Origin of the sequence: Streptomyces viridosporus T7A (genome assembly GCF_008704515.1) — a bacterium.
GTDB classification, from domain to species: domain Bacteria; phylum Actinomycetota; class Actinomycetes; order Streptomycetales; family Streptomycetaceae; genus Streptomyces; species Streptomyces viridosporus.
In genome coordinates, this window is record NZ_CP023700.1 from 3021211 (window position 1) to 3136553 (window position 115343).

The following is a 115343-nucleotide window of genomic DNA, read 5'->3' on the forward strand; positions in this document are numbered from 1 at the left end:
CCCCGCTCCCGGGCCTCGGCCAGGGTGGGCGCCTGCTCGTCCTTGGCGGAGAGCAGCGGCGTGAGGTCCCCGGGCCAGTCGATGCCGAGCGCCGGGTCGAGCGGGTGTATGCCGTGCTCGCGCTCGGGGGCGTACCCCTCGGAGCAGAGGTAGACCACGGTGGCGTCCTCGGTGAGCGCCATGAAGCCGTGGCCGAGGCCCTCGGAGAGGTAGACCGCGTGGTGGTCCCGGTCGTCCAGGCGGACCGCCTCCCACCGGCCGAAGGTGGGCGAGCCGGTCCGGATGTCCACGATCACGTCGAGGACCGCGCCGCGCACGCACTTGACGTACTTGGCCTGGCCGGGCGGCACGTCGGCGAAGTGGATGCCGCGCAGGGTGCCCCGGCTGGAGACGGACATGTTGGCCTGGGCCAGCGTGAGCGGGTGGCCGACCGCCTCGTTGAAGACCGGGGCCTTGAACCACTCGTGGAAGCTGCCCCGGCCGTCGGGGAAGAGCTTCGGCTCGTGCACCCAGGCACCGGAGAGGGAAAGGGGTCGCATCGAAGGGGTCCTCAGTTCTTCTTCTGCTGGTTCGTCAGTGAGCGCTTGACCCGCCCGGCGGCCCGGCGCCACAGGGGGCGGGGCGGGGCGGGCTTCTTGGGGGCCGGCTCCTGCGCGGCGGGCGGGGTGTGCCGGTCGATCACCCGGGCGGCGCCGTCCGCGGCGACCACCACGTCGACCGGGAGCCGGGTCCACTTCGCCGCGCCGCGGCCGGCGGACGGCACGCCGATCCGGACGGCCCAGCGCTTGCCGGTGAGCTCCTCCAGCGGCAGCGTGGCGCTCACCGTGCGGCCGTCCACCACGGCGTCGGCCGGGAACTTGCCCACGTTCTTGCGCTCGAAGCGGAGCCGCACCGGGTCCCCGGTGGCCGCCGCGACGTGCAGCGGCAGCGGCAGCCGTACGGCGGATCCGTCGACCACGGCCTCGGCCGGGTCCATCAGGGCCACCGCCTCGCGCTCCAGCTTGTTGGTGTGCTGGTCGACGTCGAGGGAGAGGTTGCCCGGCCCGTCGGTCCAGTACGGCAGGACCAGCCGCCTCGGCTCACCGGTGAGCGCGGCCAGCCGCCCGGCCTCCACGTCCTCGCCGCGCACCGCGCCGAGCCGGGTCTCCTTGCTCCAGCCGCAGGACTTGATGCGCAGGTGCAGGTCCCAGATGCCCTTGTCCAGGGGCGCGCCCGCGGCCGCGGTCTCCGGGTCGAGGACGGCGCGCGCGGTGATCCGCTGGCGGAAGGAGCCGTCCCCCGCGTCCAGGCGGTGCCGTTCGCACGCGACCGGGAGGTAGTACTGCCTGGCGTCCTCGCGGTGGCGGACCACCAGGTCCACGTCGCTCTTGTCGACCGGGGCGTCCAGGGTGATGTCCTGTCCCGCCAGCGTCTCGAGCGCGCGGTCGGACAGCGGCAGGCCGAGCAGGTCGCGCCCGCCCTCCCGGCGGAAGGTCATCGGCTCGCCGTCGACCTGGTACTCGGCGGTGAAGCCGATGTTCAGGGCGCCGTCCTCCCAGGCCAGGGAGTCCAGGGTGCCGGTGGGCCTGATCCCGGCCTCCCACTGGGCGAGGGCGCGGACGTCCTGGTAGTGGTCGGCGGCGATCAGCCCGGCCACCACCCGCTGGGTGGGGGCGACCCGGGCGAACACGCCCGGACCGAAACGCTCGGTGATCACACCGCGGATCTCGCGGTACAGCTCCTCGGCGTAGTCCTCGGGGAGCTTGAGCAGCCGGTTGCCGCGCAGCCGCTCGACCATCTCGTTGCGCAGCCAGCGGCTGAACAGCTTGTCGCGCAGCGGGCCGGGCTCGGTGAGCTCCTCGACCACGTCGAGGGCCTCGCGGAGGTTCTTGAAGTAGCCGACCGGGTCGAAGCGCTGGAAGCCGGCGTTGGAGCCGTCGTCGCGGGTGATGTGGTAGTAGCACAGGTAGTCGCCGAGGACGGCGACGCTCCTGGCCCGCAGGTAGGCCTCGACGACGAAGACGTGGTCCTCCAGCCGGCGGCGGCCCTCCTTGAAGCGCATGCCGTGCTGCTCGAGGAACTCCCGCCGGAACATCTTGTGCGGGGTGAGGCTGTCGATCAGCGGCGCGTTCTCCACCGTCGCGCGCGGCCGGTTGACCCGGAACAGCTCCTGCGGGACCGGGCGGCCGATGCCCGCCATCTTTCCCACGACCACGTCGGCGTCGTTCGCCTTGCCGTAGTCGTACATCCGCTCCAGTGCCTCGTCGCCGAGCCAGTCGTCGTGGTCGACGAACATGACGTACTCGCCCCGGGCGGCGTCGATGCCGGTGTTGCGGGGCTTGCCGGACCAGCCGGAGGCCTCCTGGTGGATGACGTGGATGTGGGGGTGCTCGGCCGCCAGCCGGTCCAGCCGGGCGGGGGTCTCGTCGGTGGAGCCGTCGTCGACGAAGAAGACCTCGAACTCGTCGGGGGGAAGGCTCTGCCGCAGCAGTCCCCTGACGCAGTCCTCGACGTACTTGCCCGGGTTGTAGACCGCGATGACGACGCTGACCTTGACTGTCACGCCGGGTTCTCCTTCTCGTGGCTCCGGTGGATCTCCGGGAACGCCTCGGTGAGCGCCTCGCGCCAGTCGCGCAGCGGCTCGATGCCGGCCGCGGCGAAGCGCTGGTGGCCGAGCACGCTGTAGGCCGGGCGCGGGGCGGGGCGGACGAACGCTTCGCTGGTGGTGGGACGGACCCGGTCCGGGTCGGCGCCGAGCAGGCGGAAGATCTCCCGGGTGAAGCCGTACCAGGTGGTCTCGCCGGAGCTGGTGCCGTGGTAGACGCCCGCGGGGGCGGTACCGGCCAGGGCCGCGCGCCCCAGCGCGAGCAGCAGACCGGCCAGGTCGGCGCTCCAGGTGGGCTGGCCGCGCTGGTCGTCCACGACGTCCAGGGTCTCGCGCTGCCCCTCCAGGCGGATCATGGTGCGGACGAAGTTGGGGCCGCCCGCGCCGTACAGCCAGGCGGTGCGGACGACGTAGCCGCGGTCCGGGAGGGTGCTCAGGACGGCCTGCTCGCCGGCGAGCTTGGTGCGGCCGTAGGCGCTGCGCGGGGCGGTGGGGGCGTCCTCGGCGTACGGCGCGGTGGCGTCGCCGGCGAAGACGTAGTCGGTGGAGACGTGGAGCAGGACGGCGCCGGTGCGGGCGCAGGCGTCGGCCAGATGGGCCGGGCCGTCGCCGTTGATCGCGAGCGCCTCGGCCTCGCGGGTCTCGGCGTCGTCCACGGCGGTCCAGGCCGCGCAGTTGACGACCACGGCGGGCCGGTGGTTCTGGAGCGCCCGCCGTACGGCGTCCGCGTCCGTGAGGTCCAGCGCCGCCCGGTCCAGGGCGGTGGTCCGCTCGCCCGCCGCGGCCAGCCGGGCCAGCACGTCCTGGCCGAGCATGCCGCCCGCCCCGGTGACCAGCCAGCCGGCCGGGGCGTCTGCCTGTTCCTTGATCGGGTTCATTCCTCTTCTTGTCCTCTGTGCCGGATGGCGCGGGCCACCGCCGGGAGCCGGGCGCGCGGGAATGCCGGAACGGGCCCGGGACGGTCCCGGGCCCGCAGGGGCGGGGCGCGTCAGCGCAGCGCCGCGCGCTCCTTCAGCGGCTCCCACCAGTCGCGGTTGTCCCGGTACCACTGGACGGTCTCGGCGAGTCCCTCGCGGAAGTCCTTGCGCGGTGCGTAGCCCAGTTCCTCGCTGATCTTCGTGCAGTCGACGGAGTAGCGGCGGTCGTGGCCCTTGCGGTCCTCGACGTACTCGACGCTGGTCTCCCAGTCGGCGCCGCACGCCTCCAGCAGCAGCTCGGTGAGTTCCCGGTTGGAGAGTTCGGTGCCGCCGCCGATGTTGTAGACCTCGCCCGCGCGGCCCTTGGTGCGGACCAGCTCGATGCCCTGGACGTGGTCGTCGATGTGCAGCCAGTCGCGGACGTTGCCGCCGTCGCCGTACAGCGGGACCTTCTTGCCGTCGAGGAGGTTGGTGACGAAGAGCGGGATGACCTTCTCGGGGAAGTGGTGGTGCCCGTAGTTGTTGGAGCAGCGGGTGACGCGGACGTCCAGGCCGTGGGTGCGGTGGTAGGACAGCGCGATCAGGTCGCTGGATGCCTTCGCCGAGGAGTAGGGCGAGTTGGGCTGCAGCGGGTGGGTCTCGGGCCAGGAGCCCTCGTCGATCGAGCCGTAGACCTCGTCGGTGGAGATGTGCACGAAGGTCTCGATGCCGGCCCGGTGCGCCGCGTCGATGAGCGTGTGGGTGCCGACCACGTTCGTGCGGACGAACTCCGCGCCGCCGTCGATCGAGCGGTCGACGTGCGACTCGGCCGCGAAGTGCACGACCTGGTCGTGCTCGGCCATCAGCTTGCCGACCAGCTCCGGGTCGCAGATGTCGCCCTGCACGAAGGCGAACCCGGGGTGCGCGCGCACCTCGTCGAGGTTGGCCGGGTTGCCCGCGTACGTCAGCTTGTCCAGGACGGTGATCGCGACATCGCCGGGGCCCTGGGGGCCGAGCAGCGTACGGACGTAGTGCGAGCCGATGAAGCCGGCGCCGCCGGTCACCAGGATCCGGGTCGGGCGGGCGGGAGGTGCCTGGGTCGGGCGGGCGGGAGAGGCCTGGGTCGGGCGGGCGGGAGAGGAGGGGGCCGTCATGAGGAGATCTGCACCTTGCTGTGATCACCGAGCACGAGCCGGTGGGCCTTGGGGTTACGGGGAGCGGGCGTGACCTCGACGTTGCGCCCGATGAGCGAGGCCTCCACCCGGCGCACGCCGGTCACGGACGAGCCCCGCAGGACGATGGAGTACTCGATTTCGCTGTCCTCGATCCGGCAGCCCTCGGACACCGAGGTGAAGGGGCCGATGTACGCGTCGTTGACCACCGTACCCGCGCCGATGACCGCGGGTCCGACGATCCGGCTGCCGCTGATGCGAGCGCCTTCCTCGATGCGCACCCGGCCGATGATCTCGCTGGTCCCGTCCACCGCGCCCGCGTTGTGGGACTCCAGGGTCTCCAGGACGGACCGGTTGACCTCCAGCATGTCGGTGACGTTGCCGGTGTCCTTCCAGTACCCGGAGATCGTGGTGGAGCGGACGTCCCGCTTCTCGTCGATCAGCCACTGGATGGCGTGCGTGATCTCCAACTCGCCGCGCCAGGAGGGCTCGATGGAGCGGACCGCCTCGTGTATGGCCGGGGTGAACAGGTAGACGCCGACCAGCGCCAGGTCGCTCTTCGGCTGCTTCGGCTTCTCCTCCAGGCCCACCACCCGGCCGTCGCCGCCGAGTTCGGCGACGCCGAAGGAGGTGGGGTTGGGGACCTTGGTCAACAGGATCTGCGCGTCGGGCCGTTCGGTGCGGAACTCCTCCACCAGCCCGGTGATGCCACCGACGATGAAGTTGTCGCCGAGGTACATGACGAAGTCGTCGTCACCGAGGAAGTCCTGGGCGATGAGGACGGCGTGCGCGAGTCCCAGGGGCGCTTCCTGCGGGATGTAGGTGACCTCGATCCCGAAGCGGGAGCCGTCCCCCACCGCCTCCCGGATCTCGTCCGCGGTGTCGCCGACGATGATGCCGACCTCGTTGATCCCTGCTTCGGCGATCGCCTCCAGGCCGTAGAAGAGCACCGGCTTGTTGGCTACGGGCACCAGCTGTTTGGCCGAGGTGTGGGTGATGGGACGGAGGCGGGTCCCCGCTCCCCCCGAAAGCACGAGAGCTTTCACGTATTGCGCCCCAATACTCTGCTTGCGCAGGGAGGAAAGTCCCTGTTTGTCCGAAATTGGCGTTAATCTCAGACCACATCATAACCCTGACACAGGAACGTCGATTCACCCATCATTCACGTATTCGATTCTTGTGCGACAGTCGAATACCGACAAAACCGCGATCCGCCCCCGGCTCGGCCGGGGGCGGATCGCGGTTTCGTACGGTCCGACGTCAGTCCTCGTCGGCGGTGGTCGACACGGACGCAGGAGACTGCTGCTCGGCCGCCGCGGTCTTCTTCGCCGCCGCCTTCTTGGCCGTCGTCTTCTTCGCCGTGGTCTTCTTGGCCGTCGCCTTCTTCGCGGTCGCCTTCTTGGCGGTCGTCTTGGCGGCGGTCGCCTCGGTGGCGGTCGCCTCGGTGGCGGGCTCCTCGGCGGCGGTCGCCTCGGTGGCCTTCGCCGCCTTCTTGGCCGTCGTCTTCTTGGCGACGGTCTTCTTGGCCGCCGTCTTCTTCGTGGCGGCCTTCTTCGCCGTGGCCTTCTTGGCCGCCGTGCGGGCGGCCTTCTTGGCCGGAGCGGCCTCGGCGGCCGCTTCCTCGGCGACGGCCGGCGCGGGCTCCTCGGCAGGCGCCGCCCCGTCCACCGGGACCGTCTCCTCCGCCGGAGCCGACGGGACGACCACGACGGCCGCCTCCTCGGACGCGGTGGGCGTGGTGGGCTTGCGCACCGCGCGACGGCGCGGGCGGGCCGGGGCCGCGGCCTCGGCGGGAGCCTCGGCCGGGGCGGCCGGAGCCTCCTCCGCCTGCGGCTCGGGCGCCTCGGTGACCGTGGGCACGGGCTCGGTCACCGTCACCACCGCGGCCTCCGCTCCCTGCGGCGAACCGGTCGGCGCGGAGACCCTGCGGGTCGCGCGGCGGCGCGTGCGGCCCTGGGGGGCGGCCTCCTCGGCGGCCGGGGCCTCGGCTTCCCGGGCCTCGGTCACCGGCTCGGCGACCACCGCGTCCTCGACGGCGGCGGGCTCGGCCAGTGCCTCGGCGGCCGGCTCCGGAAGCACCGGACGCGCGGCCTCCTGCTCCGCCGTCACGTCCTGGGCGGTCGGCACCTCGGCCGCGGGCCGGTCGGCCCTGACCGTCTCGCGCTTCGGCGCACCGGCCGGGGCCGACACCCGCCGGCTCGCCCGGCGGCGCGTCCGTCCGCGTGCGGCCGCGGCCTCCGCCTCGGCGACGCTGCTGTACAGCTCCTCGTCCGGCGCGATGGGGGCGCCTCCCTGCTCGAGCGAAGCCGGGAGCTCGGAGGAGGACACCGGCAGGGCGACCGGTTCGGGGGCCTCGGTCTCCGCCTCCGCCTCCTGCTCGGCCGTCTCGGCGCTCGCGACGGCCTCGTGCTCGTGCGGCTGGTCCGCCGCACCGGCACGCGCCCGCTTGCGGCGCTTGCCGCCGCCACCGGCGGCCGCGGGCTGGTCCAGGTGGACGATGACACCGCGCCCGTTGCAGTGGACGCAGGTCTCCGAGAACGACTCCAGCAGGCCCTGGCCGACCCGCTTGCGGGTCATCTGGACCAGACCCAGCGACGTCACCTCGGCGACCTGGTGCTTCGTACGGTCGCGGCCCAGGCACTCCAGCAGGCGCCGCAGCACCAGGTCCCGGTTGGACTCCAGGACCATGTCGATGAAGTCGATGACGATGATGCCGCCGAGGTCGCGCAGCCGCAGCTGGCGCACGATCTCCTCGGCCGCCTCCAGGTTGTTCCTGGTGACCGTCTCCTCGAGGTTGCCGCCCTGACCGGTGAACTTGCCGGTGTTGACGTCGATGACGACCATCGCCTCGGTCCGGTCGATCACCAGCGAACCGCCGCTGGGCAGCCAGACCTTGCGGTCCAGCGCCTTGGCGAGCTGCTCGTCGATCCGGTACGTGGCGAAGACGTCGACCTCGCTGGTCCACTTCTGCAGCCGGTCGGCGAGGTCCGGCGCGACGTGGGAGACGTAGCCGTGGATGGTCTCCCAGGCGTCGGGACCGCTGACGACGACCTTGGAGAAGTCCTCGTTGAAGATGTCCCGCACGACCCGGACGGTCATGTCCGGCTCGCCGTACAGCAGCGTCGGCGCGTTGCCGTTCTTGGACTTCTTCTGGATGTCCTCCCACTGCCCCTGCAGCCGCTCGACGTCCCGGCGCAGCTCCTCCTCGCTCGCGCCCTCGGCGGCGGTGCGCACGATGACGCCCGCGTCCTCGGGGACGATCTTCTTGAGGATGGTCTTCAGCCGGGCCCGCTCGGTGTCGGGCAGCTTGCGGCTGATGCCGGTCATCGAGCCCTCGGGGACGTACACGAGGTAGCGGCCCGGGAGGGAGACCTGGCTGGTCAGGCGGGCGCCCTTGTGCCCGATCGGGTCCTTGGTGACCTGGACCAGGACCGACTGGCCCGACTTCAGCGCGGACTCGATGCGGCGCGGGCCGTTCGCCATGCCCAGCGCCTCGAAGTTGACCTCGCCCGCGTAGAGCACGGCGTTGCGGCCCTTGCCGATGTCGATGAAGGCGGCCTCCATCGACGGCAGCACGTTCTGCACCTTGCCGAGGTAGACGTTGCCGACGTACGAGGTCGCCTGCTCCTTGTTGACGTAGTGCTCGACGAGCACGCCGTCCTCCAGGACGCCGATCTGCGTGCGGTCGCCGTGCTGGCGGACCACCATCACGCGCTCGACGGCCTCGCGACGGGCCAGGAACTCGGCCTCGGTGATGATCGGCACCCGGCGGCGGCCCTGCTCGCGGCCCTCGCGGCGGCGCTGCTTCTTCGCCTCCAGGCGCGTGGAGCCCTTGATGGACTGCACCTCGTCGGACGGCTCGGCCGCCTTGCGCGGCTCGCGGACCTTGACGACGGTGCGCTCGGGGTCGTCGGAGGCGGGCTCGGCCTCGCCGGTGCTGTCACCGGCCCGGCGACGGCGGCGGCGACGACGCCGGCTGCTGCTGGAGCCCGTCCCGGCGTCCGGGCCCTCCTGGGACTGCTCGGCGGCTTCCTCCGCGTCCTCCGCGTCCTCCTCGGCCTGCTCCGCGGTGTCCTCGGCGTCCTGGGCGGCCTGCTCGGCGAAGACCCGGTCGCTCTCGGTGTCCGCGGACTCGCCGCCCTCGGCGTCGTTCTCGGCGGACTCGCCGCGCCTGCGGCGGCGGCCGCCCCGGCGACGGCGACGGCGCGAACCGGCGGTCTCGCCGTCCTCCTGGTCCTCGCCCTCGGCGTGGTCCTCGGCCGACTCGTCGGCCTCCTCGGCCTCGTCCTCGGTGCGGGTCGCGGGGACGGCCTCGGCGGCGGGCGCGGCCTCGGCCTCGTCGCCCGCACCCCGGCGCCGCCGGCGGCGCGAGGCGGCGGGCTGCTGCTCCTCGGCCCACTCCTCGGTCTCCTCGGGCTCCGCCGGTTCGGCCACCCCGGCGGCCGCCTCGGCGGCGGCCCGCTCCGGGGTCTGGAACCGGGGCTCGGTGAAGACGGGCGGCTGGAACACGGCGACGGCCGGACGTGCCGGACGCCGCGGAGCGGTCTCGGCCTCGGCCCGGGCGGGCTCGGCGGAGCGCGCCGGCTCGGCGAACCCGGCGGCGGCCTTGCGGGTCACCCGGCGGCGGCGCCGCGGAGCGGCGGCCTCGGCTTCCCCGGGCGCGGCCTGCACGGGCCCGGCCGGCTCGGCGGCGGGCGCTTCGGCGCTCTTCGCGGGGGTTTCGACGCTCTTCGCGGGCGTTTCGGCCACCGGGGCCTCCTCGGCGGCGCCGGGAGAGGCGGTGGTCCGCGCGGACTCGCCCGCGTCGCCCTCCGCCGCCCCGGCGGGCGCGGTGGCACGGCGCGAGACGCGACGCCGGGTACGGCGCGGCGCGGTGTCCTCGGTGGTCTCGGCGGGCTCGGTGGTCTCTGCGGCCACGGTGGCCTCGGCTGCCGCGGGCGCCTCGGAGACCTCGGCGGTGGCTTCCCCGGCTTCGGGGGCCTCCTCGGCCCCGGTGGCCCGCGCGGACGGCGCCGGCTCCGGTGCCTCGGCGCTCTCCGTCTTTCCGGCGGTGGCCGCCGTCGGTGAGGTCGCACTGCGCGTCGCGCGGCGGCGGGTGCGCCGGGGAGCGGCGTCCTCGGAGGAGGCGGCGGTCCGTGCGGGAGCCTCAGGGGTCCCGAGGGCCTCGGTGTCCTCGGGCGCGGCCGGAGCGCTCGCCGCTACGACGGTCTCGGCGGCCTCCGCCGCCACCGGCGCCCCGGCGGGCGCGGAGGCACGGCGAACGACGCGGCGACGACGCGGCGCGGCGGTCCCGGACGCCTCGGGAGCCGCTTCGCGGCTCTCCTTCCCGGCCTCGGCACTCTGCTGCGCCACGGGCTCGGCGGACTCGTCAGCCCCGGAAGGCACCGCAGTGCCGACGGGCTCCGCGGCCGGTATGGCCGGCGTGACGGTCTCGGCCGTGCCGGCCGTCACGGCGGGCGGGCCGGCCGGGCGGGACGCCGCACGGCGCCTCCGGCGCGGCGGCAGGGTGTCGCTGGGGGTGTTCGGTTCGGAGCCCTCGGTGGGCTCGATCGGTTCGAGCATGCGGGCGTTTCTCCCGTCAGGCTCCCGGGCGCCGCACCTGGTCCGGCGATGCCGGTGACGTCCGCGGCCCGCGCGATGCGCGGTGGCCGCCGTCCGGGGCGCGGGCGCCGCTCGGGAGCTCTCTGTGTCCTGTCTCACCGGTTCCGTACGCCGAATGCGCACGGCCTGGCGAAAGTCTTCTGGTCGGTGCGCTGCCCGACCCAGGTGGCTCCCGAGTTCGAGGGCGGCGCTACGACGTCCGTCCCTACGCGGAACCTTCCTTACACCGGCGCCGGCGCGGCGGCAGTGGCGGCGGCCGGATGCGGCTCGGTCGCTGCTGCCTCGCGGTCGGGCGCGAGCGGGTCGGTCACCGTGCCGGTCTCTTCATCGAACAGCCCCTGCGCCAGCCTGGTCACCGCTGCGGGGACCGGCGGCGCCAGGTCGGCCACGGCGGTGAGACCGGACAGGACGTCGTCGGGTCGTACGGCAGGCGTCACGTGCCGAACAACCAGCCGCAGTATCGCACAGGGCCGGTCGCTCGGCCTATCGGTCGACGAGGAGTGCGTTTCCACCGCGTCCAGGCCGGCGACCGCGGAGCGGGCGTCGAAGGTGCGGACGCCGTTCTTGGTCCGGCGCTGGACCTCGACGGCCTCGGCCGCGTTGAAGGTGTCCACCGCGCGGCGGGCGTCCTCGGGGGCGACACCGTCCAGCCGCAGCTCCCACACGGAGGCCGTGAGCCGGTCGGCGAGCCCCGACGTGCGGGCCTCGACCGCCTCGATGACGTCGAGCCCGGCGGGCAGCGACGTATCGAGGAGGGCCCGGAGCCGCTCGGGGTCGCGCGGCTCCGTGAGCGCGATCTCCAGGTACTCCGCCTCACTGCCCGTGCCGGTGGGTGCGGCATTGGCGTACGACACCTTCGGGTGCGGCGTGAACCCCGCCGAGTACGCCATCGGCACCTCGGCGCGGCGCAGCGCACGCTCGAAGGCGCGCTGGAAGTCACGGTGGCTGGTGAACCGGAGGCGGCCGCGCTTGGTGTAGCGCAGTCGGATGCGCTGCACCGCGGGTGCGGGCGGCGGGCCTTCGGGCTGTCGCTTGCCCAGTGGATCTTCTCCTCGTTGCAGGGGGGCGCGGGTGCGCCTCCCTTCCAGCGTACGGCCGTGCGGCGACGTCCCGGCGGTCCGGTCCCGGTGGGGCACCGCGCCGGAAGCGGTCGTCGTCCTACCCAGGGTACGTGCAAGGCGGGCCGCCGGTTCCCGGCGGCGGCCCGGGAAAGTGGCCGGACGGCGGTCGTCGCCCGGCCCGAGCGGCGTCGGTGGGCGTCGTGGCCGGTGGAGGTCCCCTCGACGCAGGAGCCCGTCACCGCGAGGGAGCCGAGGGAGCGCGGCGTCCGGCCGCCGGACACCGCTCCGGGTGCGAGCCGGCCCGGCTTCCGGGAGCGGCCGGCGCGCAGTGATCCGGTGGGGAACCGCAGACCCGGGGCACCGCCCGGACAGGCCGTGCGGCGGGCCGCGGCGGCGGAAAGCGGCGGTCAGCTCCTCGTGAGCGTGTCCGTCCCCTCGCCCGCGCGCCGCGTCCCGCGTGCTCGCACCGGCTTCCGCGTCCCTCCGGGCCGTGGCGGCTCCGCCTCGCCGAGGAACATCCGGCGGACGTCGGCGCGGACCTGCCGGGCCGTGGTGCGGGCGGCGGCGAGGGCCTCGCGTACGGCACGGCCCGCACGGCGGGCGGCCCCGGCGGCGGGCCGCAGCACGGTGTCGCGCACGACGTGCCCCACCGGTGTCAGCACGCTCCGGTACACCCACCGCACCGGCTCCACGAGGGTCCACCGCACGAGGGTCCCCAGGAACCGCCCGACGGCGAGCGAGACGCGTCCGGCGACGCGCCAGGCGTGCCCGAGAGCCTCCCCGACCTCCCGCGCCACGACGGCGAGGACACCGCCGACGGGCACGAGGACCCGGCGCCACACGAGGAGCGCGGGCAGCACGAGCAGGATCCGGACGATCCAGTACAGCACCGCGCCGACACCGGTGACGATCACCGTCACCAGCCGCACGAGCCCCCTCGCGCACCGCGCGACGGCGCGCCCGGCCGGCGCGAGGACCCAGGTGTACAGCCACACCGAGGGCACCACGACGAGGTACCGCGCCAGCAGGGCCAGGCCCGCGCACACCCCGGCCCCGATCGCGGCGAACACGGCGCCCACCGCCCCGAGCGCCCGCACCACCGCGTGCCCGACGGGCGTCAGGACCCGCGCGTACAACCACGTCAGGGCATGGCCGAGGGGAGTCAGCACCCAGCGGTACAGTCCCACGGCGGGGAGGACCACCAGCACCTTCCCGAGCCGGGCCGACACCCTGCCCAGCGGCACGAGGACATACCGCCACAGGCTCACGAACGGCCACACGAACACCGCCCGCCCGATCCACGACACCCCCCGTCCGAGCGGCCGGAACACGGTGTCGTTCAGGAACCGTCCGGCGACGACGAGCGCGTCCCACGCCATCCGCACCGGTACGACCAGGACGAGCGCCACGATCCGCACGGGCATGCGGACCGCCACGACCAGACACCCCTCGGCCCGGGGCGCGTCCCCCCGCGCCGCGGGAGCCGACTTCTCCAGATCCATACCGGCACAGACGCCGGGGCGGCCCGCACGGATCCCGCACCCCGGGAGTTATACGCCTCATATGCTGAACGCCGATCGGCGCCACGCATTTCGCGGACACCCGCCGAGAACCTTTGGCCGAGCCCCGCCCCCAAGGGAAAAATCCTTTTTTCAGAGGGCGAGGTCCACGGCCGACCAGGCTTATATAAAATAATTTTCCCCTACGACTGTTCACTCATTCGCCGCGCATCCAAGTGAAAAGGCCCACCGTTAGTCGCTGTATGACGAAGGCAAGCACGCCCGGGCCGCTCGTGCCCGACGGGGAGCCGAGCGGCCCGACCTCTGTCCGCGGGCCGTCCGTGGGCCCCTACCTCCGCACCCCGGCCTCGGCACACCCCCCACCCGAGGCCGGGGGCACGCCCGTGGAAAACGGCGCACCTTCCGTATTGCACGTCACCGAACCGATCCCGAACAGTTTTCCGCCACGCTTCAGCAGGTGGGGTCCGCCCCGGCCGGCCGCCGGGTCGAACCGGCCGACATCCTCTTTGCACACCGGCCCGATGAACCCCTCCTGACATGAACGACGAACGCTTCGACCACCTCTGGTACAACCCCGACTTCCCGATCCAGAACGAGGGACCGGGCACCGGCCGGCACCGGGCCTCGACCGTCTACGAAGAGCCCGTGGAACCACCGGTCCCACCCTGGGACCCGGCCGAAGAACTCGCCTACCTGCTCCAGGAAGCCCGCGGCAACGAATACGGCGGCACCATGCCGCCCCCTCACGACGAGGCGCCGGCCACCGCTCCCCCCACCGGCAGCCCCCTGGGCAACCTCCAGGAGATCACCGCCGAACTGCCGCCCCTGCGCACCGCCCCGCGCGGCCACCGCAGACTCACCCCGCGCAGACGCCCCGACGCCGTACGACTCGCCAGCTACGCCATCGCCGCCCTGGCCGCGATCACCGTGTCGATGGTGAGCGTCTTCAGCGGCGTGGTCGCCTACGAACCACTGCTCCTCGTCACCACGGCGCACAGCAGCGGCAGTTCATCGGCCTGGTGGCCCGTGCTCGTCTACGGCCCCTGGCTGGCGGGCTCCCTGTCCGTCCTCCGCGCGGCACTGCACCAACGACGCGCCCTGCACTCCTGGTTCGTCGTCCTGCTGTTCTCGTCCGTCGCGGTCCTGCTCTGCGTCGCCCAGGCGCCGCGCACCCTCACCGACACCGCCGCCGCCGCGCTGCCGGGAGTCGCCGCGCTGGCGTGCTTCCAGCAACTCGTCCGCCAGATCACCCTGACCCGACCGCCCCGCCGGGCCGCCCCGCGCCACCGGCAGCGGCCCTCCACCCCCCGCACCGCACCGCTCGCCGCCCCCGGCGGCCGGCAGCGGTTCGGGAACCCGGCCCCCTCCTACCGGCGCGACCTGCCCTCCGACCGACACTCCGGACAGCGCACCCCGTAGGCCCCGCGTCCGCCGCCGACGGCGGGGAACCTCCAGCGGCCCCCGTCGACGGCGGGGGCCGCTTCCTCATCCGCGCCCGCGGCGCCCCTCGCGCGTCACTCGGCCCGCGGCAAAGGCTCGGAGTCAGGCCGTCCGAGTTGCCGGGGAACGTTCCCCGGCGGATCGGCCCTCCCCAGGGAAGGCCCAGGAGTGGGACCCGGAAGGTCCGTGACGCCCTCGACAAGTGCGATAAGCGCCGACAAGGCGTTCACTATGTGCGCAGGGCGGTAGAGGACGGCGCTCTCGACGTTCATCAGCGCGGTCTCGAGGTCGGTGTCGCCCACCCTGTTCGCCGCCTCGATCAGGCGTTGCAGGTGCCGCTCGATCCGCTCGGTGTCCTGCGGCCGGTCAAGCGTGGCCTCCTCGGCTCGGAGCGCGGTCAAGATCCCCAGGAGTTGGTGAACGCCCTCGGTCCGCCCCTCCCGAATCTCGCCGTCCCGCCAAGTCACGTACTGCACGAGCCACAAGGACATCGTGGCAAGCCAGTCGCGGGCCTGACGGCGAGCGGCTTTCATGGGTTCCGTGAGGCCGCTGTACCCACCGCTCGTCGCCTCGACCACGGCCGTGGAGGCCAAGGTGAGCCCACCGATGCCGAGTGAGTTGACGAGGTCCTGGTTGAATCCGACATACGTCAGTACCGTCGAGGCCACACCGGCGGTCGCCGTGCGCGCCGTCGCAGCGATACGCCGATGCCTGGCCGAGGCGTCGGCCCACGTGGGACCGCGATGGACCTGGAAGGCCATCCTTTCACGAAACCGATTCAGCGAATCCGGCAGCGCATGGCTCAGCAGCAGGGCCGAAGTCTTCGCCACGAACCTCTTCGCGAAGAGGTGGGAACGGTCTTCCCTGACCGGAAAGTCGGCATAGTCGAGAGCCGCGCTTCCCTCCCGCGTCTCCGCCGCCTCCCTGGCCCACGCATAAAGACGATCCCAATAGGTGTAGCCCGCGGCGGCGTCGTGGAGCGGGTAACGAACGCCTTGCGTGACCTTCTCCCGTATCCAACGGCCGATCTTGTTGAACAGGCCGCCTCGAACTTCCATGGGAACGAAAAGGGCGTCGAGGATCTCACAGATCCGCAGAGCCGCTTCATTGATCTCCGGCGGCACCGGCTCATCGGTGTCGTCCCGTAACATCAGGGCACCGACGACCGCTTGGTAACGTAAATACCAGTACCAGCGGCGCTGGTTGAGGATTCGCCAGCCGAGCAGAGCGGCACGCACGGCACCGATTCCCCCTCGACCGACTCCGGTGATGTCAGTCACGTGGCGATGTTAGAGGCTCAACGAAGCCCGCGCAGGCTGCTTTCCCCTTCCGTGCGGGCGGCCCGGAACCGGCACAATCCCGGCGCGCCCGCCGGCCCCTCGCCGAGGTCGCAGCCTTCCACGCCTGGGGCCGGAGCCCGGCCGTGCAGGGGCGTCTCCACGCCGCGGACGCCGTGGAGCCCCCTCCGGTCCGGAGGGGGCTCCACGGTCGCCGGAGGGTCTCGGACCCGCTCCACCGCTGAGTGGATGTCCGAGGCTCCTCCGGATGCCGGCAGAGGGGTAGGGGTTCCGGGCCGACGGCCCGGAACCCCGACGGCAGCCGGCGCAGCGGCTATCTCGCCCTCACTCGCCCCGCCAGGGCACCCCTCACCCGACCGAGTGCCCCGCTCACGTCAGTGCGAGTGACCGCCCGGCGTCGGCGCCGCGTTCTTGACGGTCAGGAGGAGCAGCTTCTTGCCGGTCTGATCGATCCGGATGGAGGTGTCCATCTGCCGCCATATACCGACAAGCCCAAATCCGCGCTACCGTCCTCCACATGGGGAAACGAACCAGGAGCCGCCGGGCGACCGACCGGCGGCAGTACGAAGTCGAAGCCGAGTGGACCGAGGCCGACTTAGCTCTCCTGGAGGAGCTGAAGAAGGCGGAGACAGCCCTACCCGACGACGCACCACGGGCCCTGTTGTCCGTGCGGCTGTCCGTCCTCACCGACGACACGACGTCACCGGTCCGCCAGGAGCTCGACCTGCGCAGGCTGGCCCTGGACCGCGGCTGCCGAGTCGTCGGCGTGGCCAGCGACCTCAACGTGTCGGCCACGAAGGTCCCGCCGTGGAAGCGCAAGGAGCTCGGGGACTGGCTCAACAACCGGGCGCCGGAGTTCGACGAGATCCTCTTCTGGAAGCTGGACCGCTTCGTACGGCGGCTCACCGACCTCAGCACCATGATCGACTGGTGCCTGAAGTACGGGAAGAACCTCGTCTCCAAGAACGACTCGATCGACCTGACCACCACGGCCGGGAAGATCATGGTCACGATCATCGGTGGCATCGCCGAGATCGAGGCGGCCAACACGAGCACCCGCGTGGCGAGCCTCTGGAACTACACCAAGACACAGAGCGACTGGCTCGTGGGCAAGCCGACGTACGGGTACGAGACGGCAGAGGACGAGAACGGCAGGGTCGTACTCGTCATCAACGAGGACGCACACCGGGCACTGCACTGGTGCCGCACCGCGGCCATGAGGGACAAGCCCGCTTCCGCCCGGCGCATGGTCAAGGTCCTCGTGCGAGCCGGACTCTGCGGACCGGGCCTGACCGCATCGACGCTGCTCCGTCGGCTCAGGAACCCGGCGCTCATGGGGTACCGCGTGGAAGAGGACAAGAACGGGGGCGTGCGCCGCTCGAAGATCGTCCTCGGCAACGACGCGAAGCCCATACGCGTGGCGGACCCGATCTTCACCGAGGACGAGTTCCAGAGCCTCCAGGAGGCCCTGGACCGTCGTGGGAAGAAGCAGCCCACCCGGCGCCCCGACGGCGCGACGAAGTTCCTCGGCGTGCTGATCTGCCATGACTGCGGCTCGAACATGACCGTGCAGCAGAACCACGTCAACGGGCGGTTCTACAAGTACCTGCGGTGCGGCAAGTGCAAGGGCGGAGGCCACGGCGCGCCGAACCCCGATGAGATCTACAGCAAGCTCGTCGAGGACGTCCTGAGGGTTCTCGGGGACGAACCGGTCATGACGCGCGAGTACCGGCAGGGCGCCGAGGCCCGCAAGGAACTGCAGCGTCTCGAGCAGTCCATCAGCTACTACATGACCGGCCTCGAGCCCGGAGGCCGCTTCACGAAGACACGGTTCACCAAGGAGCAGGCCGAGAAGACGCTGGACGACCTCATCAAGCAGTTGGAGACCATCGATCCGGAGTCGACGAAGGATCGATGGGTGGCCGTGCACAACGGCAAGACCTTCCGCACCCACTGGGAAGAGGGCGGCATGGAGGCCATGGCCGCCGATCTGCTCCGGGTCGGCGTGCAGTGCGTGATCAAGCGGACCAAGGTGAAGGGCATCCGCGCCCCGCGTATCCACATGAAGCTGAGGATCCCCAAGGACGTACGGAACCGCCTGGTGCTCAAGCAGGACGACTTCGCGGAAGCGTTCTGACGCACCTCGGCCGACACACGAGGGCAGCCGCCTCCCGAGACGGACGGGCCTCACCGTGCTCGGCGGATCCGCCGCGGTGTGTGCGCTCACCTTCGCGGGTGCCCCCTGGTGGGTGGTCGCCATCGCCGTGGTGCGTGCGATTGTGACGCCCGGCATCATCCTCCTCGTCCACGCCGTCGTCCCCGACGACTCCGAACACAAGCGTGACCTCTGGCTGGCCTGGATCAGGTTCTGGAACCGCCGTGCCCAGCGGAAGCGCCGGCAAACCGACCGAAACCGGCAGTGACCGCAGGCGGTGCCATTAGCCGTACCGAAGGCCGCAGCACGCGGAAGGGCCCGACGGTCACGAAGACCAGCGGGCCCTTCCGGCTCGGTCAACGGCGATCCCGTTGGAGAGCCCTGATCCACTCGCCGGGCTCTGAGCCACAGGGGCACGAACTGCCGCCGGGGGCCATTGACCCCTCAGACCCACTCCACCTCTGAACGGACGTTCAAGGTTTCTCGTCGGCCCGGCAAAGGCGTGCGAGGACCGCTCTGCAGCGTGGGCTGCCTACGGCTCGAAGCTCCGGCAGCAGCCAACGCGGCCGCTGCCTCGTCCTCGCTCGCCCCTGCCAGTGCCTCAACCACCCGATCGAGTGCCCCGCCCACGTCAGTGCGCGTGCCCGCGCGGCGCCGGCCCACTGTTCTTGACCGTAAGAGGCAGCAGCTTCTTCCCGGTCGGTCCGATTTGTATGGCCGTGTCCATCTGCGGGCACACCCCGCAGTCGAAGCACGGCGTCCAGCGGCAGTCCTCGACCTCCGTCTCGTCGAGGGCGTCCTGCCAGTCCTCCCAGAGCCAGTCCTTGTCCAGGCCGGAGTCGAGGTGGTCCCAGGGCAGGACCTCCTCGTAGGTGCGCTCGCGGGTGGTGTACCAGTCGACGTCGACGCCGAAGGGGGCCAGCGCCTTGTCCGCGCAGTTCATCCAGCGGTCGTAGGAGAAGTGCTCGCGCCAGCCGTCGAAGCGGCCGCCGTCCTCGTAGACCGCGCGGATGACCGCGCCGACGCGGCGGTCGCCGCGGGAGAGCAGGCCCTCGACGATGCCGGGCTTGCCGTCGTGGTAGCGGAAGCCGATGGAGCGGCCGTACTTCTTGTCGCCGCGGATCTTGTCCCTCAGCTTGGCGAGGCGCTCGTCCGTGCCCTCGGCGGAGAGCTGCGGGGCCCACTGGAAGGGGGTGTGCGGCTTGGGGACGAAGCCGCCGATGGAGACCGTGCAGCGGATGTCGTTGGAGCCGGAGACCTCGCGGCCCTTGGCGATCACCCGGGTGGCCATGTCGGCGATCTGGAGGACGTCGTCGTCGGTCTCGGTGGGCAGGCCGCACATGAAGTACAGCTTCACCTGGCGCCAGCCGTTGCCGTAGGCCGTGGCGACGGTCCGGATGAGGTCGTCCTCGGAGACCATCTTGTTGATGACCTTGCGGATGCGCTCCGAGCCGCCCTCCGGCGCGAAGGTCAGGCCCGAGCGGCGGCCGTTGCGGGTCAGCTCGTTGGCCAGGTCGATGTTGAAGGCGTCGACGCGGGTGGAGGGGAGGGAGAGGCCGATCTTGTCGTCCTCGTAGCGGTCGGCGAGGCCCTTGGCGATGTCGCCGATCTCCGAGTGGTCGGCGCTCGACAGCGACAGCAGGCCGACTTCCTCGAAGCCCGTGGCCTTCAGGCCCTTGTCGACCATCTCGCCGATGCCGGTGATGGAGCGCTCGCGGACCGGGCGGGTGATCATGCCGGCCTGGCAGAAGCGGCAGCCGCGGGTGCAGCCGCGGAAGATCTCCACCGACATGCGCTCGTGGACCGTCTCGGCGAGCGGGACGAGGGGCTGCTTGGGGTAGGGCCACTCGTCGAGGTCCATGACCGTGTGCTTGGAGACGCGCCACGGGACACCGGACCTGTTCGGTACGACGCGGGCGATCCGGCCGTCGGGGAGGTACTCGACGTCGTAGAAGCCGGGGACGTACACCCCGCCCGTCCTCGCCAGGCGGAAGAGGAGTTCCTCGCGGCCGCCGGGGCGGCCCTCCTCCTTCCAGGCGCGGATGATCCGGGTGACCTCGAGGACCGCCTGCTCGCCGTCGCCGATGACCGCGCAGTCGATGAAGTCGGCGATCGGCTCGGGGTTGAACGCCGCGTGGCCGCCGGCCATGACGATCGGGTCGTCGAGGCCGCGGTCCTTGGACTCCAGCGGGATGCCGGCCAGGTCCAGGGCGGTGAGCATGTTGGTGTAGCCGAGCTCGGTGGAGAAGCTCAGGCCGAACACGTCGAAGGCCTTCACCGGACGGTGGCTGTCGACCGTGAACTGCGGGACGCGGTGTTCCCGCATCAGCGCCTCGAGGTCCGGCCAGACGCTGTAGGTGCGCTCGGCGAGGACTCCGTCCTGTTCGTTGAGGACCTCGTAGAGGATCATGACGCCCTGGTTGGGCAGTCCGACCTCGTACGCGTCGGGGTACATGAGCGCCCAGCGGACGTCGCAGCTCTCCCACGGCTTGACCGTGGAGTTGAGCTCTCCGCCGACGTACTGGATCGGCTTCTGCACATGCGGGAGCAGAGCTTCGAGCTGCGGGAACACAGACTCGGCGGCTTCGGCAGGCATCTCGCGAACCTTCGTGTGCTGTCTGGGGGTCCCCCCGGCCGAAGGAGGCTGCGGGGACGGGTGACCATTCAGCGTAACGCGGCCGGGAGGGTCCCTCCTACGACGTCCAGTGCCGGAGGTCCTTGCCGATCGAGGTCCAGGTGTCCGGAAGTGCCGCTTCGGCGGTCCGCGCGCGGTGCTCCTCGCGGCCGTACAGGACGCCGTAGGTGAAGGTGTTCTCCCCCGCCGCGTGGGCGACGGCGGCCAGCTCGCGCAGGGCCTTGCGGGCCATGACGCCGTCCTGGTGGTCGCCGAGCAGCTCCTGCAGCGTCTTCATGGACGTGACCAGGTCGTCCGCGGGGCCGCCGAGTGCCGGGGCGGCGGCCTCGGCCGCGTAGCGGGTGCGCTTGGTCTTCTTGCGGGCCTCGTGCAGGGCGCGGTCGCGGTCGTCGCCGGGCGGGAGGTCGAGGGCGCGGGTGACGAGGCCGGAGAGCTTGTCGAGGTTCTTGCGCACGGCCTTGGCGAGCACCTTGTCCGGCTTGGCGGCGGCCTTCTTGCGCAGCGGCGGGTCGGCCAGCAGGGCGTCCAGGGCGTCGAGGAGTCCGAGGTGGCGGCGGGAGTCGAGGACGGCGGTGAGGCGGCCGTGGGCTCCGCTGTGGCGGGCCTCGGACCAGGCGGTCAGCCGGTCGCCGATCGGGCCGTGGACGAGGGCGCCGGGCAGGTCGTCCAGGGCGGTTCGCAGGCGCGCGGCGAGGACCTCCTGGTCGCGGTCCAGGCCCAGCTCGCCGGCGAGCCACTTCAGGTCGGCGGCGATCGGGTCGGTGGCCTCGCGGTCGAGGACGGTGCGGTAGGAGCGGAAGGTGCTGCGCAGGCGGCGGGTGGCGACCCTCATGCGGTGGACGGAGTCGGGTACGTCCTGGCGCACGGCGGGGTCGAGCTCGACCAGGGCGTCGCGCTGGGCGCGGACGTGGGCGAGGACGTGGTCGCCCGCGGTGACGGGGCTGCCCACCGCCCGGGTCCTGCGCTTCTGGCGGGGTGCGGCGGCCGGCGCGGTGGCCGGGGCGGGTGCCTCCTCGGGCCGGGGGGCCGCCTGCGCGGGGGCCGTCTCCGCCAGGGCCCGGGCCAGCTTCGACGCGGACTTCGAGGGGCGCACGCCCGCTGCGCGGAGCTTCTTCTCCACCGTGTCGAGGAAGGCGGGGTCGCCGTCAGGGCCGAGTTCGACCTCGATCTCGGTCCACCGGGCCGTGCCGCCGTCGCCGGTGAGGCGTTCGGCGTGCACGGTGTCGACGCTGACCTCGGCGAGGAGCCGGCCGGCGGGGTCGAGGAGGTGGCGTACGTCGCGGTCGGAGCGCAGTCGGACGACGGGGTGCAGGGCGCGTTCGCGGACGCGGGAGCGGACGAGGCGGGCGAGGCTCTCCGGGAGGTCGTCGGAGAGCGGGGCGCGGATCTCGTCCCGCACGCCGGGGGCGACGGGGAACTTGAGGTGCCAGCCGGCGTCGGAGCCGCCGGTGCGGCGGCGCAGGGTGAGGGAGGCGGCGGCCAGGCGTGTGTCGGTGGTGTCGTAGTAGGTGGCGTCGAGGTGGGCGACGCCCTTGTCCCGGACGGACCCGACACCGGGGATGCCGGTCAGGTCGGGCAGTGCGGTGTGCTCGGACTCGTACTTCCGCTCGATCTCGCGCTGGGTGTCCGCCATGACCCGAATCTAGCCGGTTCGGGTGCGGAGCGGCAGAGGGCCGCTCCGCACCGGTGAGGCGGGTGGTTACGCGGACATCGGCCGTTGCACCTTGATCGACTGCAGGAGGCCGACCGCCAGCCACACGGCGAACATCGACGAACCTCCGTAGGAGACGAACGGCAGGGGGAGGCCGGTGACGGGCATGATGCCGAGGGTCATGCCGATGTTCTCGAAGGACTGGAAGGCGAACCAGGCGACGATGCCGGCGGCGACGATGGTGCCGTAGAGGTCGCTGGTGTCGCGGGCGATGCGGCAGGCGCGCCAGAGGATGACGCCGAGCAGGCCGATGATCAGTGCGCCGCCGACGAAGCCGAGTTCCTCACCGGCGACGGTGAAGACGAAGTCGGTCTGCTGCTCGGGGACGAACTGGCCGGTGGTCTGGGAGCCCTGGAAGAGGCCGGAGCCGGTGAGGCCGCCGGAGCCGATGGCGATGCGGGCCTGGTTGGTGTTGTAGCCGACGCCGGCGGGGTCGAGCTCGGGGTTGGCGAAGGCGGCGAAGCGGTTGATCTGGTACTCGTCGAGCACGCCGAGCTGCCAGACGGTGATCGCGCCGATCGCGCCGGCGCCGAGGAGGCCGAAGACCCACCGGTTGGAGGCGCCGGAGGCGAGGAGCACGCCGAGCACGATGATGACCATGACCATGACCGAGCCGAGGTCGGGCATGAGCATCACGATCAGCATGGGGACGATGGCCAGGCCGAGTGCCTGGAGGACCGTGCGGTGGTCGGGGTAGGGCTTGTCGCCCGCGTCGACCCGGGCGGCGAGCAGCATCGCCATGCCCAGGATGATCGTGACCTTCACGAACTCCGAGGGCTGGAGCGAGAAGCCGCCGCCGAGCTTGATCCAGGAGTGGGCGCCGTTGATGGTGGAGCCCAGGGGGGTGAGCACCAGCAGGACCAGGAAGACCGAGGCGCCGTACAGCAGGGGCACGGCCGTGCGCAGGGCGCGGTGGCCGAGCCAGACCGTGCCGATCATCAGGGCCAGTCCGATGCCGGTGTTCAGCCAGTGCCGGATCAGGAAGTAGTACGGGTCGCCCTGGTTGAGTTCGGTGCGGTTGCGGGTGGCCGAGTAGACCAGGAGCGAGCCGAGCAGGGACAGCACGGTCGCCGACAGCAGTATCGGCCAGTCGAGGCGCCGGGCGAGGGAGTCGCGGGCGAAGACCCGGGTCCAGCCGGCCCGCTCGGGTCCGTAGCCGGAGACGTGGAAGCTGTTCACGCCGCCGCTCATGACGCCGCCCTCCGGGTTCCGGTGGCCCGCCGGTGGTGTCGGTGGCGGCCCGGGCGGCCGTCGCCCCGGCGTGGTCCGTCGCCCGGCCGCCGGCCGCCGCCCCGGCGCCGGTCGCGGCGGCGGGTGTCGCGGTTGCCGGCCTCCGGTGAGGGGACCGTGCCGGCCTGCTGGTCGGCGGGGTCGTCCTGGCCGTCCTGGCCGTCCTGGGGGGTGGTGGCCTGGGCGTCCGGTGAGGCGGTCGGCCGGTCCTTGGCCGGGTCCTTGGAGATCTTCGGGGACTTGATGGTGCCGTCCGTCCCGACCTTCGGGAGGGTCTTCTGGGGCTCGGGCAGCAGCGCCTTCTTCTTGTCGATCGTGCCGTCCTCGGCGACGCCGTACAGCGCGTTGTAGATGTTGCGCACGGCGGGGCCGGAGGCGCCGGAGCCGGTACCACCCTGGGAGATCGTCATGACGATCGAGTAGTCCTCGGTGTAGGTGGCGAACCAGGAGGTGGTCTGCTTGCCGTGGACCTCGGCGGTACCGGTCTTGGCGTGCATGGGGATCTCGTCCTGCGGCCAGCCGCCGAACCGCCAGGCGGCCGTGCCCCGGGTGGCGACACCCTCGAGGGCTTCGTCTATCTCGGCGAGGGTCTTCTTCGTGATCGGCAGCTTGCCGTACGCCTCGGGCTCGATCTCGGTGACGGTCTTGCCGTCGGGGCTGATGACGGCCTTGCCGACGGTGGGGCTGTGGAGCGTTCCGCCGTTGGCGAGGGCCGCGTAGACGGTGGCCATCTGGATGGGGGTGACGAGGGTGTCGCCCTGGCCGATGGAGTAGTTGACGGAGTCACCGGCGCGCAGCCGGTTGCCTTCGAGGCAGTTCTCGTAGGCGATCTTCTCGGCGTAGCTGCCGTCCTTGTCGCCGTACTTGCACCAGGCGTCCTTGTTGGCCTTCCAGTAGTCCAGCTTCCACTGGCGGTCGGGGACGCGGCCGGTGACCTCGTTGGGCAGGTCGATCCCGGTCTCCTTGCCGAGGCCGAACTGGTGGGCCGTCTTGTAGAACCAGTCCTTGGCGTTCTTCTTCGGCTTGTTGCCGCCGTCGCGCTTCCACTCCTCGTGGGAGAGCCGGTAGAAGACGGTGTCGCAGGAGACCTCCAGGGCGCGGCCGAGGCTGATCGCGCCGTGGTCCTGGGACTCGAAGTTCTTGAAGACCTGGCCGCCGATGGAGTACGAGCTGGTGCAGGCGTAGGGGCCTTCGAAGGAGTAGCCGGCGTTGACCGCGGCGGCCGTCGGGATGACCTTGAAGATGGAGCCGGGGGCCGACTGGCCCTGGATGGCGCGGTTGAGCAGCGGGTAGTTGGACTTCTTGCCGGTGAGCCGGGCGTAGTCCTTGGAGGAGATGCCGCCGACCCAGGCGTTGGGGTCGTAGGTCGGGTTGGAGGCCATGGCGACGACGCGGCCGGTCCTGGCCTCCATGACGACGACGGCTCCGGAGTCGGCCTCGTAGGTGCGGTTGGTGTTGCGGTCGTGTTCCTTGCGGGCGGCCTTCATGGCCTCGTTCAGCTCGTACTCGGCGATCCGCTGGACGCGGGCGTCGATGCTGGTGACGAGGTTGGCGCCGGGCTGGGCGGGGTCGGCCTCGGCCTGGCCGATGACGCGGCCGAGCTTGTCGACCTCGTAGCGGGTGACGCCGGCCTTGCCCCGCAGCTGCTTGTCGTACTGGCGTTCCAGGCCGGAGCGGCCGACCTGGTCGGAGCGCAGGTAGGGCGAGCTGGTGTCCTGCGCCTTCTGGATCTCCTCGTCGGTGACGGGCGAGAGGTAGCCGAGGACCTGGGCGGTGTTGGCCTTGCCGGGGCTCGGGTAGCGGCGCACGGCCTGCGGCTCGGCGGTGATGCCGGGGAAGTCCTCGGCGCGTTCGCGGATCTGCAGGGCCTGCTTGGGGGTGGTCTCGTCGGTGATGGGGATGGGCTGGTACGGCGAGCCGTTCCAGCAGGGCTGGGGGGTCTCGGCGTCGCAGAGCCGGACCTTCTCCATGACCTCCTTGGGGGTCATGCCGAGGACGCCGGCGAGTTTGGTGAGGACCGCCTCGCCGTCGTCCTTCATCTTCATGAGGTCGGTGCGGGAGGCGGAGACGACCAGGCGGGTCTCGTTGTCGGCGAGGGGGACTCCGCGCGCGTCCAGGATGGAGCCGCGGACCGCGGGCTGGACGACCTGCTGGACGTGGTTGCCGGAGGCCTCCTTGGCGTACTGGTCGCCCTCGCGGATCTGGAGGTACCACAGGCGTCCGCCGAGGGTGCCGAGGAGGGAGAGGACGAGGACCTGGATGACGACGAGCCGGATCTGGACCCGTGGACTGCGGCCGGTCTCGGGGATGTTGGTCACGCGGCTCGCTCCCCCTCTCCGTGCGTGTACGTGTGTGCGGGTACGAGTGGTGAACGGCCGTCCCGTGCGGCGGGGTTCCGCCGTCGTTCATCCGTTCGGGTGAAGTCCGGCGAGGTCACAGGCGCTTGACCCCCTTGATGCGTCCGGCGCGGGCCATGCGCGCCCGGGCCGCCTTCATCCGCAGGCCGCTCCGCTGTCCGCCGATGCGCAGCCCGGTGCCGCCGGAGATCCAGCCGGAGGAGACGTCGCCGGCCTTGGCGGTGGAACTCGTCTCGGCCAGCGGGTCGTTCTCGGCGCGCCGGGCCAGGGCCATGACGCCGGGGACGACGAACGGGGCGAGCAGCAGGTCGTACAGCGCGGCGGTGAACAGCAGTCCGCCGAGGCCGACGTGGCGGGCGGCGGTGTCGCCGACGAGGGCGCCGACACCGGCGTAGAGCAGGGTGGAGCCGAGCGCGGCGGCGACGACCACGACCATGGGGCCGGTGGCCGATTTGACCTGGCCGCTCTCGGGCTTGACGAGCCCGGCGAGGTAGCCGATGACGCACAGCACGAGGGCGTAGCGGCCGGCGGCGTGGTCGGCGGGCGGGGCGAGGTCGACGAGGAGCCCGGCGGCGAAGCCGACGAGGGCGCCGCCGACGTGGCCGTAGACCAGGGCGAGGCCGAGGACGGTGAGCAGCAGCAGGTCGGGGACGGCGCCCGGGAGGTGGAGGCGGGCGAGGACGCTCACCTGGATCACCAGGGCGACGACGATCAGTGAGCTGGAGAGCAGGATCCGGTTGACGCGCATGGGTGACAGCTCCTACTGCTCTTGCTGGTGCTGACCGTCGGCCGGGGCGGAGGGCGTGACGGTCACCGTCACGGTCGGCGTGGGGGTCGGCTCGGACTTCTTGGGCAGCACCGTGTCGCGCGGGTCCTTCTTGGGGGCCTGGACGACGACACCGACGACGTCGAGCTTGCTGAAGCCGACGAACGGGGTGACGTAGAGGGTGCGGGTGAGGTCGCCGCCGGAGGGGTCGACGCGGGAGACGACACCGACGGGGACGCCGGGCACGAACGGCTTGTCGGCCTGCGAGCCGAAGGTGACCAGGCGGTCGCCCTTCTTGACCTCGGCCTTGCCGTTGAGGAGTTCGACGCGCAGCGGGCGGTCGCCCTGGCCGGAGGCGAAGCCGAGCTCGTCGGTGGCCTCCATACGGGTGCCGACGGTGAAGTCGGGGTCGCTGGCGAGCAGCACGGTGGCCGTGTTCGGGCCCACGGTGGTGACGCGGCCGACGAGTCCGTCGCCGTTGAGGACGGTCATGTCGCGCTCGATGCCGTCGTCGGCGCCGACGTCGATGGTGATGGTCCAGGAGAAGCCCTGGGCGGCTCCTATGGCGATGACCTGGGCGCCCTTGATGCCGTACTGGCCCTGTCCGGCGATCTTCAGCATCTTGTCGAGCTGCTTCAGCCGGCTGCGGTTGCGGTCGTCGCTGCCGAGTTCGGCCTTGAGCGCGGTGTTCTCCCGCTCGAGTTCGGCGAGCCGGTCGTGGCGGTCGCCGGAGTCGCGGACCGCGGAGACCGCGTTGCCGACCGGGCCGACCACGCCCGACACCCCGTTCTCGATGGGGCCGAAGACCGTCGCCGCGGCCTGCCGGGCACCGTCGACCGGTGAATCCTCCCCACCGCGGATGTCCACCGTGATCAGTGCGAACGCGATGGCGATCAGCAGCACCAGGAGCAGCCGGCTCTCTCGTGTGTCCCTCACGTGCGGCGGCCGTGCCTTCCTCGTCGAGAACGGGTATGGGGGTGTCTGTCTGTTCAGGTGTAGTGGTGCGGATGTGTGGAGGCGTCAGGAGAACGACGCCTCCATATCAATGATCCGCCGCACGGAAAAAGGTTGTCCCGTACGGCGGAATCAAGGAGCCGGTTCATCTGCGGGGCTGGGCGTCCAGCACCTGCTGGAGCGCCTCGAACTCCTCGACGCACTTGCCGGAGCCGAGCGCCACGCTGTCCAGCGGGTCCTCGGCGATGTGGATCGGCATGCCCGTCTCCTGGCGCAGCCGCTCGTCCAGGCCGCGCAGCAGCGCTCCGCCACCGGTCAGGACGATGCCCCGGTCCATGATGTCGCCGGACAGCTCCGGCGGGCACTTGTCGAGGGTCGTCTTGACGGCGTCGACGATGGCGTTGACGGGTTCCTCGATCGCCTTGCGCACTTCCGCGGCGGAGATGACCACCGTCTTGGGCAGCCCGGAGACGAGGTCCCGGCCGCGGATTTCGGTGTGCTCGTCGGTGTCCAGGTCGTACGCCGAACCGATCGTGAGCTTGATCTGTTCGGCCGTCCGCTCACCCAGCAGGAGGGAGTACTCCTTCTTGACGTGCTGGATGATCGCGTTGTCCAGTTCGTCACCCGCCACGCGGATGGACTGGGCGGTGACGATACCGCCGAGGGAGATGACCGCGACCTCCGTGGTGCCGCCGCCGATGTCCACCACCATGTTGCCCGTGGCCTCGTGGACCGGCAGGCCGGAGCCGATGGCCGCGGCCATCGGCTCCTCGATGATGTGCACCTGGCGGGCGCCGGCCTGGGACGACGCCTCGATGACGGCACGGCGCTCGACGCCGGTGATGCCCGACGGCACACAGACGACGACTCGCGGCCGAGCCAGATACCGCCGCTTGTGGATCTTCAGGATGAAGTAGCGGAGCATCCGCTCGGTGATTTCGAAGTCGGCGATGACGCCGTCCTTCAGCGGGCGCACGGCGACGATGTTGCCGGGGGTGCGCCCGATCATCTTCTTCGCTTCGGCGCCGACCGCGAGGATCCCACCGGTGTTGGTGTTGATCGCGACGACGGACGGCTCGTTGAGTACGATCCCACGACCCCTGACGTACACCAGCGTGTTGGCGGTCCCGAGGTCGACAGCCATGTCACGGCCGATGAACGACATTGAGTTCCCCATCAGGATTCGTCTGGCCTCCCCACGAGCTTTGAGGGCTTTTCAGGTCGGCGAGGTGGGTGCTGTGACGTGAAGGCTTCCATGGTAGACGCGCCTTCGCGAACACTGCGCGAGGGTCTTCGCCATTGTCATCCGGTGGCGCGCCCCCCTGCTTGTGGAGACGGTCCATCGGGGGCATCCGTTCCCCCGAACGCCGTGCATATGCCGGAAAAGGGCCCGGGGGCAAAGCCCCCAGACCCCCCGACAGGCGGCCAAACGCAGCCCGGCGTCACCGGGGACGGCCGCGACGCGATCGTTATGCGCCGCCGTTACGCCCGGCTCGGGAAGAAGATCTTCACCTCGCGCTCGGCGGACTCCTCGGAGTCGGAGGCGTGGATCAGGTTCTCCCGGACGATCACGCCGAAGTCCCCGCGGATCGAGCCCGGGGCCGCGGCGATCGGGTCGGTGGGACCGGCCAGTTGGCGCACTCCCTCGATGACCCGCTCACCCTCGACGATCATCGACACGACCGGCCCGGAGGCCATGAACTCCACCAGCGGCTCGTAGAACGGCTTGCCCTTGTGCTCGCCGTAGTGCTGCTCCAGCGTGTCCTGGTCCAGGGTGCGCAGCTCCAGCGCGGTGATCCGCCAGCCGGCCTTGCGCTCGATGCGGCTGATGATCTCGCCGGTCAGGCCGCGACGGACCGCGTCCGGCTTGAGGAGGACGAGGGTGCGCTGGGTCACGACGGAACTCCTTGTGCGTCCAAAGATGCGGGATGGGATGAGGTTACCGGGCGTGTCGGGCCGTTCGTCACGCAGCGTCAGGCCGGTCGGCCTGGGCGGCGAAACGGGCCTTCGCCTCGTCCACCTTCCGCCCGAAATGCACCGATGCCCACCACAGCACCGCGAACACCGCGCCCAGGAAGAACATCGCCGGGACGAAGAAGCCGGAGGCGACGAGGGCGATCTGCAGCACCCAGCCGAGGGTCACGCCGCCGGGCCGGGTGATCACCCCGCACAGGGCCACGCAGAGGAACATGGCGATGCCGCACACGGTCCACACGGTGCCCGTGGACAGGTCCGGGTCCTTCATCGCGACCAGTCCGGCGAAGCCGACGATGAAGAACTCGCCGATCAGGGTCGAAGCGCAGAGGGTACGCACGTTTCTCAGCCCCTCCCCAGGAGCAGTCGGGCCTCGCCGACGGTGATGACGGAACCGGTGACGAGCACACCGCCGCCGGCGAACTCGCCCTCCTCCTCGGCCAGCGTGATCGCGGCCTCCAGGGCGTCGGGCAGCCTGGGCTCGACCTGGACGCGGTCCTCGCCGAACACCTCGACGGCGATGCCCGCCAGTTCGTCGGCGTCCATCGCGCGGTGGCTGGAGTTCTGCGTGACGACGACCTCGGCGAAGACCGGCTCGAACGCCTCGAGCAGTCCGCGCACGTTCTTGTCGCCGCTCGCGCCGACGACGCCGACGAGCCGGCTGAACTGGAACGCCTCCCCGATCGCCTCGGCCGCCGCCCGTGCGCCCGCCGGGTTGTGGGCGGCGTCCAGGACGACGGTCGGCGACCGGCGGACGACCTCGAGCCGGCCCGGTGAGGCGACGGCGGCGAAGGCCCTGCGCACGGTGTCGTGGTCGAGCGGTTCGGCGCGCTGGGCGCCGACGCCGAAGAACGCCTCCACGGCGGCGAGCGCCACGGCCGCGTTGTGCGCCTGGTGCGCGCCGTGCAGCGGCAGGTACACCTCGGTGTACTCGCCGCCGAGTCCGCGCAGGGTGACCAGCTGCCCGCCGACGGCGACCTGCCGGGCGACGACGCCGAACTCCAGCCCCTCCCGGGCCACGGTCGCGTCCGCCTCGACGGCCTTCTTCAGCAGCACCTGCGCCGCGTCCACCGGCTGCTGGGCCATGATCACCGTGGCGTTCCGCTTGATGACGCCGGCCTTCTCCCCCGCGATCTCGGCGGGGGTGGTGCCGAGCCGGTCGGTGTGGTCGAGGGCGATGGGCGTCACCACGGCGACGCTCGCGTCGATCACGTTGGTGGCGTCCCAGCTGCCGCCCATGCCGACCTCGACGACCGCCACGTCCACGGGCGCGTCGGCGAAGGCGGCGTACGCCATGCCGGTGAGCACCTCGAAGAAGGACAGCCGGTACTCCTGCCGCGCGTCGACCATCTCGACGTACGGCTGGACGTCCCGGTAGGTCTCGACGAACCGCTCGGCGGAGATCGGCGCGCCGTCCAGGCTGATCCGCTCGGTGATCGACTGGACGTGCGGCGAGGTGTACCGCCCGGTGCGCAGCTCGAAGGCGCCGAGCAGAGCCTCGATCATGCGGGCGGTGGAGGTCTTGCCGTTGGTGCCGGTGATGTGGATCGAGGGGTACGAGCGCTGCGGCTCGCCCAGCACGTCCATCAGCGCGGAGATCCGGTCGACCGACGGCTCCAGCTTGGTCTCGCCCCAGCGGGTCGCCAGCTCCCCCTCGACCTCCCTGAGGGCCTTGTCGACCTCGGGGTCCTCCGGCCGCGCGGGCACCTCGGCCTGCGGCGGCCCGCCCTGGGTGCGCAGGGTGCGGCTGCCGGCCTCGATCACCGCGAGGTCGGGGTCGCGGTCCGTCTCGGCCGCGATGATCTCCTCGAAGGAGTCGACGGGGTCACCGGGGTCGGACTGGTCGTGGTTGCCGTTCGGGGGGAGCTCGCTCACGGGGCCAGTCTACGGAGGCCCGGCGAGCGTCACGGCCGCGCACCCCGCGGCCACGGCGCACGGCCCCGGAACCCGTCGGGTTCCGGGGCCGTGCGCCGGCCGGCGCCTACGCCTGCGGCAGCCGCTCCAGCTGCGCCTGGATGCGGGTGATGTCCTCGTCCGCCTTGGCGAGCCGGGTGCGGATCTTCTCCACCACGTGGTCCGGTGCCTTCGCCAGGAACGCCTCGTTGCCGAGCTTGGCCGTGGCCTGGGACTTCTCCTTCTCCGCGGCGGCGAGGTCCTTGGCCAGCCGCTTGCGCTCGGCGGCCACGTCGATCACGCCGGACAGGTCCAGCGCGACCTCGACCCCGGCGACCGGCAGGGTCGCCGTCGCGGTGAAGGCCTCGCCCTCCGGCTGCAGGCGCAGCAGCTGGCGGATGGCCGCCTCGTGCCGTGCCAGCGCCGTGCCGTCCAGGCTCAGCCGGGCCGGGACCCGCTGGCCGGGCTGGAGGCCCTGGTCGGCGCGGAACCGGCGGACCTCGGTGACGACCGACTGGAGCGTGGCGATCTCCCGCTCGGCGTCGGCGTCCCGGAAGCCGCCCGGTGCGTCGGCGCCGGGGACGGACACGGCCGTGGGCCAGTCGGCGATGACGACCGACTCGCCGCCGGTCAGCGTCGTCCACAGCGTCTCGGTGACGAACGGGACGACCGGGTGGAGGAGCCGGAGCGTGACGTCGAGGACCTCGCCCAGGACCCGCTGGGAGACCTCGGCCGGCTCGCCGCCCGCCTGGAACGTCGTCTTGGACAGCTCGACGTACCAGTCGAAGACCTCGTCCCAGGCGAAGTGGAACAGCGCGTCCGACAGCTTGGCGAACTGGAAGTCGTCGTAGTACGCGTCGACCTCGGCCACGACCGAGTTCAGCCGGGACAGGATCCAGCGGTCGGTCGGCGACATCCGCGAGGCGTCCGGCAGCGGGCCCTCGACCGTGGCGCCGTTCATCAGCGCGAAGCGCGTGGCGTTCCAGATCTTGTTGGCGAAGTTGCGCGAACCCTGGACCCAGTCCTCGCCGATCGGCACGTCGACACCGGGGTTGGCGCCGCGCGCGAGCGTGAAGCGCAGGGCGTCGCTGCCGTACTTGTCCATCCAGTCCAGCGGGTTGACCGCGTTGCCGAAGGACTTCGACATCTTCTTGCCGAACTGGTCGCGGACCATGCCGTGCAGGGCGATGGTGTGGAACGGCGGGGTGCCGTCCATCGCGTACAGGCCGAACATCATCATCCGGGCGACCCAGAAGAAGAGGATGTCGTAGCCGGTGACCAGGACGGAGTTCGGGTAGAACTTCGCGAGGCTCTCGGTCCGTTCGGGCCAGCCGAGGGTGGAGAAGGGCCACAGGCCGGAGGAGAACCAGGTGTCGAGGACGTCGGTGTCCTGGTGCCAGCCCTCGCCGCCCGGCGGCTCCTCGTCCGGGCCGACGCAGACGACCTCGCCGTCCGGCCCGTACCAGACCGGGATGCGGTGGCCCCACCACAGCTGCCGCGAGATGCACCAGTCGTGGAGGTTGTCGACCCAGTCGAAGTACCGCTTCTCCATCTCCTGCGGATGGATCGTGACCCTGCCGTCGCGGACCGCGTCGCCCGCCGCCTTCGCCAGCGGGCCGACCTTGACCCACCACTGCATGGACAGCCGCGGCTCGATGGTGGTCTTGCAGCGCGAGCAGTGGCCGACGGAGTGGGTGTAGGGCCGCTTCTCGGCGACGATCCGGCCCTCGGCGCGCAGCGCGGCGACGATGGCGGACCGGGCCTCGAGGCGGTCCAGGCCCTGGAAGGGGCCGTGCGCGGTGATGACGGCGTGCTCGTCCATCACGGTGAGGGACGGCAGGCCGTGGCGCTGACCGATCTCGAAGTCGTTCGGGTCGTGCGCCGGGGTCACCTTGACGGCGCCGGTGCCGAACTCCGGGTCGACGTGCTCGTCGGCGACGACCGGGATGGAGCGGTCGGTCAGCGGCAGCTTGACGAGCCTGCCGATCAGGTGCTGGTACCGCTCGTCCTCGGGGTGGACGGCGACGGCCGTGTCACCGAGCATCGTCTCGGCGCGGGTGGTGGCGACGACGATGGTGTCGTCCCCGTCGCCGTACTTCATGGAGACGAGCTCGCCGTCGTCGTCCTGGTACTCGACCTCGATGTCGGAGATGGCGGTCAGGCACCGGGGGCACCAGTTGATGATGCGCTCGGCGCGGTAGATCAGCTCGTCGTCGTAGAGCCGCTTGAAGATGGTCTGGACGGCCTTCGACAGGCCCTCGTCCATGGTGAAGCGCTCACGCGACCAGGCGACGCCGTCGCCGAGGCGGCGCATCTGGCCGGAGATCTGACCGCCGGACTCGCCCTTCCACTGCCAGACCCGCTCGACGAAGGCCTCACGGCCGAGGTCGTGCCGGGACTTGCCCTCCTTGGCGAGTTCCCGCTCGACGACGTTCTGCGTGGCGATGCCGGCGTGGTCCATGCCCGGCTGCCACAGCGTCTCGTGGCCCTGCATGCGCTTGCGGCGGGTCAGGGCGTCGATGAGGGTGTGCTCGAAGGCGTGCCCCAGGTGCAGGCTGCCCGTGACGTTCGGCGGCGGGATGACGATGGTGTACGGCGGCTTGTCGCTCTTGGCGTCCGCCTCGAAGTACCCGCGCTCCACCCAGCGCTCGTACAGCGGCCCCTCTACGTCGGCCGGCACGTACTGGGTCGGCAGTTCGGTCGTGGGGGCTGGTTGCGGCTGCTGAGTGTTCTCGGTCACGGGGGCCAGTTTAGAGGTGTCACGACCCAGTCCCGAAACGCGATTCCTTTGTAACGGTGCACCCCCCCGGTGGCCTGAACGAGCCGCTCCTGAGTCAGGATGTCAGCGACACACAGGTATCTGGAGGGGAACCCAGAGATGAGCTACAACCAGCCGGGCCCGTACGGCGGGCAGCCCCAGCAGCCCGGACCGTACGGCCAGCCGGGTCCTTACGGCCAGCAGCCGCAGGCTCCGCAGCCCGGCTACGGCTACCCCCAGCAGGCTCCCCCGCCCGGCCAGCCCGGCTACGGCTACCCCCAGCAGCCCGGCCCGGGCGTCCCGCCCCAGCAGCCCCCGTACGGCCAGCAGCCGCCCTACGGCCAGGCCCCGCACGGCATGCCGCCCCAGCCCCCGGCGGCGGGCGGCGGCAAGAAGGCCGGGATCATCGTCGGCGCGGTGGCGGTCGTGGCGGCGATCGCCGTGGGCGCGTACTTCGTGATCGGCGGGGGCGGCGGCGGTTCGGACATCGCCGACGACGGCCCGCACAAGCTGACGACCCCGGCGACCGTGCTCGGCGGCGAGTACAAGAAGGGCGACGCCGCGGGCGGCGGCGGCTTCGACGAGAACGACATGAAGGAAGCCGAGAAGCACGGCGTCAAGAACGCCGAGGACGTCAACGCGGTCTACCAGGCCGGGGACGAGAACAATCCGTTCGCCATGAAGATGCTCCAGTTCATGGGCGTCCACGGCGAGATCGACGACCCGGAGAAGGTCGTCGACGCCATGTTCGCGGAGCTGAAGAAGAACGCCTCCGAGGACAAGGAGACCGAGGGCGAGGTCGTCGGCAGCCCGAAGGTCTTCGAGCCGAGCGCTCTGGAGAACGCCGTCCTGAAGTGCCAGGAAATCAAGATCAAGAACAGTGACGCCGTGGCGGGCGACGCGGCCACCGGTCCTGCGGAGGTCAGCATGCCGGTGTGCATCTGGGGCGACCACAGCACGCTGGCCGTCGTCATCCACACCGATCTGGCCGACACCATGGCCGGCAAGCCCGCCGACCTGGGCAAGGCGTCCGAGCTCACCGCCGAGTTCCGCAAGGACGTCCGCGTCAAGGCCTGACGCCGGCAGACGCACGAAGGGGCCCCGGTCGACGACCGGGGCCCCTTCCACGTCCGCTGCGGCTACGCCGTCTTCTGCTCGCCCGGCCCACGGCCGCGCGCGTCGCGCGGGATGAGGGTGGGGTTGACGTTGGAGAGGACCACGTCCGCCGTGATGACCACGCGGGCGACGTCCTTGCGGGACGGGACCTCGTACATCACGCCCTGCAGGACCTCCTCCATGATGGCCCGCAGGCCCCGCGCGCCGGTCTGGCGGAGGATGGCCTGGTCGGCGATGGCCTCCAGCGCCTCGCGCTCGAAGTCCAGCTCCACGCCGTCGAGTTCGAAGAGGCGCTGGTACTGCTTGACCAGGGCGTTGCGCGGCTCGACGAGGATCTTGAGCAGGGCCTCGCGGTCGAGGTTGTGGACCGAGGTGATGACCGGGAGGCGGCCGATGAACTCGGGGATCATGCCGAACTTGACCAGGTCCTCCGGCATGACCTCCTCGAACTGGTCCTTGGACTCCAACTCCCGCTTGGAGCGGATCGTCGCGCCGAAGCCGATGCCCTTGGCGCCGGCCCGGCCCTCGATGATCTTCTCCAGGCCCGCGAAGGCACCGCCCACGATGAACAGCACGTTCGTCGTGTCGATCTGGATGAACTCCTGGTGCGGGTGCTTGCGGCCGCCCTGCGGCGGTACCGAGGCCGTGGTGCCCTCGAGGATCTTCAGCAGGGCCTGCTGGACGCCCTCGCCGCTGACGTCACGCGTGATCGACGGGTTTTCACTCTTGCGGGCGACCTTGTCGATCTCGTCGATGTAGATGATCCCGGTCTCGGCCTTCTTGACGTCGTAGTCGGCCGCCTGGATCAGCTTCAGCAGGATGTTCTCGACGTCCTCGCCGACGTACCCCGCCTCCGTGAGCGCCGTCGCGTCGGCGATCGCGAAGGGGACGTTCAGCATGCGGGCCAGGGTCTGGGCCAGCAGCGTCTTGCCGGAGCCCGTGGGGCCCAGCAGGAGGATGTTGGACTTCGCCAGCTCGATGGCGTCCTCGCGGCCCTGGGCGCCGCCGTTCTCGCCGGCCTGGACGCGCTTGTAGTGGTTGTACACCGCGACGGAGAGGGCCTTCTTGGCCGCCTCCTGGCCGACCACGTACCCCTCGAGGAACTCGTAGATCTCGCGGGGCTTGGGCAGCTCCTCCCAGCGGACCTCGCTGGTCTCGGCGAGCTCTTCCTCGATGATCTCGTTGCAGAGATCGATGCACTCGTCGCAGATGTACACACCGGGCCCTGCGATGAGCTTCTTGACCTGCTTCTGGCTCTTGCCGCAGAACGAGCACTTGAGCAGATCGCCGCCGTCACCGATGCGTGCCACGGTGTGCTTCCCCTTCGCCTGGGAGTCGCCCGGACGTCGATGTCCGGTGGCTCCTGGTGCTGCCTTATGTCCGACGGTACCTTGCCGAGCCCTCCGTTCGGGCCCCCCTTGGCACGGTTCGCTTTGACGTGAACCGCACCAAACCGTGCCAAGGGGCGGCAGACGATACAGCCTCCCGAAGCCTCCCGCGTCAGCGCAGGCTGGCGTTGTCCATCTTCCGGGTGGTGATGATCTGGTCGATCAGGCCGTACTGCAGCGCGTCCTCGGCCGTGAGGATCTTGTCGCGCTCGATGTCCTCGCGGATCTTGTCGATCGGCCGGGTGGAGTGCTTGGCCAGCATCTCCTCCAGCTGCGTCCGCATCCGCAGGATCTCGTTCGCGGCGATCTCCAGGTCGGAGACCTGGCCGCGGCCGGTCTCGCTGTACGGCTGGTGGATCAGCACACGGGCGTTCGGCAGCGCCATGCGCTTGCCGGGCGTGCCGGCGGCCAGCAGGACGGCGGCGGCGGAGGCCGCCTGGCCCATGCAGACCGTCTGGATGTCCGGCTTCACGTACTGCATCGTGTCGTAGATCGCCGTGAGCGCCGTGAAGGAGCCGCCGGGGCTGTTGATGTAGACCGAGATGTCCCGGTCGGGGTCCATCGACTCCAGGCACAGCAGCTGCGCCATGACGTCGTTGGCGGAGGCGTCGTCGATCTGGACGCCGAGGAAGATCACGCGCTCCTCGAAGAGCTTCGCGTACGGGTCGTACTCGCGGATGCCCTGGGAGGTGCGCTCGACGAAGCGGGGGATGACGTAACGGGACTCGGCCGCGGGGCCGGTGTACTCGGCGCGCGTGCGGTCGTACAGGCCGCTGCCGGGGAAGTCGTTCACGGTGTCTCCTGAAAAGGGGCTGAGGCGGTCGGCTGGGGCTGCTGGGGCTGTTCTGCGGGCCCGGACGGGCCCGACGGGCTGCGCGGGGCCGCCGGGGGCTCCGCGAGGCCTCTCAGGCCCCGGTGCCGCCGCCGCCCGGCATGCCGGCGGCCGTGGCGATCACGTCGTCGATGAGGCCGTACTCCTTCGCCTCGAAGGCGTCGAACCAGCGGTCGCGGTCGGAGTCGCGGGTGATCTGCTCGACCGTCTGACCGGTGTGCTGGGACGTGAGCTCGGCCATGCGCCTCTTGGTGTGCAGCAGCCGCTCGGCGTGGATCTTGATGTCCGAGGCCGAGCCGGCCAGGCCGGCGGACGGCTGGTGGATCAGGATCTCGGCGTTGGGCAGCGCGAAGCGCTTGCCGGGGGTGCCGGCACTCAGCAGGAACTGACCCATGGAGGCCGCCAGGCCCATGGCGATCGTCACCACGTCGTTCTTGATGTACTGCATGGTGTCGTAGATCGCCATGCCGGCCGTGATGGAACCGCCGGGGCTGTTGATGTACAGGTAGATGTCCTTGTCCGGGTCGGAGGCAAGGAGCAGCAGCTGTGCGGTGATCTTGTTCGCGATGTCGTCGTCGACCGGCTGGCCGAGGAAGATGATCCGCTCGTTGAGCAGCCGGTTGTAGACCTGGTCGCCGAGGCCACCACCGATGGAGGGCTCGCCGGCGGCGGAGGGCATCAGATTCGTCACGTATCCACCTGCTCGTCTTACGACGGCGCCGGGCCGTCTCACGTGTTCTGCCGGGGCTGGGGCCGTCCGGCGGTGCTCGGGGACTCCCCTGCCCTCGTATTCATGGACCCTAACGCGCGGGTCCCTTCGGGGAATCCCGCAGCGGGGAGTGTTCGCCGGGGGCGTAGCGCGGTGCGCTCCGCGGGTGGGTTCCGCCGCCCGTTCGCCGCGGTCGTGCCGGTGAGCGGGCGACGGCCGGGTACCCGGGGCCGCCCGCACTCACGCAGCCGCACGGCGGCGCGTCCGCGCGCAAGCGCGACGGGCCCCGGGCACAGCGCGCCCGGGGCCCGTCGTCCGCACGTCTGAGGTGCCGCGGGGATCAGCCCTCGGTCTTCTCCTCGGCGGAGGCCTCGGTGGCCTCGGCGGCGTCGGCGGCCTCGGCCTTGTCGTCCTCGTCGTCTTCCTCGAGGTCGATGATCTCGCCGTTGGTGTCCTTGACCGTGGCCTTCTCGACCACGGCGGCCAGGGCCTTGCCGCGGGCGACCTCGCCGACCAGGAGCGGAACCTGGCCGCCCTCGACGACCGCCTGGGCGAACTGGTCGGGGGACATGCCGGAGGAGGCCGCGCGCCGCATGAGGTGCTCGGTGAGCTCCTCCTGGTTGACGTTGTGCTTCTCCTGCTTGACGAGCTCGTCGAGCACGAACTGGGTCTTGATGCCCTTGATCGCGGCCTCGCGGGTCTCGGTCTCGAACTCCTCGACGGTCTTGCCCTGGATCTCCAGGTACTTGTCGAGGGTGAGGCCCATCTGGCCGAGCTGGTGGTGCTCGAGGTTGTGCTTGCGGGTGTTGACCTCGTCCTCGAGCAGCTTCTCGGGGACCGGGACCTCGACCAGCTCGAGCAGCTTCTCCAGGACGCGCTCCTGGGCCTGCGTGGCCTGGTCGTACTCCTTCATGTCCCGCAGGCGCTTGCGGCTGTCCGCCCGCAGCTCCTCGAGCGTGTCGAACTCGGAGGCGAGCTGCGCGAACTCGTCGTCCAGCTCGGGCAGTTCGCGCTTGGCGACCTGGGTGACCTTGACGGTGACCTCGGCCTCCTTGCCGGCCGCGGAGCCGCCCTTCAGCTCGGAGGTGAAGGTGGCCTCCTCACCGGCGGACAGGCCCTTCACGGCGTCGTCGATGCCGTCCAGCAGCTCGCCGGAGCCGATGGTGTAGGAGACGTCGCTCGCGACGCCGTCCTCGAGGACCTCGCCGTCGACCTTGGCCTGGAGGTCGATGGTGACGACGTCGCCGTCCTCGGCGGCGCGCTCGACCGGGGAGGTGGAGGCGAAGCGCTCGCGGAGCTGCTCGACGGACTTCTCGACGTCCTCGTCGGTGACCTCGATGGCGTCGACCTCGACCTCGATGCCGGAGTAGTCCGGGATCTCGATGGTCGGGCGGATGTCGACCTCGGCGGTGAAGTTCAGCGTCTCGCCGTCCTTCAGCTCCGTGATGTCGACCTCGGGCTGGCCCAGCGGGCTCAGCTCGGCCTCGTTGACGGCGTCGGTGTAGAACTTCGGGAGAGCGTCGTTGACAGCCTCCTCCAGCACCGCACCCCGACCGAACCGCTGGTCGATGACCCGGGCCGGGACCTTGCCCTTGCGGAAGCCCTTCACCGTGACCTGCTGGTTGATCTTCTTGTACGCCGCGTCGAGGCTGTCCTTGAGCTCCTCGAAGGGCACCTCGACAGTGAGCCGAACCCGGGTCGGGTTCAGGGTCTCCACGGCGCTCTTCACGGTTCGGTCTCCTTGTGGCTGACTTCTCGGTTTCCGCCGGAACCAGAACGGTCCGGCCGATGCGCCGCCCGGAGGACTGCATCAGACGCTCGGAGAGCTGAGAGACACGGGCGTGCAGCTTGAATAGTAACGGCAGCGACTACGGCGCCCAAAGGCGATCATCGGAGACGATCGGGTGGTTGGTCGGGGTGGCGGGATTTGAACCCACGGCCTTCCGCTCCCAAAGCGGACGCGCTACCAAGCTGCGCCACACCCCGTCTGGTGCGACACGTAGGGTACATGCCGCCGGGCAGTCCTTCCGCCGCATTTCCCGGGCGCGGTGCGGCGTCGGCGGTGCGACGGGGACGGGGTGTGCGACAAAGGGGCACGACCCGCTACGATGCCTGTCAGTGCCGTGGCCACCCACCCGCGGCACACGCTGTGCGGGCGTAGCTCAATGGTAGAGCCCCAGTCTTCCAAACTGGCTACGCGGGTTCGATTCCCGTCGCCCGCTCTGACACGGCTCAGGCCCGGGTGAGAGGTGCGCACCTCTCACCCGGGCCTGAGCCGTTCCACGGGCCGGACCGGCCGCCCGCGCCCCTCCGCGCGCCCGCTCCGGCCGGCGCCGGGACGGAGGGAACGCCGTTCGCGCGTGCCGGTACTCCGTACGGATGTCGCGCGGGCGCCTTGCGGGCGTCCTGCGGGCGGGGAGGGGAGCGGATGCGACCCGGCACTGCGCGGGTCCTCGTCGTGGGCGCCGCGGCATCGTGAGCGTCGCGCCCTCGGCGAGGAGAGGGCCGAACGGGTGCTCGCACAGGTGATCGGACGCGCCGTCGCCGACTCCCCCGCCCGACGCCCGGAAATCCGAGCGGCGGGCCGCCGGCCGCCGCGGGAGGAGGGCCCCCCGGCGCCCGCGGTCGCCCTCCGCGCCGTCGGCGTGTCGATCGGCCGGGCGCGGCAGGACTCCCGCGGACGCACCGAGGCCGCCGGCGGAGAGCCGCACGGCGGCCCGGCCGCCGGGGAGGGGGTCGGCCTCGGCCGGTCCCGGGGCCGGACGGGAGGGCCGGGCGCGCGTCAGAAGCTGATGGAGTTGATCGTCTCGGCTATCGAGTTCAGGAACCGCTGGATGTCGTCGGCCATGCCGGTCGAGGCGAGGAAGAAACCGAAGAGGATCGCGACGATCGCGGGCCCGGGCTTGATGGATCCCCCTCTCAGCAGCACTACCAGGATGATCGCCAACAGCAGCACCACGGACAGTGAAATGGCCACAACTGATCACACCCTCGGTCGGTTCAGCTCTCCCGGCCCGGGCGACGCATCCCCGCGCACCCCGCCAGAACCATCGTGCCACCAACACGGCCCCCCTATGCGGCCGGTGACGCATCGTCCGGCCCGCGGTGGTCGGGCCCCGTGCGCGCGCCCGCCGCCCCCGGCCGACGGCGCCGTGTCGCACGGCAATTCGAGGGAACACCCGCACCGGGAATACGACCGGATCGTTTCCGCATCCACACAAAGCGTTCGCAGCCAATTCGAATTGCCGTCGAGACCGTCTCGATATCCCCGCGGGGAAGGCACGAAGGGGAGCGAAGCGGGCATTCCGTCGGAGTCACCTGCCGGCCTCATGCGCCCTTTATTCAGGAATAATCACGACAAGGCGGGCGTACGCCCCCACAAAGCCCTTACCCATGAGGTGTGTTGACCATCACGCCCGCAGCGCTGCCGACTTTCCTGATTCCGGGGTACCCGGACCGAATAACCAGTAACGACATCGGTCGTTTTACGAATACCCACGGACAACGCTAGGGTGCCTCAGATGTTCCACGCTGCCTCGTCCCCCGCAAGCGCAGCGAGTTCACCGATCTTCTCCTCCGGTTCCCGGCGGGAGGGTCCGTGACGAACTCGCAGCGACCGTACGGCAACCGCAGAACTCCGCTCCCCACCGCGCAGTCGCCGGCGTCCGAAGTGCCGGGCCGGCCCGCGGAGAACCGGCAGGGCGACCGGCCGGCCCCCTCCGGCAAGCAGCGCGACGCGTTCTTCGACAACGCCAAGTACCTGGCGATCGTGCTGGTGGCCGTCGGTCACGCCTGGGAGCCGCTCAAGGGCGACAGCCGGACCCTCGAAGCCGCGTACATGGTCGTGTACGCGTTCCACATGCCGGCCTTCATCATCATCTCCGGCTTCTTCTCGCGCAGTTTCGACATGCGCCCCGACCGGCTGCAGCGGCTGATCACCGGCGTCGCCGTCCCGTACATCGTCTTCGAGACCGCCTATCCCCTCTTCAAGCGGTTCGTCGACAACGATCCGCAGCAGGAGATCAGCCTCCTCGACCCCTGGTACCTCACCTGGTTCCTGGTCGCGCTGTTCGTGTGGCGGCTGACCACGCCGATCTGGAAGACGGTGCGGCACCCGCTGCCGCTGGCGCTCGGCATCGCCATGCTGGCCAGCGTCAGCCCGGACATCGGCGACGACCTGGACCTGCAGCGCGTCCTGCAGTTCCTGCCGTTCTTCGTGCTCGGTCTGTGCCTGCGGCCCGAGCACTTCCACCGGGTGCGCCGCCGGTCGGTACGGATCCTCTCGGTTCCGGTGTTCGCGGCGGCGCTGGCCGTCGGTTGGTGGGCGGCGCCGCGGATGAACACCGCGTGGTTCTACCACCGCGACGCCGCGCAGGAACTGGGCGAGCCGTGGTGGGTCGGCCCGGTCATGGTGCTCGTCCTGTTCGGCTGCTCGCTGCTGCTGACCGCCTGCTTCTTCGCCTGGGTGCCGCGCCGCCACCTGTGGTTCACCGCCCTCGGCGCGGGCACGCTCTACGGCTACCTGCTGCACGGCTTCGTGGTGAAGGCCGGCGACTACCGGGGCTGGTTCGACCACTCGGCGCTGCACGGTCCGCTCGGCTGGATCGCCGTGACCGTCCTCGCGGCCGCCATGGTGACGCTGCTGTGCACCAAGCCGGTGCGGCGGGTCTTCCGGTGCGTGATGGAGCCGAGGATGCGGTGGGCGTTCAAGCGGGACACCGCCGAACCGGCCCGCGGGGGCGAGCTGCGGGAGAAGCGGGAGACCCGCGAGAAGGTGTCCGCCTAGTCCCCCTGGCCTCTGGTTCCCTGGCCCCCAGGTCTCCCAGCCCCTCAGTCCCTCAGTTCTTCAGTCCCTCAGCCCCTTCGTTCCCCGCCACGAGACCGAGGAGTGTGCGCATCCGCGCGTACTTCTCGGTCAGTCGTGTGCGGGTCGCCCCGTCCAGTACGGCGAGACGGGCGGGGTCGGCGTTGTGCGCCAGGTCCGCCTCCTTCACCAGCAGTGCGCCGGGGGTGGCGAGGATGCGGGCCGCGTACGCCTCGGGCGGCTCCCCGGGCCGTTTGGTGACCGCGCGGACGATGTCCCTGGTCCGCCGGGTCAGCGCGGCCTCCTCGAGCCACCGGTCCGGCAGCCTGCCGTCCTCGACGGCGTCGTGCAGCCAGGCGGCCGCGATCTGCTCGTCGTCGCCGCCGCGCCGCCGTACGCCCTCGGCGACGGCTCGCAGGTGCTCGGCGTACGGCCGGCCCGCCTTGTCGGTCTGGCCGGCGTGCGCGGCGCGGGCCACGGCCTCGGCCGGGGTCAGCGGGGTGCGCGGTGTCTCGGTCGTCACGCGTCCAGTGTCCCCCGCCCGGCCGGAGAGGGGGCGCGGTTCAGCGGGACGCGGCCGCCGTGGGGCCCTCGCGGCAGATCAGCAGCAGGGCGCGGTCGTCGTTGACGTCCTTGGCCACCGCCTCGATGAGGTGCCAGGCGGCTCCGTGGAAGCCGCCGGCGACATAGCGGTCGGCCTCGCCGGTGAGCCGGTCGATGCCCTCGACGATGTCCCGGTCGGAGGTCTCCACCAGGCCGTCCGTGAACAGCATCAGCACGTCTCCGGGGCGCAACGTGCCCTTCACCGGGTCGAACTGGGCACCGTCGTACACGCCCAGCAGCGGGCCGTCGGCCGCCTTCTCCTCCCAGCGGCCGCTGCCCGCGCTGAGCTGGAGACCCGGCGGATGGCCCGCGGAGTACAGCTCGTAGTCGCCGGAGTCGAGGTCGAGGACCAGGTGGATGGAGGTGGCGAAGCCCTCGTCCCAGTCCTGGCGGAGCAGGTAGCCGTTGGCGGCCGGGAGGAAGGCGTGCGGGGGGAGGCTGCCGAGGAGGCCGCCGAAGGCGCCCGACAGCAGCAGGGCGCGCGAGCCGGCGTCCATGCCCTTGCCGGACACGTCCGTCAGCACGACCTCCAGGGTGCGCCCGCCGTTCGTCCGGGCCGCGACCACGAAGTCGCCCGAGAACGACTGCCCGCCCGCCGGGCGCAGGGCCATCTCCCGGTGCCAGCCGTCCGGCAGCTGCGGCAGCTTGCTCTGCACCCGGATGCGTTCGCGCAGGTCGAACAGCATGGTGCCGCCGCGCCGCCAGGGCACGCCCACCCGGCTGCGGAACTGGGCGACGAGCAGCCCGAAGAAACCGCAGGCCGCAACCGTGAGGACCACGCCCGGGGTGACCCGGGCCGCGCCCTCGGTGTAGGGGCCGAGCTTCACCGACTCCACGATCAGCGCGGTCGCCGCCGCCGCGTACAGGCCGAGCAGGCTCGCCGGGCGCAGCAGCAGGCCGCCCGCGACGATCGGGACGACCAGGGCGGCCGGCGCGCACCACACGGAGTTGGCGAGCGTCCCGGCCGTGATCAGCGGGATGGTCAGGAGCAGTCCGGCGAGCGCGACCCAGTCCGAGCCGTCCCCGCGGAAGTAGTCGACGGCGGCCCGGCGCATGCCGACGCGGGCCCGGTGCCACTGCTTCTTCCACCGGGCCGTGAACGTATCGGCCTCCGCGCGCCGCTCTCGTCCTGCTGCCATCAGTTCGGGACCCTATCCATCGGACCGGCCGCTTGGCACGGGAGGTCCTGGTTGTCCCCCGTCCGGGGACCGACTTCACAGTGAACTTCACCGGACGCCGTCATGGGGCCGCCCGGGAGAAATTCCTTCGCTCGCCCTGTCCTGCCCTGGTAGGCATGGATCATGGCGAACGAGCGCGCGCGTGAAACGATTGGGACGAGTGATGTGACCGACGGCTCAGCGTACTTCGAACCCGTGCTGCGGAACCTGGCTCCGGACGAGTGGGACCAGTGGTACGAGACGCTGCTCCGTGCCTTCGGCGGGGTCCAGGAGGCGCCCGAGGAGCGGGAGCTGTGGAACTCGCTGACCGAGTTCGGCCGGTTCCTGGCCGCCTGGGACGGCGACGCGTGCGTGGGGACGGCGGGCGCGTTCTCGTTCCGGCTGACCGTGCCCGGGGGCGCGTCCGTGCCCGCCGCGGGCGTCACGGGGGTGAGCGTGGCCGCCACGCACCGGCGGCGCGGGGTGCTGACGTCGCTGATGCGGCGGCAGTTGGACGACGTGCGGTCCTGGGGCGAGCCGCTGGCGGTGCTCACCGCGTCCGAGCCGGCGATCTACGGCCGGTTCGGGTACGGGACGGCCTCGTTCCAGACGGACGCCGAGATCGACACGGAGCGGGCGGGGCTGTCGGTCCCGGCCGGCACCGACGCCGTGCGGCTGCGGTACGCGACGCCGACCGACGTGCTCGACGCCTGCGAGGCGGTCTACGCCCGGCTGGTGGCCCGGCGGCCGGGGATGCTCGCCCGCCGGCCCGGCTGGGAGCGGCTGGGCGTGCTCGACCCGGAGAGCGAGCGGGACGGGGGGTCTCCGCTGCAGTGCGTCGTCGCCGAGCGGGACGGCGAGACGGTCGGGTACGCGCGGTTCCGCGTGAAGCCGGGCTGGGGACCGGCCGGGCCCGAGGGCACGGTGGTCCTGAGCTCCCTGGACGCGCTGGACCCGGCGGCGGACGCGGCGCTGTGGCGGTTCCTGTTCTCCATCGACCTGACGTCGACGCTGGTGGCGCGGGGGCGGCCGGTCGACGAGGGCTGGCAGCACATGGTGGCGGACCTCCGGCGGTGCCGGCCGGTCCTGCGGGACGCGCTGCACGTACGGCTGGTCGACGTCGGGGAGGCCCTCGAGGTGCGGACGTACCAGACACCGGTGGACGTGGTGTTCGAGGTGGAGGACGCGTTCTGCCCCTGGAACACGGGGCGTTGGCGGCTGAGCGGGGACGCGAAGGGGGCGTCCTGCGAGCGCACCGAGGACGCGGCGGACCTCACCCTGTCCATACGGGAGTTGGGCGCCGCGTACCTCGGCGGGGTGAGCCTCGCGGCGCTGGCCGCGGCCGGCCGGGTGCGCGAGGTGCGGCGGGGGGCGCTGGCGGAGGCGTCCCTGGCGTTCGGCAGCGGTGGCGCGGCGCCGTGGCTGCCGCACGGCTTCTGAGGGCCGTGCGGTGACCTGACCTCAGGTGTCCTGGCAGGTGGGGCACCAGAAGAGGTTGCGGGCGGCGAGATCGGCGGTGCGGATCTCGCCGCCGCAGACGTGGCAGGGCAGAGGGGCCCTGCGGTACACGTACACCTCGCCGCCGTGGTCGTCCACGCGCGGCGGGCGGCCCATCGCCTCGGGGGTGTGTTCCGGGCGGACGGTGTCGATGCGGTTGGTGCGGACGCCCTCGCGCATGAGGACGACCAGGTCGCTCCAGATCGCGTCCCACTCGGCCGGGGTGATGTCCCGGCCCGCCCGGTACGGGTCGATCCGGTGCCGGAAGAGGACCTCGGCGCGGTAGACGTTGCCCACGCCGGCGATGACCTTCTGGTCCATGAGGAGGGCGGCGATCGTCGTACGGCTGCGGCCGATCCTGCGGTACGCGGCGGCCGGGTCCGCGTCCGGGCGCAGGGGATCGGGGCCGAGGCGGTCGTGTATCGCCTGCTTCTCGGCGTCCGTGATCAGGGCGCAGGTGGTGGGACCGCGCAGGTCGACGTAGGACGTGTCGCCGGCGAGGCGCAGCCGGACGGTGTCGGTGGGCGGCGGCGCGGGGGCCGGGCCGAAGGTGACCTTGCCGAAGAGGCCGAGGTGGATGTGGACCCACTCGGTGTGTTCCGGGTGCTCCGGGTCCGGGTCGCCGAAGCCGAGGAAGAGGTGCTTGCCGTGGGCGTCGGTGGTGTGCAGGGGCGTGCGGTCGAGGAGGGTGGCGGCGTCGGCGAACTTGCCCTGGGGGCTGGTGACGCGCAGGGGCGCGCGGTGCGCGAAGGCGGCGGCGTAGTCCTCGGCCAGCCGGTGAATGGTGTGTCCCTCGGGCACGGGCTCCCCTCTCCTGCCTGATCCCCCTCCTCCGTCTCCCGCACGTCCCGCGCGTCTCGTACGTCCCGCGCACGGGCACGCCGGTCGCCGCCCCCGCCGCGGGGCCTTCCGGTTCTCGGCGGGGGCCGGTGTGCGTCCCGGTTACTGCTGGGGGTGGTGGGGCGGGATCGGGGGGAGGTCGCCGGTGGTCTCGTAGTCGGCGAGCATGTCGATGCGGCGGATGTGGCGCTCGTCCTGCGAGAACGGGGTGTTCAGGAAGGTCTCCACGAACGCGGTGGCCTCGTCCTGCGTGTGCATGCGCGCACCCACCGCGACCACGTTGGCGTTGTTGTGCTGACGGCCCAGGGCCGCCGTCTCCTCGCTCCACGCCAGGGCCGCCCGCACGCCCTTCACCTTGTTCGCGGCGATCTGCTCGCCGTTGCCGGAGCCGCCGATCACGATGCCGAGGGCGCCGGGGTCGGCGGCGGTCCGCTCGGCGGCGCGGAGGCAGAAGGGCGGGTAGTCGTCCTGGGCGTCGTAGATGTGGGGCCCGCAGTCGACGGGCTCGTGACCCGCGCCCTTGAGCCACTCGACGAGGTGGTTCTTGAGTTCGTAGCCGGCATGGTCGGAACCGAGGTACACGCGCATGGTCCGAGTGTGACACGCGGACTTCCGGGAAGGCGCGCGGGGTGCTGAGACCCAGAAGCGTGAGGAGAATCACTGAACCTCAGGGAAAGGTCGAGTAAAAATCCTCATTCACAGGTTCTCGAATCCGTTCACCTCAGTTTCACTGGACCGGCCCGTATACCCGCCGCATCGGACCCCCACGTCCGCATGTGCCGACACTCCCCCACGCTCACCGGATTCATCCGGGGAACGGCCCCCACGGCGCAAAGGAAATCCGCTCCATGACCTCGCAGCCGACCCTCAAAACGACCGGCAACAGTCCCGGAGACCCCACGGGAACCCCCTCTTCCGGCAGCACCGACGGCCCCGGAGGGGACGGGTCCGGTCTGCAGGCCGGACTCAAGAACCGCCACCTGTCGATGATCGCCATCGGCGGTGTCATCGGCGCCGGCCTGTTCGTCGGTTCCAGCTCGGGCATCGCGGCCGCCGGTCCCGGGATCCTCCTCTCCTACGCCCTCGTCGGCACGCTCGTGGTGCTGGTGATGCGGATGCTCGGTGAGATGTCGGCGGCCAACCCGACGTCCGGGTCCTTCTCCGCCCACGCCGACCGCGCGCTCGGGCCCTGGGCCGGGTTCTCGATCGGCTGGCTCTACTGGTTCTTCTGGGTCGTGGTGCTGGCGGTGGAGGCGACCGCCGGGGCCACCATCCTCGAAGGGTGGATACCGGCCGTTCCCCAGTGGGGCTGGGCCCTCATCGTGATGGTGGTGCTGACCGCCACCAACCTCGCGTCCGTCGGTTCCTACGGCGAGTTCGAGTTCTGGTTCGCCGGGATCAAGGTCGTCGCCATCGGCGCGTTCATCGTCATCGGCGGACTGGCCGTCTTCGGTGTGCTGCCCGGGGTGGACAGCGACTCCGCGGGGCTCGGCAACCTCACCGAGCACGGCGGCTTCCTGCCCCACGGCGCCGGCGCCATCCTCACCGGCATCCTGCTCGTCGTCTTCTCCTTCATGGGCAGCGAGATCGCGACCCTGGCGGCCGGTGAGTCGGAGGACCCGCAACGGGCCGTGACCAAGGCGACCAACAGCATCATCTGGCGCATCGGCGTCTTCTACCTCGGGTCGATCTTCGTCGTCGTCTGCCTGCTGCCGTGGAACAGCGAGTCGATCGCCGAGGACGGCTCGTACGTCGCCGCCCTGAACTCCCTCGGCATCGCGCACGCCGGTCAGATCATGAACTTCATCGTGCTGACGTCCGTGCTGTCCTGCCTCAACTCCGGTCTCTACACGGCCTCCCGGATGGCCTTCTCGCTCGGTCGGCGGGGGGACGCGCCGAAGGCGTTCGCCCGGACCACCCGCCGGGGCGTGCCGCGGAACGCGATCATCGCGTCGGTCGTGTTCGGCTTCGTCGCCGTCTTCTTCAACTACGAGTTCCCGGACTCGGTCTTCCTCTTCCTGGTCAACTCCTCCGGCGCGGTCGCGCTGTTCGTCTGGCTGGTGATCTGCTTCTCGCAGCTGCGCATGCGGCGGATCATCCAGGCCGAGGCACCTGAGAAGCTGGTCGTGCGGATGTGGCTGTACCCGTACCTGACCTGGGCCAGCGCGGCGCTGATCGTGTTCGTGCTCGGTTACATGCTGACCGACACCGAGCACAACGGGCGGACCACGGTGCTGTTGTCGCTGCTGGTCGCCGCCCTCGTGCTCGCCGTCGCCTTCGTGAAGCAGCACCTGGCCGGGCGCGGTGACGGCGGTGCCGCACGCGCCGGGGCGCGGGACGGGGTCCCGGCCGACGGGGACTCCCGGTGACGGGGCCGGGGCCCGCGGCGCGTGTGCCCGCGGGCCCCGGCCCCCTGCGCGCCAGAGCACCGCGAAGTCGTCCTCGGCCTTCCCGTACGCCTCCGGCGCCGCCGCTTCGGCCTCCGGCCGGTACCACGTGTTGATCCGGTACGTCGTTCCGTCCGCGGTGAAGCCCAGCAGGCGGGCGTGGCACGGGACGCCCTCAGCGTGAACGGGTACTCCCGGACCACGGCCGGGTGGCCGCGGAACCCGGTCTCCGCCAGGCGGATCTTCCGGTGGCCCTGCCCCCGGCGGGCGTTGCGTTCGAAGCTCCGCCAGGTCCGCAGCGGATCGTCGCGGGCCGGGGAGGACTCGGCGGCCGGCTCCTGCGCGCCGTCCGGGCAGGTGCAGTGGATCTCCGCCCCGCCTTCACGTTCCGCCGCCGTCCCTCGGGGGGTGTCCGGGCGAGCCTTCCCGCCTCCCGGCCGTCGGCCGGCGGGACCGGCACAACGGCGTAGCGCGACACGGGAAGAGGCCCGGCAGGGCGTCACAGGACGCCCTGCCGGGCCTCTTCCGCGGGTTGCCGGGCGGTCGTCACCGCCTGCCGACGAACTTCCAGGCGGTCGGCAGCACTCCCATGGCCAGGGCCGCCTTCAGGGCGTCGCCGACGAGGAAGGGGGTGAGGCCGGCCGCGATCGCGGCGGAGGCGGACATGCCGGTGGACAGGGCCAGGTAGGGCACGCCGACGGCGTAGATGACCGCCGAGCCGAGCGCCATGGTGCCCGCCGTCCGCCAGACGGAGCGGTCGGCGCCGCGGCGGGCCAGGGCGCCCACCGCGGCGGCGGCCAGCAGCATGCCGAGGATGTAGCCGAAGGACGCGCCGATCCCGTGCGAGCCGTTCGCGAACCAGGGCACCCCGGCGAGGCCCGCCAGCGCGTACACCGCGAGGGAGGCGAGGCCGCGGCCCGCGCCGAGGGCGGTGCCGACGAGCAGCGCGGCGAAGGTCTGGCCGGTCACCGGCACCGGCGAGCCGGGGACGGGCACCGCGATCTGGGCGGCGAGGCCGGTGAGGGCGGCACCGCCGAGCACGAGCGCGGTGTCGCGGACGCGGGAGGCCGGAAGCAGGTCGGCGAGGACCAGGCCGGTGCGGGTGGAGGGGGCGGCAGCGGTGCTCATGGGGACTCCGCGAGGGTGAGGGCAGTCGGGGACACGGTGACGCTATCCCGGCGCCCTCGTACCGATCACCGTCAGCGCTCGACAAAGGGGCCGACGGGGGCTTGGTGGGCTTCGGACAAAGGAGGGCGGTGACCAGCGGTACGGCGTGACACCGGTCACTGAGGTGGGGTGGTTTCGCCGACAGGGTCCGGCGGGAGGGCGTCTGTGAGGTCCCACCAAACGGGCCGTCCCCGCCCGTCGGACGCCGTCCCCGCGCGTCGGTCGCCGTCCGGGCAGCGCGCGGCCGTCCTGCCGGCTTCGGCGCGTGGTCGCCCAGGCCCGGAACCTCGCCTCGCGTCGCCCCGGCGATGTGCCACCGGTCCCACCGGTCCGTGCCGGCGCACGGGCCGGTGGCACGCGGCACCCCGCCGTCGACCACTGCGACGGCCTGCCGCGCCGGCTGCACCGGCTGCACCGGGTGACGGCCGCCGGTGACGTCCCGGTCGGCATCGAGGGGAAGGAGTCGTACGCGATCGAGGGGGTCGCCCCGCACCGCACCACGGCCGCCGCGTGACCGGAGTCTCACCCTCCGCACAGGGGGTGTCCGTATGCTGGGCGGCCCCTCCGGAAGGAGGAGGGGCCGCCCAGACTGGGTGCGTTTTACCCCCACACAGCGAACGGGCCGCGCCCCTATGTCCAGCACCTCCGTCGAGACGCCCCCCACCGCGGACGGCGCCTCCCTCTCGCACGGCCTGAAACAGCGCCACCTGTCGATGATCGCCCTCGGCGGGGTCATCGGCGCCGGCCTGTTCGTCGGGTCCGGCGCGGGGATCGCCGCCGCCGGACCCTCGATCGTCCTCGCCTACACCCTCTCCGGCCTCCTGGTGATGCTGGTGATGCGGATGCTGGGCGAGATGTCGGCCGCGTACCCCTCCTCGGGTTCCTTCTCGGCGCACGCCGAGCGGGCGATCGGCCCCTGGGCGGGCTTCACCGCCGGCTGGGCGTTCTGGGTCCTGCTGTGCACGGCGGTCGGCCTGGAGGCCATCGGCGCCGCGAAGATCGTCACCGGCTGGCTGCCGGGCACGCCCGAGTGGGCGTGGGTGGCGCTGTTCATGGTGGTGTTCTGCGGGACGAACCTCGCGGCGGTGAAGAACTTCGGCGAGTTCGAGTTCTGGTTCGCGGCCCTGAAGGTCGGCGCGATCGTCCTGTTCCTCGGCCTCGGCGTGCTGGCCATCGCGGGCGTGCTGCCCGGCACGGACTCCCCGGGCGCCTCCCACCTCACCGACTTCCTCCCCAACGGCGGCGAGGGCCTGGTGATCGGCCTGCTCGCGTCCGTCTTCGCCTACGGCGGCCTGGAGACCGTGACCATCGCGGCGGCCGAGTCGGAGAACCCGGTCAAGGGCGTGGCGAGCGCGGTCCGTACGGCGATGTGGCGGATCGCGCTGTTCTACATCGGCTCGATGGCGGTCGTCGTCACCCTGGTCCCGTGGGACTCCCCGGCGGTGGTCGAGGACGGCCCGTACGTCGCCGCCCTGGACCGCCTCGGCATCCCGGGCGCCGGCCAGCTGATGAACGTCGTGGTGCTGGTCGCGCTGCTGTCCGCGATGAACGCCAACATCTACGGCGCCTCGCGCATCGGCTACTCGCTGGTGGAGCGCGGGCAGGGGCCGAAGGTGCTGGGCCGGGTGTCGGGCGGGGTGCCGCGGATCGCCGTACTGGCCTCCTCCGCCTTCGGCTTCCTGTGCGTGCTGCTGAGCTACTGGCGGCCCGACGACGTCTTCTCCTGGCTGCTGAACATGATCGGCGCGGTGATCCTGATCGTCTGGATCTTCATCGCCGTCTCGCAGCTGCGGCTGCGCCGCCGGCTGGAGCGCGAGGCGCCGCAGAAGCTGGTCGTGCGGATGTGGGCGTTCCCGTGGCTGACCTGGGCGGCGCTGGCCGGCATGGCGGCGGTCTTCGTCCTCATGGCCCGGGAGCCGGACACGCGCGTGCAGCTGTACTCCTCGGGCGGGATGACGCTGGCCCTGGCGGCGGTGGGGTACGCCCGGCAGCTCAGGCGCGCCCGGAGCTGACCCCTCCTCCGCCCCGGCGACGGCCCCCGCGTGGACACGCGGGGGCCGTTTCGCGTGCTCCGGCCCTGCGCCCGCCCCTTTCTGCTGCTAGCGTGCAGTTGCAACTCTTTTGCAGCAAGAGTTCGGAGGGGACCCCGTCATGCCCGTCTGCACGCTGCCCGACCTGCCGTACGACCACTCCGCGCTCGCCCCCGTGCTCGGCCCCGGGATCATCGAGCTGCACCACGCCAAGCACCACGCGGCGTACGTGAAGGGCGGCGGCGAACCGCTCGAGCAGGTCTACGACCACCGGGGGAGCGTCGGCCGGGGCGCGACGCCGATCCTGGTCCTCGACGCCTGGCAGCACGCCTTCCACCTGCGGTACCGGAACCAGGAGGCGGACTTCGCCGAGGCGGTGGGGAAGGTCGTCGACCGGCAGGACGTGGCCCGGCGGTACGAGGCCGCCGCCACGTCCCGCACGGACGTGCCGCTGCCCGCCCCCTGAGCTCCGGGGTGCCCGGAGCTCCCGGCGCACCCCGTGAAGCGCCCTGCCCCGTGATCGCCTTCTCACCGTTCACCCGGCAGGCGGAAAAAGGGAGGCCCCCGCGAGGACGTGACTCGCGGGGGCTTCCGGTACACGGCACTCCGGGTCAGAGTGGCGCAATGGCGACACAGAGGACGATGAAGGACTACTGCTGGACCTGCGGCGCGGACCAGCAGCACCGTCAACTGGACAAGAAGGAGGAGGCCTGGCTCAAGGAACGGCTGGGACGGGCCGGCGTGGGCGAGTTCTGGATCTGCGTGAACGTGCTCGACCCGGACACCGGCAGGCAGTGCCGCAACCTGCGCACGGGCTTCAACAAGAAGCCCTTCGCCGAACCCCTCAAGATCCCCGTCCTGGAGTGACCGGGGCGACCCGTCACAGGTTGCTGAAGTCCGGGCCCTTCGTCCGCGTGCGCTTGAGCTCGTAGAAGCCGGGGACGGAGGCCACCGCGAGGGTGCCGTCCCACAGGCGGGCGGCCTCCTCGCCGCGGGGGGCGGGGGTGACGACCGGGCCGAAGAAGGCGATCTGCTCGCCGTCGGCGCCGGGGACCGCGATGACCGGGGTGCCGACGTCCTGGCCGACCTTGTCGATGCCCTCCTTGTGGGAGGCGCGCAGCTCGGGCTCGTACGGGGTGGAGTCCCAGTGCTCCATGAGGGACTCGGGCAGACCGACGTCCTTCAGCGCGGCGGCGACGGTCTCCTTCTCCGGGCCCTCGCCCTGGTTGTGGATACGGGTGCCGAGCGCGGTGTACAGGTCGCCGAGCACCTCGGCGCCGTGCTCCTGCTGGGCCGCGATGACCACCCGGACCGGACCCCAGGCCTTGGTCTCGAGCATCTCGCGGTACTCCTCGGGGAGCTCGTCGAGCTTGTCCTCGTTGAGGACGGCGAGGCTCATCAGACGCCAGCGGACCTTGACGTCCCGCACCTTCTCCACCTCCACCATCCAGCGGGAGGTCATCCAGGCCCAGGGGCACAGCGGGTCGAACCAGAAGTCGACGGGCGTGGCGGGGGTCTTGTCCGACATGTCGCTCCTCACGGGGGAAGGGGTCTCCCAGGGGGAACGCCGTGCCGCCTCCCGGTCATTCCCGGCTGCCCCGCGTCAGGGGCACATGGCAGGATCGGTCCTGATGATCCCCGTCGACGACGCCTGAGGAGTGCCGCCCGTGCCCGGTGAGAATCTGACCCGCGACGAGGCCCGGGAGCGGGCCGCCCTGCTGTCCGTCGACGGGTACGAGGTGTCCCTCGACCTGCGTTCGGCGATCGGCGACACCGCCGGTGACGGGCCCCGCACGTTCCGCTCCGTCACCACCCTCCGGTTCCGCTGCGCCGAGCCGGGGGCGAGCAGCTTCGCGGACCTGATCGCGCCGAGCGTGACGGCCGTCTCCCTCAACGGGCGGGACCTCGACCCCGGCGAGGTCTTCGACGGCACCCGGATCCTGCTGGAGGACCTCGCCGCCGACAACGAACTCGTCGTCGACGCCCGGTGCGCCTACTCCCGCACCGGCGAGGGCCTGCACCGCTTCGTCGACCCCGAGGACGGCGAGGTGTACCTGTACACCCAGTACGAGCCGGCCGACTCCCGCCGGGTCTTCGCGTGCTTCGAGCAGCCCGACCTCAAGGCCCCGTTCCGCTTCGAGGTGCGGGCGCCCGAGGGCTGGACGGTGTGGAGCAACGGCACGGGTGAACTCACCGACGGTGTCTGGCGGTTCGCGGAGACCAAGCCGATCTCGACGTACATCACCTGCGTGGTGGCGGGCCCGTACCACTACGTGACGGACACCTACGAGCGGGACTTCGAGGACGGCACGCGCCTGCGGATCCCGCTCGGCGCGATGTGCCGCAAGGCCCTCGCCCCGCACTTCGACGCCGACGACGTCTTCCTGGTGACCAAGCAGGGCCTGGACTTCTTCCACGACCACGTCGACTACCCGTACCCGTTCGGGAAGTACGACCAGGCGTTCGTGCCCGAGTACAACCTGGGCGCGATGGAGAACCCGGGCCTGGTGACCTTCCGGGAGGAGTTCATCTTCCGGGGCAAGGTCACGCAGGCATCCTACGAGGGCCGCGCCAACGTGATCCTGCACGAGATGGCGCACATGTGGTTCGGCGACCTGGTCACCATGGAGTGGTGGGACGACCTGTGGCTGAAGGAGTCCTTCGCCGACTTCATGGGCGCGTTCTCGCTGGTCGGCGCGACCCGCTTCACCGACGGCTGGATCACCTTCGCCAACCGCCGCAAGGCCTGGGCCTACCGCGCGGACCAGCTGCCCTCCACGCACCCGATCACCGCGGACATCCGCGACCTGCAGGACGCCAAGCTGAACTTCGACGGCATCACCTACGCCAAGGGCGCCTCGGTGCTCAAGCAACTGGTGGCCTACGTCGGCCAGGACGCGTTCCTGGAGGGCGCCCGGCGCTACTTCAAGCGCCACGCCTACGGCAACACCCGCCTCGGCGACCTGCTGTCGGTCCTGGAGGAGACCAGCGGCCGGGACATGACCGCCTGGTCGCGGGCGTGGCTGCAGACGGCCGGCGTCAACTCCCTCACCCCGCAGGTGCTGCTGGCCGCCGACGGCCGCATCGACGAGCTGGCGGTGGTGCAGGAGGCCGCCGAGTCCCACCCCGAACTGCGCCCGCACCGGGTGGCAGTGGGCCTGTACCGGCGCACGGACACCGGCGCCCTGGAGCGGTACGCGCGCGCCGAGGCGGACGTCGAGGGCGCCCGTACGGTCGTGGCGGAGCTGGCCGGGGCCGAGGCGCCCGAGCTGGTGCTGGTCAACGACGACGACCTGACGTACTGCAAGATCCGCTTCGACGAGACCTCGCTGGCCACGCTGAAGGAGCACCTGGGCGCGCTGACCGACCCCCTCGCCCGCGCCCTGTGCTGGTCGGCGCTGTGGAACCTGACCCGGGACGCGCTGCTGCCCGCTCGGCACTTCGTGGACCTGGTGCTGCGGTTCGCCGGGCGCGAGTCCGACATCGGGGTGCTCCAGATGCTGCACGCCTGGGCCGAGTCGGCGCTGGAGCACTACGCCGCACCGGCCTGGCGGGAGACCGGCGGGGCCCTGCTCGCCGAAGGCGCCCGGCGGGAGCTGGAGGAGGCCGAGCCGGGCAGCGAGCAGCAGCTGGCCTGGGCGCGCTTCTTCGCCCGGACGGCCTCCGCGCCGGGCGACCTCCAGCTCCTCCAGGACCTGCTGTCCGGCACGGCGGTGGTCGAGGGGCTCGACGTCGACCAGGAGCTGCGCTGGGCGTTCCTGGAGCCGCTGGCCGCGCACGGGGCCGCGGACGAGAAGGCCCTGGCCGAGGAGCTGGCGCGGGACGACACCGCCTCCGGCAAGCGGCACCAGGTCCGCTGTCTGGCCGCCCGCCCGTCGGCGGAGGTCAAGGCGCGGTGCTGGGCGCAGGTCGTGGAGTCGGACGCGCTGTCCAACGCGCTGGTGGAGGCGACGATCTCGGGCTTCGTCCAGGCCTCGCAGCGGGAGCTGCTCGCGCCGTACGCGGAGAAGTACTTCGCGGCGATCGAGCGGGTGTGGACCGAGCGGTCGATCCAGATCGGCATGGACGTGGTGCGGGGCCTGTTCCCCGCGCTGCAGGACTCGCAGGCGACGCTGGACGCGACGGACGCGTGGCTCGCGGCCCACGAGGACGCCGCCCCGGCGCTGCGCCGGCTGGTCCTGGAGGCCCGGGACGACCTGGCGCGGGCACTGCGCGGGCAGGCGTGCGACGCGGCGGCGGGCTGAGCCGGCCCCGGCCGGTCCCCGGGGCTTTCCCGTGAGGGGGGCGGACCTCGGCCCGCCCCCCTGACGGACCCCGTCCGCAGCCGTTGCCGAACCCGGGCATCCCGGCCGTAACCCCTGGTCCCCGCCCGGAGGGACCAGGGGTTTTCGACATCCGAACACATGTCCTTTAGTGCGGGCTTGTCCTTGTTTGTCGACGGATGTGTAACAAGGGTTCGGAGGGGCTCCTGAGGCGGGAAGTTGCCGGACATGAACCACAACACCCCGCTCTCCCCCCGTCCCCTGCACCACCTCGCCGACGGCAGCCGCCGCGTGCTGACCACCGCGCAGCTGCGCGCGCACGGCGTGTCCGCCGCCCAGGCCGCCGAGCAGTGCCGCCCCGGCGGCCCCTGGCGGCAGCTCCTGCCCGGGGTCGTCCTGCTCCACCCCGGCCCGCCGAGCAGCGCGGAGCGGCTGCACGCGGTGCTGCTGTACACGACCCGGGAGCGGACGGCAGGCGTCCCCGTCCAGCCCGGCGCCGACGGGACGCCCGCGCCCTCCTACGGGGAGGCGATGATCACCGGACCGGCCGCGCTGACCCTGCACGGCTTCACCTCCACTCCCCCGCTGCCGTCGCTGGAGACCTTCGACGTCCTGGTCCCGCGCCTGCGCCGGCTGCGCTCGACGGGCTGCGCCCGCATCGTGCGCACCTCCGACCTGCCCACGCCGGTGCGGGTGACGGTCCCCCAGGCGCCCGACTCCGTCCGAGCGGGGGGCGCCCCCGTCCCGGTGGCGCCGGTGCCGCGCGCGCTGGCCGACGCGGTGGCGGGCCTCGAGGACGCGGACACGGTCCGCCGGATGCTGACCGAGGCGGTGCGCGGCGGCCACTGCGAACCGGCCGCGGTGGTGCGGGAGCTGACCCGGGCCCGGCTGCTGAACCGGCCGCACGTGGTGGACGCGGTGGACGCGCTGCTGGCCGAGGGCCGCTCGATGGCGGAGTCCCGGCTGTACCGGATGGTGCGCGAGCACGGTCTGCCGGAACCGGTGTGGAACGTCGATCTGCGCCTGCCGGGCGGCCCCCACCTCGGCGGCCTGGACGCGTTCTGGCCGGAGCAGGCGGTGGCGCTGGAGCTGGACACCCGGGCGCCGCGCCCGGGCGGGCGGGCGGAGGACGACGCCCAGTGGTCGGAGTACGCCCGCAAGCGCGAGCACCTGGAGCGCCTCGGCATCACGGTCGTCCACCTCACCCCGCGGGGGCTGAGGGACGCGATGGAGCAGCAGGCGGCGGTGGTCCGCACGGCCCTGACGGCCTCGGCCGACCGCGATCCGGCGGCGTACGTGGTGGTGCTGCCCCGTTAGGGCGGCACCACGGCGTCGCGCAGGAGGGGAGCGGAGGGACCGCCGGGAGCCGTGCCCGGTGGTCCCTCCGCGTGCGCCCGGGGCGCGGGCGTCAGCCGCCGCAGAACTCCGCCTCGACGACCGCCTCGGTGTCCCCCGCCCAGTCGCCGTTGAAGTTGAACGCCAGGGAGTGCCGGCCGTCCCCCGTCGTGCCGGCGACGGTCCTGGAGCCGGAGATCCCGCCGCTGTGGCCCCAGATGGTCACGCCGCAGCTCAGCGTCATCCTCATCAGGCCGAGGCCGTAGTCGTGGCCGGGACCCACGGGCACCGTGGTGGTCATCTCGTCCAGTTGCTCCGGAGGGAGCAGCCGGCCCGTCAGCAGGGCGCGGTGGAAGCGGTTCAGGTCCTCGGAGTCGGAGATCATCTCGCCCGCCGCGAAGGCGCGGGACGGGTTGAGGAGCGTGACGTCGTGGGTGGGGCCCGTGACGGCCGACGCCGGCTTGGAGTAGGCGCGGCTGCTGGGCCGGGGCAGGGAGACCCGGGTGCCGGGGACCGAGGTCGCGGTCAGGTGCAGGGGCTCGATGACGCGCCGGCGGACCTCCTCCCCGTAGGGGCGGCCGGTGGCCTGCTCGATCACCAGGGCGGCCAGGACGTAGTTGGTGTTGGAGTACTCCCACTCCCCGGGGGCGCCGGGCTCGAAGGACGGCTCGTGGGCCAGGGCGACCCGCACCAGGTCCTTTGGGGCCCAGGTGTCGTAGCGGTGCTCGAAGAAGCCCTCCTCCGTGGAGTACCTCCGCTGGTAGTCCTCGTCCGCCGTGTAGTTGAAGATGCCGCTGGTGTGGTTCAGCAGCTGCCGCAGGGTGATCCGGGTGCCGTCGTGGCCGTTGCCGGTCACCAGGCCGGGCAGCCAGGTGTCGACGGTGTCGTCCAGGGACAGCCTGCCCTCCGCCTCCAGTTGCAGCAGCACCGTCGCCACGAAGGTCTTGGTGACGCTGCCGATCCGGTAGCGGTCGTGCGGGGAGCGCTCCTGCCCCGTGCGGAGGTCGCCCACTCCGGCGGTCGCCGACCAGGTGCCCCGCCGGTCCCTCACCGTCGCCGTCACCCCGGGCACGCCGGCGTCGACCGCGGCCCGCATCGCCTGGCGGGTCGCCCGGTGGTCGCCGGTGGCGCTCGCGGCTCCGGGCCCCGGGGGCGCCGCCACGGCGGGGGCCGCCAGGACCGCCGAGAGGGCCGCCGCCACCACCGCCGCCGCCGCCCGCATCCTCGTCCGCACGCGCGTGCCTCCCTGTCCCTCGGGGTGTGGTCGCAGGGAGGGACCGCGGACGGAGCCCGCGGGGTTGCCCCGGCCACGGGGGTCGACCGGTTTCAGCCCTTCCTCAGCAGCAGCTCCGTGTTGCGGTCCCCCGGGTCGCCGGCCAGGTCGGTGCGGGCGCCCGGGGCGTTGTGGGACAGCTCGCGGTAGAGGGCGGCGAGGCCGGTCGGGGAGAGATCGTCGAAGTCGGTGCGGGAGGGGGCGGCGGACTCGACGAGGGTGGTGAAGAGGGAGAGCGTGCCGTCCCTGTTGTCCACCAGCTCGACGATCCGGGCCAGGTGCGGGAAGTCGATGTGGGAGGCGGTGGAGATCTCCCAGAAGGAGCCGCCGGGCCCGGTGTGCGGGGTGACGGCGTTGCGGTGGATGTGGCCGTTGACCCAGGCCACCACGTTGCGGTGGCGGCCGAGGAGCGCGAGGACCTCCTCGCCGCCGTGGCGCCGTTCGTCGGGGCGGGCCGGGTCGCGGTGGGTGTTGGTCATCGACGTGCTGGTGTGGTGGCTGAAGACGATCGCGTGGGAGTCCTCGTGGGTGCGCAGGGTGCGCTCCAGCCAGCGCAGTTGGGCCGTGTCGAGGGAGCCCGCGTAGTGGCCGCCCGGGTGGGTGGTGTCGAGGCTGACGCCGACCACGTCGTCGGCGATGCGGAAGGCGTAGTACTGGGTGCCGGCGTCGAGGTTGTCGGCGGTGTAGCCGTGCCCGACCGGGCCGGCGCCCCGGTGCGCCGGGTCGAGGTGGGCCCGCAGGTACTCGGCGGCGGTGAAGGGGGCGCGCCGGTCGTCGGGGGTGACGGGGCGCGCGGCGCGGGCGTGGGCCGCCAGGAACTCGCCGTACCGCACGCCCTTGGGGTCCGTGGCCTTCCGGATGGCCTGCTGGAGTCTGCGCGCCTCGGCCGCGGGGACGTCCATCAGCTTCCGTCCGCCCACCGCCAGGTCGGTGAGGCGGGGGTCGTCGTGCGAGGCGTAGCAGCCGAGCGGCATCGTGTCGTGGTTGCCGACGGTGGAGTACCAGGGGAGGCCGAGGCCGGGGCTGTCCACCGGGCGGAGGGCCGCCGCGAGGAAGCCGTCCAGGTGCGGGAAGCCGAGGCGCTTGTCGGCGTCGCGGACGGCGGCGTCCGGCTGCCAGTACTGCTTCAGGCCGCTGTTCTGGACGCCCTCGTAGTGGCGCGGGTCGCCCGTGTCGGGGGTGACGCGGCCCCCGCTCATCACCGTCAGGAACCATTCCAGCTCGGAGCGGGTGTTGTTGTCCGTGTTGTCGCCGGTGGTCATCGCGAAGTGCAGCGGTGAGCCGGTGGCCGGGGCGCCCCGCAGCGCGTTGATCCGTTCCACGAGGGCGACCGCGCCCTGCACGGTGAGCGCCTCCTGCGGCCGCCAGGCGTGCACGTCGGCCGAGCGCAGGTACTCCAGCCGCAGCGGGTGCTGGACGTCGGTCAGGTGCAGATCGGTGAGCTGCACGAACGCGGTGAGCGCGGTACGGCGGTCGGCCCGGCCGGTGCGGGGCGCGGCGAGCTCGCCGCGCACCACGCGGCGCCAGCCCGGCCCGTCACCGAGGCGGCGGTAGCCCGCGGCCCCGACCGGGACGGCCGTACCGGCGAGGGTGGTGCCGCGGGTGTAGGGGGCGAGCGGGGCGGGCGGTGCCGGCCGCGAGGAGGCGGGCACGCCCTCCCCGGCCGCGGCGGCGGCCCGGCCGTCCCCGGGCCACAGGGTGTGACCGGCCCCGGCGGTGACGGCCGCCGCCCCGGCGGCGGCGAGGAGGGAACGACGGTGGAGTCCAGTGGAACCGGTGACGGAACGTAGGCGCGACATGCGCGTGTCTCCCCGGGTGCGAACGCCTCGGCAGTGGTCGCGGGGTGCCCGTCGGACGGGCGCTCCGCTCGTACCGGATGCTCGGCACCGGGGATGACCTGCGTGTGAACGAGACGGCAACGCGCAACACCGATCGCCGTACGTGGATCTCGGACCCCTCCGGGTGTCGCCGACCGCTCCCGCGCCGGTCCGGCGGCGGTCACTGCGCGTTCATCTCGCGGGGCAGGGCGGCGCCGGCCCCGCGGACCCGGACCCGGACCCGCCCCGTGCCGGGTCCGGGTCCGGGCCCGAGTGCGGGACGTCACCCCGGCGGTGTCGGGTTGGCGGGTGAGTACGCGGGGGCGGACCAGCGCAGCGGCACGGCGCGCGGAGTGTCCACGGCCTCCGTGAGGGTGAAGCGGACCCGGCGCTCGCCGCCGGACGTGAACTCGGTGCGCGCCTCGCCGGTGAGCAGGAGGGTCGCCCCCGTCGTCCAGTCCAGGAAGAGCAGTCCCGCCCGGGGGTCCACGGCCAGGTTGCCGAGGGTGAGGAACATGGCGTTGCCCGGGTAGTCGCGCCAGGTCAGCTCGGTCGGTGAGACGGTCCGGACGAAACCGGGGTTGCCGCCCCGGTGGCCGGCCTCGGCGCCGTCCTCGTGGACGGTGGCGATGAAGAAAGTGTCGGCCGAGTCGACGAACGCCCGCTGCGCGTCGGTGAGGCGGTGGGTGCGGCGGGACTCGCCCGGCTCGCGGTCGGCGACCACCTCGTACGACTCCCGCTTCTGCAGGTACTTGGGGCAGTTGGCGAACACCCGGTCCGCCTCGACCGCGAAGCCCCGGGGGGTGGGGCGCGACCGGCCGTTGAGGCGCATGCGGCGGCGGGTGCACGGATCCAGGGCGAGGGTGCCGACGTGGGTTCCGCCGGTGGCGAGGGCGGTCGCCAGCGGGTCCGCCGGACGGAGCCCGCCGGTGACCGACAGCTGCCGCGGACCCGTGGCCCGCACGAAGCCGGGGGCGCCGGCGAGCGGGGAGGCCCACACCCTGCCGGTCTCCGGGGCGGCGGCGCCGACCACCAGCAGCGGCCGGCGTTCCAGGAAGGCCGCCGCCACCGGTTTGATGCCGGGCCCGATGGACCGGCCGACGTGATCGGCGGCCTCGCGGACGCCCACGCGGTCCTGCACGGCGCGCGAGCCCGCGTGGTACACGCGCGTGGTCGTCTCCATGACTAGAAGAAACCGCAGGTCGGGGCGGTCCCGTGAGGTGCGGGGGCGCCCTCGGCGCCGCTCGGCGCCGAGATCTCCAGGCGCGTTCCGTCCGGGTCGTGGAAGAAGATGCCGCCGGACGCCGCGCCCTCGCCGTGGGCGACGACGCCCTCGTGGGCGAACGCGGTGCCGTGGGCGCGCAGGGCCTCCTCGTACTCCCTGACCCGCTCGATCGAGTCCGCCTCGAAGGCGAGGTGGTGCAGTCCGGCGCGTTCGCCGTCATACGGCCGCTCCGCCTGCTGCCAGAGCGTGAGCAGGAGGCGCTCGCCGTCGCCCAGGAACGCGTAGCGCCTGCCGTCCTCCTTGCCCTCGCCGATCAGGGGCAGGCCGAGGACGTCGCGGTAGAAGGCGAGCGAGCGGTCGAGGTCGGTGACGTTCAGGCCGGTGTGGCCGGGGCGCAGGGTCATGACAGTCCCTTCTTCGGACCCGCGGAAGGAGCGGATCTAACCGTTGAAAGTGACGTTAACGGTTAGTCGTGGGCAGCGTCAACCGCTCACGTACCCTTGACCGGTTAGCACGGAAGGGAGTCCCCCATGTCCGACCGGGACCGCGTCGACCCGCGCCCGCTCACCGGCGAGCCGCTCTCGCTCGACCTGCTCAACACCCGGTGGACGGAGGAGGGGGCCGTGCGGGACCTGCTCACCGACACCGACGGACTCGCGGTGTGGCTCGGCGCCCACGGACTGGAGGACCGGTTCGCCGCCGACGCGGCGACCCTGCGGCACACCCTCCGGGCGCGGGACGCCCTGCAAAGGGCGGTCGACGGGGCACCGGGCGAGGGCGTGGAGGCGGTCGACGCCGTGCTCGCCCACGGGCGGATCCGGGCCACCCTCACACCGGACGGGCCGGGCGAGCGGCCCGAGTTCGACGACCCGTCCTGGGGTCCCGCCTGGCTCGCCGCCCGCGACTACCTCCGCCTGCTCGACACCGCGCCCGACCGGATCCGCGGCTGCGCCCACGAGGCGTGCGTCCTGCACTTCTTCGACACCTCGCGGAACGGGACCCGCCGTTGGTGCTCCATGGCGGCCTGCGGCAACCGGGCGAAGGCGTCCCGTCATTACGCGCGCACGAAGGACGCCTGAGGCGCAAAAGGCTCCTGAGGGACGGGCGGGCGGCGCCCGGCCCACCGCCGACACCGCCGCCCACCGGACGACTTGTCGGTTTCGGGCGCCATCTCCCCAAAAATGCACCGGGGGTTTTCCCCATACATCCATTTCGATTCGGTCAACCCTCCCCGAACACCAGTCCCTTGCGTAAGGCTCGGCGATCATCCGGGTTCACCTCCCGGACCGTCGCGGCCAGGGTCGATCGGCTCCGGTCGCGTCACGACCGTTCCTTACCTCCAAGGGATGCCGATGACCCACACCTCCCAGCGCGCCCCGATATCGGGCGCGAGACGCGTGGCCCGTGTCGCCGTGGCCGCCGGTCTCGTCGCCGCGCTCTCCGCGGCCGGCCCGATACCCCTGGCCCTCGCCGCCGACGCGCCGCCCGTCGCGCCCCTCGACGGTGACGTCAAGTCCGCGCACGACAAGCTCGGTTCGAAGGACGCGGACCTGCTCGCCGAGGCCAAGGCCGAGGGCGCCGAGCACATCACCATGATGATCGCCACCGCGCCCGGGAAGACCGAGCAGGTCGCCGCGCAACTGGACGCGGTCAAGGGCGGTTCGGTCGGCCGGACCCACGACGCGCTCGGCTACGTCCGCGCCACCGTCCCCACCGCCAAGGCGGACGCGGCCATCGCCGCCGCCGCCAAGCTCTCCTCCGTGCACGGCATCGACCTGCGCGAGGAGATCCCGCTGGACGACCCGACGCCGGGCGCGGACACCACCAAGGGCGCGAGCGGCAAGGCGGGCAAGGGCGGCGCCTCCTACCCGGCGCCCGACCGGCGGACCCCCGCGAAGAACCCGTACAACCCGTCCTTCGAGACCGGTGCGGTCGACTTCGTCCGGGACAACCCGAAGGCGGACGGCCGCGGCATCACCATCGGCATCCTCGACTCCGGTGTCGACCTCGGCCACCCGGCGCTGCAGAAGACCACCACCGGCGAGCGCAAGATCGTCGACTGGGTGACGGCGACCGACCCGATCGTGGACGGCGACCGGACCTGGCGCCCGATGGTCTCCTCCGTCTCCGGATCGACCTTCACCTACGACGGCAGGACCTGGAAGGCCCCGGCCGGCTCGTACCGGATCAGCACCTTCCTGGAGTCGTACACCACCGGCGGCGACGCGAACGGCGACGCCAACCGCGACGGCGACACCACCGACTCCTGGGGCGTGCTCTACGACCCGGCGGCCGGCACGGTCCGCGTGGACCTGAACAACAACTTCGACTTCTCCGACGACACCCCGATGAAGCCGTACAAGGACGGCTTCCAGGTCGGGTACTTCGGCACCGACGACCCGAAGACCGACGTCGTCGAGCGCCAGCCGTTCGTCGTGGAGATCCGCAAGGACGTCCCGATGGACCCCTACGGGGGCAACTGGGTCGGCAAGAAGGCCGACTTCGTCAACATCGGCGTCATCGAGGGCTCGCACGGCTCGCACGTCGCCGGCATCACCGCCGCCCACGGCCTGTTCGGCGGCAAGATGAACGGCGCCGCCCCCGGCGCGAAGATCGTCTCCTCCCGCGCCTGCACCTGGAGCGGCGGCTGCACCAGCGTCGCGCTCACCGAGGGCATGATCGACCTCGTCACCAACCGCGGCGTGGACATCGTCAACATGTCCATCGGCGGCCTGCCGGCGCTGAACGACGGCAACAACGCCCGCGCCGAGCTCTACACCCGTCTGATCGACACCTACGGCGTCCAGCTGGTGATCTCCGCGGGCAACTCCGGCCCCGGCGCCAACACCATCGGCGACCCGTCGCTCGCCGACAAGGTCATCTCGGTCGGCGCCACCATCTCCAAGGAGACCTGGGCCGCCAACTACGGCTCCGAGGTGAAGAAGAAGTACGCCATGATGCCCTTCTCCTCGCGCGGCCCGCGTGAGGACGGCGGCTTCACCCCGACGCTGGTCGCCCCCGGCGCCGCGATCAACACCATCCAGACCTGGTCGCCGGGCGCCCCGGTCGCCGAGGCGGGCTACGGCCTCCCGGCCGGCTACGGCATGCTCCAGGGCACCTCGATGGCCTCCCCGCAGGCCACCGGCGCCGCCGCGCTGCTGCTGTCGGCCGCGAAGCAGAAGGGCATCGACCTGACGCCCGCGAAGCTGCGCACCGCCCTCACCTCCACCGCCGAGCACATCAGCGGCGTGCAGGCCTACGAGGAGGGCGCCGGCCTCATCGACATCGAGGACGCCTGGAAGGCGATCCGCTCCGGTGCCGCCGCGCACACCTACACGGTCAAGGCCCCGGTCGACACCGCGATCGACCAGTTCCTGAAGACCCCGGGCTTCGGCACCGGCCTCTACGACCGCGAGGGCGGCCTCAAGGCCGGCCAGAAGAAGACGTACGACATCACCCTCACCCGTACGTCCGGTCCCGACCGCGCGGTCCGGCACAGGATCGGCCTCGAGAACAACGCCGGCAACACCTTCCGCATCGTCGGCGGCAAGACCGTCGCGCTGCCGCTGAACAAGCCGGTCACCGTCAAGGTCCAGGCCGCGCCCGGCTCGGCCGGCCTCAAGAGCGCCATCCTGGAGGTCGACGACCCGAGCACCAAGGGCGTGGACCGGCAGATCCTGACCACCGTGGTCGTCTCCGCCCCGCTCCAGCACACCTTCTCCGCCCAGGGCTCGGTGCAGCGCAACAGCACCACCTCCTACTTCGTCACCGTGCCCGAGGGCGCGAAGACGCTGGAGATCGCGCTGGGCGGGCTGAAGGGCACGAGCCAGACCCGGTTCATCGCCATCCACCCGTACGGCGTCCCGGCCGACCCGACGTCGACGGTCAACTGCTACCCGAACTACACCAACCCGGCCAACACCTGCCGCCCCGACCTGCGTTCGTACGCGAACCCGCAGCCGGGCGTCTGGGAGATCGAGGTCGAGTCGCGCCGCACCTCGCCGCTGCTCGACAACCCGTACCGGCTGGACGTCGCCGTCCTCGGCGCGGCCTTCGACCCGGAGACCGTGACCGTGCCCGAGGCGAAGGTCGACACCCCCGCCGCCGTCTCCTGGAAGGTGACGAACGCGTTCGCCGCCCTGGACGGCAAGCTGGTGGGCGGCCCGCTCGGCTCGTCCAAGACCGACCGGCCGGCCATCAGGACCGGTGAGACGCACACCACCACGGTGGAGGTGCCCGAGGGCGCCCAGTCGCTCGACGTGGCCATCGGCAACGTCACCGACGCCGCCGCCGACCTGGACCTGGCGGTCTACGACCAGAGCGGCAAGCGGGTCGCCCAGTCCGCCGACGGCGACTCGGAGGAGGCGGTGTCCATCGCCAAGCCGGCCGCCGGTACGTACACCGTCGAGGTCGTGGGCTACTCCGTCCCGGCCGGTTCCACGGACTACGACTACCGGGACGTGTTCTTCTCCGCCTCGCTCGGCACCGTCACCGTCGACGGCTCCGCGCCGGTGAAGCTCGGCACCGGTGCCTCGGCCACCGTCTCCGGCCAGGTCACCGCCGCCGCGGCGGCTCCCGAGGGCCGTGCGTTCTTCGGGCAGGTCCAGCTGGTCAACGCGCGCGGCACGGTCGCGGGCGTCGGCAGCGTGGCGATCGAGAAGGTCGTTCCGTAAGGGAACGACCGGCACACCGGGGGCGGGCGTCCGTACGGGCGCCCGCCCCTTCGCCGTGCGCCGTCGTTCAGCCGCAGTCCAGGGTCCGCGCCTCGGGGAGCGCGGCGGTGATCCGGGACCGCTCCGGGGCGATGTCCTCCTCCCCGACGACCACCGTGTCCGGCTGGTCGCCCACGGGGGGCAGGCCGATCATCACCCGGTCGCCCCCGTGCAGCCGGGGCCGCCCGGCCACGTCCAGCACGAAGGTGACCCGGTCCCCGCTCTCTCCCTTGTAGGAGCGGGTCACCTCGAGCGTGATCCGCTCCCGGCCGGAGTCCGGCACCGGCCGCACGGCCAGCACGGTGCCCTCGGCGACGAGGCGGGCGCAGGCGAGGTAGTGGGGGTCGCCGAAGGCGCCGCCGCCTCCCCGTTCGTCGGCCGCGGAGTCCGACGCCGCCTCCGCCTTGCCGGCCGCCGCGTCGGGCGCTCCCCCGCCCTGGGCCACGAGCCAGCCGCCCACGCCCACGACCAGGGTGGCGGCCGCCGCCGCGGCCAGCGCGCCGAGGGCCGCTTTCAGCGGGCGGCGGGCCCGGTGCGGGCCCCGGGAGCCCCGGGAGCCCCGAGGGCCCCGGGGACGGGGGGAACGGGGCCTCAGCGGCGCGTGGGGGGCCGGCCGGCCCCCTGCCCCGTCCCCCGCCGTCCCCTCCCCGGGATCCGCGCCGGCCGGGGACCGCGCCTCCGCGCCCGGCCGCCCCGCCCCGTCGCCGGGCTCCGGCCGCTTCCCGGGCCGGGCGGCCCCGCCTCGCCCCGCCGGCTCGCCGTCCTCCGTACCGGTGGGGACGGAGGACGGCGTCCCGACCGGGGCGGCGAGCGCGTCCCCGATCAGCGCCAGCTGCTCCCGCAGGACCGCCAGGTCGGCGGCGGCGGCACCGTGCGCGGCCAGGAACGCCGGGTCCCGCCGGGCCCCCACGGGCAGCGGCTCGTCCAGGATCGCGGCCATCAGGGCGTCCGTGCCGTCGTCCTCGGAGCCGCCGTACCCGATGCCGCCGTGCTCCGTGCCGTCGTGCCCGGTGCCGTCGTGCCCGGTGCCGTCCCGTGCGGTGCCGTCGTGCGCACTGCCGTCGTACGCGCCGTGTCCGGCGCCCGGCTGTCCGAGGTCCCGGAGGTCCCGGTCGTCGTCGTGGGCGGTCACGTCACACCACCTCGTCCTCGTGCAGCCGGGCGCGCAGGGCCCGTACCGCCGTGTGCAGCCTGCTCTTGACCGTGCCCTCCGGAACGCCGAGCTGCTCGGCGATGGAGCGCACCGGCAGGTCGGCGTAGAAGCGCAGCACCACGACCTGGCGCTGGGCGTCGGGCAGCTCGTCCAGGCCGCGGGCGACGGCGAGGGAGAGCAGGCTGGTCTCCTCGCCGGAGGGGTGGTCCGCCGGGCGCAGCGCGGCCAGGCGCTCACCCAGCCGCTCCTGGCGGCGCCTGGCCCGGTGCCAGTCCATGGCGAGGTTGGAGGCGACCACCGCCGCCCACGCCGAGACGTCCCGCGGCGCCTCGCGGCCGCTCGCGGCGCGCTCCAGCAGCCGCAGGCGGACCTGCTGCACCCCGTCCGGCAGGTCCGCCTGCGGTACCCCGCCCAGGGCGAGCACCGCCCGCACCCGGCGCTCCTGCGCCGCGTCCAGCGGGTCGTCGTCGGCGACGTACGGCCCCCGTCCGCGCCGGATCCTTCCGCGCAGCACCGGCCACCCCCTCACACTGTTTCCCCTACGACGCCACTGCCGCCCGGAACGTTCACCCGGGCCCTCCGGGCCCCGCCGAGGCGTACGTCACATCTCCGTGTGGCCGAGGGCCGACCGGGCAGGGGACCTTGCGGTCCGGGGGCCCCAGAGGCTGAATTTCTGCAGTTCAGGGTGGTTGCGGCCGAAGGTCCGCAACCGGCGGTCACGGCCGGTCCGTCCCACTTCGCGGGCAGAACGCGCAAAGGATTGGACAGGCGGGCCGTGGTCGGCCGCATGATGGAAGAGCCTCGGCCAGGCAATCAGGAACGTACAGAGACGCAGTAGGGAGTCGCCGTGAGGGTCGGAATCGTCGGAGCCACCGGTCAGGTGGGCACGGTCATGCGCAGGATCCTCAAGGAGCGGAACTTCCCGGTCACCGAGCTGCGCCTGTTCGCCTCGGCCCGCTCGGCGGGCACGGAGCTGGACGGCGTGACGGTGGAGGACGCGTCGACCGCCGACTACACCGGCCTGGACATCGTGCTGTTCTCCGCGGGCGGCGCCACCTCGAAGGCGCTGGCCGAGAAGGTCGCCGCGCAGGGCCCGGTCGTGATCGACAACTCCTCCGCCTGGCGCAAGGACCCCGAGGTCCCCCTCGTCGTCTCCGAGGTGAACCCGCACGCCATCGCCGACCGCCCCAAGGGCATCATCGCCAACCCGAACTGCACGACGATGGCCGCGATGCCGGTCCTGCGTCCGCTGCACGCCGAGGCGGGCCTCGAGGCCCTGGTCGTCGCCACCTACCAGGCGGTGTCCGGCTCCGGCCTCGCGGGCGTCGCGGAGCTGCACGACCAGACCCGGAAGGTGGTCGACGAGGCCGACAAGCTGGTCCACGACGGCGGGGCGGTCGACTTCCCCGAGCCCGGCGTCTACCAGCGTCCCATCGCCTTCAACGTGCTGCCCCTCGCCGGCAACCTCGTCGACGACGGTCTGAACGAGACCGACGAGGAGCAGAAGCTGCGCAACGAGTCCCGCAAGATCCTGGAGATCCCCGACCTCAAGGTCTCCGGCACCTGTGTGCGCGTCCCGGTCTTCTCCGGTCACTCCCTCCAGGTCAACGCCCGCTTCGCCCGCCCGATCAGCCCCGAGCGCGCGACCGAGCTGCTGGCCGAGGCCCCCGGGGTCGCCCTCGCCGACATCCCCACCCCGCTGCAGGCCGCCGGCCAGGACCCGTCCTACGTGGGCCGCGTCCGCCGCGACGAGACGGTGGACAACGGGCTCGCGCTGTTCATCTCCAACGACAACCTCCGCAAGGGCGCGGCGCTGAACGCCGTGCAGATCGCGGAGCTGGTGGCGCAGGAGCTCACCGCCGCGAAGTGAGCTGACCGACCTCCCGTACGCGTCCCCGGGGCGGCCGCCTGCACGCAGGTGGCCGCCCCGGCGTCCGTGTGCGGGCGTGTCCCGGCGTCCCCGCGGGCGCCCCGGTCAGACCCGCCGCACCTCGTACAGGAAGCAGCCGTACTCCACGGCCCGCACGTGCACCAGCGCCACCCCGGGGTCGGCGAAGGCCTCCGTGAGGGCGGGTGCGAAGTCCTCCGGCGCTTCGACCAGCCGTCCGCCCAGGATGCGGCCGTCGGCGGAGTAGCGGCGCAGGACGCGGTGGGCGCGGGTGAAGGGCAGGGCGTCGCCCTGCGGGCCCGCGCACTCCTCGGCGTGCAGGAAGACCGGCCCCTGCTCGTCGTACGCGCCCGGGTCGGCGCCCGTCTGTGCCGCCCAGCGGCGCAGGGGGGCGTAGGAGACGAGGGCGATGGGCTCACCGGGCTCGCTGCGGCGCAGACAGCAGCGGAGCGGGGCGCCGCCCTCCTCGTCGGTGCGGGAGACCATGGGCCGCCCCGCGTCGTCCAGGGCGCGCAGCTCCTTCAGGACGGGGGCGGTGATCGGACGTGCGGTGTACGTGGTCATCCCCCCAGGCTCGTACCCGGCGGGCCACGCCACCGGCGGAATACGGACATCGCGTCGGTGCAGGTCCCGTGGAAGGATGACGCAACCGACACATCACGAGGAGATGACCGCGTGCCTGGCACAAACCTGACTCGCGAAGAGGCGCAGCAGCGGGCGAAGCTGCTGACCGTTGACTCGTACGAGATCGATCTCGATCTCTCCGGCGCGCAGGAGGGCGGCACCTACCGGTCCGTGACCACGGTGCGCTTCGACGTCGCCGAGAACGGCGCGGAGTCCTTCATCGACCTGGTGGCTCCCACCGTGCACGAGGTGATCCTCAACGGGGACCCCCTCGACCCCGCCGAGGTCTTCGCGGACTCCCGCATCGCCCTGCCCGGCCTGCTGCAGGGCCGCAACGTCCTGCGGGTGAGCGCCGACTGCGCGTACACCAATACGGGTGAGGGTCTGCACCGGTTCGTCGACCCGGTCGACGACCAGGCGTACCTGTACACCCAGTTCGAGGTGCCGGACGCCCGGCGCGTCTTCGCGAGCTTCGAGCAGCCGGACCTCAAGGCGACGTTCCAGTTCACCGTGAAGGCGCCGGAGGGCTGGACCGTCATCTCCAACTCGCCGACGCCCGAGCCCCGGGAGAACGTCTGGGTGTTCGAGCCGACGCCGCGCATCTCGACGTACATCACGGCGCTGATCGTCGGCCCGTACCACAGCGTGCACAGCGTCTACGAGAAGGACGGCCGGTCCGTCCCGCTCGGCATCTACTGCCGTCCCTCGCTCGCCGAGTTCCTCGACGCGGACGCGATCTTCGAGGTCACCCGGCAGGGCTTCGACTGGTTCCAGGAGAAGTTCGACTACGCGTACCCCTTCGAGAAGTACGACCAGCTGTTCGTGCCGGAGTTCAACGCGGGCGCGATGGAGAACGCGGGCGCGGTCACCATCCGCGACCAGTACGTCTTCCGCTCGAAGGTGACCGACGCGGCGTACGAGGTGCGCGCGGAGACCATCCTGCACGAGCTGGCCCACATGTGGTTCGGCGACCTGGTCACCATGGAGTGGTGGAACGACCTGTGGCTGAACGAGTCGTTCGCCACCTACACCTCCATCGCCTGCCAGGCCGCGGCGCCCGGCTCGCGCTGGCCGCACTCGTGGACGACGTTCGCGAACTCCATGAAGACCTGGGCCTACCGCCAGGATCAGCTGCCGTCCACGCACCCGATCATGGCCGACATCCGCGACCTGGACGACGTGCTGGTCAACTTCGACGGCATCACGTACGCCAAGGGCGCCTCCGTCCTCAAGCAGCTCGTCGCCTACGTCGGCGAGGACGCGTTCTTCCGCGGCGTGCAGGCGTACTTCAAGCGCCACGCGTACGGCAACACGCGCCTGTCCGACCTGCTGGGCGCCCTGGAGGAGACCTCCGGCCGCGATCTGAAGACCTGGTCGAAGAAGTGGCTGGAGACGGCCGGCATCAACGTCCTGCGCCCGGAGATCGAGACGGACGCCGAGGGCGTCGTCACCTCCTTCGCCATCCGCCAGGAGGCCCCCGCGCTGCCCGCCGGCGCCCAGGGCGAGCCGACCCTGCGCCCGCACCGGATCGCCGTCGGCGCCTACGACCTCGACGCCGACGGCAGGCTGGTGCGCGGCGAGCGCGTCGAGCTGGACGTCGACGGCGAGCTGACGCAGGTCCCGCAGCTCGTCGGCAAGCGCCGCCCGGCGGTCGTCCTCCTCAACGACGACGACCTGTCCTACGCCAAGGTCCGCCTGGACGAGCAGTCCCTCGCCTTCGTCACCGAGCACCTCGGCGACTTCGCGGAGTCCCTGCCCCGCGCCCTGTGCTGGGCCTCGGCCTGGGACATGACCCGGGACGCGGAGCTGGCCACCCGCGACTACCTCTCCCTGGTCCTGTCGGGCATCGGCAAGGAGTCCGACATCGGCGTCGTGCAGTCGCTGCACCGCCAGGTGAAGCTGGCGGTCGACCTGTACGCCGACCCGGCCGCCCGCGAGGCGCTGCTGACCCGCTGGACCGACGCCACGCTGGCCCACCTGCGGTCCGCCGAACCCGCGAGCGACCACCAGCTCGCCTGGGCGCGGGCGTTCGCGGCGACGGCCCGCACCCCGGAGCAGCTCGACCTGCTGGAGGGTCTGCTGGCGGGGACGCAGACCGTCGAGGGCCTGGCCGTGGACACCGAGCTGCGCTGGGCGTTCGTGCAGCGCCTGGCGGCGGTGGGCCGGTACGACGAGGCGGAGATCGCCGGCGAGTACGAGCGGGACCGGACGGCGGCCGGCGAACGCCACGCCACCACCGCCCGCGCCGCCCGTCCGACCGAGGAGGCCAAGGCGGAGGCGTGGGCGTCGGTCATCGACTCCGACAAGCTGCCCAACGCCCTCCAGGAGGCGGTCATCGCCGGCTTCGTCCAGACCGACCAGCGCGAGCTGCTGGCGCCGTACACGGACCGGTACTTCGAGGTGCTGAAGGGCGTCTGGGAGTCCCGCTCGCACGAGATGGCCCAGCAGATCGCCGTCGGCCTCTACCCCGCGATCCAGATCTCCGGCGACACCCTCGACAAGACGGACGCCTGGCTGGCCTCCGCCGAGCCGAGCGCGGCCCTGCGCCGCCTGGTCTCGGAGTCCCGTGCGGGCGTGGAACGCGCCCTGCGCGCCCAGGCCGCGGACGCGGCGGCCTCCGCGTAACCGCCCGTACGGCGTGAGGGGCGCCCGGTGCTACACCGGGCGCCCTCCGCGTTCCCTCAGGGCACCGACGAAGGCGGCGAACGCGGGGGCGGGGACGGAGAGGGTGCCGTGGGAGGGGTTCTTGGAGTCGCGGATGGCTATGCGGGGGTGGCGGAGGGCTACTTCGACGCAGGCGTTGCCTTCGCCACCTCCGGAGTAGGACGACTTCTTCCAAATGCCAGGGGTAGCCATCGCGGACCTCACAGCTCTTTCGCCAGCCGGTGGATGAAATCACGGGAACGCCCAGGCCCGAGCGCCACCGATTCCAGCTTACGGAAGAGCGTTCGAAAGCGGTGGAGCTGAGCTTCGGCATCGATGAACACCGTCCCGTGAGGCCCGTCGCGCACGACTGTGTCCAGCGCGGGAACGGCACCGCCGGCATACACCATGGTGCTTCCCGCCCCACCGAAGCCGTCCACGTCGAAAGGAATGACGCGTACGCTGACGTGGCTCAGCTCGGACATCTCCAGGATTCGCCGCAGTTGAGCCCTCGCCTGGGCGCGGTCCCCGACCCTGATCCGCAGCGCAGCTTCATGGACCACCGCCTCGTATGGGACCGGCTCCGGTCCTTCGATGATGACTTGGCGCCGCAGGCGGTGCTCCACCCGGTGATCCACCTCCTCCTCCGGGAACTCGGGGTTCACGTACGAGAAGAGGGCGCGAGCGTAGGCCTCGGTCTGCAAGAGCCCCGGAACATGCAGGAAGTCCACGTCCCAACGGAAGCGGGCATGGTGCTCCAGTTCCGAGAGATCAAGGAAGGGGTGGGGCAGTGAGCCCCGGTACTCCTCCCACCAGCCACGCGTCCGATCGGCGGCCATGACCACCAGAGCTGAGATCAACTCCTCGTCGTCACAGGCGTAGTGGGCAACGAGCCGCCGCAGGCGCTCTTCACTCACTCCTGCGACGCCGGACTCGATCTGGCTCATCTGTACGGAGTTCACCCCGAGCAGGCTCGCCGCCTCGGTCGCTTTCAGCCCGGCGGCCTCTCGCAGTTTCCGCAGTTCGGCACCCAGCCGCTCCTGACGTGCCGTGGGCTGCCGTCTGGGCGGCATGGCCTCCTCCTCTCAACGGCCGCGACAGAGCGACTCGTTCGGGGTCAGATTACGCGACAGACTTGAGGAGTAATAAATTTATGCCCTACCGTCGGTGACAGGTCGCACACGCTGCACACCCAAAGGTGCCGGAAGTGCACCGCTCCGCCCTGCCGTGACGGAGTGGCAATGACACCGTCACCCACAACCGCAGCGCTCTCCCCCTCACTCGACAGGAGTCCGCATGCCCGAAACCGAACCCTGGGAGTACTCCCTGCACATGCGGACCCGTCACCGCCCGAGCCGCCGCAACCCTTCACCCCGGACTGGGAACGGGAGGACGGCCGGGGTCTGGCCCTGGTACGCGCCTGCGCCGACGTCTGGGGCTGGCAACCGCTGACCAGGGACGGCAACCGGGGCAAGTACGTGTGGTGCGAACTGGGCGCCGCTTAGGGCTTGTCCGGTCGCTCCCGCGCGGAGCCGGACGACGAGGGCTGCTGCGGTTGCGGTGCCGAGGAAGGCGCAGCAGCACTCGTCGTAGCGGGTGGCGAGCGCTCGGGCGCGACATGCCGCACGGCACCGGGGTGGCATCGGCGACCCGCACCTCGCAGGTCCGGAAGTCACTGTTCGTGGCGATCTCCGGTACCGCATCAGGCAACGTCCGCCCTGGTGACGGCTACCCTTCCGGTGTGACCGAGGAGAAGGACGGTGGGAGCGGCGCGATGCGGCGCGGACCGGCGGACCTGGTGTGGTCCACCGTTGCGCTGCAACTGGCCGGTCTCGCTTTCTGCGGGGTTGTCGCCTTGATTGCCTGGCCGTTCGGGTGGCTGCCCGACTCGCAGTACCTCGCCCTCATGAGCACCATGTTCGCGGCGCAGCCCGCGGGTGAGTTGTACCGCGCGGGTCCACCGCGTCGACTCGCCGCCGTCGCCGCCCTGTTCACGTTGATGACGGTGGCACTGCTCATTGCCGCAACAGCGGAGTGGGCTTTTCCGGTGATGGCCGAACACGACCTTGGCTTCCTCGCAGGTTTCCTTGTCGGGACACCCGTCGGCGTGGCCGTACTGGCCTGGTTCTACAACAGGGGGAACGTTGCCTGATACGTGTCCCGGCATGGCGCGCGGTGCGCGTCTGGCCGCCCATGGTGCCGTCTCCACCGCCCTGGCCCTGTGCAGTGATCGCGCCCTGCGCGAACTCGTGGACACGGCCGTGCCGATCGGGTCCGGCATCGGGGGGAAGTCGGCCCTGATGGAGGTCGCCGGCACACCGGTCTTCGTGAAGCGGGTGCCCCTCACCGATCCGGAGAGGCGACCCGAGCACGTCCGGTCCACGGCGAACCTGTTCGAGCTGCCCGTCTTCTGCCAGTACGGCGTCGGCGCCATCGGCGGACCGGGCTTCGGGGCCTGGCGGGAACTCGCCGTGCACATCATGACGACGAACTGGGTGCTCGCGGCGGAACACGAGGGCTTCCCCCTGATGTACCACTGGAGGGTGCTGCCCGATGCGACGCCCCTGCCCGAGGAGTTGGCCGACGTCGAACGGGCCGTCGCCTACTGGGGCGGAGGACCGCAGGTGCGCCGCCGGATCGAGGCCCTCCAACGGTCCTCGGCGAGCATCGCGCTGTTCCTGGAGTACATCCCGCAGAACCTGCACCAGTGGCTGGGCGCTCAGGTCCAAGCGGGCGACGAGGCCGCCGACCGGGCCTGCGCCCTGGTGGAGGAGAACCTGGAAGCCGGGATCTCGTTCATGAACGCGCGAGGGCTCCTGCACTTCGACGCGCACTTCGAGAACATCCTCACCGACGGCCGGCGCCTCTACTTCGCGGACTACGGCCTCGCGCTCTCCTCCCGCTTCGAACTGTCCCGGGACGAGGCCGACTTCTTCGACCGGCATCAGGTCTACGACCGCTGTTACACCGCCACCTACCTGGTGAACTGGCTGGTCACCGCTCTGGGCGGCTGCCGGAGGGAGGACCGGGACGGCCGCTACGCGCTGGTGCGCGCCTACGCGGAGGGCGAGCGCCCCACGGGAATCCCGCAGGGGGCCGCGGCGATCATCGCCCGGCACGCGCCGGTCGCCGCCGTGGTGTCGGACTTCCACCGCACGTTCCAGAGCCGGAGCAGGCAGGTCCCGTACCCGCTGGAGGAGATCCGCCGGCTCGGCGGGAGGGACAGCCCTTCCATGTGCTGACCGGACGACGCCGACCACGCACACACCGCCCCGTCGGGCCCCCTCCGCGGGCTCGACCGACCTCGGAACTACGTCCTTGGTGCCGGTCCACACGGGCCCGCGGTCCGATCCGGTGAGTACGGCCCCACCGCTAGCTTCACCGCATGCGTATTGGACTCCTAGGCACCGGCAACGTCTCCCGAGCACTGGCCCACGGCTGGAAGGGCGCGGGGCACGACGTCCTCCTCGGTTCGCGTCACCCCGAGGACCGGACGGACCTCGGGCTTCCCGTGGCGAGCCCGGACGACACGGCCGCCCACGCGGAGGTGCTCGTCAACGCGACCCCGGGCGCCGTCTCCCTGGCGTTACTGCACTCCATCGGGGCACCGGCGCTGGCCGGCACCCTGCTGATCGACGTGGGGGTCGGTCTCTCCGACGACTTCACCCAGCTCTCGCACCCCAACAGCAGCCTGGGCGAGCAGATCCAGCAGGCCTTCCCCCTGACCCCCGTCGTCAAGACGCTGTGCACCATGGACTCCACCGTGATGGTCGCCCCGGGCCGGCTCGGCAGGCCGGGCACCGTTTTCCTCTCCGGCGACGACGCCGAGGCCAAACGGGCCACCGGCCGCCTGCTCACCGACCTCGGCTGGCCCCCGTCGTCCCAGTTGGACATCGGCGGCATCACCACCTCCCGGGGCCAGGAGCACTTCGCCTTCCTCTTCATGGGCATCGCGGGCGGCCTGGGCACCCATGTCTTCAACATCGACGTGGTGGCCGAGCCGCGCTGAGCACAGGCGGACAGCGCCGGCACGGACGTCCCGACGAACCCACCTCCCCGCTACTCAAGTTTGACTAGAGTGGCGGGCATGGGTGAGAAGACCGTTCCGATCCTGCCGTGCCGGACCCTCCGGCCCGTCCTCGACTTCTACGCCGCCCTCGGCTTCGAGGTGACCTTCCAGCAGAAGAGCCCCCACCCCTACGCGGTCGTGGAGCGCGGCGGCATCCAGCTCCACTTCTTCGGGATGAAGCGGTACGAGCCGGCCGAGTCGTTCAGCACGTGCTGCATCCTGACCGACGACGTGGACGGGCTGTACGGGGCCTTCCGGGCCGGGCTCAGGGCGGCGTACGGGAGGATCCCGGTCCGGGGACTGCCGCGCATCGGGCCACTGAAGGACACCTCGCACGGGGTGCGGCAGTTCCTCGTGACCGATCCGGGCGGCAACTGCCTCCGCGTCGGGCAGCCGACGGGCCGGGGCCCGCACCACCGGCCCGCACCCGAGGAGACCTTCGCCCGGGCCCTCCACCACGCCTCCCTCTTCGCGGACTCGAAGGACGACCCGGCGGGCGCCGCGAAGATCATCGACCGGGCGCTGCTCGTCGAGGACGAGCAGCCCACGCCCGTGCAGTTGCTCCGCCTCCTCGTGCTGCGCGCGGACGTCGCCGGGCGCCTCGGCGACGAGGGGACCGCGGCGTCCGCGCTCGCCCGGGCCGCCGCGCTCCCCCTCACCGCCCAGGAGCGGGAGACGGTGCGCGACGACCTCGAACGCCTCGATGAGCTGGGGACTCCAGGAAGCGCCGACCCCCGGGGCCTTCGGGAGGAGTAAAAGAACGGTCGTTCTTGACCGACCGTTCTCTTACCCGTAGGGTCAGGGACATGGGACGACCACGCGCCTTCGACACCGACCGGGCGGTCGAGACCGCGGCCACCCTCTTCGCCACCCACGGCTACGAGGGCACCTCGGTGGACGATCTGGTCACCGCCACCGGCATCCACCGGGGCAGTCTCTACAAGGCCTTCGGATCCAAAAGGAGCCTGCACCTGACCGCCCTGCGCAACCACCTCGACCACGAGATCCGCCCGACCACCGCCGCCCTCGCCACCCTCACCGACCCCGAGCAGGCGCTGTCGACGGCCATCGCCTCGTACGACAACGGCCCGGCCGCCGGACTCCTCCTCCTCGCCGCCGCCGAGCGCGCGCCCCACGACCCGGAGGTCGCCGCGCTGGTCGCGGAGGGCATCGCCGCGCTGGAGGACGCCCTGCGCCCCTCCCACGGCGACGCCGCCCCCCGACTCACCTCCACCGTCCTCGGTGCCCGCCTGCGCCTGCGCGCCGGCCTGCCGACCGCTTCCAAGGAGCACTGACATGGCCCTGGTCTCCGTCGACCGCGCACGCGGCCTGCTGACCGTCGAGTTCCAGGGTCTCGACAAGCTCTGGACCCTCAAGAGCCGCCTGGAGATACCCCTCGCCCACGTGCGGGGCGCCACGCACGACCCCGGCATCGCCCGCGAGCCGAAGGGCCTCCGCGTCGGCGGCACCCACTTCCCCGGCCTCATCACCGCCGGCCGCTACCTCCACAAGGGCGAACGCCTCTTCTGGGACGTGAAGAACCCGGACAAGGCGGTCGTCATCGAACTCGCCGACGCCGAGACCTACGACCGCCTCGTCGTCGAGGTCGACGACCCCCGCGCCACCGTCGCCCTCGTCGAGCGGTCCCTCACCCGCGACTGAAGCACGGCTTCCGGACCGGGCACCCTTCCCTCGGCGCCGTACGCGCCCCTCGGCCGAAGTTCCTCACGCGCAGGCCCTCACACGCAGGCCCTCACGCGACGCACCCGACCGGCCCCGTCGGCCCCGCTCACCGAGGGCGGGACGCTTCCGCCGGTGACACGGCTCCGCCGGTCCGGGGGCGGCGGGGGCCGGGGGAAGCGTCCGACGCCGCCCGGCCGCGCGAAGCGGTCTGACCGGCCACCGTCGCGCCGAACGCCAGCGCCATGCCGACCAGTTGCACCGGCGTCAGCGCCTCGCCGAGCGCCGCCCAGCCGACGACGGCCGCGGTGAGCGGGGAGAGCGGGCCGAGGAAGGTGACCTGGGTGGCGGTGAGGCGGCCGATGCCGCGGAACCAGAGCCAGTACGCGACCGCCGTGTTCGCCAGGGCGAGGTAGAGGTAACCGCCGATCGCCGGGCCGTCCACCGCGGGCGGCGCGCCCTCGACCAGGAGGGCGAGCGGGGCGATGAGCAGACCGCCCGCGGTGAGCTGCCAGCCGGTGAGCGCGAGCGGGCCGACGCCCTCGGGCCGGCCCCACCGCTGGGTGAGCACGGTGCCGGTGGACATGGAGACGGTGGAGGCGAGCGCCGCGAGCACGCCGAGCGGGTCCAGCGCCCCGGCCGCCTTCAGGACCACCAGGCTGACGCCGAAGGCGGCCACGGTCCCGGTGAGGAGGGTGCGCGCGGTCGGCCGCTGTCCGAGCAGCAGCGCCGAGAGGCCGACCACGCACAGCGGTCCGACCGAGCCGACGACCGCGGCCGTACCGCCGGGCAGCCGGTAGGCGGAGAGGAACAGCAGGGGGAAGAAGGCGCCGATGTTGAGCGCGCCGAGCACGGTCGCCCTCCCCCACCAGGCGCCGCGCGGCAGCACCCGGGCGAGCGCGAGCAGCAGCAGTCCGGCGGGCAGGGCGCGCGCCAGGCCGGTGAACAGGGGGCGGTCGGGCGGGAGGAACTCGGTGGTGACGGCGTAGGTGGTGCCCCAGGAGACGGGGGCGAGGGCGGTGAGCGCGATCAGGGCGGCGCGGTTCGGGGCCACGGGGGCGCACCTCTTCCCGGGGACGGCTTCAGGTCGATAGGAGGTAGCTTAGCTCCAAGCTACTTTTCTACAAGCCACTTTCTTGCGGACGACCGGAGAGGAACGGATACTCCTGCCCATGAGTGCACGCCCCGAGCAGCGCAGGGACCCCGTCGACGCGATCATCGAGCAGTGGGCCCGGGAGCGGCCGGACCTCGACACCGCCGCCATGGAGGTCTTCGGCCGCATCCACCGGCTCTCGCGCGCCATGAGCGACCGGATCGACAAGGCGTACGCCAGGTACGGGATCTCGCGCGGGGAGTTCGACGTGCTCGCGACCCTGCGCCGCTCCGGCGAGCCCTACACCCTCTCCCCGCGCCAGCTCTCGGCCACGCTGATGCTCACCACCGGCGGGATGACCGGCCGCCTCGACAAACTGGAGCGGGCGGGGCTGCTGCGCCGCTCCCCCGACCCGTACGACCGCCGGGGGCTCCAGGTCACGCTCACCGAGCAGGGCCTGCGCCTGACCGACGAGGCGGTCGGCGCGGGCCTCGCCCTCCAGACCGAGGCGCTGTCCGCCCTGGACGGGGAGCGGGCGGGGCAGCTCGCCGACCTGCTGCGGGAGTTGCTGCTCGCGACCGAGCGGTAGGGCGCCGGGCCGCCCGCGCGCTGCGGGGCGGGGGCGTCCCCGTCCGGCGCCCGGCGGCGGCCCGGCGGCCGCGGCCTACCAGCGGTTGCGGTGCACGACCTCGTCGACCGGGCGGCGGCTCACCGGGCCGAACCTGCCGCGCGGCCACCCCACCGGGATGGCCGCGAAGGTGTTCATGTCCTCGGGGATGCCGAGGGCCGCCTTCCACTCCTCCTCCAGCATCAGGTGCCAGATGGTGATGTTGGCGGCCAGGCCCAGGCCCCGCGCGGCGAGCAGCAGGTTCTGCACGCCCGGGTAGACGCAGGAGCCCTCCGCGAGGGCGTTGAAGCGCTCCTGGATCTTCGCCATGCGTGCCGTCGCCTCGGCGCCGAGCGCCTCGGCGTAGAGCCGTACGCCCTCCTCCTCGATCCTCGGCTCCGGGAACCGGTAGCAGGGGATGATCAGCGCCGGGGTCTCGGCGAAGTGGTCGCGCTGGTACTCGATGGCGGCGACCATGCGTCCGTACGCGGCCTCGTCCATGCCGGCGGGGGCGTACTTGCCGGTCGTGGCCAGGTAGGCGTCCACGCACCGCTTCCACAGCGGGGCGAGGTCGGCCATGACCGCGGGGTCGGTGACGACGACGTACTCGTAGCGCTGCATGTTGCCGCCGCTGGGGCCCCAGACGGCCGCCTGTATCAGCCGGTCCAGGAGGGCGTCGGGCACCGGGTCGGGCTTGAGGCGCCGCATGGCCCGCATGGTGGACATGGTCGCGAAGAGGGCCGGTTCGGCGGTCTCGCCGGCCGGCGTCTCGGACAGGGTGTCTCGCGTAGTCATGATCGCGAGTGTAAGGACTGCGGGCCCCGCCCGGACCCCCTCGGACACGTCCGCGTCGCCGTGCCGGGAGAGGGCATCCGCCGTGGGTGCACCCGCTCTTGACGCTGCGTCACGCGGGGGCGCCGCGTCGCCGAGGCGGCCCGGGGGCCGGGTCCGCGGGCCCCGCACGCGCCGAGGGCGCCGCCCCGGTGCACGTACGGCGGTCTGTGCGTACGTGCACCGGGGCGGCGCCCCCGGGAAGGTGCGCGGGCGGCCCGTCGGGGCCCCGGACCGGTCAGGCCTTGGCGTCGGCCTTGATCTGGATGTTGGAGCTGGTCGTGTCCTTCTTCTTGTGCGTCTTGTCGGTGACCATCACCAGGGCGGTGATGATCCCGAACAGCGCGATCGGGGCCACGACGAAGAGGCCCAGCGTCTCGACGACGCTCAGGCCCGTGCCGGGGTCGTCACCGTCGTCACGGGTGAGCGCGAGCGCGGGGGACGTCATGAGCAGCATCATCAGCGTCGTACCGGCTGCCAGGGCGCCGGCGCGCAGGGCGTTCTTCTTGTCCACGGTGCAAAAGGTAGCGAACGCCGGTCGGGGGCGCGCGTCCGGGGTGCCGTACGAGAGTTTCGGCATGCTCACCTCATCCCTTCCTCATCCCTTCCTCGTGCCCCGTGCCCGGCGGTGTCCGTCCGCAGCACCTCGATCAGCGCCCGCAGCCTCGGGGACGCCGCCAGGTCCTCCAGGGTCACCGGGCGGCCCTCGGCGTCGGCGATCGGCAGGCGCCAGTTCGGGTACTGGTCCCAGGTGCCGGGGAGGTTCTGCGGGCGGCGGTCGCCCACGCCGTCGGGGAGCCAGACGCCGATCAGGCGGGCCGGGGTGCGCAGCAGGAAGCGGTGGACGGCCCGGATCCGCTCCTCCTCCGAGGTGGCGGCGTCCGGCAGCAGTCCGAGCCGGGTGAACAGCTCCAGCCACTCCGCCGTGTCGGCGGCGGCCTCGGCGCGTTCCTCGGCCGCGGGGCGGGTGAGCAGGCCCAGGCCGGCCCGGAGGTCGACGTGCTCGCCGGTGAGGCGGGCCGCGGTGGGCGGCAGGTCGTGGGTGGTGGCGGTGGCCAGGCAGTCGGCGCGCCAGCGCTCCGGCGGCAGCGGGCGGCCGTCGCCCTCCCAGTCCCGCTCGAACCAGAGCACCGAGGTGCCGTACACCCCGCGTTCGCGCAGTGTCTCGCGCACCCCGGGCTCGACCGTGCCCAGGTCCTCGCCGATCACCACCGCCCCGGCCCGGGAGGCCTCCAGGACGAGCACGGCGAGCATGGCCTCGGCGTCGTAGTGGACGTAGGTGCCCTCGGTGGGCGGGCGGCCCTCGGGCACCCACCAGAGCCGGAACAGGCCCATGACGTGGTCGATGCGCAGGGCGCCCGCGTACCGGAAGAGGGCCTGGAGCAGGGCGCGAAAGGGGGCGTAGCCGGATTCGGCGAGCCGGTCCGGGCGCCAGGGCGGCAGGCCCCAGTCCTGGCCGCGGGCGTTGAAGGCGTCCGGGGGCGCGCCGACGGACATGCCGGCCGCGAAGTACTCCTGCTGCGCCCAGGCGTCGGCCCCGCCGGGGTGCACGCCGACGGCGAGGTCGTGCACGATCCCGACCGGCATCCCGGCCTCGCGCGCGGTGCGCTGGGCGGCGGTGAGCTGGGCGTCGGTGAGCCAGGCGAGGCGGGAATGGAAGTCGACGCGGTCCGCCAGCTCGCGCCGGGCGCGGGCGGTCTCCGGTGAGCGGGGGTCGCGCAGGGCGGCGGGCCACCGGTGCCAGTCGGCGCCGTGGACCTCGGCGAGCGCGCACCAGGTGGCGTGGTCCTCCAGGGCCCGGCCCTGTGCGGCGAGGAAGTCGCGGTGGGCGGCGTGCCGGCCGGGCCCGAGGGGGACCGCGAGCACCAGTTCCAGCGCCTCGCGCTTGACCTCCCACACGGCGTCCCGGTCGATCAGCGCGCCCCGGTCCAGCACCGCCTCGCGCAGCCGCCCGGCCCGCTCCAGCAGGGCGCGCACGCGGTCGCGGTCCTCGACGTGACCGAACTCGGGGACGTCCTCGACCCGCAGGTGGACCGGGTCGGGGAAGCGGCGCGAGGAGGGGCGGTACGGGGAGGGGTCGGTCGGGGGGCCGGGGACGGCCGCGTGCAGGGGGTTGACCTGGATGAATCCGGCGCCGAGGACGCGGCCCGCCCAGCCGGCGAGCTCGCCGAGGTCACCGAGGTCGCCCATGCCCCAGGAGCGGTGGGAGAGGAGGGAGTAGAGCTGGACCAGGAGTCCGTGGGAGCGCCCCGGGGGCGCGGGCAGCCGGGGCGGGGCGACGATCAGGTGGGCGCGTGCGGTGCGGCCGTCGGGGGCGGTGGCGGTCACCTCGTGCACCCCGGGCGGGAGGTGCTCGGCCGACGCGCGGGTCTCGCCCTGTTCGGTGCGCACGCCCAGCCGGGTGCCCTCGGGGAGCGCGGCGAGCGCGGCCGGGGCGGCCGTGCCCCAGCCGACCACGGTGGGGGGCAGCAGCCGCTCGTCCCGTTCCCGTCGCGCGGCGGTGAGCGCGGCGCGGACGGCCCCGGGGGTGCTCGCGTCCACGCCGAGGGCGGCCAGCGCGCGCGTGACGGCGGTGGCCGAGGCCGCGACCGTGCGGTCCGGGGAGGGGCGGTAGGAGGTGGCGACGCCGTGCAGGGCGGCGAGCCGGGAGAGGTCCTCGGTGGGGGGCTCGGCCGGCCGGGGCGCGCTCACCCTAGGGCTCCGGGCGGTACTGGGTCGGGAGGAAGGCGAGTCCCGAGGGGTCCGTGGCGGCGTCGGACTCGCTGGTCAGGGGGGCGGCGTCGGCGAGCGGGGGCTCGCTGGTGAGGGGTTCGGCGTCGGGCAGCGGGGGCTCGCTGGTGAGCGGGGTCTCGGTGCAGGGGCCCTCGGCGCTGAAGACGCAGAGGTGGTGGCCTTCGGGCAGGTCCTCGGGCAGGGTGCCGGGCAGGTCCTCGGGCCGGAAGAAGGGCTCTGCCGCGGGTTTGGACAGGGCCGGGGACGGTACGCGGGCCGGTGCAGCCACAGGTTCTCCTCGTCGAGCGCGGTCCCGCGGGTCGCGCGGGCGCCGTACGGGTCGTCGGTGCGGGTCGTTCGTGCGTTCTCAAGGGCGGTGACGGGTCATCCCGCAGCCCTACCCAGCGGATGCGAGGCCAGACGCAGGAACGCGCACAACGTGCTCCTGGTCACACTCTCTCCTCGTCCCCTCACTCCACCGTGGGACAAATGCGCCACAACGGCCACTCTCATTGACACGTTCACCGCAGGAGTGGTGGGCTCTGGATTTCTCGGTAACGGATAGGACACGGCCTGGGCCCTCGGGTCCGGCGGCCGTCGGGGCTCGTCGGGCAATCGGGTTCGGGCGACGAGGAGGGGCTGTGCAGCTGGGGCGTGGGAGAAGGGCGGCCGCCCTCGCGTTCGCCGTCGTCGCCGGGACCCTGGGCGCCGCGCCCGTCTCCGTGGCGGCGCCGCCCGCGCCCGGCACGACCGCGTCGCCCGTCCCCGACACGGCCGGGGCGGACCTGTCCGTGTGGCCGCGCCCGCACTCCCTGCGCGCGAACGGCGCCCCGGTCGCGGTGACCGAGGAGGTCGCCCTGCGCGCGGAGGCCACGGCCGACGCGCACGCCCTCGACGCGCTGCGCGCGCTGCTGCGGCAGGCCGGAGCACGCCGGTTCACCGACCCCGGCGCACCGGCGCCCGAGGGGGCGCTCGTGGTGCGCGTGGCCACGGAACGCCCCACCGGCGACCCCCAGGACGCCCTTCCCGCCGGCGGCTACGCGCTCACCACCGGTCAGGACACCGTCTCCCTCACCGGGGCGGACGCGGCCGGCCTGTTCCACGCCGTGCAGACGTTGCGTCAGCTCCTGCGCCCGGACGGCCGCCTCACCGCGGCGGTCGTCCGGGACTGGCCGGGCACCGCCGTGCGCGGCATCACCGAGGGCTTCTACGGCACCCCGTGGACGCACCGGCAGCGGCTGGACCAGCTGGACTTCATGGGCCGCACCAAGCAGAACCGCTACCTCTACGCGCCCGGCGACGACCTCCACCGGCAGGCCCGCTGGCGCGAGCCGTACCCGGCCGAACGGCGCGCGCAGTTCCGGGAGCTGGCCGAGCGGGCCGGGCGCAACCACGTCACGCTCGGCTGGGCGGTGGCGCCGGGCCAGGCGATGTGCTTCGCCTCGGACGCCGACGTGCGCGCGCTGACCCGCAAGCTCGACGCGATGCGGGCGCTGGGCTTCCGCGCCTTCCAGCTCCAGTTCCAGGACGTCAGCTACAGCGAGTGGCACTGCGGGGCGGACGCCGACCGGTTCGGCTCCGGCCCCGGGGCCGCCGCCCGCGCCCAGGCGCACGTGGCGAACGCGGTGGCCCGGCACCTGGCGGAACGCCACCCGGACTCCCCCGCCCTGTCCCTGATGCCCACCGAGTACTACGAGGACGGCTCGACCGCCTACCGGCGCGCCCTCGCGAAGGAACTGGACGCGGGCATCGAGGTGGCGTGGACCGGCGTCGGGGTGGTGCCGCGCACCATCACGGGCGGCCAGCTCGCCGAGGCGCGGAAGGTGTTCGGGCACCCGCTGGTGACCATGGACAACTACCCGGTGAACGACTACGCCCCCGGCCGGATCTTCCTGGGCCCCTACCAGGGCCGCGAACCGGCCGTCGCCGCGGGCTCGGCCGCCCTGCTCGCCAACGCGATGGAGCAGCCCGAGGCGTCCCGCATACCGCTGTTCACCGCCGCCGACTTCGCCTGGAACCCGCGCGACTACCGGCCCCGGGAGTCCTGGCGGGCCGCGATCGCCGACCTCGCCGGCGGTGACGACGAGCGCCGCCGGGCCCTGACCGCGCTCGCGGGGAACGCCGCGTCCTCGGTCCTGGGCGGCGAGGAGTCGGCGTACCTGCGCCCGCTGCTGGAGGACTTCTGGCGGACCCGCGCCCGCGGCGAGGACGGAACCGGGGCGGCCGGCCGGCTGCGGGACGCCTTCACGCTGCTGCGCGAGACGCCCGGGCGGCTGTCCGGCACCGCGCTCGCGGTCGAGGTCGCCCCCTGGACCGGGCAACTGGCCCGCTACGGCGACGCCGGCCTCACGGCCCTGGACCTGCTGGACGCCCAGCGGGCCGGGGACGCGGGCGCCGCCTGGACGGCGTACCGGAAGCTGGGCGAGCAGCGGGCGCGGCTGGAGTCCACGCGGGTGACGGTCGGCGAGGGCGTGCTGGACCCGTTCCTGAGCCGGGCGCAGAAGGCGTACGAGAGCTGGGCCGGCATCGACCGCGAGCCGTCCGCGCCCTCCGGCGACCCGGCCGGCGGACGCACCCTGCGCCTCGATCGGGCCCGCTCCCTGAACTCCGTGACGGTGCTCGCCGAGCCCGGCACGCGGGGCACGGTGGAGATGCACGTACCGGGCGAGGGCTGGCGCGGCCTCGGCGCGCTGTCCGGCACGGGCGCCACCGAACTGCGGGCCGACGGGCCGGCCGACGCCGTCCGGGTCACCGGCGCCGACCCGGACCGGGTCCGGCACCTGATCCCCTGGTACGCGGACACGGCCGCCGCCTCCCTGGAGCTGTCCGAGAGCCGTGCGGACGCCGACATCGGCGGCACCCGGCGGCTGACGGCCACCCTCGGCTCGCTGCGCCCCGGCGAGGTGCGCGGCAGGCTGACCGTCGACGCCCCCGAGGGCCTGCGGGTCGAGGTCCCCGCCGGAGCGCTGACCGTGCCGCGCGGCACGCCGCTGGAGGTACCGGTCGAGGTGACCGTGGAACCGGGCGCGCCGGCCCGGTCGTACGAGGTCCGGTTCGGCTTCGGCGGGGTAAGCCGCACGCTGACCGTCCACGCCGTCCCGCGCATCGGGGGCCCCGACCTGGCCCGCACCGGCCGGGCGAGCTCCTCGGCCGACGAGACCCCCGACTTCCCGGCCCCGGCGGCGAACGACGGCGACCCGGCCACCCGCTGGTCCTCCCCGGCCGAGGACGACTCCTGGTGGCAGGTGGAGCTGGAACGTCCGGTGCGGCTCGGGAAGGTGGAGCTGCACTGGCAGGACGCGCACCCGTCGGCGTACCGCGTCGAGGTCTCGGCGGACGGCCGCACCTGGCGCACCGCGGCGACGGTGCGGGACGGGCGCGGCGGCCGGGAGACCGTCCGCATGGACGAGCCGGAGGTGCGCCACATCCGCGTCCAGGGCGAGAAGCGGGCCACCCGGTACGGGTACTCGCTGTGGTCGGTGGAGGCGTACGCGGTCGCGGACTGACCCGTCCCGGCCGCCGCCGTGAACCGGCGACCCCGGAGCCGCCGATAGACGGGGTGTGAGACTGTTCCGCCCCGTGGGGGGCCACCGGGAGAAGGACGGGGAGGACTCCGACGCGGCTCTGCTGAGGGCCGTCGCGGGCGGGGACCCGGCGGCGATGGCCGCGTTGTACGACCGGCACGCGGGATGGCTGTACGCCCGGCTGAGCCGGCGCTGCGCCGACCCCGAGACCGTGCGGGAGGTGCTCCAGGACACGTTCGTCACGGTGTGGCGGTCGGCGGGCGCGCACCGCGGCGAGCAGGCCGGCGGCTGGCTGTGGACCATCGCCGCGCGGCGCCTGGTCGACACCTACCGGGCGCAGGAGCGGGCCGCGCGGCTGCGCACGGCGCCGATGGAGGAGGCGTGGGACGGCCGTCCGGCGGCCGGGGCCGCGTCGCCGTCCGCCGAGGACCGGGTGCTGGCGGGCCTGGAGTACGGGGACGTGGGCACCGCCCTCGACCGGCTCTCGCCCGAGCTGCGCGAGGTGCTGCGCGCCACGGTCGTCGACGGGCTGAGCACCCGGGAGGCCGCGCGGCTGCTGGGCATCCCCGAGGGGACCGTCAAGTCCCGGGCGATGCGCGCCCGCGCCGAACTCCGCGCGGCGCTCGCGCAGCTGAGCCCGTCACCGATGGGAGGTCCGGCATGACCGGCTGGCACGCGTCCGACCACCTCGTCGCCCGTTACGCCGACGGCTGTCTGCCGGAGGCGGACGCGTGGTCGCTGGAGAAGCACCTGGAGTCCTGCGGCGGTTGCGCGCTGCGGGTCTCGCGGGCGGTGCGCGCGACGGCGGCGGGCCCGGTGCTGGACGGCATCCGCGAGAAGATCCTGGCCGACGTCCGCGGGGCGGTCCCGGCCCGGGTCCCCGAGGCGGCACCGGCGGGCGGGGCGGCGGTCCCGCCGGCGCACGGTCCGGTTCCCGGGGCGCCGGATCCCGCGCGCCCCGCCGGATCCCCGGTCCGGACCCGGCCGCGCGTGTACCGGTGGCCGTCCGCCGGCCCGGGCGCCGTGCGCCTGCTGTGGGCCCTGGGACCGGCCGTGCGCGGGGCCTGGCTGCCGGCCGTGCTGCTCGTCGCCGTCGGCGCCGTCGCGCTCGCCCACGGGGGCGGCATCGCGAACGCGCGGCCCTGGCTGCTGGCCCTCGCCCCGGTCGTACCGGTCGCCGGGGTCGCTCTGTCCTACGGACCGCACGCCGACCCGATGCACGAGATCACCGCGGCCACGCCGTCGGCCGGGCTGCGGCTGGTCCTGACGCGCACGGCCGCCGTGCTGGCGGTGAGCCTGCCGCTGCTGACCCTCGCCGGGGCGCTGCTGCCGTCCGCGGACGCCCCGAACGCGGCCGCCTGGCTGCTGCCCGGTCTCGCGCTGACCCTGGCCTCGCTGGCCCTCGCCGGATACGTCGGCCTGCGCACCGCCACGGCCGTGACCGGCGGCGGCTGGCTGTGCGCCGTCCTCGGCCCGGTGCTCACCGCACCGGGCGGGCTCACCGACGAGCTGGGCGAACGGCTGTCCCGGTACCTCGACGGCGCCCCGGCGCAGGGCGGCTGGGCGGCCGCGGCCGTCCTGTGCGCCGCCCTGCTGGCCGCGCGCCGCCCCGCCTTCCACTTCCTGGAGAAGAGTTGAACACGGCTCCGTACACCGCGCCCCGTCCCGCGCCCGGAACACCGGCCGCCGCGATCCGGATCACCGGCCTGCGCGTCCGGCACCGCAGAACCGTCGCCCTGGACTCGGTGGACCTGGACTTCGGCACCGGGGTGCACGGTCTGCTCGGCCCGAACGGCGCCGGCAAGACCTCGCTGATCCGCGTCCTCGCCACGGTCGCCGAACCGGCCGGCGGCCGGGTGGAGATCCTCGGCCACGACATCGGCGACCACCGGCGGCGCGGCGCGGTCCGCCGGCACCTCGGCTACCTGCCGCAGGACTTCGGCTACTACCCGGGCTTCACGGTGCGGGAGTTCGTCGCGTACGTGGCCTGGCTGAAGGAGATGCCCGCGGACCGCGTCCCGGCCGCGGTCGAGCGGGCCGTCGCCCGCGTCGGCCTGGCCGACCGCATCGACGCGAAGGTGCGCGGCCTGTCCGGCGGCATGGTCCGCCGGGTCGGCATCGCGCAGGCCGTGGTGAACGACCCGCGGGTACTGCTCCTCGACGAGCCGACCGCCGGCCTGGACCCGGAGCAGCGCGTGGAGTTCCGTGAACTGCTGCGCGAACTGGGCGCCTCGTCCACCGTCGTCGTCTCCACCCACCTGGTGGAGGACGTGGCGGCGGCCTGCACGGAGGTCACCCTGGTCGACGCGGGCCGGATCGCCTACCGGGGGACGCCCGCGTCGCTCGCCGCGCTCGGCGAGTCGGCGGGCGGCCCCGGCGACCACCCGATCGAGCGCGGCTACACGGCGGCGCTGCGGGCACACCGCGCGCCGGACGAACGGACGGAATCCACCACTCGGACGGAGCCCGCCGCTCGGACGGACCGGCCGTCGGCTTCCGGGGGGACGGCCCGATGACCCCCCTGACGGAACGGGCACCCCGGGAACACGGTGTGCCGCCGCGCCCGCCCCTCGCCCGGCACCCGCTGCGGGCGGAGGCCGTGCGCGGTTTCGCCCCCTGGGCCGGAGCGGCGATGCTGCTCGTGCTCACGGCGGCGCTGGCGGCCGGGTCGGGGCAGTGGCAGGGCGGCTGGGCGGAGACCCGCGACGAAGTGCACGCGGTGGCGATCCTGCTCGGCGTTCCACTGGCCCTGGCGGCCGGCTGCTGGCAGGGCGGCCGGGAACGCCGGCGCGGGACGCAGGAGACGCTGGCGGTGGCCGTGCGCGGCCGGACGGCGGTGTTCCTCGCGTCGGCCCTGCCGGTCGCGCTGTGGCTGGTCGCCGGCTACGCCGTCGCGACCGCGCTGGCGTTCCTCGCCACCTGGTACTGCGCCACGGGGGACCGGCCCCACCTCGGCACACCGCTCGCGGACGCCCTCGTCCTGGCGTCCGCCGCACTGGCCGGCCAGGTCGTGGGCCGCCTGGTGGCCTGGCGGCCGGCGGCACCGCTGCTGGCGGCGACCGGGTACGTCGTCCTCGGCGTCACCGGGTACGGCGACCACGGATCCGTCCGACACCTGGCGCCCTTCACCACCGTCCCGTCCGCCTCCGCACCGGTGTGGTGGCAGCCCCCGACGATGGTGGTGTGGACGGGCGGTCTCGCGGCCGCCGCGGTCCTCGCGTACACCGCGCGCCGCCGTGCGGTCGCCCTGCTGCCGCTGGTGGCCGCGACCGCGGCCGGCACGCTGCTCGTCCAGACCGGCGACGGCCTGTGGCCCACCGCACCGCTCGCCCGGCGCCAGGTGTGCGACACCTCCACCACCCCGCAGATCTGCGTGAACGCCCGCTACCAGGGCCTGCTCCCCCAGGTCACCGACGCCCTGTCCGGGCTGACCGACCGCCTGGAGGGCGTGGAGAACCTGCCGGTGCGCTTCGAGGACCGGCCGGGCCCGCCGGGGCCGGACGAGGTGGAGCTGCCGATGATCACACCGATCGGCTGGACCGTCGTACGGGGACGGCTCACCGACCCCGAGGAGTACGCGTGGGCGGCGGGAGTGACGTTGCAGGGCCGCGGGGAGTGCGAGGAACTGGCGCCGCGGGTGGCCAGGACGGACGAGGCCGTGAGGCACTACCTGGCCCCCAGTCCGCTGCAGCGGCACTTCGACGAGGACGACGCCCGGCGGGCGCGGTCGAGTGCGACCGCGCGCGCCGAACTCGAGGCGGAGCTCGCGACGCGCGAGCGCCTGGCGTCGATGGGCGACGGGGAGCGCCGCGCGTGGCTGTCGGCGTACTTCGCGACGCGGGACGCGTGCGGCGCGGAAGGGGTGCCGGCCCTGTGACCCGCGGTCTCCTGCTGTACGCCCGCTCGCGCGCCCTGCCGCACACCGTGCTCGTGCTCGGCGCGACCGCCGTGCTCGCCGCCCTGGGCACCCGGAACCTGAACGCGTACCTGGACCCGTCCCGACAGGTCCCGGTCGTCGCGCTGGCCCCGTTGTTCGCGGCGGCGGTGATCGGCACGAGCCTGCACAGCGCGTCCGACGAACTGGACCGCACCGCCGTGCGCCCCTGGTGGCGCAGGCGCCTGGTCCACCTGACGGCGCTGACCGGCTGCGCCGCGGTGCTGCTGGCGGCGACCGTGTACGGGCACCCTTCCCCGTTCGGTCCCGCGGCCATGGTCCGCAACACCCTGGGGTGCGCGGGCCTCGGCGCCGGCGCGGCCGCCCTGCTGGGGGCCCGGCTGAGCTGGCTGCCGGTCTTCGGTTACGTCAGCGCCGTGTACGTGGGGTCCGCGAACGCGCGGGACCGGCTGGTCCCGGTCTGGGCGTGGCCGGTGCAGCCGGCCGGGCAGCACATCGCCTGGGTGACCGCCGCCGTGCTCCTGGCGGCGGGTGCGGCGCTGTACGTGGCACGCGGAGCGCGGCCCGAGGGACGGCACGCCTGACCCACGCGCCGCGCGGGCGCCCGCCACGGCCCGCCCGACCCCGGGGGGAACGGGGGTTCCCCCGGGGCCGGACGGGTGAGGGCCGGCGCGCCCCCGTGGACGTACGGAGGCCCGGATCCTCGTCAGGCGGAGATGCCGTCGATCCGGGCCAGGGCGTCGGCCGCGCCGTACGGCTGCAGGTACGGCAGCCAGCGCGGGTCCCTATGGCCGGTGCCGATGATGCGCCAGGCCAGACCGGTGGGCGGAGCGGGTTTGTGGCGCAGCCGCCAGCCCAGTTCGAACAGGTGCCGGTCGGCCTTCACGTGGTTGCAGCGGCGGCAGGAGGCCACCACGTTGTCCCAGACGTGCTTGCCCCCGCGGCTGCGCGGGATGACGTGGTCGACGCTGGTCGCGACGCCACCGCAGTACATGCACCGGCCCCCGTCGCGGGCGAACAGCGCCCGACGGGTCAGCGGTACGGGGCCCCGGTAGGGGACCCGCACGAAACGTTTGAGCCGGACCACGCTGGGTGCGGGGACGGTGACGGTGGCACTGTGCAGATAGGCGCCGGACTCCTCGAGGCAGACTGCCTTGTTCTCGAGGACGAGCACCAGCGCGCGGCGGAGCGGTACGACGCCGAGCGGCTCGTACGACGCGTTGAGGACCAGGACATGCGGCACGGACGGCCTCCTTGTACGCCGGCGGCGCGTGGCTCGCGCCGGGACGATCCGTAGTCAGTTTCCTCTCCTGCCTGGTGGACGCGCCACCATGTCCCGGTAACGGGCTGGGAGTGTTTTCGACCACATCCGGATTCCTCCCCAGGATCATGGCCTGTTCAAGCGCGGGTGAGGACCGTCTCTTCTTCACAGATCACGCGGATCCCCCCACAATGCCCCGTTAGTGTGGTGACCCTGTCCGTGCCGGTGACCTTCCCGTGACCTTGACCGCCGCACCGGGGGGCAGATCGTGCACTTGGAGGTACCTGTCGTGTCCTTGTCCGCCGTCCTGTCGGCCGACGGCCCGTCGCCCACCCCCTCGGATTCCCAGACACCGCGTGTGCCCTCGCTCCAGGACGCCCAGGAGAGCGCGAGCAACGCCGCCGGCTGGGTGGAGGAGAACTGGTCGACGTGGCTCGCGATAGGGCTCCGGGTCCTGCTGATCGTGGTGATCGCGGCGGTGCTGAGAGTGGTGGTGCGGCGGGCGATCACCAAGCTCGTCGACCGCATGTCGAGGACCGGCCAGGCCATGGACGGCGGCGGGCTCGGCGGGCTGCTGGTCAACGCCGAGCGGCGGCGCCAGCGCTCGCAGGCGATCGGCTCGGTGCTGCGCTCGGTGGCGTCCTTCCTGATCCTGGGCACGGCCGCGCTGATGGTGCTGGGCACCTTCCAGATCAACCTGGCCCCGCTGCTGGCCTCGGCCGGTGTCGCCGGCGTGGCGATCGGTTTCGGCGCGCGCAACCTGGTGACGGACTTCCTCTCCGGCGTCTTCATGATCCTGGAGGACCAGTACGGCGTCGGTGACACCATCGACGCGGGCGTGGCCTCCGGCGAGGTCATCGAGGTCGGGCTGCGGGTGACCAAGCTGCGCGGCGCCGACGGCGAGATCTGGTACGTCCGCAACGGCGAGGTCAAGCGCATAGGCAACCTCTCCCAGGGCTGGGCGACGGCCAACGTGGACGTCACGGTCCGCGCGGACGAGGACCTGGACGAGGTGAAGGCCGTCCTCGTCGAGGTCGCCGAGCGGACCAGCAAGGAGGAGCCCTGGAACGAGTTCCTGTGGAGCCCGGTCGAGGTCCTCGGCCTGGACTCGGTGCTGCTGGACTCGATGGTGGTCCGCGTCTCCGCGAAGACGATGCCCGGCAAGTCCCTGACCGTGGAGCGCGAGCTGCGCTGGCGCATCAAGCGCGCCCTCGACGCGGCCGGCATCCGCATCGTCGGCGGCGCCACCGCCGCGGAGGACGTGGAGGCGTCCGCCCCCGACCCGACGGCGGGTGTCGCTCCCCCCTCCGCCTACGCGAGCACGGTCTCCCCGCAGTCGATGGCCGCGTCCCCGCTGCCCCCGCCGAACATCACCAAGTGACCGCCCCGCGGGAGGGGCGGGACCCGGCAGCGCTTCCGGGTCCCGCCCCTCCCGCGTGCCACCCCCTTGACGCCTCCCCGGCACGGGCCTACGTTCCCCCGCGGGAAAGGAAACCTTCCTAACAGTCGCCGACGCGCGCAGGAGGCCGGGTGCCGCACCCCGTGGCAGGAACCGCTGGTACACCGGGCACCCCGCGCGTGCTGCGCGCCATGAACGACCGCGCCGCCCTGGACCTCCTGCTGGAGCACGGGCCGCTGTCGCGCACCCGGATCGGCCGGCTCACCGGACTGTCCAAACCGACCGCCTCCCAGCTCCTGGCCCGCCTGGAGGCCGCCGGACTGGTCCTGGCCACCGGCACCACCGAGGGCCGTCCCGGCCCGGGCGCCCGGTTGTACGGGATCAACCCGGCCGCCGCCCACGTCGCCGGGCTCGACGTCACCCGCGGGCGGATCCGCGCCGCCGTCGCCGACCTCACCGGCCGCACGGTCGGCCGCCACGAGCTGCCCGCCCCCGGCCGCCGCTGCGGCACCCCCGTCGTCCGGCAGGTCACCGACGCCCTGGACGGCGCGGTGCGGGCGGCGGGACTGTCCCGCGCCGACCTCCACCGCCTGGTCATCGGCACCCCGGGCGCCTTCGACCCGCACACCGGGCGCCTGCGCTACGCCTCCCACCTGCCCGGCTGGCACTCCCCGGCGCTGCTCGACGAACTCGCCGCCGCGCTGCCGGTGCCGTGCGCGTACGAGAACGACGTCAACCTGGTCGCCCTCGCCGAGCAGCGCCGGGGAGCGGCCCGGGACCACGCCGACTTCGTCCTGCTCTGGAACCAGGAGGGCCTGGGCGCCGCCCTGGTGCTCGGCGGGCGGCTGCACCGGGGCTCCACCGGCGGCGCGGGCGAGGTCGGCTTCCTGCCGGTGCCGGGCACGCCCCTGGCCCGCCGGGTCGCCCGGGCGGGCAGCGGCGGCTACCAGGAACTGGCCGGCTCCCGGGCCGTCCCGGCGCTGGCCCGGGACCTCGGCATGGCGGACGTCCCGCAGGGCCCGCCCGCCGAGGTGGCCGCCGCCCTCCTCGCACGCGCCGCCGCGGCCCCCGACGACGAGGTCCACCACCGGCTCCTGCGGACCTACGCCACCCGCCTGGCCACCGGCCTGGCCTCCCTCGTCTGCGTCCTCGACCCCGCACTCGTCGTCCTGAGCGGCACCGGCCTCACCTCCGGCGGCGAGGTGCTGCGCGCCCTGGTCCAGGCCGAACTGGCGGAGCTGGCCGCGCCCCGCCCGCGCCTGGTCCTGGGCGGCGTCCGCGAGGACCCCGTGCTGCGCGGCGCGCTGGAGAGCGCGCTGGCGGCCACCCGCGACGAGGTCTTCGACACCTCCCGCTGACCGGCCCGCCGCCGCGCCGGCCGCACGGCGGCGGGGACAGCACACCCATCCGAGGAGAGGGAAGGACATGAAACTCACCGTCGTCGGCGGAGGTTCGACCTACACGCCCGAACTGATCGACGGCTTCGCCCGCCTGAGCGACACGCTCCCCCTCACCGAGCTGGTCCTCACCGACCCGGCGACGGACCGCCTGGACCTGATCGCCCCCCTGTCCCGCCGCATCTTCGCCCGCCGGGGCCATCCCGGCCGGATCACCGCCACCGCCGACCTGGACGCGGCGGTGGACGGCGCCGACGCGGTCCTCCTCCAACTGCGCGTGGGCGGCCAGGCGGCCCGGCTGCAGGACGAGACCTGGCCCCTGGAGTGCGGCTGCGTGGGCCAGGAGACCACCGGGGCCGGCGGCCTGGCCAAGGCGCTGCGCACGGTCCCGGTCGTCCTGGACATCGCCGACCGCGTCCGCCGCGCCAACCCCGACGCCTGGATCATCGACTTCACCAACCCCGTGGGCATCGTCACCCGGGCCCTGCTCCGGGCCGGCCACAAGGCGGTGGGCCTGTGCAACGTGGCCATCGGCCTCCAGCGCAAGTTCGCCGCCCGCCTCGGCACGGACCCCGCCGGCCTCCACCTGGACCACGTGGGCCTGAACCACCTCACCTGGGAGACCGCGGTACGCCTCGGCGGCCCCGGGGGCGAGGACGTCCTCCCCCGCCTCCTCGCCGAGCACGGCGAGGAGATCGCCGCCGACCTGCGTCTGCCCCGCGCCCTCCTGGACCGCCTGGGCGTCGTCCCCTCCTACTACCTGCGCTACTACTACGCCCACGACGAGGTCGTACGGGAGCTGGGCGCCAAGCCCTCCCGGGCCGCCGAGGTCGCCGACATGGAACGCCGTCTGCTCGCCCTCTACGCCGACCCCGCCCTGGACGAGAAACCGGCCCTCCTGGCCCGACGCGGCGGCGCCTACTACTCGGAGGCGGCGGTGGACCTCGCCGCCGCCCTCCTGCGCGGCGCCGGGAGCCCCCACCAGGTGGTCAACACCCTCAACCGCGGCACCCTCCCCTTCCTCCCCGACGACGCGGTGATCGAGGTCCAGGCGGCCGTCGGCCCGAAGGGCGCGGTCCCGCTGCCGGTGGCCCCCCTCGACCCCCTCTTCGCGGGTCTGACGGCGAACGTCGCCGCGTACGAGGACCTCGCGCTGGAAGCCGCCCTGCACGGCTCCCGCACCCGCGTCCTGCGCGCCCTCCTCGCCCACCCCCTGATCGCCCAGTACGAGTACGCCGACCGCCTCGCCGACACCCTGATCGCACACAACCGGGAGTACCTCACGTGGGCCTGACCGCAGGCGTCCTGGCCATCGACGCCGGCAACAGCAAGACGGACGTGGCCGTGGTCGCCCCCGACGGCACGGTCCTCGCCACGGCCCGCGGCGAGGGCTTCCGCCCGCCCGCCGTGGGCCTGGACACCGCGATGGCCGCCCTGGCCGCCACCGTCGCCCGGGCCCTCGCCGCCGCCGGCGCGCCCGCCGTGGCCCACGTCTCGGCCTGCCTGGCCAACGCGGACCTCCCCGTCGAGGAACAGCAGCTCACCGAGGCCCTGGAGACCCGCGCCTGGGGCACCACCGTCGAGGTCCGCAACGACACCTTCGCCGTCCTGCGCGCCGGGGTCACCGAACCCCGCGGCGTGGCCGTGGTCTGCGGCGCGGGCATCAACTGCGTCGGCATGCACCCCGACGGCCGCACCGCCCGCTTCCCGGCCCTCGGCCGCATCTCCGGCGACTGGGGCGGCGGTTGGGCCCTGGCCGAGGAGGCCCTCTGGTACGCGGCCCGCGCCCAGGACGGCCGCGGCGCCCCCACCGCCCTGGCCCGCGCCCTCCCGGCCCACTTCGGCCTCCCCGACATGCCGGCCCTCATCGAGGCCCTGCACCTGCGCCGTGTCCCTTCGTCCCGCCGCCACGAACTGACCCCGGTGCTCTTCGCCACGGCGGCCGACGGCGACCCCGTCGCCCGCGCGATCGTCGACCGCCAGGCCGACGAGGTCGTCACCATGGCCACGGTCGCCCTGACCCGCCTCGGCCTCCTCGACGAGCGGACCCCCGTCCTCCTGGGCGGCAGCGTCCTGGCGGCCGGGCACCCCCGGCTCGTCGACCGCGTCCGCGCCCTCCTCGCCGACCGGGCGCCCCGGGCGGTCCCCCGGATCGTCACCGCCGCCCCGGTGCTGGGCGCGGCCCTGCTGGGCCTCGACCGCCTGGCGGCCCCGCCGGAGTCCCACCACCGCCTGCGCGCGCACTTCGGGACCTGACGGCCCCGCAAGCGGTGGGCCGGGGCGGGGCGGGGCGTCCGCCCCGTCCCCGGCCCACCGCGGGCGCCCCCGGGAACCGAACGGATTTTCCCGGCGTGTTCGTTGGCAGGAGGCGGTGCGGGCGGAACGAGGCACCATGCCGGAATTTCCGGCCATCACGCCGCAATCGGACCAAGATCGTGCCAAGCCCGGTGCGGATGCCGGTTCCGGCGGCGATACTTGCCGCGACGGATGACCACGGGGGAGGTCGAGTGACGCACACGCCGGACAGCAGCACGGCACCACCGGGCCCCGCCCTGCCGCCGCCCACCCTGCCGGCGGTGCCCCCGCAGCCCGCTCCCGCCCCGGCGCACGTACCCGGAGCCCCCCGCCCCGCGCCCCCGCCGCCGGAGCCGCGCCGCACCGCCTTCGCCGAGGGCGCGGACCGCCTGCGCAGAGCCGCCACCACCGAACCCGGCCGCCTCCGCATCATCGGCGCGGTCCTCGCCGCCCTCGTCCTCGCCTTCGGCGCCGTCACCGCCTGGCAGACGACCGACCGCGCGGCCGCCGCCGACGCCGTCCTCACCAGCAGCCAGCCGCTCACCTCGGACGCCGCCGACATCTACCGCTCCCTGGCCGACGCCAACACCGCGGCCTCCAGCGGCTTCCTGGCGGGCGGTCAGGAGACCGCCGCCTCCCGGGACCGCTACGAGAGGGGCATCCGCACCGCCGCCGCCAAACTCGTGGGCGCCGCGGCCAACTCCGAGCCCGGTTCCCCGTCCGCGCAGGCGATCGCCCGGCTCAACCGCCTGCTCCCCGAGTACAAGGGCCTGGTGGAACGCGCCCGCACCTACAACCGCCAGGGCTTCCCCGTGGGCGGCGCCTACCTGCGGTACGCGAACGAGAAGATGCAGAAGGAGATGCTCCCGGCGGCGGAGGACCTCTACAAGAAGGAGAACCAGCGCCTGAGCGCCGACTACGCGGACGCGACCCCGTACCCCTGGGCCGCCATCGCCCTCGGTCTCCTCGCGCTGGCCGCGCTCGCCCTGGTCCAGCGCCGCACCTATCTGCGCACCCACCGCGTGCTCAACCACGGCCTGGTCGCGGCCACCGCGACGACCGCGGTGACCCTCCTCTGGCTGACCGCCGGCCACGGCATCGCCCGTTCGGGGCTCGACGACTCCTACGACCACGGCGTCCGCTCGCTGAACGTGCTGCACGACGCCCGCATCGCCTCGCTGAAGGCCCGCGGCAACGAGAACCTCACCCTGGTGGCCCGCGGCGCCGAGACGAAGAAGGTCGGCGACGAGACCGTCGACGCCTACGACCACGACTTCGAGCGCGACATGGACGCCCTCGCCGAGGGCCTGGAGCGGGCGGAGCGGCTCGCGGACGACGACAGCGGCGCGCGGCCGGTCACCTCGGCGGTGGGCGACATGACCGAGTGGCGAAAGCGGCACGAGGCCGCCCGCGAACAGGACGAGAACGGCGACTACCAGCGGGCGCTGGCCATGGTGATCGGCGCCGAGGGCACGACCGGCGAGTGCTTCGACGGCGTCGACGAGAACCTGGCCGCGGCGCTCGCGCACGAGCAGGACGAGTTCCAGCGGGCGGCCGGCGACGGCCGGGACGCGCTGACGGGCCTGCCGGTGGGCGCGGCCGTCCTCGCGGTGGCGGGCGCGGGCGGTGCGGTGCTGGGCATCGGCCGCAGGCTGTCGGAGTACCGGTGAAAGGGGGCGTGAGGGTGGACGCACGACGCTTGCGGGCCGCTCTGAGGGGCTGGGGCGGCGTGGGCGCGATGGCCGCCGCCTGCGTCCTCGCCCTGGTCTTCGCGCTGGCGCTGACCTGCGTCGGGACCCCGGCCGGCGGCACCGCCGGGACCACCGGCCGGCCCGTGACCCACGCCGCCGCGGCGCGGGCGGACGAGGAGTGCACGGACCCGGAGAAGCAGACCCTGTCCCCCTCCCGCGCGGACGGCGAGACCATCGAGGCGATCAAGAACCGCCGGGGCGAGAAGCGCAAGCTGATCGTCGGGGTCGACCAGAACAGCTACCGCTGGGGCTACCGGAACCCCAACAGCGGGGAGAGCGGACGGCTCGAGGGGTTCGACATCGACCTGGTGCACCGCATCGCCGAGGACATCCTCGGCGATGCGGACGCCGTCCAGTTCAAGGCGATCCCCACCGACCAGCGCATCCCGGCGATCCAGGACGGCCGGGTCGACATGGTGGTCCGCACCATGACGATCAACTGCGCGCGCATGGAGGAAGTGGCCTTCTCCGCCCCGTACTTCAGGACGGGCCAGCAGGTCCTGGCCCCGAAGTCGTCACCGGTCGAGGGCTACGACGGGACGCTCGCGAACCGGAGGATCTGCACCGCGGCGGGCTCCACCGCGTACGCGAAGCTGGAGGAGGACAAGAAGGCGGGCGCCCTCCCGGAGTCCACCGACATCCGCACCACCGTCCCCAACCAGCTGGACTGCCTGGTGCGCCTGCAGCTCGGCGAGGTCGACGCGGTGGTCACCGACGCCGCGCTCGCGGCGAGCCAGGCCGCGCAGGACCCGACGGTCCGGCTCAAGGGCGAGGCCTTCACGACCGAGTACTACGGCGTGGCGATGAAGAAGGACGCGGACGACCTGGTCCGCCGGGTCAACCAGATCCTGGTGGACTTCCGGGAGGACACCGAGGACGGCTGGCAGTCCTCGTACGACACATGGTTGTCGGCCACGCTGGGCGGGGATTCATCGAAGTCGGAACCACCCGCACCCGTGTACGCGCGCAAGGACTGACGAGAACTGGCAAGGACTGATCCCGGCCCGGACCGACGAGGCACCGCAACCACCACCAACCCCCCGCAGCGAGAGGTGATCGATGGGCGACACGGATCCCACCGGGCCGGTGATGGACCGGGACGAGGTGGACCGTGCGCTGGCGCGGCTGGGCGCGGAGCACGAGGCGATCGAGACCTCGCTCCTCGCCCTGCAGGACCACGCGGGCCGAAGGCTCCTGGAGGGCGCCCGGCTCACCGGGCTCACCCAGGAGCGCTGGACGGCCGCGGAGGCGGCGATCACGCTGCTGTGGACGTACTTCGACGCGTACACGGACGCGTTGCGCACCGCCCGGAACATCCGGGCCCGCCGCCGCTGGTCCAGCCGTGAGGACCTGGTGGAGCTGACGGAACTGCTGCGCGGCGCGTGCGTCACGGTGGCGGGCTCGGCGGCCGCCACCGCGAACGCCCCGGCCCCGGACGGCTCGAAGGGCCGCCTCAGCGAGCGCTACTCCCTGGCCGCCCTCGTCGACCGGATGAACGAGCTGTACGCCTCCTCGCTCGACGTGGTCGTCGCCGCGGACGTGGTGTGGTCGGCGCTGCCCGCCCGGATCGACCTGCTGGCCGCCGAACTCCAGCGCACCCACAAGCTCGCGCACTCCGTCGGGGTCCGTCCCGGCGAGCACCCGGCGGGCGACGACCTGGAGCGGATCACCCGCACGCTGACCCGGCTGCGCGAGCGGGTGATCTCCGACCCGCTGGCGTTCTGGCAGCCGGCCCGGGGCAGTTCGGCGCCGGGCGGCGGCCGGCCGGACACCACGGTGTACGACCGCGAGGCGCGCGCCCTGGAGGACGTGCGCCGCGAGATCGACGCGGTGCTGACGGTCCGCCAGGACGCCGAGAAGCGCATCGTCAGGCTGCGGGACGTGCTCTCCCGCGCCGACCGCACCCTCGCCGAGGCCCGCACCGCCCGCGGCGAGGTGCTCGCGAAGATCGCCGCGACGGAGGTGCCGGTCGTCAGCGGGCCGCCGACCGCGCTGCAGGAGCAGTTGTCGACGGCCGCCGAGTACCGCCGGCACGCCCAGTGGCACCGTCTGTCGCCCCTGCTGGAGTCCCTGGAGCAGAAGGCGGAGGACGAACTGCTGCGCGCCCGCGAGTCGCTGACCGCGGTCACCGCGCCCCTGGCGGTCCGCGCCGAGCTGCGCGGCCGCCTGGACGCGTACAAGGCGAAGGCGGCCCGGCTCGGCCTCGCGGAGGACCCCGTCCTGGTGGAGCGGTACGAGAAGGCGCGCCGCATGCTGTGGAGCGCGCCCTGCGACCTGCGCGCCGCCGAACAGGCGGTGCTGCGCTACCAGCAGGCGGCCGCGGACCTGCTCGGCACCGCCCCGCGGGTGCCCGGTCAGGACGGACCGGGCCGGGGCGCGCCCGACGACCGGAGGGGGCCCGGCGCATGAGGGACGAGGGGGAGGCAGCCGCATGAGCCAGGCGGAGCACGAGGGGGAGAACCGGACCCACGTCCGGGACCCGCGCCGGCCGCAGGCCCCGGTCCCGGACCCGGGGCGGCCCCCGGGCACCTGCCAGCGTCCCGGCTGCGGCGGCGCCTACGAGGACGTCGGCGGCGGCGAACTGTACTGCGACACCTGCGGTCTGGCCCCGGTCGTGTCCGCGACGGGCATGGTCGGCTCGTCCCCGACCGGCATCACCGGCGGCGGCCGGGACTCGCGGGGCTCGTCCCGCGGCGGCGCCGGCGGTTCCCGCTCCAGCAGCCGCAGCGCGCGCACGTCGTCGCAGTCCTCGAAGTCCCGGCGCTCGGTCTCGGGACGGCTCTCCCGCTCGCTGTCGGGCCGGCCCACGGGCCGCTCGGTGTCGGTGCGCAGCTCCGGCTCCGCCGCCGGCTCCTCGGGCCGGGGCCGGCTCGGCGCCGGACTGGTCGAGGTGCCGCCGATCCCGCGGCCCGACCCGCGCGCGATGGTGCTGCAGAACCCCGAGGTGCCCGAGCGGAAGCGGTTCTGCTCGCGCTCGGACTGCGGGGCGCCGGTGGGCCGGGCCCGCAGCGGCCGGCCGGGACGCACCGAGGGCTTCTGCACCCAGTGCGGCCACCCGTACTCGTTCGTCCCGAAGCTGCGGACCGGGGACGTCGTGCACGGCCAGTACGAGGTGGTCGGCTGTCTGGCGCACGGCGGCCTGGGCTGGATCTACCTGGCCGTGGACCGGGCGGTCTCCGACCGCTGGGTGGTCCTCAAGGGCCTGCTGGACACGGGCGACCAGGACGCGATGGCGGCGGCGATCTCCGAGCGGCGCTTCCTCGCGGAGATCGAGCACGCCAACATCGTGCGTATCTACAACTTCGTGGAGCACCTCGACCAGCGCACCGGCTCCCTCGACGGCTACATCGTCATGGAGTACGTCGGCGGCAAGTCCCTGAAGGAGATCGCCAACGCCCGCCGCACCCCGGAGGGCAGGCGCGACCCGCTGCCGGTGGAGCAGGCGTGCGCGTACGGCATCGAGGCGCTCGAGGCGCTCGGCCACCTGCACAGCCGCAACCTGCTGTACTGCGACTTCAAGGTCGACAACGCGATCCAGACCGAGGACCAGCTGAAGCTGATCGACATGGGCGCGGTGCGCCGGATGGACGACGAGGAGTCGGCCATCTACGGCACGATCGGCTACCAGGCGCCCGAGGTCGCCGAGGTCGGCCCGTCGGTGGCGTCCGACCTGTACACGGTGGCCCGGACGCTCGCCGTCCTCGCGTTCGACTTCCAGGGCTACACGAACGTCTACGCGGACTGCCTGCCCGACCCGGACACCATCGAGGTCTTCCGGCAGTACGAGTCCTTCTACCGGCTCCTGGTCCGCGCCACCGATCCGGACCCGGCCCGCCGATTCGCCTCCGCGCAGGAGATGGCCGAGCAGCTCACGGGTGTCCTGCGCGAGGTCGTCTCCCTCCAGACGGGCCGCGCCCGCCCGGCCCTGTCCACCCTGTTCGGCCCGGAACTGCGCGTGACGGACACGGAGTTGTTCCCCGCGCAGGACGGGGACGTCTCCCGTCTGGGCGTCCGGGCGGTCCGCCCGCGCGGGTGGAGGCCCTTCGGGCGGCCGCTCCCCGCCCCCGCGGGCGGTCCCCCGGCCGCGCCGCCCGGCCTGGTCGGGCCGGTCGACTCCCCCGCCGCCGCGCTCGCCCTGCCGGTGCCGCACGTCGACCCCGCCGACCCCAACGCCGGTTTCCTCGCCGGGCTGCTGACGTCGGCGCCCGGGGAACTGGTGCACGCGCTCGCCGCCGTGCCCGCCCCGTCGACCGAGACCCGGCTGCGCCAGGTCCGCGCCCGGCTGGAGACCGGCGAGCCGGCCACCGCCCTGGAGGTGCTGCGCGCGCTGGAGGAACAGCACCCCGACGACTGGCGGGTGGTCTGGTACCGGGGCGTGGCGGCCCTCGTCACCGCCGACCACGAGGGCGCCGCGCTCGCCTTCGACGCGGTCTACGACGCCTTCCCCGGCGAGATCGCGCCCAAGCTGGCGCTGGCCCTGTGCGCGGAGGTCCTGGGCCAGCTCGACAACGCCGCCGAGTACTACCGCCTGGTGTGGTCGACCGATCCGAGCCATGTGAGCGCCGCCTTTGGGTTGGCCCGCGTCCGGCTCGCGGCCGGGGACCGGAGCGGCGCCGTGCGGGCGCTGGAGTCGGTGCCGGAGTCGTCCATCCACTACACCGCCGCCCGTGTGGCGGCCGTCCGCGCACGGCTGCGCGGGCGCACCACCGCCCCCGGCGACACGCCGTTCCTGGACGACCTGACCGCCGCCGCCGGGCAGGTCGAGGCCCTGGGGGCGTACGGTCTGGACCCGGCACGGCGCGAGCAGTTGTCGGCCGAGGTCCTCGGCTGCGGCCTGGACTGGGTACTCTCCGGGGGCCAGGGTTCCGCTCTCCCCGCCGGGGGGCGGACGCTGCTCGGCAGCGGCCTGGACGAGCGAGGGCTGCGCTTCGGACTGGAGCGTGCGTACCGCGCGCTGGCCCGGCTGGCGACGAGCGGCGAGGAGAGGATCGACCTGGTGGAACGTGCCAACCGTTACCGCCCCCGGACGTGGGTGTAGTTGATGTCCCAGATGTCTCAGCAGTCCGCTCTGTCGAAGTGCCCGAGCTGCGAGGAGCCCCTCGAGTCGGGTGATCGTTTCTGCGGTGCGTGCGGATACGACCTGTCCGCGGTTCCCGCACGGCCGACGGACGCGCCGACCATCGCCCTGAACGGCTCGGTGCCGCCCCAGGAGACGGCGGGCCGGGACCGCCCCCGGCCTCCGGCGCCGACCCCGCCGGCCGGGCCGGCCCGGCCGGCGGCCGGTCCGGACGGCTCCCCCGCCCAGGGCGCCCCCGTACCGCCGCCTCCGCCGCCCCCGCCGGCGGCACCGGCCGCTCCGTCCTCCGGTGTGCGCCTCGACCGCCCGGCACAGCCCTCCGCACAGCCGGATCCGCAGCCGGGCCCGCAGCCGGTCCCCCGGCAGTCCGGCGGCGGGCACCCGCCGGCCCAGCCCGACGAGTACCCGCTCCAGGCGCCGGACCCGCGGGTGGCCGCCGAGTCGGTGCGGTCCGCCGGCGGCCCGGTGTGCGTGGCCTGCCGCGCGGGCCGGGTGGACGACGACGGCTACTGCGAGAACTGCGGCCACGCCCAGCCGCGCGAACGGGACCACATGGAAAAGGAACACGGCCCCGTGGCCGCGGTCAGCGACCGCGGCCTGCGCCACCACCGCAACGAGGACGCCTTCGCCGTCGGCACCACCGCGCTGCCCGACGGCACCCCCGCCCACGTGGCGATCGTCTGCGACGGCGTCTCCTCGGCGACCCGCCCCGACGAGGCGTCACTGGCCGCCTCCCGCGCGGCGAACGAGTCGCTGCTCTCCGCCCTGCCGCGCGGCACGCACCCGCAGCAGGCGATGCACGACGCGATCGTCGCCGCCGCCGACGCGGTCAACGCGCTGGCCGACGAGCCCGCGACGGCCCGGGAGCACGCCCCGCACCAGAACGCCCCGGCCTGCACCCTCGTCGGCGCCGTGGTCACCGACGGCCTGCTGGTCGTCGGCTGGGTGGGCGACAGCCGCGTCTACTGGGTGCCGGTCGACCGCTCCGCCCCGGCGGCCCGGCTCACCGAGGACGACTCCTGGGCCGCGCAGATGGTCGCCGCGGGCCTGATGGGCGAGGCCGAGGCCTACGCCGACCAGCGCGCCCACGCGATCACCGGCTGGCTCGGCGCGGACGCCTACGAACTGGAGCCGCACACCGCGTCCTTCAAGCCGGACCGCCCCGGCGTGGTCGTGGTCTGCACGGACGGTCTGTGGAACTACGCGGAATCGGCCGAGGAGATGGCCCGGGTCGTCCCCGCCGACGCCGCCGTGCGCCCCCTGCACGGCGCCCGGGTGCTGGTCGGTCACGCCCTCGACGGCGGGGGCCACGACAACGTAACAGTGGCCCTCGTGCCGTTCCCGGCCGTCCCCCCGGGGGCAGGATCGGCCTGAGGCCGCGTACGGGGAACCTCTCGCGGGGAGCCTCGACGGACCGGAGGGGACCGGTCCGTCATCCGTCGTCGCCCCGCGCCGCCGGGGCACTGAGGGGGATCGAAGCAGGCATGGCCAATTTCTCGAAATCGAACGTGCCGCAGTTCTCGGTGGACGTCTACCAGAACGAGTACCTTCCGGAGGGCGCCGGCGAGGTCAACGCCATCGTCACGGTGACCGCGACCGGCGGCGGCACCATCGGCAGCGCGGTGGCGGCGCCCCACCTCTACTCGCCCGGCCGGGGGCCCTCGGCGGCGGTGGTCCTGATGGTCGACTGCTCGGGCTCGATGGACTACCCGCCGACCAAGATGCGCAACGCCCGCGACGCGACGGCCGCCGCGATCGACGCCCTGCGCGACGGCGTGCACTTCGCGGTGGTCGGCGGCACGCACGTGGCCAAGGAGGTCTACCCCGGCGCCGGCCGCCTCGCGGTCGCCGACGCCACCACCCGCGACCAGGCCAAGCAGGCGCTGCGCAGGCTGAGCGCGGGCGGGGGCACCGCCATCGGCACCTGGCTGCGGCTGGCCGACCAGCTGCTGGCGTCGGCGGACGTGGCGATCCGGCACGGCATCCTGCTCACCGACGGCCGCAACGAGCACGAGTCGCCCGAGGACTTGAGGGCGGCCCTGGACGCGTGCGCCGGGCGGTTCACCTGTGACGCCCGGGGAGTGGGCACCGACTGGGAAGTGAAAGAAGTCACAGCCGTCGCCTCCGCCCTCCTCGGCACCGCCGACATCGTCGCCGACCCGGCCGGACTCGCCGCCGACTTCACGCGGATGATGGAGACGGCGATGGGCAAGGAGGTCGCGGACGTCTCCCTGCGGCTGTGGAGTCCGGTCGGCTCGACTGTGAAGTTCGTCAAACAGGTCGCGCCCACGGTCGAGGAACTCACCGACCGGCGCACCGAGGCCGGCCCCCGCGCAGGCGACTACCCCCTGGGGTCCTGGGGGGACGAGTCCCGCGACTACCACGTCTGTGTCGAGGTCCCGCCCGCGCAGCTCGGCCAGGAGATGCTGGCGGCCCGTATTTCCCTGGTGATTCCCCAGCCCGACGGGGGTGCGCAGAGCCTCGGCGCGCAGGGTCTGGTGCGGGCCGTGTGGACGGACGACCTGGCCGCCTCGACGTCGATCAACCCCCAGGTCGCCCACTACACCGGGCAGGCCGAACTGGCGGAAGTCATCCAGGAAGGGCTCGATCTGCGCAAAGCGGGAGATGTCGGCGGGGCAACGGCCAAACTGGGCCGTGCCGTTCAGCTCGCGAGCGTCTCCGGCAACGCGGACACTGCGAAACTGCTTGCGAAGGTGGTGGACGTGGTCGACGCCGCGACCGGTACTGTGCGACTGAAGGCGAAGGTGGAGGAGGCCGACGAGATGACCCTCGAGACCCGGTCCACCAAGACCGTTCGTGTAAAGAAGTGATCCTGAAGCGATCGAGCCCGACCCCTCGGGGTCGGAGAACCCGGCCGGAACCGGCCGGACAAGGAGAGGAGGAAGCGCCGACATGCCGACCTGCCCGAACGGACACCAGTCGGGTTCCGACGACTGGTGCGAGGTGTGCGGTCACCGCATGGCGGGTGCCGTACCTCCGCCTCCTCCCCCGCCGCCCCCGGTCGGCGGCGGCTACGGATTCCCGCCGCCCGCCGGCTCCGGCGGCCCCGGCGGTCCCGGTGGTCCCGGTGGTGGGCCGGGCGGCCCCGGCGGCTTCGGCGGCGGTCCGGGCGGTCCCGGCGGCCGTCCTCCGGAGCTGTGCCCGCAGTGCCGCACGCCCCGCGAGGGCGCCGCGCCGTTCTGCGAGGAGTGCCGGTGGAACTTCCTGACGAACACGGCGACCTCGTACACCCCGGCCGCCCCGCGTCCGCCGGCCCCCGGCCCGGGCGGACCGTTCCAGCAGCCGCCCGGACCGTCGTACGGCGGTGGTGACTCCTACGAGTACCAGGGCTCGCGTCCCTCGCAGGTGAACCGGCCCGCCGAGCCGATCCCGCCGGGCCCGCCCGGCTTCGGCGGCGACCCCTCGCGCCCGGTACCGCCGCCGCCCGGACCGGGCGGACACGGCGGTCCCGGTGGCCCGGGAGGCCCCGGTGCCCCGCAGGCGTTCCGGTCCGGGCCGCCCGCGCCGCCCGGGTTCCCGCAGGAGACCGGCCGTCCGCAGCAGGGCGGACCGTCCTTCGGGGGCGGTGACGACGACTGGGTGATCTCCCCGCCGTCCGGTGGCCCCGGTGGCCCCGGTGGCCCCGGTGGCCCCGGTGGCCCCGGTGGCCCCGGTGGCCCGAACGGCGCCGGTCGGCACGGCGGTTACGGCTACCCGCAGCCCGGCGCGACCCAGGCGCCGCCCGGGCCCGGCGGTTTCCCGCAGCAGTCCCCGCCGCCCCGGGGCCCGGTGACGTGGACCGCGACCATCGGTCCGGACCGCGAGTACTTCATGGCGATGATGCAGCGCTCCGGCCCCGAGGCCGCGGGCCTGAACCTGCCCGCGTACTCGCCCGAGCAGCAGCGCACGCTCACCGGCAACCAGATCACCATCGGCCGCCGCCGGCACTCCACCGGCGACACCCCCGACATCGACCTGTCGACACCGCCGGAGGACCCGGGCGTCTCGCACCAGCACGCGGTGCTGGTGCAGCAGCCGGACGGCGGCTGGGCGGTCGTCGACCAGAACTCGACGAACGGCACGACGGTCAACGGCTCGGACGAGCCGATCCAGCCGTTCGTCCCGGTCCCGCTGCAGGACGGCGACCGGGTCCACGTGGGCGCCTGGACGACGATCACGATCCGCCGGGGCTGAGCCTCCTCCGGAGGGCGCCGCCCCGGCGGGCGCGCCCTCACCGCCCGGCCGGCGCGCTCCCCGGGAGGGCAGCGGCCAGGTGTGCGGCCCCCGGGGTCGTCCAGCCGCGCGCGGACGCCCTCGTCGTCGACCGGTGGGGCCGTGGCGTTCGCGCCGCGGCCCGTCCTCCTCGCGCCGCCACGGGACGTACGCCTCCCGCGGGCTGGCCAGGTCGTCCCGGGCGCCCCGCCCGCCGCGGTCACCGGCGTCCCGCCCGACAGCGTGCCCGCCCGTGCCTGCACGGTACGGCCGGGAGCGGGCGGTCCCGGGGCGGCGGGCGGTCCTAGGGCTTGAGTCCTATGCCGTGCCGTCTGAGACCATGGACGGCGTGACAGAGATTCGGCGCGGCACGCTTCAGGAGCAGACCTTCTACGAGCAGGTCGGCGGGGAGGAGACCTTCCGTCGGCTCGTCCACCGTTTCTACCAGGGGGTGGCCGAGGACCCGCTGCTGCGGCCCATGTATCCCGAGGAGGACCTGGGCCCGGCCGAGGAGCGGCTACGGCTGTTCCTGATCCAGTACTGGGGCGGTCCGACGACGTACGGCGAGCGGCGCGGCCACCCGCGGCTGCGGATGCGGCACGTCCCGTTCAGGGTCGACCGGGCGGCGCACGACGCCTGGCTGAAGCACATGCGGGACGCCCTCGACGAGCTCGGCCTGTCCGAGGAGCACGAGCAGACGCTGTGGAAGTACCTGACGTACGCGGCGGCCTCGATGGTCAACACCCCGGACTGACCTCCTGGGCCGATCTCCCCCGGACTGACCTCCCGGACCGGTCTCCCCCGTCCCGCCTCCACCCGGCACCCGGGCGCCCGGGCATCCGGAGGGAAAAGTTCCGCCCGGATTCCGGAGATCCCCCGCCGGAATCCGGTCACGATCCGGTCAAGTCCGTGGGGTGAACGCTTCTCCCCGCCCGGTCGCCTCTGACAGCATCACCCGCAGGTCTGGACAACCACGGGGGGTTGGGTGACTGCCGCAGGGGGGTCGGCGAGGTTCGTCCTCGCCCGTGCGCGGGCCCACCGGCCGCTCCTCGCGGCCGCCCTGCTCACGGTCCTGCTGACCACGGCGGTCCTGGCGACCCTCGCGGCCTACTCCGCGTCGATCGGCGACGCGGCCCTGCGCCACGCCCTGGGGGACCCCCGCAACAGCGCCGACACCGCGCTCGTCGTCAAGGCCGACGTCCCCGCGGACCGTCGCGCCGCGGCCGACGCCGCCGTGCGCGAGGGCGCCCGGGAGGCCTTCGACGGGCTGCCGGTGACGCTGCGCACCCTGACCCGCTCCGGCCCGTACGCCCTGCCCCGCTCGCCCCGCCCGCCGGACGGACGCGCCGGGACGGACGACCCCGATCTGACCCACTTCGCGGCGCTGGACCGCACCCGGGTGCGGATCACCGGGGGACGGATGCCCCGGGCGGTCTCCGGGACGACCGTCGAGGCCGCCCTTCCGGAGACCGCCGCCCGGCGCCTCGGCCTGGAGCCGGGCGCCCGCCTCACCCTGACCGACCGGCTGGACGGGCCGGCGGTGCGGGTGCGGATCACCGGCCTGTACCGGCCGGTCGACACCACCGCGCCCTACTGGCTGCTGGACGACCTGAAGGGCCGCGGGGTCGTCGAGGTCCACTTCACCACGTACGGCCCGCTGCTCGCCCACCCCTCCGTGCTCACCGGGGACCGGGTCAGCGCCGGGGCGTCGGGCTGGCTGGCGTCGGCCGACTTCTCGGCGGTGGGCACCGGGCGGATCGACGCGCTGCGCGAGGCGGTGCGGCGCGGCACCGCGGCCCTGCCCCGGGACGAGGCGCTGGACGGCACGGCGACGGCGAGCAGTGCGCTGCCCGCCGTGCTGGACCGGGTCGAGCGCTCCCTGCTCGTCTCCCGTTCGACCCTGCTGGTCGTCGTCCTCCAGCTCGTCCTCCTCGCCGGCTGCGTCCTGTTCCTGGTGGCCCGGCTGCTGAGCGCCGAACGCGCCGCCGAGACCCGGCTGCTGCGGGCGCGCGGCGGCTCCCGCGCCCAGGTGGCCCGGCTCGCCGCGCTGGAGGCGCTGCTGCTGGCCGTGCCCGCGGCGGCCTGCGCCCCGCTGCTGGCGGGCCCGCTCACCGGGCTGCTCGCCGGGCAGGGCCCGGTGGCCCGGATCGGGCTGGACCTGGACGCCTCCGTCGGTCCGGTCGCGGGACGCGGCACGGTGTGGCTGGTGGCGGCGGCGGTGGCCCTGGGCTGCGCCCTCGCCGTCACGGTTCCGGCGCTGACGTCGTCGTCCGCGGCCGGCCGTGCCCGGCCGCTGCCCGGCGCGGTGCGCGCGGGTGCGGACCTCGGACTGCTGGCGGTGGCCGCGGTCGCGTTCTGGCAGCTGAGCCGCCGGCCCTCCGGTGTCGTCGGCCGCGACCTCGGCGTCGATCCGCTGCTCGTCGCGGCCCCGGCGCTGGCGCTGCTCGCCGGCACGGTGCTGACGCTGCGGCTGCTGCCGCCGGTGGCGCGGCTGGCCGAGCGCGGGGCGGCCGCCGGCCGCGGGCTGCCGGGGGCGCTGGCGGGCTGGCGGTTCAGCCGCCGGCCGATGCGCGGCACGGGCCCGGTGCTGCTGCTGGTGCTCGCGGTGGCGCTGGGCATGCTGGCGATCGGCCAGGGCTCCTCGTGGGAGCGCTCGCAGGACGACCAGGCGGACTTCCGGGCCGGCGCCCGGGTGCGCGTCCTCGCCGCCGGGGAGGCGGAGTTCGGCCGCACCCAGACCTACGCGGCGGTGCCCGGCGTGCGCCGGGCCGCCCCCGCCGTCCGGACGACCGTGCCGCTGTCCGGCGGCCGGACGGCGACCGTGCTCGCGCTGGACACCGCCCACGCGGCGGACACCGTGCTGATGCGCTCCGACCTGGCCGGCGGACCGGTGCGCGCACTGCCGGCGGACCTGGCGCCGCGGGGCGCGACGGCGGGCGTGCGGATACCGGCGGGCACCGCGCGCCTGGCGGTGACGGCACGGATCCGGGGCGCGGGCGCCGAGCCGACGGTGGAGGTCGGTGCCACCCTGGAGGACTCCCACGGAACCCCGTACGAACTCCCCCTCGGCCCGCTGCGCACCGACGGACGGGCCCACCCGCTCACCCTCGACCTGGACGCGGCGGCCGAGACGCCCCTGGGGGCGCTGACCCTGACCGGTTTCCGGCTGGACCTGTACCAGCCGAGCGGACGCGCGGAGCAGCACCGCTTCACCGTGACCGCGCTGACCGCCACGGACACCGACGGCCGGGACCGGCGGCTGCCGCTGCCCGCCGACTGGAAGCCGTCCGCGCACGACGGCGGCGCGGCCCCGCCCGAGGGGGGCACCGGTCCGACCCGGCCCCGCGTCACCTCGGCCGACCCGCTGACCGTCGCCTACGGCACGGGGTACGTCCCGCCGGACCAGGCCTGGCGGGCCTCGCCGCTCACGGTCCGCCTGCGGGTCCCGCAGCGGGCGGTGCCCGAGGTCACCGCCGTGGCCACCGACCGCTACCTCGCCTCGGCCGGCGCCCGTCCCGGGCAGCGCGTGGACGTGCGGATCGGCGGCTTCACCGTCCCCGCGCGGATCGTGCGGGCGGTGCCGGAGCTGCCGTCCGCGCCGACCGGCGGGGCGGACGACGGCGGGGCCCTGCTGGTCGACCTGCGGTCCGTCAACCGGGTGCTCCAGGCGCGCCACGGCGCGGGCGTGCCGCCCACCGAGTGGTGGCTCGCGACCGCGCCGGGCGGATCGGCGCGGGTGGCCGAGGCGCTGCGCGGCCGGCCCGACGTCGATCCGTCCCGGGTGGTGGTGCGCGACGAGATCGCCGAGGAACTGCGCGACGACCCCTTCGGCGCCGGGACCGGGGCGGCCTTCGGCGCGGCGGCCCTCGCGGCGGCGGCGCTGGCGGCGGTCGGGTTCGCGGTGAGCGCGGCGGGGGCGCTGCGGGAGCGGTCCGCCGAGTTCGCGGTCCTGCGCGCCCTGGGCGCCTCCCGGCGCCGGCTGGCCCGGGTGGTGGTCGTCGAGCACGGCGTGCTGGTCGGCCTGGCGCTGGCGGTGGGGGTGCTGCTCGGCACGGTGCTGGCCCGTGCGGTGATCCCGCTGATCATGCTGACCGCGCAGGCCACCCGCCCGGTGCCCGAGGTGCTGGTGGAGCTGCCGACCGGGCGGGTGGCCGCGCTGCTGGCCGCCGTGTCCGCGGTGCCGCTGCTGGTCACGGCGGTACTGGCGCTGCGCCGCGCGGACTGCGTGGCGTCGCTGCGGGAACGGGGAGGTGAGTGAGGTGACCGTCCGGGCTCCGGGACAGCGGCGGGTGGCCGCCCCCTGGGTGCGCACCCGGCTGCGGACCGCTCCCGGCGCCGCGGCGGCCCTGGCGCTGCTGGTCGCGGTGACCGCGTTCCTGGCCGCCGCGCTGCCGCTCGCGGTCGACCGGTACGACGACGCGGGGCTGCGCCGGGCCCTGGACACGGCCGGGCCCGAACGCACCACCGTGAGCCTGTTCGCCTCGGTGACCGACCTCGCCGCGGAGTCGGAGGGATGGGACGGGCTGGAGGCGGCGCTGCGCCCGGAGGCGCTGCGCGACTCCCACGCCACGCTCCTCGCGTCGGCCGGCCGGTCCCTCCCCCTCGATCCGGAGCAGTCCTCCCACGGCGTGCGCACCACCGAGGAACTGGTGGTCCCCGACCCCGGACTGTCCCGGCCGGACGCCCTGCCCCCGCGCTTCTCGCTCGTCGCGCAGAACGGGCTCGCCGACCACGCCCGGCTGCGGGCGGGCCGCCTGCCCGAGGCGCCGGGCACCGTCACCGCGGCGACGAGGACGGTCGAGGCCGCCGTCAGCACCGAGACGGCCCGGAAACTGCGCATCGAGGTGGGATCGGTCCTCCACGTCCCCGGTCTGCGGGACGCCCCGCTCGCGGTGCGGGTCACCGGCGTCGTCGACCCGCTCGCCCCCCGGGAGGCGTACTGGTCGGCCGATCCCCTGCTGCGCAGTCCGCGCCTGGAGACCGTCCCCGACGACCCGCAGCGCAGCCAGTACTGGGTCGGCGCGCTGCTGCTGGCACCGGGCGCCGCCCCGGCGATGCTGGGCACGCCCGGCTTCCCGGAGCGGTACTGGCGGCTGGCCCCGGCCGCCTCCGGTCTGCACGGCCACGACCTGCCCCGGCTGACGTCGGCCGTCGCCTCCCTGGCGTCGGGCCCGCTCCTCCGGCAGGCGCGCACGGCCACCTCCCCGGCCACGGAGTCGGACACCGCCCTCGACGACGTGCTCGCCGAGCACGCGCGGCTGCGCTCCGCCATCGGCCCGCTGGTCGCCGTGGCCGTCTTCGGCACCGGCACGGTCGCCGCCGTGGTCCTGCTCATGGCCGGCGGCCTCGCCGCCGACCGGCGCCGCGCCGAACTCGCGCTGCTGCGGGCCCGCGGCGGCTCCCTGCGCGGTGTCGCCGGGCGGCTGCTGGGCGAGACGGCGGTGGTCGCCGTACCCGCGGCCGGCCTGGGGCTGGCCGCCGCCCTGCGCACGGTCGGCGGGACCCGGCCGTCCCACGCCGTGGCCGCCGCCGCTGCCGTCGCCCTCCTCGCCTGCGCGGCCCTGCCGCTGCGGGCCGTCGCCGCGCACCGTGCCGTACGCGTGCACACCCCCCGCGAGGACGTCGCCTCGGTCCGTCCCTCGAGGCGCCGCACGGTCGCCGAACTCACGCTGCTCGCGCTGGCGGTGGGCGCGGTCGTGGCGCTGCGCACGCGCGGCGTGTCGGACGGGCCGGAGGGGGCGGAGGGGTCGGGAACCGCGGGGGCTCCGGGGGTTTCCGGCGCTTCCGGGGACCACCTGGTGGCCCTGGCCCCGGTGCTGGTGGGGATGATCGCCGCCCTGGTGCTGGTGCGTCTGTACCCGCTGCCGCTGCGCGGGCTGGCCCGTCCGGCCGGGCGGCTGCGGGGCGTGGTCGGCCCGCTGTCCCTGGCCCGCGCGGGCCGGACGTCCGGCTCCGCGGTGCTGCCCCTGCTGGCGCTGCTGACCGCGCTGACCACCGCCGCCTTCGGCGGCTCCGTCCTCAGCGGCGTGGCCGACACCCGGGACCGCGCGGCCGTGCTCGCCGTCGGCGCCGA

90 protein-coding genes, 2 tRNA genes and 1 pseudogene (2 of these 93 only partly in view) are annotated in these 115343 nt (G+C 73.3%); 46 read left to right on the plus strand and 47 right to left on the minus strand.

Going from position 1 to position 115343, the window contains the following annotated elements; translation table 11 throughout:
- From rfbC to CP969_RS14100, 8 genes are all read right to left on the minus strand, one after another.
- A protein-coding gene (gene rfbC, locus CP969_RS14065) for a dTDP-4-dehydrorhamnose 3,5-epimerase (RefSeq protein WP_004988175.1) crosses the window boundary here: on the minus strand, positions 1 to 539 show its 5' portion. Its footprint begins 55 nt before the window's first position; the window shows 539 of its 594 coding nt (coding positions 1–539); it begins with the start codon at positions 537 to 539; the stop codon falls past the left edge of the window.
- An 11-nt stretch (positions 540 to 550) separates the two neighbouring features.
- A complete protein-coding gene (locus tag CP969_RS14070) occupies positions 551 to 2542 on the minus strand; it encodes a glycosyltransferase family 2 protein (RefSeq protein WP_016826298.1) in 1992 nt (663 codons plus the stop codon).
- Positions 2539 to 3462 (minus strand): dTDP-4-dehydrorhamnose reductase, encoded by a 924-nt coding sequence (gene rfbD / locus CP969_RS14075; RefSeq protein ID WP_016826297.1) that lies wholly within the window; start codon positions 3460 to 3462, stop codon positions 2539 to 2541. Before rfbD ends, CP969_RS14070 begins: the two co-directional genes overlap by 4 nt.
- Before the next feature lie 110 nt (positions 3463 to 3572).
- Complete coding sequence (gene rfbB / locus CP969_RS14080; protein WP_016826296.1) at positions 3573 to 4634, minus strand: dTDP-glucose 4,6-dehydratase; 1062 nt, start codon at positions 4632 to 4634, stop codon at positions 3573 to 3575.
- Positions 4631 to 5698, minus strand: coding sequence for a glucose-1-phosphate thymidylyltransferase (locus CP969_RS14085; protein WP_004988168.1), 1068 nt, complete (start codon positions 5696 to 5698; stop codon positions 4631 to 4633). The genes rfbB and CP969_RS14085 overlap by 4 nt, the downstream gene beginning before the upstream one ends.
- A gap of 214 nt (positions 5699 to 5912) precedes the next feature.
- Entirely contained in the window at positions 5913 to 10214 is a 4302-nt protein-coding gene (locus CP969_RS14090) for an Rne/Rng family ribonuclease (protein WP_150474928.1), read from the minus strand.
- Positions 10215 to 10474: 260 nt separating this feature from the next.
- Positions 10475 to 11251: a TIGR03936 family radical SAM-associated protein gene (locus CP969_RS14095; protein ID WP_016826293.1), complete on the minus strand. Its 777-nt coding sequence runs from the start codon at positions 11249 to 11251 to the stop codon at positions 10475 to 10477.
- A gap of 470 nt (positions 11252 to 11721) precedes the next feature.
- Positions 11722 to 12816, minus strand: a complete 1095-nt coding sequence (locus CP969_RS14100) for a hypothetical protein (RefSeq protein ID WP_016826292.1) — start codon at positions 12814 to 12816, stop codon at positions 11722 to 11724.
- A 555-nt stretch (positions 12817 to 13371) separates the two neighbouring features.
- Here CP969_RS14100 and CP969_RS14105 point away from each other — a divergent pair.
- A complete protein-coding gene (locus tag CP969_RS14105) occupies positions 13372 to 14253 on the plus strand; it encodes a DUF2637 domain-containing protein (RefSeq protein WP_016826291.1) in 882 nt (293 codons plus the stop codon).
- Between the two features lie 95 nt (positions 14254 to 14348).
- Here the strand turns inward: CP969_RS14105 and CP969_RS14110 are convergent, their stop codons facing one another.
- Positions 14349 to 15554: a hypothetical protein gene (locus CP969_RS14110; protein WP_004988152.1), complete on the minus strand. Its 1206-nt coding sequence runs from the start codon at positions 15552 to 15554 to the stop codon at positions 14349 to 14351.
- A gap of 535 nt (positions 15555 to 16089) precedes the next feature.
- Between CP969_RS14110 and CP969_RS14115 the strand changes: the two genes are divergently transcribed.
- A complete protein-coding gene (locus CP969_RS14115; RefSeq protein ID WP_051044422.1) occupies positions 16090 to 17709 on the plus strand; it encodes a recombinase family protein in 1620 nt (539 codons plus the stop codon).
- 55 nt (positions 17710 to 17764) lie between these two features.
- Positions 17765 to 17995: a hypothetical protein gene (locus CP969_RS14120; protein WP_016826287.1), complete on the plus strand. Its 231-nt coding sequence runs from the start codon at positions 17765 to 17767 to the stop codon at positions 17993 to 17995.
- Between the two features lie 363 nt (positions 17996 to 18358).
- Here CP969_RS14120 and CP969_RS14125 read toward each other — a convergent pair whose 3' ends face one another.
- The 11 genes from CP969_RS14125 to CP969_RS14175 form a co-directional block, all read right to left on the minus strand.
- Positions 18359 to 20323, minus strand: coding sequence for a TIGR03960 family B12-binding radical SAM protein (locus CP969_RS14125; RefSeq protein WP_016826286.1), 1965 nt, complete (start codon positions 20321 to 20323; stop codon positions 18359 to 18361).
- Between the two features lie 97 nt (positions 20324 to 20420).
- Positions 20421 to 21995: a CYTH and CHAD domain-containing protein gene (locus CP969_RS14130; RefSeq protein ID WP_016826285.1), complete on the minus strand. Its 1575-nt coding sequence runs from the start codon at positions 21993 to 21995 to the stop codon at positions 20421 to 20423.
- A 66-nt stretch (positions 21996 to 22061) separates the two neighbouring features.
- A complete protein-coding gene (rodA, locus tag CP969_RS14135; RefSeq protein WP_016826284.1) occupies positions 22062 to 23264 on the minus strand; it encodes a rod shape-determining protein RodA in 1203 nt (400 codons plus the stop codon).
- Positions 23261 to 25621 (minus strand): penicillin-binding protein 2, encoded by a 2361-nt coding sequence (mrdA, locus tag CP969_RS14140; protein ID WP_016826283.1) that lies wholly within the window; start codon positions 25619 to 25621, stop codon positions 23261 to 23263. Before mrdA ends, rodA begins: the two co-directional genes overlap by 4 nt.
- A 115-nt stretch (positions 25622 to 25736) precedes the next feature.
- Entirely contained in the window at positions 25737 to 26408 is a 672-nt protein-coding gene (gene mreD, locus CP969_RS14145; RefSeq protein WP_004988142.1) for a rod shape-determining protein MreD, read from the minus strand.
- A 12-nt stretch (positions 26409 to 26420) separates the two neighbouring features.
- Positions 26421 to 27362, minus strand: coding sequence for a rod shape-determining protein MreC (mreC, locus tag CP969_RS14150; protein WP_016826282.1), 942 nt, complete (start codon positions 27360 to 27362; stop codon positions 26421 to 26423).
- 163 nt (positions 27363 to 27525) lie between these two features.
- Positions 27526 to 28545, minus strand: a complete 1020-nt coding sequence (locus tag CP969_RS14155; protein WP_016826281.1) for a rod shape-determining protein — start codon at positions 28543 to 28545, stop codon at positions 27526 to 27528.
- 317 nt (positions 28546 to 28862) lie between these two features.
- Entirely contained in the window at positions 28863 to 29276 is a 414-nt protein-coding gene (gene ndk, locus CP969_RS14160) for a nucleoside-diphosphate kinase (protein ID WP_004988136.1), read from the minus strand.
- A 67-nt stretch (positions 29277 to 29343) separates the two neighbouring features.
- Positions 29344 to 29694, minus strand: a complete 351-nt coding sequence (locus CP969_RS14165) for a DUF4233 domain-containing protein (protein ID WP_016826280.1) — start codon at positions 29692 to 29694, stop codon at positions 29344 to 29346.
- A 5-nt stretch (positions 29695 to 29699) separates the two neighbouring features.
- Positions 29700 to 31229 carry a bifunctional tetrahydrofolate synthase/dihydrofolate synthase gene (gene folC / locus CP969_RS14170; RefSeq protein ID WP_016826279.1) on the minus strand — a complete coding sequence of 510 codons (1530 nt, stop codon included), beginning with the start codon at positions 31227 to 31229 and terminating at the stop codon, positions 29700 to 29702.
- Positions 31230 to 31335: 106 nt separating this feature from the next.
- Positions 31336 to 33987: a valine--tRNA ligase gene (locus CP969_RS14175; protein WP_016826278.1), complete on the minus strand. Its 2652-nt coding sequence runs from the start codon at positions 33985 to 33987 to the stop codon at positions 31336 to 31338.
- A 138-nt stretch (positions 33988 to 34125) separates the two neighbouring features.
- Here CP969_RS14175 and CP969_RS14180 point away from each other — a divergent pair, with 138 nt between their 5' ends.
- Complete coding sequence (locus CP969_RS14180; protein WP_016826277.1) at positions 34126 to 35082, plus strand: hypothetical protein; 957 nt, start codon at positions 34126 to 34128, stop codon at positions 35080 to 35082.
- 62 nt (positions 35083 to 35144) lie between these two features.
- Here the strand turns inward: CP969_RS14180 and clpX are convergent, their stop codons facing one another.
- From clpX to CP969_RS14205, 5 genes are all read right to left on the minus strand, one after another.
- Positions 35145 to 36431 (minus strand): ATP-dependent Clp protease ATP-binding subunit ClpX, encoded by a 1287-nt coding sequence (gene clpX / locus CP969_RS14185; RefSeq protein ID WP_004988123.1) that lies wholly within the window; start codon positions 36429 to 36431, stop codon positions 35145 to 35147.
- Between the two features lie 190 nt (positions 36432 to 36621).
- The gene (locus CP969_RS14190) at positions 36622 to 37302 is read right to left on the minus strand and encodes an ATP-dependent Clp protease proteolytic subunit (protein ID WP_004988122.1); all 681 of its coding nucleotides are present in this window, start codon (positions 37300 to 37302) and stop codon (positions 36622 to 36624) included.
- 112 nt (positions 37303 to 37414) lie between these two features.
- A complete protein-coding gene (locus CP969_RS14195; RefSeq protein ID WP_016826276.1) occupies positions 37415 to 38020 on the minus strand; it encodes an ATP-dependent Clp protease proteolytic subunit in 606 nt (201 codons plus the stop codon).
- 370 nt (positions 38021 to 38390) lie between these two features.
- Positions 38391 to 39779 (minus strand): trigger factor, encoded by a 1389-nt coding sequence (gene tig, locus CP969_RS14200; protein ID WP_016826275.1) that lies wholly within the window; start codon positions 39777 to 39779, stop codon positions 38391 to 38393.
- Positions 39780 to 39959: 180 nt separating this feature from the next.
- A tRNA-Pro gene (locus CP969_RS14205) sits at positions 39960 to 40036 on the minus strand.
- 165 nt (positions 40037 to 40201) lie between these two features.
- Here CP969_RS14205 and CP969_RS14210 point away from each other — a divergent pair.
- Positions 40202 to 40272 (plus strand) — tRNA-Gly (locus CP969_RS14210).
- Between the two features lie 560 nt (positions 40273 to 40832).
- Here the strand turns inward: CP969_RS14210 and CP969_RS14215 are convergent.
- Positions 40833 to 41027 carry a hypothetical protein gene (locus tag CP969_RS14215; RefSeq protein WP_004988114.1) on the minus strand — a complete coding sequence of 65 codons (195 nt, stop codon included), beginning with the start codon at positions 41025 to 41027 and terminating at the stop codon, positions 40833 to 40835.
- Between the two features lie 621 nt (positions 41028 to 41648).
- On the opposite strand from CP969_RS14215, the gene CP969_RS14220 reads away from it, so the two are divergent.
- Positions 41649 to 42836 carry an acyltransferase family protein gene (locus tag CP969_RS14220; RefSeq protein ID WP_016826274.1) on the plus strand — a complete coding sequence of 396 codons (1188 nt, stop codon included), beginning with the start codon at positions 41649 to 41651 and terminating at the stop codon, positions 42834 to 42836.
- Positions 42837 to 42888: 52 nt separating this feature from the next.
- Here the strand turns inward: CP969_RS14220 and CP969_RS14225 are convergent, their stop codons facing one another.
- Together CP969_RS14225 and CP969_RS14230 are read right to left on the minus strand one after the other, a co-directional pair.
- Positions 42889 to 43377 carry an HD domain-containing protein gene (locus CP969_RS14225; protein ID WP_016826273.1) on the minus strand — a complete coding sequence of 163 codons (489 nt, stop codon included), beginning with the start codon at positions 43375 to 43377 and terminating at the stop codon, positions 42889 to 42891.
- A 40-nt stretch (positions 43378 to 43417) separates the two neighbouring features.
- Positions 43418 to 44596 (minus strand): PP2C family protein-serine/threonine phosphatase, encoded by a 1179-nt coding sequence (locus tag CP969_RS14230; protein WP_026085188.1) that lies wholly within the window; start codon positions 44594 to 44596, stop codon positions 43418 to 43420.
- Positions 44597 to 44800: 204 nt separating this feature from the next.
- Between CP969_RS14230 and CP969_RS14240 the strand changes: the two genes are divergently transcribed.
- The gene (locus tag CP969_RS14240; protein WP_016826271.1) at positions 44801 to 46054 is read left to right on the plus strand and encodes a GNAT family N-acetyltransferase; all 1254 of its coding nucleotides are present in this window, start codon (positions 44801 to 44803) and stop codon (positions 46052 to 46054) included.
- Positions 46055 to 46075: 21 nt separating this feature from the next.
- Here CP969_RS14240 and CP969_RS14245 read toward each other — a convergent pair whose 3' ends face one another.
- Both CP969_RS14245 and CP969_RS14250 read right to left on the minus strand, forming a co-directional pair.
- Positions 46076 to 46912: an Fpg/Nei family DNA glycosylase gene (locus CP969_RS14245; RefSeq protein ID WP_016826270.1), complete on the minus strand. Its 837-nt coding sequence runs from the start codon at positions 46910 to 46912 to the stop codon at positions 46076 to 46078.
- A 141-nt stretch (positions 46913 to 47053) separates the two neighbouring features.
- Positions 47054 to 47539: a ribose-5-phosphate isomerase gene (locus CP969_RS14250; RefSeq protein WP_004988099.1), complete on the minus strand. Its 486-nt coding sequence runs from the start codon at positions 47537 to 47539 to the stop codon at positions 47054 to 47056.
- A 260-nt stretch (positions 47540 to 47799) separates the two neighbouring features.
- On the opposite strand from CP969_RS14250, the gene CP969_RS14255 reads away from it, so the two are divergent.
- On the plus strand, positions 47800 to 49320 hold the full coding sequence (locus CP969_RS14255) for an amino acid permease (protein ID WP_016826269.1): 1521 nt from the start codon (positions 47800 to 47802) through the stop codon (positions 49318 to 49320).
- A 564-nt stretch (positions 49321 to 49884) separates the two neighbouring features.
- Here the strand turns inward: CP969_RS14255 and CP969_RS14260 are convergent.
- The gene (locus CP969_RS14260) at positions 49885 to 50466 is read right to left on the minus strand and encodes a biotin transporter BioY (RefSeq protein WP_016826268.1); all 582 of its coding nucleotides are present in this window, start codon (positions 50464 to 50466) and stop codon (positions 49885 to 49887) included.
- Positions 50467 to 50770: 304 nt separating this feature from the next.
- On the opposite strand from CP969_RS14260, the gene CP969_RS14265 reads away from it, so the two are divergent.
- From CP969_RS14265 to CP969_RS14280, 4 genes are all read left to right on the plus strand, one after another.
- Entirely contained in the window at positions 50771 to 51019 is a 249-nt protein-coding gene (locus CP969_RS14265) for a hypothetical protein (protein WP_223887182.1), read from the plus strand.
- A 118-nt stretch (positions 51020 to 51137) separates the two neighbouring features.
- Positions 51138 to 52517, plus strand: coding sequence for an amino acid permease (locus tag CP969_RS14270; protein ID WP_016826266.1), 1380 nt, complete (start codon positions 51138 to 51140; stop codon positions 52515 to 52517).
- Positions 52518 to 52656: 139 nt separating this feature from the next.
- Complete coding sequence (locus CP969_RS14275; protein ID WP_016826265.1) at positions 52657 to 53001, plus strand: Fe-Mn family superoxide dismutase; 345 nt, start codon at positions 52657 to 52659, stop codon at positions 52999 to 53001.
- Between the two features lie 158 nt (positions 53002 to 53159).
- Entirely contained in the window at positions 53160 to 53402 is a 243-nt protein-coding gene (locus tag CP969_RS14280; protein WP_004988093.1) for a hypothetical protein, read from the plus strand.
- 13 nt (positions 53403 to 53415) lie between these two features.
- Here the strand turns inward: CP969_RS14280 and CP969_RS14285 are convergent, their stop codons facing one another.
- Positions 53416 to 54063, minus strand: a complete 648-nt coding sequence (locus CP969_RS14285; RefSeq protein WP_004988091.1) for a mycothiol-dependent nitroreductase Rv2466c family protein — start codon at positions 54061 to 54063, stop codon at positions 53416 to 53418.
- Positions 54064 to 54202: 139 nt separating this feature from the next.
- Between CP969_RS14285 and pepN (CP969_RS14290) the strand changes: the two genes are divergently transcribed.
- Positions 54203 to 56779 (plus strand): aminopeptidase N, encoded by a 2577-nt coding sequence (gene pepN / locus CP969_RS14290; RefSeq protein WP_016826263.1) that lies wholly within the window; start codon positions 54203 to 54205, stop codon positions 56777 to 56779.
- A 246-nt stretch (positions 56780 to 57025) separates the two neighbouring features.
- Entirely contained in the window at positions 57026 to 58114 is a 1089-nt protein-coding gene (locus CP969_RS14295) for a hypothetical protein (RefSeq protein ID WP_016826262.1), read from the plus strand.
- Between the two features lie 91 nt (positions 58115 to 58205).
- Here the strand turns inward: CP969_RS14295 and CP969_RS14300 are convergent, their stop codons facing one another.
- From CP969_RS14300 to CP969_RS14315, 4 genes are all read right to left on the minus strand, one after another.
- The gene (locus CP969_RS14300) at positions 58206 to 59366 is read right to left on the minus strand and encodes a serine hydrolase domain-containing protein (RefSeq protein ID WP_150474929.1); all 1161 of its coding nucleotides are present in this window, start codon (positions 59364 to 59366) and stop codon (positions 58206 to 58208) included.
- Between the two features lie 92 nt (positions 59367 to 59458).
- Positions 59459 to 61204, minus strand: a complete 1746-nt coding sequence (locus CP969_RS14305; protein ID WP_016826260.1) for a TIGR03767 family metallophosphoesterase — start codon at positions 61202 to 61204, stop codon at positions 59459 to 59461.
- Between the two features lie 301 nt (positions 61205 to 61505).
- Entirely contained in the window at positions 61506 to 62405 is a 900-nt protein-coding gene (locus CP969_RS14310) for a pyridoxamine 5'-phosphate oxidase family protein (RefSeq protein WP_016826259.1), read from the minus strand.
- Between the two features lie 2 nt (positions 62406 to 62407).
- Positions 62408 to 62851, minus strand: a complete 444-nt coding sequence (locus CP969_RS14315) for a VOC family protein (protein ID WP_004988079.1) — start codon at positions 62849 to 62851, stop codon at positions 62408 to 62410.
- 126 nt (positions 62852 to 62977) lie between these two features.
- On the opposite strand from CP969_RS14315, the gene CP969_RS14320 reads away from it, so the two are divergent.
- Both CP969_RS14320 and CP969_RS14325 read left to right on the plus strand, forming a co-directional pair.
- The gene (locus CP969_RS14320) at positions 62978 to 63526 is read left to right on the plus strand and encodes a CGNR zinc finger domain-containing protein (RefSeq protein ID WP_016826258.1); all 549 of its coding nucleotides are present in this window, start codon (positions 62978 to 62980) and stop codon (positions 63524 to 63526) included.
- A gap of 273 nt (positions 63527 to 63799) precedes the next feature.
- A complete protein-coding gene (locus CP969_RS14325) occupies positions 63800 to 67120 on the plus strand; it encodes a S8 family serine peptidase (RefSeq protein WP_016826257.1) in 3321 nt (1106 codons plus the stop codon).
- A 67-nt stretch (positions 67121 to 67187) separates the two neighbouring features.
- Here the strand turns inward: CP969_RS14325 and CP969_RS14330 are convergent, their stop codons facing one another.
- Both CP969_RS14330 and CP969_RS14335 read right to left on the minus strand, forming a co-directional pair.
- Positions 67188 to 68291, minus strand: coding sequence for a hypothetical protein (locus CP969_RS14330; RefSeq protein ID WP_223887075.1), 1104 nt, complete (start codon positions 68289 to 68291; stop codon positions 67188 to 67190).
- A 1-nt stretch (position 68292) separates the two neighbouring features.
- Positions 68293 to 68826 carry an RNA polymerase sigma factor gene (locus tag CP969_RS14335; protein WP_016826256.1) on the minus strand — a complete coding sequence of 178 codons (534 nt, stop codon included), beginning with the start codon at positions 68824 to 68826 and terminating at the stop codon, positions 68293 to 68295.
- Positions 68827 to 69159: 333 nt separating this feature from the next.
- Here CP969_RS14335 and CP969_RS14340 point away from each other — a divergent pair, with 333 nt between their 5' ends.
- Positions 69160 to 70182, plus strand: a complete 1023-nt coding sequence (locus CP969_RS14340) for an aspartate-semialdehyde dehydrogenase (protein WP_016826255.1) — start codon at positions 69160 to 69162, stop codon at positions 70180 to 70182.
- A gap of 105 nt (positions 70183 to 70287) precedes the next feature.
- Here CP969_RS14340 and CP969_RS14345 read toward each other — a convergent pair whose 3' ends face one another.
- A complete protein-coding gene (locus CP969_RS14345; protein WP_016826254.1) occupies positions 70288 to 70764 on the minus strand; it encodes a DUF1203 domain-containing protein in 477 nt (158 codons plus the stop codon).
- 111 nt (positions 70765 to 70875) lie between these two features.
- Here CP969_RS14345 and pepN (CP969_RS14350) point away from each other — a divergent pair, with 111 nt between their 5' ends.
- Positions 70876 to 73449, plus strand: a complete 2574-nt coding sequence (gene pepN, locus CP969_RS14350) for an aminopeptidase N (protein ID WP_004988064.1) — start codon at positions 70876 to 70878, stop codon at positions 73447 to 73449.
- Positions 73450 to 73479: 30 nt separating this feature from the next.
- Here the strand turns inward: pepN (CP969_RS14350) and CP969_RS14355 are convergent, their stop codons facing one another.
- Entirely contained in the window at positions 73480 to 73680 is a 201-nt protein-coding gene (locus CP969_RS14355; RefSeq protein WP_078495528.1) for a DUF397 domain-containing protein, read from the minus strand.
- An 8-nt stretch (positions 73681 to 73688) separates the two neighbouring features.
- Complete coding sequence (locus tag CP969_RS14360; protein WP_004988060.1) at positions 73689 to 74540, minus strand: helix-turn-helix domain-containing protein; 852 nt, start codon at positions 74538 to 74540, stop codon at positions 73689 to 73691.
- Positions 74541 to 74801: 261 nt separating this feature from the next.
- Between CP969_RS14360 and CP969_RS33820 the strand changes: the two are divergent.
- The 7 genes and pseudogenes from CP969_RS33820 to CP969_RS14395 all read left to right on the plus strand — a co-directional run.
- Positions 74802 to 74972: pseudogene (locus CP969_RS33820) on the plus strand (ATP-binding protein); the annotation flags it as partial.
- Positions 74973 to 75208: 236 nt separating this feature from the next.
- A complete protein-coding gene (locus CP969_RS14370; RefSeq protein WP_223887076.1) occupies positions 75209 to 75619 on the plus strand; it encodes a hypothetical protein in 411 nt (136 codons plus the stop codon).
- A gap of 13 nt (positions 75620 to 75632) precedes the next feature.
- Positions 75633 to 76709, plus strand: a complete 1077-nt coding sequence (locus tag CP969_RS14375; RefSeq protein WP_016826252.1) for a protein kinase family protein — start codon at positions 75633 to 75635, stop codon at positions 76707 to 76709.
- 143 nt (positions 76710 to 76852) lie between these two features.
- On the plus strand, positions 76853 to 77476 hold the full coding sequence (locus CP969_RS14380) for an NADPH-dependent F420 reductase (protein WP_026085185.1): 624 nt from the start codon (positions 76853 to 76855) through the stop codon (positions 77474 to 77476).
- Positions 77477 to 77554: 78 nt separating this feature from the next.
- Positions 77555 to 78292, plus strand: coding sequence for a bleomycin resistance protein (locus CP969_RS14385; RefSeq protein ID WP_039831646.1), 738 nt, complete (start codon positions 77555 to 77557; stop codon positions 78290 to 78292).
- Between the two features lie 50 nt (positions 78293 to 78342).
- Positions 78343 to 78831, plus strand: coding sequence for a TetR/AcrR family transcriptional regulator (locus tag CP969_RS14390; protein ID WP_016826249.1), 489 nt, complete (start codon positions 78343 to 78345; stop codon positions 78829 to 78831).
- 1 nt (position 78832) lies between these two features.
- Positions 78833 to 79198: a hypothetical protein gene (locus CP969_RS14395; protein ID WP_016826248.1), complete on the plus strand. Its 366-nt coding sequence runs from the start codon at positions 78833 to 78835 to the stop codon at positions 79196 to 79198.
- Positions 79199 to 79325: 127 nt separating this feature from the next.
- On the opposite strand, the gene CP969_RS14400 is transcribed toward CP969_RS14395, so the two are convergent.
- Positions 79326 to 80270, minus strand: a complete 945-nt coding sequence (locus tag CP969_RS14400; protein ID WP_016826247.1) for an EamA family transporter — start codon at positions 80268 to 80270, stop codon at positions 79326 to 79328.
- Positions 80271 to 80388: 118 nt separating this feature from the next.
- Here CP969_RS14400 and CP969_RS14405 point away from each other — a divergent pair, with 118 nt between their 5' ends.
- Positions 80389 to 80898, plus strand: coding sequence for a MarR family winged helix-turn-helix transcriptional regulator (locus CP969_RS14405; RefSeq protein WP_016826246.1), 510 nt, complete (start codon positions 80389 to 80391; stop codon positions 80896 to 80898).
- 75 nt (positions 80899 to 80973) lie between these two features.
- Here CP969_RS14405 and CP969_RS14410 read toward each other — a convergent pair whose 3' ends face one another.
- The 4 genes from CP969_RS14410 to CP969_RS14425 form a co-directional block, all read right to left on the minus strand.
- Positions 80974 to 81711, minus strand: coding sequence for a nitroreductase family protein (locus tag CP969_RS14410; protein WP_150474930.1), 738 nt, complete (start codon positions 81709 to 81711; stop codon positions 80974 to 80976).
- Between the two features lie 274 nt (positions 81712 to 81985).
- Positions 81986 to 82261, minus strand: coding sequence for a hypothetical protein (locus CP969_RS14415; protein WP_026085182.1), 276 nt, complete (start codon positions 82259 to 82261; stop codon positions 81986 to 81988).
- A 68-nt stretch (positions 82262 to 82329) separates the two neighbouring features.
- Positions 82330 to 84438, minus strand: a complete 2109-nt coding sequence (malQ, locus tag CP969_RS14420; RefSeq protein ID WP_016826243.1) for a 4-alpha-glucanotransferase — start codon at positions 84436 to 84438, stop codon at positions 82330 to 82332.
- A 1-nt stretch (position 84439) separates the two neighbouring features.
- Positions 84440 to 84748 carry a hypothetical protein gene (locus tag CP969_RS14425; protein ID WP_004988035.1) on the minus strand — a complete coding sequence of 103 codons (309 nt, stop codon included), beginning with the start codon at positions 84746 to 84748 and terminating at the stop codon, positions 84440 to 84442.
- Positions 84749 to 85100: 352 nt separating this feature from the next.
- Here CP969_RS14425 and CP969_RS14430 point away from each other — a divergent pair, with 352 nt between their 5' ends.
- From CP969_RS14430 to CP969_RS14455, 6 genes are read left to right on the plus strand one after another with little or no spacing between them, the layout of a single operon-like run.
- Entirely contained in the window at positions 85101 to 87965 is a 2865-nt protein-coding gene (locus CP969_RS14430; RefSeq protein ID WP_016826242.1) for a beta-N-acetylglucosaminidase domain-containing protein, read from the plus strand.
- Between the two features lie 55 nt (positions 87966 to 88020).
- Positions 88021 to 88647, plus strand: coding sequence for an RNA polymerase sigma factor (locus CP969_RS14435; protein ID WP_016826241.1), 627 nt, complete (start codon positions 88021 to 88023; stop codon positions 88645 to 88647).
- Positions 88644 to 89621 (plus strand): zf-HC2 domain-containing protein, encoded by a 978-nt coding sequence (locus tag CP969_RS14440; RefSeq protein WP_150474931.1) that lies wholly within the window; start codon positions 88644 to 88646, stop codon positions 89619 to 89621. Before CP969_RS14435 ends, CP969_RS14440 begins: the two co-directional genes overlap by 4 nt.
- 59 nt (positions 89622 to 89680) lie before the next feature.
- The gene (locus tag CP969_RS14445; RefSeq protein WP_078495527.1) at positions 89681 to 90499 is read left to right on the plus strand and encodes an ABC transporter ATP-binding protein; all 819 of its coding nucleotides are present in this window, start codon (positions 89681 to 89683) and stop codon (positions 90497 to 90499) included.
- The gene (locus CP969_RS14450) at positions 90496 to 91860 is read left to right on the plus strand and encodes a hypothetical protein (protein ID WP_016826238.1); all 1365 of its coding nucleotides are present in this window, start codon (positions 90496 to 90498) and stop codon (positions 91858 to 91860) included. The genes CP969_RS14445 and CP969_RS14450 overlap by 4 nt, the downstream gene beginning before the upstream one ends.
- On the plus strand, positions 91857 to 92462 hold the full coding sequence (locus tag CP969_RS14455; protein WP_016826237.1) for a hypothetical protein: 606 nt from the start codon (positions 91857 to 91859) through the stop codon (positions 92460 to 92462). The genes CP969_RS14450 and CP969_RS14455 overlap by 4 nt, the downstream gene beginning before the upstream one ends.
- 122 nt (positions 92463 to 92584) lie before the next feature.
- On the opposite strand, the gene CP969_RS14460 is transcribed toward CP969_RS14455, so the two are convergent.
- The gene (locus CP969_RS14460; protein ID WP_004988024.1) at positions 92585 to 93121 is read right to left on the minus strand and encodes an HNH endonuclease; all 537 of its coding nucleotides are present in this window, start codon (positions 93119 to 93121) and stop codon (positions 92585 to 92587) included.
- A 307-nt stretch (positions 93122 to 93428) separates the two neighbouring features.
- Here CP969_RS14460 and CP969_RS14465 point away from each other — a divergent pair, with 307 nt between their 5' ends.
- The 14 genes from CP969_RS14465 to CP969_RS14530 form a co-directional block, all read left to right on the plus strand.
- On the plus strand, positions 93429 to 94520 hold the full coding sequence (locus CP969_RS14465) for a mechanosensitive ion channel family protein (protein ID WP_004988021.1): 1092 nt from the start codon (positions 93429 to 93431) through the stop codon (positions 94518 to 94520).
- A gap of 161 nt (positions 94521 to 94681) precedes the next feature.
- Positions 94682 to 95896 carry an ROK family transcriptional regulator gene (locus CP969_RS14470; protein WP_109539973.1) on the plus strand — a complete coding sequence of 405 codons (1215 nt, stop codon included), beginning with the start codon at positions 94682 to 94684 and terminating at the stop codon, positions 95894 to 95896.
- 67 nt (positions 95897 to 95963) lie between these two features.
- Positions 95964 to 97229, plus strand: coding sequence for a 6-phospho-beta-glucosidase (locus CP969_RS14475; protein WP_004988017.1), 1266 nt, complete (start codon positions 95964 to 95966; stop codon positions 97227 to 97229).
- The gene (locus CP969_RS14480) at positions 97220 to 98191 is read left to right on the plus strand and encodes an N-acetylglucosamine kinase (RefSeq protein WP_016826236.1); all 972 of its coding nucleotides are present in this window, start codon (positions 97220 to 97222) and stop codon (positions 98189 to 98191) included. The genes CP969_RS14475 and CP969_RS14480 overlap by 10 nt, the downstream gene beginning before the upstream one ends.
- A gap of 251 nt (positions 98192 to 98442) precedes the next feature.
- Entirely contained in the window at positions 98443 to 99900 is a 1458-nt protein-coding gene (locus CP969_RS14485; protein ID WP_016826235.1) for a hypothetical protein, read from the plus strand.
- Between the two features lie 14 nt (positions 99901 to 99914).
- Positions 99915 to 100958: a glutamate ABC transporter substrate-binding protein gene (locus tag CP969_RS14490; RefSeq protein WP_171817501.1), complete on the plus strand. Its 1044-nt coding sequence runs from the start codon at positions 99915 to 99917 to the stop codon at positions 100956 to 100958.
- An 82-nt stretch (positions 100959 to 101040) separates the two neighbouring features.
- Positions 101041 to 102390 carry a hypothetical protein gene (locus CP969_RS14495; RefSeq protein WP_004988010.1) on the plus strand — a complete coding sequence of 450 codons (1350 nt, stop codon included), beginning with the start codon at positions 101041 to 101043 and terminating at the stop codon, positions 102388 to 102390.
- 22 nt (positions 102391 to 102412) lie between these two features.
- Positions 102413 to 105019, plus strand: a complete 2607-nt coding sequence (locus CP969_RS14500) for a serine/threonine-protein kinase (protein WP_016826234.1) — start codon at positions 102413 to 102415, stop codon at positions 105017 to 105019.
- A gap of 3 nt (positions 105020 to 105022) precedes the next feature.
- Positions 105023 to 106432 (plus strand): PP2C family protein-serine/threonine phosphatase, encoded by a 1410-nt coding sequence (locus CP969_RS14505; protein WP_016826233.1) that lies wholly within the window; start codon positions 105023 to 105025, stop codon positions 106430 to 106432.
- 110 nt (positions 106433 to 106542) lie between these two features.
- The gene (locus CP969_RS14510; protein WP_026085178.1) at positions 106543 to 107889 is read left to right on the plus strand and encodes a vWA domain-containing protein; all 1347 of its coding nucleotides are present in this window, start codon (positions 106543 to 106545) and stop codon (positions 107887 to 107889) included.
- A gap of 82 nt (positions 107890 to 107971) precedes the next feature.
- A complete protein-coding gene (locus tag CP969_RS14515) occupies positions 107972 to 109252 on the plus strand; it encodes an FHA domain-containing protein (RefSeq protein WP_016826231.1) in 1281 nt (426 codons plus the stop codon).
- Positions 109253 to 109610: 358 nt separating this feature from the next.
- The gene (locus tag CP969_RS14520; protein ID WP_016826230.1) at positions 109611 to 110024 is read left to right on the plus strand and encodes a globin; all 414 of its coding nucleotides are present in this window, start codon (positions 109611 to 109613) and stop codon (positions 110022 to 110024) included.
- A 231-nt stretch (positions 110025 to 110255) separates the two neighbouring features.
- On the plus strand, positions 110256 to 113528 hold the full coding sequence (locus CP969_RS14525) for an FtsX-like permease family protein (protein WP_150474932.1): 3273 nt from the start codon (positions 110256 to 110258) through the stop codon (positions 113526 to 113528).
- A 1-nt stretch (position 113529) separates the two neighbouring features.
- On the plus strand, positions 113530 to 115343 hold the 5' portion of the coding sequence (locus CP969_RS14530) for an FtsX-like permease family protein (protein WP_223887077.1). Its footprint extends 997 nt past the window's final position; 1814 of the gene's 2811 nt are visible here — the first part of the coding sequence; it begins with the start codon at positions 113530 to 113532; its stop codon lies off the right edge, out of view.

Coding starts and splice junctions, on each gene's coding strand:
- rfbD (WP_016826297.1), bottom strand. CDS start 3,462: ATGAACCCGATCAAGGAACAGGCAGACGCCCCGGCCGGCTGGCTGGTC.
- rfbB (WP_016826296.1), bottom strand. CDS start 4,634: ATGACGGCCCCCTCCTCTCCCGCCCGCCCGACCCAGGCCTCTCCCGCC.
- CP969_RS14090 (WP_150474928.1), bottom strand. CDS start 10,214: ATGCTCGAACCGATCGAGCCCACCGAGGGCTCCGAACCGAACACCCCC.
- CP969_RS14100 (WP_016826292.1), bottom strand. CDS start 12,816: ATGGATCTGGAGAAGTCGGCTCCCGCGGCGCGGGGGGACGCGCCCCGG.
- CP969_RS14105 (WP_016826291.1), top strand. CDS start 13,372: ATGAACGACGAACGCTTCGACCACCTCTGGTACAACCCCGACTTCCCG.
- CP969_RS14115 (WP_051044422.1), top strand. CDS start 16,090: ATGGGGAAACGAACCAGGAGCCGCCGGGCGACCGACCGGCGGCAGTAC.
- CP969_RS14125 (WP_016826286.1), bottom strand. CDS start 20,323: ATGCCTGCCGAAGCCGCCGAGTCTGTGTTCCCGCAGCTCGAAGCTCTG.
- CP969_RS14130 (WP_016826285.1), bottom strand. CDS start 21,995: ATGGCGGACACCCAGCGCGAGATCGAGCGGAAGTACGAGTCCGAGCAC.
- rodA (WP_016826284.1), bottom strand. CDS start 23,264: ATGAGCGGCGGCGTGAACAGCTTCCACGTCTCCGGCTACGGACCCGAG.
- mreD (WP_004988142.1), bottom strand. CDS start 26,408: ATGCGCGTCAACCGGATCCTGCTCTCCAGCTCACTGATCGTCGTCGCC.
- CP969_RS14155 (WP_016826281.1), bottom strand. CDS start 28,545: ATGTCGTTCATCGGCCGTGACATGGCTGTCGACCTCGGGACCGCCAAC.
- CP969_RS14180 (WP_016826277.1), top strand. CDS start 34,126: ATGAGCTACAACCAGCCGGGCCCGTACGGCGGGCAGCCCCAGCAGCCC.
- CP969_RS14195 (WP_016826276.1), bottom strand. CDS start 38,020: ATGCCCTCCGCCGCCGGCGAGCCCTCCATCGGTGGTGGCCTCGGCGAC.
- CP969_RS14230 (WP_026085188.1), bottom strand. CDS start 44,596: ATGGCAGCAGGACGAGAGCGGCGCGCGGAGGCCGATACGTTCACGGCC.
- CP969_RS14250 (WP_004988099.1), bottom strand. CDS start 47,539: ATGCGCGTGTACCTCGGTTCCGACCATGCCGGCTACGAACTCAAGAAC.
- CP969_RS14255 (WP_016826269.1), top strand. CDS start 47,800: ATGACCTCGCAGCCGACCCTCAAAACGACCGGCAACAGTCCCGGAGAC.
- CP969_RS14260 (WP_016826268.1), bottom strand. CDS start 50,466: ATGAGCACCGCTGCCGCCCCCTCCACCCGCACCGGCCTGGTCCTCGCC.
- CP969_RS14270 (WP_016826266.1), top strand. CDS start 51,138: ATGTCCAGCACCTCCGTCGAGACGCCCCCCACCGCGGACGGCGCCTCC.
- CP969_RS14275 (WP_016826265.1), top strand. CDS start 52,657: ATGCCCGTCTGCACGCTGCCCGACCTGCCGTACGACCACTCCGCGCTC.
- CP969_RS14280 (WP_004988093.1), top strand. CDS start 53,160: ATGGCGACACAGAGGACGATGAAGGACTACTGCTGGACCTGCGGCGCG.
- CP969_RS14285 (WP_004988091.1), bottom strand. CDS start 54,063: ATGTCGGACAAGACCCCCGCCACGCCCGTCGACTTCTGGTTCGACCCG.
- CP969_RS14295 (WP_016826262.1), top strand. CDS start 57,026: ATGAACCACAACACCCCGCTCTCCCCCCGTCCCCTGCACCACCTCGCC.
- CP969_RS14305 (WP_016826260.1), bottom strand. CDS start 61,204: ATGTCGCGCCTACGTTCCGTCACCGGTTCCACTGGACTCCACCGTCGT.
- CP969_RS14310 (WP_016826259.1), bottom strand. CDS start 62,405: ATGGAGACGACCACGCGCGTGTACCACGCGGGCTCGCGCGCCGTGCAG.
- CP969_RS14315 (WP_004988079.1), bottom strand. CDS start 62,851: ATGACCCTGCGCCCCGGCCACACCGGCCTGAACGTCACCGACCTCGAC.
- CP969_RS14320 (WP_016826258.1), top strand. CDS start 62,978: ATGTCCGACCGGGACCGCGTCGACCCGCGCCCGCTCACCGGCGAGCCG.
- CP969_RS14325 (WP_016826257.1), top strand. CDS start 63,800: ATGACCCACACCTCCCAGCGCGCCCCGATATCGGGCGCGAGACGCGTG.
- CP969_RS14345 (WP_016826254.1), bottom strand. CDS start 70,764: ATGACCACGTACACCGCACGTCCGATCACCGCCCCCGTCCTGAAGGAG.
- CP969_RS14355 (WP_078495528.1), bottom strand. CDS start 73,680: ATGGCTACCCCTGGCATTTGGAAGAAGTCGTCCTACTCCGGAGGTGGC.
- CP969_RS14360 (WP_004988060.1), bottom strand. CDS start 74,540: ATGCCGCCCAGACGGCAGCCCACGGCACGTCAGGAGCGGCTGGGTGCC.
- CP969_RS14375 (WP_016826252.1), top strand. CDS start 75,633: ATGGCGCGCGGTGCGCGTCTGGCCGCCCATGGTGCCGTCTCCACCGCC.
- CP969_RS14380 (WP_026085185.1), top strand. CDS start 76,853: ATGCGTATTGGACTCCTAGGCACCGGCAACGTCTCCCGAGCACTGGCC.
- CP969_RS14385 (WP_039831646.1), top strand. CDS start 77,555: ATGGGTGAGAAGACCGTTCCGATCCTGCCGTGCCGGACCCTCCGGCCC.
- CP969_RS14390 (WP_016826249.1), top strand. CDS start 78,343: ATGGGACGACCACGCGCCTTCGACACCGACCGGGCGGTCGAGACCGCG.
- CP969_RS14395 (WP_016826248.1), top strand. CDS start 78,833: ATGGCCCTGGTCTCCGTCGACCGCGCACGCGGCCTGCTGACCGTCGAG.
- CP969_RS14405 (WP_016826246.1), top strand. CDS start 80,389: ATGAGTGCACGCCCCGAGCAGCGCAGGGACCCCGTCGACGCGATCATC.
- CP969_RS14410 (WP_150474930.1), bottom strand. CDS start 81,711: ATGACTACGCGAGACACCCTGTCCGAGACGCCGGCCGGCGAGACCGCC.
- CP969_RS14440 (WP_150474931.1), top strand. CDS start 88,644: ATGACCGGCTGGCACGCGTCCGACCACCTCGTCGCCCGTTACGCCGAC.
- CP969_RS14450 (WP_016826238.1), top strand. CDS start 90,496: ATGACCCCCCTGACGGAACGGGCACCCCGGGAACACGGTGTGCCGCCG.
- CP969_RS14475 (WP_004988017.1), top strand. CDS start 95,964: ATGAAACTCACCGTCGTCGGCGGAGGTTCGACCTACACGCCCGAACTG.
- CP969_RS14495 (WP_004988010.1), top strand. CDS start 101,041: ATGGGCGACACGGATCCCACCGGGCCGGTGATGGACCGGGACGAGGTG.
- CP969_RS14500 (WP_016826234.1), top strand. CDS start 102,413: ATGAGCCAGGCGGAGCACGAGGGGGAGAACCGGACCCACGTCCGGGAC.
- CP969_RS14505 (WP_016826233.1), top strand. CDS start 105,023: ATGTCCCAGATGTCTCAGCAGTCCGCTCTGTCGAAGTGCCCGAGCTGC.
- CP969_RS14510 (WP_026085178.1), top strand. CDS start 106,543: ATGGCCAATTTCTCGAAATCGAACGTGCCGCAGTTCTCGGTGGACGTC.
- CP969_RS14515 (WP_016826231.1), top strand. CDS start 107,972: ATGCCGACCTGCCCGAACGGACACCAGTCGGGTTCCGACGACTGGTGC.
- CP969_RS14520 (WP_016826230.1), top strand. CDS start 109,611: ATGGACGGCGTGACAGAGATTCGGCGCGGCACGCTTCAGGAGCAGACC.